General features: G+C 56.9%; 83 protein-coding genes (2 of these 83 cut by a window edge). 57 read left to right on the plus strand and 26 right to left on the minus strand.

Going from position 1 to position 115,343, the window contains the following annotated elements; translation table 11 throughout:
- From OOT55_RS16335 to OOT55_RS16385, 11 genes are all read left to right on the plus strand, one after another.
- Positions 1-1,347 carry the 3' portion of a hypothetical protein gene (locus tag OOT55_RS16335; protein WP_265366904.1) on the plus strand. The gene continues 864 nt to the left of window position 1, outside the view, so 1,347 of the gene's 2,211 nt are visible here — the last part of the coding sequence; its start codon lies beyond the left edge, outside the window; the stop codon is at positions 1,345-1,347.
- A gap of 2 nt (positions 1,348-1,349) precedes the next feature.
- Positions 1,350-1,742 carry a hypothetical protein gene (locus OOT55_RS16340; RefSeq protein ID WP_265366905.1) on the plus strand — a complete coding sequence of 131 codons (393 nt, stop codon included), beginning with the start codon at positions 1,350-1,352 and terminating at the stop codon, positions 1,740-1,742.
- 1,036 nt (positions 1,743-2,778) lie between these two features.
- Positions 2,779-3,870 carry an HAD family hydrolase gene (locus OOT55_RS16345; protein ID WP_265366906.1) on the plus strand — a complete coding sequence of 364 codons (1,092 nt, stop codon included), beginning with the start codon at positions 2,779-2,781 and terminating at the stop codon, positions 3,868-3,870.
- Positions 3,871-4,451: 581 nt separating this feature from the next.
- Positions 4,452-4,832, plus strand: coding sequence for a hypothetical protein (locus OOT55_RS16350; RefSeq protein ID WP_265366907.1), 381 nt, complete (start codon positions 4,452-4,454; stop codon positions 4,830-4,832).
- Between the two features lie 640 nt (positions 4,833-5,472).
- Positions 5,473-5,685, plus strand: a complete 213-nt coding sequence (locus tag OOT55_RS16355) for a hypothetical protein (RefSeq protein WP_265366908.1) — start codon at positions 5,473-5,475, stop codon at positions 5,683-5,685.
- 26 nt (positions 5,686-5,711) lie between these two features.
- Positions 5,712-5,936: a hypothetical protein gene (locus tag OOT55_RS16360; RefSeq protein ID WP_265366909.1), complete on the plus strand. Its 225-nt coding sequence runs from the start codon at positions 5,712-5,714 to the stop codon at positions 5,934-5,936.
- Positions 5,937-6,110: 174 nt separating this feature from the next.
- The gene (locus tag OOT55_RS16365; RefSeq protein ID WP_265366910.1) at positions 6,111-6,926 is read left to right on the plus strand and encodes an FRG domain-containing protein; all 816 of its coding nucleotides are present in this window, start codon (positions 6,111-6,113) and stop codon (positions 6,924-6,926) included.
- A gap of 442 nt (positions 6,927-7,368) precedes the next feature.
- The gene (locus tag OOT55_RS16370; RefSeq protein WP_265366911.1) at positions 7,369-8,427 is read left to right on the plus strand and encodes a hypothetical protein; all 1,059 of its coding nucleotides are present in this window, start codon (positions 7,369-7,371) and stop codon (positions 8,425-8,427) included.
- A 162-nt stretch (positions 8,428-8,589) separates the two neighbouring features.
- On the plus strand, positions 8,590-9,267 hold the full coding sequence (locus OOT55_RS16375) for a hypothetical protein (protein ID WP_265366912.1): 678 nt from the start codon (positions 8,590-8,592) through the stop codon (positions 9,265-9,267).
- Complete coding sequence (locus tag OOT55_RS16380; RefSeq protein WP_265366913.1) at positions 9,257-9,742, plus strand: hypothetical protein; 486 nt, start codon at positions 9,257-9,259, stop codon at positions 9,740-9,742. Before OOT55_RS16375 ends, OOT55_RS16380 begins: the two co-directional genes overlap by 11 nt.
- An 868-nt stretch (positions 9,743-10,610) precedes the next feature.
- Positions 10,611-11,876 carry an IS110 family transposase gene (locus OOT55_RS16385; protein ID WP_265365638.1) on the plus strand — a complete coding sequence of 422 codons (1,266 nt, stop codon included), beginning with the start codon at positions 10,611-10,613 and terminating at the stop codon, positions 11,874-11,876.
- 452 nt (positions 11,877-12,328) lie between these two features.
- On the opposite strand, the gene OOT55_RS16390 is transcribed toward OOT55_RS16385, so the two are convergent.
- Complete coding sequence (locus tag OOT55_RS16390) at positions 12,329-14,053, minus strand: glycoside hydrolase family 43 protein (protein WP_265366914.1); 1,725 nt, start codon at positions 14,051-14,053, stop codon at positions 12,329-12,331.
- Positions 14,054-14,415: 362 nt separating this feature from the next.
- Between OOT55_RS16390 and OOT55_RS16395 the strand changes: the two genes are divergently transcribed.
- The 3 genes from OOT55_RS16395 to OOT55_RS16405 all read left to right on the plus strand — a co-directional run bounded on the left by OOT55_RS16395 (position 14,416) and on the right by OOT55_RS16405 (position 22,395).
- Positions 14,416-17,976 carry a TonB-dependent receptor gene (locus tag OOT55_RS16395; protein ID WP_265366915.1) on the plus strand — a complete coding sequence of 1,187 codons (3,561 nt, stop codon included), beginning with the start codon at positions 14,416-14,418 and terminating at the stop codon, positions 17,974-17,976.
- Between the two features lie 107 nt (positions 17,977-18,083).
- Complete coding sequence (locus OOT55_RS16400; protein ID WP_265366916.1) at positions 18,084-19,709, plus strand: glycoside hydrolase 43 family protein; 1,626 nt, start codon at positions 18,084-18,086, stop codon at positions 19,707-19,709.
- A gap of 148 nt (positions 19,710-19,857) precedes the next feature.
- Positions 19,858-22,395 carry a glycoside hydrolase family 95 protein gene (locus OOT55_RS16405; RefSeq protein WP_265366917.1) on the plus strand — a complete coding sequence of 846 codons (2,538 nt, stop codon included), beginning with the start codon at positions 19,858-19,860 and terminating at the stop codon, positions 22,393-22,395.
- On the opposite strand, the gene OOT55_RS16410 is transcribed toward OOT55_RS16405, so the two are convergent.
- The 3 genes from OOT55_RS16410 to OOT55_RS16420 form a co-directional block, all read right to left on the minus strand.
- Complete coding sequence (locus OOT55_RS16410) at positions 22,377-23,858, minus strand: exonuclease domain-containing protein (protein WP_265366918.1); 1,482 nt, start codon at positions 23,856-23,858, stop codon at positions 22,377-22,379. The genes OOT55_RS16405 and OOT55_RS16410 overlap by 19 nt on opposite strands.
- A 126-nt stretch (positions 23,859-23,984) precedes the next feature.
- Positions 23,985-24,587: an energy transducer TonB gene (locus OOT55_RS16415; RefSeq protein ID WP_265366919.1), complete on the minus strand. Its 603-nt coding sequence runs from the start codon at positions 24,585-24,587 to the stop codon at positions 23,985-23,987.
- Positions 24,588-24,745: 158 nt separating this feature from the next.
- On the minus strand, positions 24,746-25,486 hold the full coding sequence (locus OOT55_RS16420; RefSeq protein ID WP_265366920.1) for an AraC family transcriptional regulator: 741 nt from the start codon (positions 25,484-25,486) through the stop codon (positions 24,746-24,748).
- 102 nt (positions 25,487-25,588) lie between these two features.
- On the opposite strand from OOT55_RS16420, the gene OOT55_RS16425 reads away from it, so the two are divergent.
- From OOT55_RS16425 to OOT55_RS16435, 3 genes are all read left to right on the plus strand, one after another.
- The gene (locus tag OOT55_RS16425; RefSeq protein ID WP_265366921.1) at positions 25,589-26,440 is read left to right on the plus strand and encodes a sugar phosphate isomerase/epimerase family protein; all 852 of its coding nucleotides are present in this window, start codon (positions 25,589-25,591) and stop codon (positions 26,438-26,440) included.
- Between the two features lie 45 nt (positions 26,441-26,485).
- Positions 26,486-27,622 (plus strand): Gfo/Idh/MocA family protein, encoded by a 1,137-nt coding sequence (locus OOT55_RS16430; protein ID WP_265366922.1) that lies wholly within the window; start codon positions 26,486-26,488, stop codon positions 27,620-27,622.
- A 109-nt stretch (positions 27,623-27,731) separates the two neighbouring features.
- Positions 27,732-31,301: a PVC-type heme-binding CxxCH protein gene (locus tag OOT55_RS16435; protein ID WP_265366923.1), complete on the plus strand. Its 3,570-nt coding sequence runs from the start codon at positions 27,732-27,734 to the stop codon at positions 31,299-31,301.
- 245 nt (positions 31,302-31,546) lie between these two features.
- Here OOT55_RS16435 and OOT55_RS16440 read toward each other — a convergent pair whose 3' ends face one another.
- Entirely contained in the window at positions 31,547-32,413 is an 867-nt protein-coding gene (locus tag OOT55_RS16440) for a pirin family protein (RefSeq protein WP_265366924.1), read from the minus strand.
- Positions 32,414-32,538: 125 nt separating this feature from the next.
- On the opposite strand from OOT55_RS16440, the gene OOT55_RS16445 reads away from it, so the two are divergent.
- Positions 32,539-33,444: a LysR family transcriptional regulator gene (locus OOT55_RS16445; protein WP_265366925.1), complete on the plus strand. Its 906-nt coding sequence runs from the start codon at positions 32,539-32,541 to the stop codon at positions 33,442-33,444.
- 612 nt (positions 33,445-34,056) lie between these two features.
- On the opposite strand, the gene OOT55_RS16450 is transcribed toward OOT55_RS16445, so the two are convergent.
- Both OOT55_RS16450 and OOT55_RS16455 read right to left on the minus strand, forming a co-directional pair.
- Positions 34,057-34,716 (minus strand): DsbA family oxidoreductase, encoded by a 660-nt coding sequence (locus tag OOT55_RS16450; protein ID WP_265366926.1) that lies wholly within the window; start codon positions 34,714-34,716, stop codon positions 34,057-34,059.
- Positions 34,717-35,444: 728 nt separating this feature from the next.
- The gene (locus OOT55_RS16455; RefSeq protein ID WP_265366927.1) at positions 35,445-36,896 is read right to left on the minus strand and encodes a UPF0149 family protein; all 1,452 of its coding nucleotides are present in this window, start codon (positions 36,894-36,896) and stop codon (positions 35,445-35,447) included.
- 149 nt (positions 36,897-37,045) lie between these two features.
- Here OOT55_RS16455 and OOT55_RS16460 point away from each other — a divergent pair, with 149 nt between their 5' ends.
- A complete protein-coding gene (locus tag OOT55_RS16460) occupies positions 37,046-37,594 on the plus strand; it encodes a Fic family protein (RefSeq protein ID WP_265366928.1) in 549 nt (182 codons plus the stop codon).
- Between the two features lie 94 nt (positions 37,595-37,688).
- Positions 37,689-37,970, plus strand: a complete 282-nt coding sequence (gene rhuM, locus OOT55_RS16465; protein ID WP_265366929.1) for a RhuM family protein — start codon at positions 37,689-37,691, stop codon at positions 37,968-37,970.
- Positions 37,971-38,133: 163 nt separating this feature from the next.
- Here the strand turns inward: rhuM and OOT55_RS16470 are convergent, their stop codons facing one another.
- Complete coding sequence (locus OOT55_RS16470; protein ID WP_265366930.1) at positions 38,134-38,604, minus strand: very short patch repair endonuclease; 471 nt, start codon at positions 38,602-38,604, stop codon at positions 38,134-38,136.
- A gap of 93 nt (positions 38,605-38,697) precedes the next feature.
- Between OOT55_RS16470 and OOT55_RS16475 the strand changes: the two genes are divergently transcribed.
- Genes OOT55_RS16475 through OOT55_RS16495 form a run of 5 tightly spaced genes read left to right on the plus strand, consistent with a single transcriptional unit; the run spans position 38,698 to position 47,501 of the window.
- The gene (locus OOT55_RS16475; protein ID WP_265366931.1) at positions 38,698-40,290 is read left to right on the plus strand and encodes a DNA cytosine methyltransferase; all 1,593 of its coding nucleotides are present in this window, start codon (positions 38,698-38,700) and stop codon (positions 40,288-40,290) included.
- A gap of 44 nt (positions 40,291-40,334) precedes the next feature.
- A complete protein-coding gene (locus OOT55_RS16480; protein ID WP_265366932.1) occupies positions 40,335-41,810 on the plus strand; it encodes an ATP-binding protein in 1,476 nt (491 codons plus the stop codon).
- The gene (locus OOT55_RS16485) at positions 41,807-44,470 is read left to right on the plus strand and encodes a Z1 domain-containing protein (protein ID WP_265366933.1); all 2,664 of its coding nucleotides are present in this window, start codon (positions 41,807-41,809) and stop codon (positions 44,468-44,470) included. The genes OOT55_RS16480 and OOT55_RS16485 overlap by 4 nt, the downstream gene beginning before the upstream one ends.
- Positions 44,460-45,434: a PD-(D/E)XK motif protein gene (locus OOT55_RS16490; protein ID WP_265366934.1), complete on the plus strand. Its 975-nt coding sequence runs from the start codon at positions 44,460-44,462 to the stop codon at positions 45,432-45,434. The genes OOT55_RS16485 and OOT55_RS16490 overlap by 11 nt, the downstream gene beginning before the upstream one ends.
- Positions 45,435-47,501 (plus strand): AIPR family protein, encoded by a 2,067-nt coding sequence (locus tag OOT55_RS16495; RefSeq protein ID WP_265366935.1) that lies wholly within the window; start codon positions 45,435-45,437, stop codon positions 47,499-47,501.
- A gap of 115 nt (positions 47,502-47,616) precedes the next feature.
- Here OOT55_RS16495 and uvrA read toward each other — a convergent pair whose 3' ends face one another.
- Positions 47,617-53,157, minus strand: coding sequence for an excinuclease ABC subunit UvrA (gene uvrA, locus OOT55_RS16500; protein ID WP_265366936.1), 5,541 nt, complete (start codon positions 53,155-53,157; stop codon positions 47,617-47,619).
- Between the two features lie 189 nt (positions 53,158-53,346).
- Here uvrA and OOT55_RS16505 point away from each other — a divergent pair, with 189 nt between their 5' ends.
- Entirely contained in the window at positions 53,347-55,071 is a 1,725-nt protein-coding gene (locus OOT55_RS16505) for a TPR end-of-group domain-containing protein (protein ID WP_265366937.1), read from the plus strand.
- Between the two features lie 23 nt (positions 55,072-55,094).
- Here OOT55_RS16505 and OOT55_RS16510 read toward each other — a convergent pair whose 3' ends face one another.
- Positions 55,095-55,904: a DODA-type extradiol aromatic ring-opening family dioxygenase gene (locus tag OOT55_RS16510; protein ID WP_265366938.1), complete on the minus strand. Its 810-nt coding sequence runs from the start codon at positions 55,902-55,904 to the stop codon at positions 55,095-55,097.
- 151 nt (positions 55,905-56,055) lie between these two features.
- Here OOT55_RS16510 and OOT55_RS16515 point away from each other — a divergent pair, with 151 nt between their 5' ends.
- Positions 56,056-56,313, plus strand: coding sequence for a DUF1244 domain-containing protein (locus OOT55_RS16515; RefSeq protein ID WP_265366939.1), 258 nt, complete (start codon positions 56,056-56,058; stop codon positions 56,311-56,313).
- An 83-nt stretch (positions 56,314-56,396) separates the two neighbouring features.
- Positions 56,397-58,328, plus strand: coding sequence for a DUF5060 domain-containing protein (locus OOT55_RS16520; RefSeq protein ID WP_265366940.1), 1,932 nt, complete (start codon positions 56,397-56,399; stop codon positions 58,326-58,328).
- Between the two features lie 446 nt (positions 58,329-58,774).
- On the opposite strand, the gene OOT55_RS16525 is transcribed toward OOT55_RS16520, so the two are convergent.
- The gene (locus OOT55_RS16525; RefSeq protein ID WP_265365638.1) at positions 58,775-60,040 is read right to left on the minus strand and encodes an IS110 family transposase; all 1,266 of its coding nucleotides are present in this window, start codon (positions 60,038-60,040) and stop codon (positions 58,775-58,777) included.
- Positions 60,041-60,212: 172 nt separating this feature from the next.
- Positions 60,213-61,760 (minus strand): pectate lyase, encoded by a 1,548-nt coding sequence (gene pelA / locus OOT55_RS16530; protein WP_265366941.1) that lies wholly within the window; start codon positions 61,758-61,760, stop codon positions 60,213-60,215.
- 367 nt (positions 61,761-62,127) lie between these two features.
- On the opposite strand from pelA, the gene OOT55_RS16535 reads away from it, so the two are divergent.
- The 3 genes from OOT55_RS16535 (at position 62,128) to OOT55_RS16545 (ending at position 66,984) form a co-directional block, all read left to right on the plus strand.
- Complete coding sequence (locus tag OOT55_RS16535) at positions 62,128-63,813, plus strand: GGDEF domain-containing protein (RefSeq protein WP_265366942.1); 1,686 nt, start codon at positions 62,128-62,130, stop codon at positions 63,811-63,813.
- Between the two features lie 143 nt (positions 63,814-63,956).
- Positions 63,957-66,698, plus strand: coding sequence for a pectate lyase family protein (locus OOT55_RS16540; protein ID WP_265366943.1), 2,742 nt, complete (start codon positions 63,957-63,959; stop codon positions 66,696-66,698).
- A complete protein-coding gene (locus tag OOT55_RS16545; RefSeq protein WP_265368845.1) occupies positions 66,655-66,984 on the plus strand; it encodes an exo-alpha-sialidase in 330 nt (109 codons plus the stop codon). Before OOT55_RS16540 ends, OOT55_RS16545 begins: the two co-directional genes overlap by 44 nt.
- Positions 66,985-67,044: 60 nt before the next feature.
- Here OOT55_RS16545 and OOT55_RS16550 read toward each other — a convergent pair whose 3' ends face one another.
- The 13 genes from OOT55_RS16550 to tssA all read right to left on the minus strand — a co-directional run bounded on the left by OOT55_RS16550 (position 67,045) and on the right by tssA (position 85,060).
- Complete coding sequence (locus tag OOT55_RS16550; RefSeq protein ID WP_265366944.1) at positions 67,045-69,165, minus strand: cellulase family glycosylhydrolase; 2,121 nt, start codon at positions 69,163-69,165, stop codon at positions 67,045-67,047.
- Positions 69,166-69,479: 314 nt separating this feature from the next.
- Entirely contained in the window at positions 69,480-69,785 is a 306-nt protein-coding gene (locus OOT55_RS16555; protein WP_265366945.1) for a hypothetical protein, read from the minus strand.
- A complete protein-coding gene (locus OOT55_RS16560) occupies positions 69,782-70,381 on the minus strand; it encodes a tetratricopeptide repeat protein (RefSeq protein ID WP_265366946.1) in 600 nt (199 codons plus the stop codon). The genes OOT55_RS16555 and OOT55_RS16560 overlap by 4 nt, the downstream gene beginning before the upstream one ends.
- A 20-nt stretch (positions 70,382-70,401) precedes the next feature.
- Positions 70,402-73,272 carry a tetratricopeptide repeat protein gene (locus OOT55_RS16565; RefSeq protein WP_265366947.1) on the minus strand — a complete coding sequence of 957 codons (2,871 nt, stop codon included), beginning with the start codon at positions 73,270-73,272 and terminating at the stop codon, positions 70,402-70,404.
- On the minus strand, positions 73,259-74,095 hold the full coding sequence (locus OOT55_RS16570) for a tetratricopeptide repeat protein (RefSeq protein ID WP_265366948.1): 837 nt from the start codon (positions 74,093-74,095) through the stop codon (positions 73,259-73,261). Before OOT55_RS16570 ends, OOT55_RS16565 begins: the two co-directional genes overlap by 14 nt.
- Positions 74,096-74,150: 55 nt before the next feature.
- A complete protein-coding gene (tssH, locus tag OOT55_RS16575; protein ID WP_265366949.1) occupies positions 74,151-76,796 on the minus strand; it encodes a type VI secretion system ATPase TssH in 2,646 nt (881 codons plus the stop codon).
- A gap of 35 nt (positions 76,797-76,831) precedes the next feature.
- Positions 76,832-77,959 carry a type VI secretion system baseplate subunit TssG gene (gene tssG / locus OOT55_RS16580; RefSeq protein WP_265366950.1) on the minus strand — a complete coding sequence of 376 codons (1,128 nt, stop codon included), beginning with the start codon at positions 77,957-77,959 and terminating at the stop codon, positions 76,832-76,834.
- A complete protein-coding gene (gene tssF, locus OOT55_RS16585; RefSeq protein WP_265366951.1) occupies positions 77,950-79,776 on the minus strand; it encodes a type VI secretion system baseplate subunit TssF in 1,827 nt (608 codons plus the stop codon). Before tssF ends, tssG begins: the two co-directional genes overlap by 10 nt.
- On the minus strand, positions 79,769-80,266 hold the full coding sequence (tssE, locus tag OOT55_RS16590) for a type VI secretion system baseplate subunit TssE (RefSeq protein WP_265366952.1): 498 nt from the start codon (positions 80,264-80,266) through the stop codon (positions 79,769-79,771). Before tssE ends, tssF begins: the two co-directional genes overlap by 8 nt.
- A 24-nt stretch (positions 80,267-80,290) precedes the next feature.
- The gene (gene tssC, locus OOT55_RS16595) at positions 80,291-81,808 is read right to left on the minus strand and encodes a type VI secretion system contractile sheath large subunit (RefSeq protein ID WP_265366953.1); all 1,518 of its coding nucleotides are present in this window, start codon (positions 81,806-81,808) and stop codon (positions 80,291-80,293) included.
- Between the two features lie 75 nt (positions 81,809-81,883).
- Positions 81,884-83,374 carry a type VI secretion system contractile sheath large subunit gene (gene tssC, locus OOT55_RS16600; protein ID WP_265366954.1) on the minus strand — a complete coding sequence of 497 codons (1,491 nt, stop codon included), beginning with the start codon at positions 83,372-83,374 and terminating at the stop codon, positions 81,884-81,886.
- Positions 83,364-83,894 carry a type VI secretion system contractile sheath small subunit gene (gene tssB, locus OOT55_RS16605; RefSeq protein WP_265366955.1) on the minus strand — a complete coding sequence of 177 codons (531 nt, stop codon included), beginning with the start codon at positions 83,892-83,894 and terminating at the stop codon, positions 83,364-83,366. Before tssB ends, tssC (OOT55_RS16600) begins: the two co-directional genes overlap by 11 nt.
- Positions 83,895-83,950: 56 nt before the next feature.
- Entirely contained in the window at positions 83,951-85,060 is a 1,110-nt protein-coding gene (gene tssA, locus OOT55_RS16610) for a type VI secretion system protein TssA (protein ID WP_265366956.1), read from the minus strand.
- 390 nt (positions 85,061-85,450) lie between these two features.
- Between tssA and tagH the strand changes: the two genes are divergently transcribed.
- The 22 genes from tagH (at position 85,451) to OOT55_RS16720 (ending at position 109,706) form a co-directional block, all read left to right on the plus strand.
- Positions 85,451-86,926: a type VI secretion system-associated FHA domain protein TagH gene (tagH, locus tag OOT55_RS16615; RefSeq protein ID WP_265366957.1), complete on the plus strand. Its 1,476-nt coding sequence runs from the start codon at positions 85,451-85,453 to the stop codon at positions 86,924-86,926.
- A 43-nt stretch (positions 86,927-86,969) separates the two neighbouring features.
- A complete protein-coding gene (gene tssJ / locus OOT55_RS16620; RefSeq protein ID WP_265366958.1) occupies positions 86,970-87,464 on the plus strand; it encodes a type VI secretion system lipoprotein TssJ in 495 nt (164 codons plus the stop codon).
- A 42-nt stretch (positions 87,465-87,506) separates the two neighbouring features.
- Complete coding sequence (tssK, locus tag OOT55_RS16625) at positions 87,507-88,841, plus strand: type VI secretion system baseplate subunit TssK (protein WP_265366959.1); 1,335 nt, start codon at positions 87,507-87,509, stop codon at positions 88,839-88,841.
- 29 nt (positions 88,842-88,870) lie between these two features.
- Positions 88,871-89,767 (plus strand): type IVB secretion system protein IcmH/DotU, encoded by an 897-nt coding sequence (gene icmH / locus OOT55_RS16630; RefSeq protein ID WP_265366960.1) that lies wholly within the window; start codon positions 88,871-88,873, stop codon positions 89,765-89,767.
- 21 nt (positions 89,768-89,788) lie between these two features.
- The gene (tssM, locus tag OOT55_RS16635; protein WP_265366961.1) at positions 89,789-93,328 is read left to right on the plus strand and encodes a type VI secretion system membrane subunit TssM; all 3,540 of its coding nucleotides are present in this window, start codon (positions 89,789-89,791) and stop codon (positions 93,326-93,328) included.
- Complete coding sequence (gene tagF / locus OOT55_RS16640; RefSeq protein WP_265366962.1) at positions 93,328-94,065, plus strand: type VI secretion system-associated protein TagF; 738 nt, start codon at positions 93,328-93,330, stop codon at positions 94,063-94,065. The genes tssM and tagF overlap by 1 nt, the downstream gene beginning before the upstream one ends.
- Positions 94,058-94,876 (plus strand): PP2C family protein-serine/threonine phosphatase, encoded by an 819-nt coding sequence (locus OOT55_RS16645; RefSeq protein ID WP_265366963.1) that lies wholly within the window; start codon positions 94,058-94,060, stop codon positions 94,874-94,876. The genes tagF and OOT55_RS16645 overlap by 8 nt, the downstream gene beginning before the upstream one ends.
- Before the next feature lie 110 nt (positions 94,877-94,986).
- Positions 94,987-97,425 (plus strand): bifunctional serine/threonine-protein kinase/formylglycine-generating enzyme family protein, encoded by a 2,439-nt coding sequence (locus OOT55_RS16650; RefSeq protein ID WP_265366964.1) that lies wholly within the window; start codon positions 94,987-94,989, stop codon positions 97,423-97,425.
- 20 nt (positions 97,426-97,445) lie between these two features.
- On the plus strand, positions 97,446-97,634 hold the full coding sequence (locus tag OOT55_RS16655; RefSeq protein ID WP_265366965.1) for a hypothetical protein: 189 nt from the start codon (positions 97,446-97,448) through the stop codon (positions 97,632-97,634).
- A 15-nt stretch (positions 97,635-97,649) separates the two neighbouring features.
- The gene (locus tag OOT55_RS16660; RefSeq protein ID WP_265366966.1) at positions 97,650-98,267 is read left to right on the plus strand and encodes a MotA/TolQ/ExbB proton channel family protein; all 618 of its coding nucleotides are present in this window, start codon (positions 97,650-97,652) and stop codon (positions 98,265-98,267) included.
- A 4-nt stretch (positions 98,268-98,271) separates the two neighbouring features.
- Positions 98,272-98,781, plus strand: a complete 510-nt coding sequence (locus OOT55_RS16665) for an ExbD/TolR family protein (protein ID WP_265366967.1) — start codon at positions 98,272-98,274, stop codon at positions 98,779-98,781.
- Positions 98,778-99,281 carry an ExbD/TolR family protein gene (locus OOT55_RS16670; RefSeq protein ID WP_265366968.1) on the plus strand — a complete coding sequence of 168 codons (504 nt, stop codon included), beginning with the start codon at positions 98,778-98,780 and terminating at the stop codon, positions 99,279-99,281. The genes OOT55_RS16665 and OOT55_RS16670 overlap by 4 nt, the downstream gene beginning before the upstream one ends.
- Before the next feature lie 5 nt (positions 99,282-99,286).
- Complete coding sequence (locus tag OOT55_RS16675; protein WP_265368846.1) at positions 99,287-100,234, plus strand: TonB family protein; 948 nt, start codon at positions 99,287-99,289, stop codon at positions 100,232-100,234.
- A 343-nt stretch (positions 100,235-100,577) separates the two neighbouring features.
- Positions 100,578-101,060: an Hcp family type VI secretion system effector gene (locus tag OOT55_RS16680; RefSeq protein WP_265366969.1), complete on the plus strand. Its 483-nt coding sequence runs from the start codon at positions 100,578-100,580 to the stop codon at positions 101,058-101,060.
- Between the two features lie 125 nt (positions 101,061-101,185).
- A complete protein-coding gene (locus OOT55_RS16685; RefSeq protein WP_265366970.1) occupies positions 101,186-103,168 on the plus strand; it encodes a type VI secretion system Vgr family protein in 1,983 nt (660 codons plus the stop codon).
- 24 nt (positions 103,169-103,192) lie between these two features.
- On the plus strand, positions 103,193-103,741 hold the full coding sequence (locus tag OOT55_RS16690; RefSeq protein ID WP_265366971.1) for a hypothetical protein: 549 nt from the start codon (positions 103,193-103,195) through the stop codon (positions 103,739-103,741).
- A gap of 11 nt (positions 103,742-103,752) precedes the next feature.
- Positions 103,753-104,739: a DUF2169 family type VI secretion system accessory protein gene (locus OOT55_RS16695; RefSeq protein WP_265366972.1), complete on the plus strand. Its 987-nt coding sequence runs from the start codon at positions 103,753-103,755 to the stop codon at positions 104,737-104,739.
- A 22-nt stretch (positions 104,740-104,761) separates the two neighbouring features.
- Positions 104,762-105,145, plus strand: coding sequence for a DUF4150 domain-containing protein (locus tag OOT55_RS16700; RefSeq protein ID WP_265366973.1), 384 nt, complete (start codon positions 104,762-104,764; stop codon positions 105,143-105,145).
- A gap of 7 nt (positions 105,146-105,152) precedes the next feature.
- Positions 105,153-106,427 (plus strand): TIGR02270 family protein, encoded by a 1,275-nt coding sequence (locus OOT55_RS16705; RefSeq protein WP_265366974.1) that lies wholly within the window; start codon positions 105,153-105,155, stop codon positions 106,425-106,427.
- Entirely contained in the window at positions 106,424-107,518 is a 1,095-nt protein-coding gene (locus OOT55_RS16710) for a hypothetical protein (protein WP_265366975.1), read from the plus strand. The genes OOT55_RS16705 and OOT55_RS16710 overlap by 4 nt, the downstream gene beginning before the upstream one ends.
- Entirely contained in the window at positions 107,515-109,167 is a 1,653-nt protein-coding gene (locus tag OOT55_RS16715; protein ID WP_265366976.1) for a hypothetical protein, read from the plus strand. Before OOT55_RS16710 ends, OOT55_RS16715 begins: the two co-directional genes overlap by 4 nt.
- 2 nt (positions 109,168-109,169) lie before the next feature.
- The gene (locus OOT55_RS16720) at positions 109,170-109,706 is read left to right on the plus strand and encodes a hypothetical protein (protein ID WP_265366977.1); all 537 of its coding nucleotides are present in this window, start codon (positions 109,170-109,172) and stop codon (positions 109,704-109,706) included.
- Between the two features lie 1,519 nt (positions 109,707-111,225).
- Here the strand turns inward: OOT55_RS16720 and OOT55_RS16725 are convergent.
- Positions 111,226-112,560: a DUF3300 domain-containing protein gene (locus OOT55_RS16725; protein WP_265366978.1), complete on the minus strand. Its 1,335-nt coding sequence runs from the start codon at positions 112,558-112,560 to the stop codon at positions 111,226-111,228.
- A gap of 313 nt (positions 112,561-112,873) precedes the next feature.
- Between OOT55_RS16725 and glyA the strand changes: the two genes are divergently transcribed.
- The 4 genes from glyA to OOT55_RS16745 all read left to right on the plus strand — a co-directional run.
- Positions 112,874-114,139 (plus strand): serine hydroxymethyltransferase, encoded by a 1,266-nt coding sequence (gene glyA / locus OOT55_RS16730; protein ID WP_265366979.1) that lies wholly within the window; start codon positions 112,874-112,876, stop codon positions 114,137-114,139.
- Between the two features lie 155 nt (positions 114,140-114,294).
- Positions 114,295-114,738: a 30S ribosomal protein S6 gene (gene rpsF, locus OOT55_RS16735; protein WP_265366980.1), complete on the plus strand. Its 444-nt coding sequence runs from the start codon at positions 114,295-114,297 to the stop codon at positions 114,736-114,738.
- Between the two features lie 3 nt (positions 114,739-114,741).
- Positions 114,742-114,969, plus strand: coding sequence for a 30S ribosomal protein S18 (gene rpsR, locus OOT55_RS16740; protein ID WP_024462248.1), 228 nt, complete (start codon positions 114,742-114,744; stop codon positions 114,967-114,969).
- 34 nt (positions 114,970-115,003) lie between these two features.
- A protein-coding gene (locus OOT55_RS16745) for a hypothetical protein (RefSeq protein ID WP_265366981.1) crosses the window boundary here: on the plus strand, positions 115,004-115,343 show its 5' portion. It continues 509 nt past the right edge of the window; the window shows 340 of its 849 coding nt (coding positions 1-340); the start codon lies at positions 115,004-115,006; its stop codon lies off the right edge, out of view.

Here is a 115,343-nt window from a genome sequence, read left to right on the forward strand (position 1 = left end):
ATTAAACTTATGACACCGATCACGGATGAGGCGCGCACGTATGCTGCATGGCTCGAAGATCATCCCGATGAGTTTCCTCCGCATGAGCATGTACCCAGAAAAGGCCTAGATGATCCGCTGACGTATGATGAGGCTTGTGCAGCGCTCAAAACTCAGGTGAACGGTGGGAAGTCACCACGAATGGCGTTTAAGATTAGATGGCTCGATTACTGGGTAAAGCGCGAGGCGGTAAGCCCTAGCGCTCAAGCAGTACTTGATGAGATACAAGAAGGATGGGATGTCAGCCAGGGGAAGCGAATCTGTGAGAATGGGAGTCTCAAGCATCGTCTGTTTAACGACAGAGCCGTCATTACGTTGCGCAAACTCAATATTCTGATGCGTGAAAAGTACCTACCTAAAGATTTCCCTTACACCACGCCTGCGGAAGACGGGAAAAGTCGTGTGAAGTACCGAGATGCGTTGTTCACGGTGCGGACAGGTAGTCTACTTGATGATACAAAAATTGCTGTCGCAAAGAGCCTTGATTTTGGAGTTGAAATTGCTGCCAGTAGTTGTCGAATAAGGGGGCAACTAGGAGGGAGTCAGAGGTGGCAAAGTATCTTCGAGCGACACGGGTACAGGGGCCTGAAGGTAAACACACACGCTTTTCGGCACGAGCTGAATACTGAGATGCACCGTGCGGGTCTTTCACAGCTGCTGATCGATGCGTTTTCAGGACGCACTACTATGGGGTCGGTCTACAACCATGTAACCGTTGAAGAGCGCACCCAAGCGGTTGCGGCAGTACACCCTAAAACCAAGCAGAGTAATGCGGCGCAGCGCTTGGAGAAGATCAGAACCAATGATCCCTTGAGTCTAAGTGACGTGACTGATCTTGCAGAGGGTTCTCAGGATCGAGTTATTCACAAAACTCACCTTGGTATCTGTGTGCACTCGTTTGAGAGTGAGCCCTGCCCCAAAATGGGGGCGTGCCTGACCTGTGGCAACCTGGGCTGCGTTAAGGGCGATGATGTTAAACTAGCTAACCTCAAAGAAGAGCGTATTTACCTTAAGCAGCGCTATGATAAAGCCGTAAGTGCAGAGGCTCGAAAAACCTTTGGCGCCTCTGAGTGGCGTAAAAAGTCGGGGCTTGACCTTTTGAAATGCGATGCATTGATCAAAACCTTGGAAAACCCTGAAGTCAAGAACGGCGACATAGTGTGGAACTCTGATAATGGTTGGAATCTCACCAATAATGCCGCAGCAATGGCGGGGCTAATCGACGCCAAAATAGTCGAAGCACCGAGACAGGCGGCGTTGCCGTCGTTAGACGAGCTGTCGGCTATGCTAGATGAGATCGAGGTATAGCGATGGGCCATTTAACGAAGAAAGACGAAGTGCGTATTATCAAGTTGATTGAAGAGTGGTCTGAACCCAAGCTGACCTGGCCTCTTTTGGTCGAGGCTTGCAAAGCTAAGCTAGGCATCAGCCGAGCTCGTCAATCCTTAATGAAGCTGCCAGCGGTAAACATGGCCATGAAGGATCGTAAAGCTGCGCTCAAAGCACCAACCGAAAAGTCGGGCTGGATTAAAGACATACATGAAGCGAATAAACGCATCGAGAAGCTGGCTGAAGCCAATCAGAAGCTCAAAGCTGTTAATCAGAAACTCCTTGAACGTTTCCTCATCTGGCAGGCAAACGCAGATATGCATGGTGTTTCTCAAGCGATGTTGGACCAACCTCTGGTTAATTTCAGGAGGTAGTCTGAGAGAGCTGCTAGCTAGCAGCTCCTTTAAAAGTCGTTGCCTCTAAGCAGACAAGACAGAATTTCTCACCGTAGGTGAAAGCAATAGAGCTTATGTTTTGAAGCAGAAGTTCTTGTGCGAGACTGGGGCTTAAGCGGGAAGTTCGATGCAAAACTGAATCACTCGGAGAATGATAGAGTAACGTGTTTATAGTCTGCTTTAATTGATTTGTCGCAGCGTACATTAAAGATGCAGCTCCCTAGCGCAAACGAGGACCAACCATAAATCACCTCTATTTCTGACAAGTTTTCAACTTATGCTTGCATTCTAACCTAGAATGGCAGTAACCGTAAAATACCAGTTACACTCGTACCAGTAGCCCTCATTTGACAGCATTCCGGTAATTTTTCAAGTGCCACGGTGTACTCTAATTTTTATCAGTATTCAAAAGCCGATAAAGTGCTCACTACCGGGTTCTTCTGGGGTCGATAAAGTGCTCACTACCGGGTTCTTCTGGGGTCGATAAAGTGCTCACTACCGGGTTCTTCTGGGGTCGATAAAGTGCTCACTACCGGGTCCCTCTGAAGTCGATAAAGTGCTCACTACCGGGTTCCTCTGGGATCGATAAAGTGCTCACTACCGGCTTTCTCTGAAGTCGAAAGAGTGTTCGCTACCGGGTCCTTGCGGAGCCGATAAAGTGTTCACAATATTCCTTAAGGCCCGCTAGCCAGCTTCTTCTGGAGATCGGGATCACGGAGGAGTCCTCCAGCAGTTGATCCAGAGGCGCCATGTAAAAATCGCCTTTTTGGAGCACATGATTGCCTTACCTTTGGTCATTCTGCATAATCAGTAAAGTAAGTTGTTTTATGGGAGACCAATGAAGTCAAAAGGTAGCATAGGATCATAGTGCGATCCCAAACATCCAAGGAAAACTTGGGAGTCGCGCCCACTAATGACTCGGGCCTGCATGGAATCGCTGAGATAACTTCTTTTTCTAGAACCTCTACAATATATAAACAAACGTCACAATGAGCCTTACAGAGTGATCCATGACGTGAAGACCAACACTTCTAAAAATCGATTGTTGATCCTCGATGTAGACAACACCCTTATGCATGTACCTGTCTATGATCACTTAATGTACGCGCTATCAGGCCGAGGACCGTCGGAAGAGGAGTTCTACAATACTCTTCCAGAAGGTGGCCTTTCCTTTTACGACGACTCGCCGCTGAAAGTGTACCCACGGCCCCACTTGGATGAATTTCTAAACAGCGTGGAAGACCTGGGATACGACATTGCCTTGTGCACGACAGGAACACGAGAGTACATCGAAAAGGTGTTACCGGCTTGTGGAGTCAGTCTAGAGAGGTTTATTTCGGTGGTAACCAGAGAGCAGATCGAAAACACCGGGACACGCTTGATTAAAGACATTCGATACTTCGTGTCGTTGGGGTACAAGGAGGACCAAATTGTCGCCATTGATGACCGTGAAGATGTATACCGTGCCTTTCAACGACCTAAGGTTCTGAAAATATCTCCTTTTGATGTTAAGCACGACTCTTTTTCTGAGGATAATGAGTTGCTTTTGACGACTAAAAGGCTTGAGCACCTAGGAGACAGATCGCTAGCGGCTATTCGGGAAGCACAGGAAATCGAATGGAACAGAGAGAAGCGTTTCATGGAGCTGGCCTATGCGGCATTCGATAGTAACAAGTATAGAAAACTACCCTTCATACCAGATATTTTTTTAAGGGCCATCGACGATTTGGAGAAGTTTCCGGGGTGTGAAGAGCTTGTGGAGCTTTCATTGAGTCGATTCTTAATCTACAAAGAGTACGGCCTGGTAGGTGCGATGGAGCGAAAAGATGATCACTTTATGATCAACAACTTTTGTCCTGAAGTCTGGACCGAAGTGTCGGCGGGAGTGAGCCGTATCGATCAAGACGAAGAACAACTTTCCGAATGGTTTTGGCACACGGCAAGTTATTCTATGTCAGAGATGTGCAAAGCCATGGGCTACCAGGTCGATGTCAACGACCTGCTTACGCTGGCGGCGGTTACGCTTGAGCCCTCGAATTTTGGTGGTTTTCATGTTCTGGCGCTAAGCGAAGGAATGCGCACTAAGGACCCGATGTCATACGGATAGGGCCCAAATATCTACACCTGCCCGACTTTCCTATTGACCTAACCACTGCGTGGCGATCTAAGGTGTTCACCGTTCATGTATCGTGAACAGTGGCGGAAAGTACTCAAAGGAAGGTTAAGCTTATATACAAATCCCGATCCATTTTACCGGTTTAGATTGTCCGGTTTTTAACAGCTTTGGCATCAGCTGGTGGTGGCAGTTGGCTCCTTTGAGCTACCTGCCAGGGTGGGCATTTCTAAGGTCAACCGAACACGGCAGATGCTCAACTCGTTGACCTCAGAAAGAGGCGGGCGGACGCGCATTGCCCCATGGGCACAGGATATTCAATCTCAGAGGGCTACTTTATGGGTTTGCGGAGTATGCTGGGCTTAGGCCCAAGCGAAGAAGACAGGGCTCTCAAAGCACTTGTCGACAGCTCCTACTCCTCTGTTAGGGTGGTGGGTCGTGGTACCGTCAGGATTGATCCACGAGAAGTTCGTCAAAGCCAAGAGTTTAAAGCCGCCCAAGCAAAAGCCAGAGCTATTGTAGAGCCCTAACAGGTCCCCCCGATTCTTTAAGCCCGTCACAAAGGTATAAGGCTGATGGCGACTCCTGATCAAGACCAGACGAACAATGTGTACCGAGGAGTCTTCTTTGGTTGGTTTGAAACCGGCCTGGAGGGCATGGTTTGGGCCCTCCAGTCAGAGCACGATGACAGTCTTCTAGGTGTGGTGGGGCTTGAAGAATCGGACTATGTGCAGATCTGCGACGCGGATGGAGCGATTCTATTCGAGGGGCTGATCAAACCTGATTATGAGACCGGAAAAGCACCCAACCAATCGCCCACAGGACGCAACCAGCCAACGGCGTTGGGATGCTGGATACATTGGACACAAGAAGGGTTTGAGTCCGATGAATGGGCGCGACTCTTCATTCCTGGCAGGGAGTTCACTGGATATATAAGGAAGGCTTGCGATTCATAGCCCCATTGCCCCATTGGGGGAGCGGACGTTGGACCTACTCTTGAACCCTGGTAACAATGAGGATTTTTCCCAGCACTTCCATCAAATCCCTTACAGCAAGGTGCCTATCTCGCAACATATTGTATAGAGCTCTATGTATCTCAGTGGTTGGAGTAGCCGGCTACGATCCAGATTGTCCGGTATTTCTTGCGGATGCGACTGTGCCAATAAATGAACCCATGCTAGCCTTATGCTAGTGCGTCCCGAAGCACGGAGGGCCTCTACACGCAGTGTAACTCCTAAAGGACCGAATTAAGCCGTATTGGTCAAATGTTCAACAGTTTTTATAGTATATTTGCAATACTGTCGAAAGTTGGGCAATTTGCAGAGTGGAGGTGCGCGTTTTGTTGCTGTGCTATTCTGAAATACGATATTTTTCAGATGCGTAGCTGAAGAACCCTGTGAGATAACGCGCAACCCTTGGAGGAATGGCGCGCATGCGCGCTTATAGCCTATCTGGCTTGTGCAAAGTATTTTTGAAATATATTGAAAATCATAGAGTTATCTGCTTGATCTAAATTGAATTATAGAGTAGGTATCAAGCCCGCTCGGCATAAAGATGTTATGCAATCAAGCGATTCAACTAGAGGAAAGGTTCTAAATGAAAACTTGTACTGTTTACGGTGATATGGCTTCCGAAAAATCTAGCGAAGCGTATCCAACGGAAACGTTCTGTGATGAATGTTACGAGGAAATGAACCCTGGGACCGAAGACAGTCAGGTCGTATTAGAGCAAGGTTATGACCGGAGCTTAGGCGAGGTGTGCAGCTTATGCGGAAAGTCTGAAGAAGACGAAAAGAAAGAGCAACTCTAAACCTCATTATTCTAGGGAGCCTTCTCATGAGCGAAGAAGAGTACAGCAAGAAAATTGGAATACCTGAAGGACATAGGTTAGTGGCCACGAAAGCTAGTGATTGGAAGGTCCGCAAAGGCCAAGATACCGACACTTACTATTACGACCACGTCGACGAGAATGACAACGTAATAGGTCATTACGTCGTGAAAGATAGCACCTCAACATATCCGCCATTCGGACGAAGCATCACTTGGGAAAAGGTAAACTAAAATTGCATAACCATGCGTACCAGTACGCCGCCGCAAGCGGCGTCAGGTTCATGGTGAAGAATGCAAGAAACCCTGCAAAAGGCTAACAAGCCATGAAATACGTTCCCTTGGGTCACCGGAGCTCGTTTCACTCGGCCGTTTATGGCAGGCCTTGTTCGGACAAGGATTTAGACTATGGATCAAGTTAGAAGGGTGCTCCTTGAGAAAGAGGAGGACATCACGGCACTGTACTCAGCGCTTGAAGGGTGGCTATTCCGTGGGCATGCTTCGTCAGAATGGAGTCTCACTAGCACGATAGAGCGTACTTGCAATACCTATGGCGTCAAGAGTGACCGTATAGCCGAGCGAGAAAGAAATAGTCTATTTGAATTTCAACGAAGAGCGCACCACTACATTGAGGAACAGCCAGATAGCACTGATCTGCTGGAGTGGGCAGCGTTACTTCAACATTATGGCGGGCCAACTAGACTTGTGGATGTGACCCATTCATTATTTGTTGCAGCATTCTTCGCCGTTGAGAATGCTACTGAGGATGCAGTAGTATGGGCATTTAATGCTGGAAGAATAACCCCGCTCTCTGAGCCAGAGGGACCCAGGAAACTAGATAGTACGGGGATAAAAGAAGCCAATTCAATTTTATGGGGAGAAAAAACGGAGAGTGGTGTTCGACTAGTCAAACCATTTCGACTTAATCGCAGGCTTGCCAATCAGCAAGGAGCGTTTATGATGCCGTTATCGTTGAAGGAGCCCTTTGAGTCTCAGGTGGCCAGTCAGCTTGATATCAGCATCAATAACTTTAAGGATATTACTGTAAAGAACTCATTAGTAGAGACGTCGGCTTGCCAAGCGGTGAAGATCATTGTACCAAGAGATATACAGTCTAGGCTTCTTCGGCTGTTAAGTGCAGCTAATGTAAGCGCCACCACTCTTTTTGGTGGGCTGGATGGGTTTGCTCGCTCGCTAAAAATCGGATTTCGAGCGTTTGAATGAAAAACGCGAACAACAAGGCTCAGCACTACGCCACCACTAGCGGTGGTGGGAAGCTCGTAAACTCGCGCTCGTGTGCTTGAGCATTATAAAGGATATTGACCTATGGCCAATTACATATGTGAAATTACACCCGAGAGGCAAACTAAACTAAGAAAAGTAGTCTCTCCCGGAAAAGTCGAATCTTGGTCTGTTACCGTAGAAGCGCAAAGTGAAGAAGGGGCTACAAGTGAAGTTTGCGCGTGAGCTTATCCTCTTGATTCAAGAAATGGAAGATCCCGAAGAAGCCCCTCAAGTTTTCTGGTTCTCATGCTTGAAGATCGATGAGTAAACCACCAAAAAGTCCTTGTATCAAGCAATGCTTTCTACACCGACGCGAGTAGCGATAGAACGTTCGCAAAAGGTCCCCGAAGGCGCGCAGCATCCACAAGATAGGTTTATCCAAATGACTAACATGAAAACATTTTTCGCTCTAACAATTGCAGTCGCATTTGCTTGGAACAACAATGGGTATGCCTCAGATGCAATTAATACCCAAAGCCCTATACCTGTAACCGAAGTCTTAGAATACAACTTCGATTTCATAGTGACAAACTCAATTTCTAACTTTCACACATGCACTAAAGGTGACGAAGAATTCGCCGTAAACAACTGTAACAATTTTTCTCTAGACAATTTGGTCGGTAGTTTAGGTCGCTATCTAGATGACGAAACTTATATTGAAGCCGTCTCTTGGGGCCCGAATAAATATAGAAAAGCCAGCCTAAACAAAAAAGAGATATACACTAAGTTGGGGGCGGAAACATCGCTGTTCTACAGGACCGACCTGGAGAAAAATCTCAAAGAGTATAGCGCATTGTCCCGAGACTATAGTTTGAACAAGACTGATCTCGTGCTATTCAATACTGATTCAAAAGATCCTTTTTTGACTCTAGGGGTTAAAGTTGATAATACAGTTATACGCTACAAATCAATTAAGCCAGCGCTTAACTATCTGAATGCATTTGGCGTACAACCTGAAAACTTTAGGGAGCTAGTTAAAACAAGCGATGCACTAAATATTGTTTTCAGCTATGACGACTTCGATGAAGAGGGATATATCTCATACAACCCAAGGATCTCTCAGGATAACACATATGTACTTGGGCTTTGGATAAAATCAAAGAAGAATAAATCTCACGAACTTATTGTGGAGGCAGGATTTAAAGAACCGAATGGCATAGTCCCTAGGAATTTCACTGTGAAGGGACCTGAAGGTGTGTTTAGCTCACAAGAACGGCTGCCCTTTGATACAGATTACTGGGATTATTCAGATAGCTATGTTCATAGAGCCTCGTTTTTTGCAAGCAGAGAAATGATTAGTGAAATAATGGGTCTATCGAATCAGCATGTAATACGCTTTCGGGGCTTAAAAGGCCACCAAGATGTAGAAATTACAAAGAAAAACGTACAAATTATTGGAAAGATTGTCGAGATACACGACATGCTTACTAGCATGGAGTAGGTCGCTTCGAGAAAAATGATGGGATCTTTTCCAGGCTACAATTTCTGAATTAGATGAATTTTATGACAATCCAAGGAAGCGCGATATATTTTTCTTCTGCCAAAACGCAAAATCTGCCTTTGCTTAGCCGCGTTCTGAATCAGAAGAAATAGAGATAAATATATGTCTAGAATAACAACTCGGATATTTTTAGGCCTTGCACTTATATTGGCGGTCGGTATTGTTGGGGTTTTAATCTTCCGTACAGACTCAGATGTTACGTCAGTCGGCGCAGCTGTTGCAGGAGCTTTGGCGGTAATTACAGCTGTGGTATCCGCTTGGGGTGCTCAAAGGGTGGTCGAGCTAGAGGAGGATCGGCAAAAGCCTTATCCTTATCCAAGCTTCGATTTTTCTAGTAGGTATGGACTAGTTCTATTTCGAGTTGAAAACTCTGGAGGTGGCGTAGCACATGACATTTCATTTAAGTGGGACGGCGATCCAGTAACTAGGGGAGGGCAAGAAATCTGTTTCTCTTCTGATTGCAAGGGAGTTCAAATACCGGTACTTTTGCCCGGAAAATCTATATCAAAAACAATAAGTGACAGCGCTGCATTCTTTCAAGCGAAATCTTCACGCGAACACTCTGGAACTCTGTCATTCAAGGATTCTCTTGGTCGAAAACACTCCCATATTTTTAGAATGAACGCAGAAATGTACTTAGGAACTCCCACTCATTCTGACGAAGCTCTAAAGACCCATTACGAACTTCAAAAAATTCCGAATCAGCTAGAAAAGGTGGAGGGAGAGTTAAAGAAGATACGGGTCCAAGCGGAGAATGGCATCGAGCCCAATGGGTCATAAAAGTGCGGTTGTCGCCTCCTCGGTGCTGGGGCAACCCTTCCGCCGCTGCGTGGCTACAAGTCCGCCCCAAAGCTGGGCGTTAACCTCGATCGAGAAACGGATGAATATTGAGGAAATCACAAGAAATCCAAAATTTCGACTTATCGTATCGTCACTGCTTACGATAGCGGTTGGCGTTCTTTGCAGCTTATTTGCTTCCGAAATCTCTAAGTCCGGTGTGGTGGAGTGGTCCTCTTTTCACAAAACTAGATCATTTTGGCTGCTACTTGTTGTTGTGGTAGTTTGGATCTGGGCGCAAGTATTTTACCTTAAGCACGACGAGCGAGTTCATGCCTTTTCGGATGATGCGTTCTGCCTTGCGCACATACGTAAAACCAAACTAGAAGCGTTTGCCCGCTTAGTGAAAACAGATCCTGAAAAAGCAAATCTAGTGAAGGCGTCTACATTATTAGAGGACCTGGGGGTAAAGCAATGAGTCTTTTTGTTTCTACTGAGGCAGCAGAACAGTTGCGCGACCTGGATATAAGCCCCGGCCTTATTAATGTTGGGCTGCACGATGTGCTTAAACGAATCGACACAGAAGGAATTGATCTTTCTTCGAACGAAATACATAGGTTGGCGGGTTCAGAAGAAGAAATATATGTCTTGCGGTATCACTCGTTCAGACTATTTCTGACGAAAAGTGAAGACGGAATAGTCTTAATGAACATCCTGAAAAGGTGAGCTTAAAAAGGTTAATCACGGCGAAGCTTTTTCGTTGCGGCTTGGTCTCCATGGGAACGCCTCACGAGGTGCGGTCACCGAACGCTTCCAAAACGTTAGGTTTTGAGCCTAAACCTGGTCCAAAATCGGTAAAAAGTGACTAAAAAGGTGGTTTCGGGTGATTGTGAGAGTTGAAACACGTGCCTAGATGGGCTGAAAGCTAATAAATACGGGGAGTTTCACCCGCCTATAAAACGTAACTAAAACCTAATAAGACAGATGGACGTACTGCGCCATGGGGGCTACAACCTCATTGAGACGGGGAATTCGCTGGTTACTATAAAGAAACGCGCAAGGTACCGAAAGCGCGGGAAGAGTGCAATCAGCAAGAAGAGGGGGGAGGGGATTGTCGGATTACGGCCTTCGGCCTAATCCGACCTACGGGTGGCTATGGAATATCAAGCCATCCAGTAGGCTGTCGGATTACGGCCTCCGGCCTAATCCGACCTACTCAGACTATGGAATATCAAGCCATCCAGTAGTCAGTTATAAGGTAGAAAAAAGAAAGGGGACCCTCATAACTCGGTAACTTGCTGTAACAGCAAGGTGCGAAGAACCGAGAGCATTGGAGGTGTCCCCTTATGCGCAAGTATAACTATCGTGCCCAAAATTTCCAGAAGGTGAACTGGGATCAACTGCGTGAGCAGACGGCGGGCGAGCGGTTGATTCTGGCGATTGATGTGGCCAAGAAGGACTTCTACGTGGCGCTGATGAAGCCGGACCGGACGGTTCTGAAGACCATCCGCTGGGAGCATCCGCAACAGAGCCCGGCCCTGCTGCGGGAACTGGCGAACCTCAAGGCTCAGCGCCTGGAGGCGGTCATGGAGCCGACCGGTACCTATGGCGACGCCTTGCGCTACCAGTTGAGAGCTCTGGGTGCCGAAATCTACCGGGTCAGCCCCAAGCGGGTGCACGACGCCGCTGAAGTGTATGACGGGGTCCCGAGCCTGCACGACGCCAAGGCGGCTTACCTGATCGGCCGGCTGCACCTGGATGGCATCAGTCAGCGCTGGCGCGAGCCGAGTGAAGCGCGTCGAGCTCTGCGAGCCTTACTGAATCGGCTGGAGCAGGTACAGGAGCGCCACCAGCGGGCACTGAATCGGCTCGAAGCGTTGTTGGCCCGGCACTGGCCGGAGGCGCTGTGCTGGCTGACATTGCAGAGCGCCAGCTTGCTGCACCTGCTGGCCGAGTACGGCGACCCGGTTCGGGTGACGGCACAGCCGGAGCAGGCGGACCGACTGCTGCGCCGAGTCGGTGGGCACATGCTTAAGACGTCCAAGCGCGAAGGCCTGCTGCGCAGTGCCGCCACGACCTTGGGCGTGCCGGTGGTCGAGACCGAACACGAACTCATCCGGGCCCTGGCCCAGGAGATGCTGGACACACGGGCGCAGTCCCGCGAGCTGGAGCGAGCGCTGTCCGAGCACGTCGAGCACACCCGGGAGCTGGCCTGGATGGCCGAGGCACTGGGCCATAACAGCGCGGTGGTGCTTTACTGTGCCCTGGGTTCGGCCAATGACTACCCGCGTGCGGCCAGCTATCTGAAAGCGGCGGGGCTGAACCTCAAAGAGCGCTCCAGCGGCAAACACAAAGGGCAGCTGAAGCTGACCAAGCGAGGGCCCGGGGTGGTGCGCCACTACCTGTACTTCGCCGCCCTTCGCCTGATACGTCAATCAGGCCCGGCCAGAGCCTGGTATGACGCCAAGCTGGCCCGACACCGAGGCCCCAAGGGCAAACTGATCATCGCGCTGATGCGCAAGCTGGCCAAGGCGCTGTGGCATGTGGCTCAAGGCAAGCGGTTCGATCCGGCCAAGCTCTTTGCCGAGCCACCCCGGGCCGAAGTGGCATAAGCACCACCGAGTCGACCGATGAGGACGAACAGAGACGAGCAACAGGAGCGAGCAATGAGTTAATCCAGCCGTAACACGCTGGCAACGAGTCTTCCTTCGGGCTGACCTTCGATCCGACCTCTAGCCCAGTCTTGAGGCTCCTAAGTAGTCAAGAGGCAGCCCGCGGGATGATCCATGGAACGCGATACCCAAGGTAACTGAGTTGATGCCGCCAGGCGGACATCCGATGCGAGAGGTTCGGTTGACCCCATGGACGTTCATCCGGGAGGCCTTCGAGCTGGCACACAGGCTAAACACACGAGTACCACCGGCATGTGCGTCAACGACTCAGGCAATGCCAGCAGACTCGTGTGCCCAACAGGCAGGTAAAATGATTAAATAAAGGGACTTGACTGAGTTATGAGAGGTCGGATTAGGCCGAAGGCCGTAATCCGACAAGGTACTCACACAGGTTATTGACGAGTGCAGTAGGGCCCGATCAGGGTACCCACAAAACCACCGGCCACATTGGTGCTGAGGTTGGTGGCATCCACCCCTTCGGCCAGGGTATGACGCTCGCCATTCACCTCATAATGGGCACTCATCTGTCCGGCATCAAACGCCATCGACAGAACCACATTCTCGGTGCTCGACAGCGGGGCCGCATTCACCAGGGTGTCTTCGGTCGAACCCTGCCGACGGTACAGCGCCACCTGGTCTTCGCCGTTGTCCTGGGTGATGGCCAGGAAGATCAGATTCTCATCGTTCTGCACCGCCGCAAGACCGGCCCGGTCCTGATCGGCCTGGGGATCAAAGGTCACCGTGGTGGACAGGTCGGCAATGTGGTGCTGCTGGCGCCGACCCAGGAAGGCGGGTACCGAGTCCAGGTCGCCCAGGCCATTCTGGCAGTTCAGGCTGAGCGTGCCGTTGTTCACGTCATGGAAAACACCGCTGTCCGGGTCGCGAACGCCCATCCAGCCCAGCGCCAACTCGTTACCGTCAAATTCATCGGTATAGCCAAAGTCACCCGACTGGGGCGGATTCGGTGTGGGCTGCTCGGGCAGTTCCGGTTTTTCCAGGGCAAAGGGAATGCGCTCGCCCTGAGGCAGAATGTAAGGCCAATCGTTTTCCCAGCGGACCGGCAGCAGGAAGGTCTCCCGGCCGATGTTGAACATATCGTTGTTGTAGGAGCGGATCGCCAGGAACGTCGCCCACCAGTCGCCATTGGGAATCTGTACGAACTTGGCGTGGCCGGCGGCGATGATCGGGTTGTCCCGCTCGAAGTCCAGATCGCGTTGGGTCAGAATCGGGTTGTGCTCGGCGGGCGTGTAAGGGCCCCAGACGTCGTCGGAACGGAAGATGGTCTGGGAGTGATGCACGCTGGTGCCGCCCTCCGCCGCGGTAATGTAGTAGTAGCCGTTGCGCTGGATGATGTGCGGCCCTTCAATCCATACCGGCTGAGTGGAAATGTCGACCCCACCGTTGATCAACTGCTTGCGCTCACCGACCATGGTCAGGTTCTGCCAGTCAAACTCCTGAATCCAGATGGCGCGGTGGCCGTCGTAACGGGGCTCTTCATTGGGGGCGCCGTTGTTCAGGATGTAGGCCTTGCCGCTGTCGTCCCAGTGGATGGAGGGGTCGATGCCCTCAAAGCCCAGCCAGTGGGGGTCGGACCAGGGGCCGGTCGGACTCTCGGCGGTCATTACAAAGTTGCCGCCGCAGTCCACACAGGTGGAGGCCAGGTAATAGGTGCCTTCATGGAAGGAAATGTCCGGCGCGAAAATCCCCCGGGACACTTCCAGGCCCTTGAAGTCGAACTGCCCGGGCCGGTCGATGGCGTTACCGATCTGGGTCCAGTTGACCAGGTCTTTGGAGTGGTAAATGGGCAGGCCCGGGAAGTGGGTAAAAGAGGAGGTGACGACATAGTAGTCGTCGCCCACCCGCGCCACGGTGGGGTCGGGGGCATAGCCGGAAATGATCGGGTTGCGGAACTCGCCTTCACCCACGTCGACCTGCTCCTGGGACTGGCCATCATAGGTGAATCGGCTGAACCGGGCGGGTGTGGCTTGAGCCTTGTTGTCGGGCCCGGCGGCCTCCTGGGACGATGATGCCGCTTCGTGGCCGCCGTTACTGGTTGAGTCGCAGCCGACCAGGAGGGCAAACAGGCTCAACAGTGAGCCTTTTATCAATTTATTCATACTATAAGTCCTCGTTATCCTGATGAAGAGTCGGATTTCAGCGAGCTGAGCTCCGATCCCCGCCGCCGGTAATCTAGCGTTTTGACCTAAAAAATATGACAGAAATGCTAATAATTTCTGCAAAGTGCAAGTATTTCAGCCACTTGCGGCTGTGAAGGTTATCCATCTGACAATAATATAATAATCACATATGGTACGAATAACTATAACGCCTTTTGTCGCCCCACTCAATTCCTTCCATTCGGGTGTTCAGGGTGACGGGCTCCGGTTTCTACCGTATGTGCGGTGGCCTCAGGGCTAAACGATAACCATAAAACGCAAGGTAGGTACTAGCGATGGACGTTCCCTTTGAAAGACGACCCTTGTTCAGACTGATTGGTGCGAGTGTGCTGGCGTTGAGCCTTTCGGCCGTCGTACACCCGGGTTATGCGCAGGAATCAGACGAAGAGGCCGATGCGACGGCCGACACCGAACCGTCCCTGTCGGAGGCCGAACCGGCCCAGCCCTCCATGGAGGAATTGGTCGTGGTGGGCGCACGGCTTTCACTGGAGACCGCGCGGGATATCAAACGTGAGTCCGCCAATATTGTCGACTCGGTGACAGCGGTCGACGTCGGTGCCCTGCCGGACAAGTCGGTGGCTGAGGCACTGCAGCGGCTGCCCGGCATCACCGTGTCCCGCTTTGCCGCCAGCAACGACACCCAACACTTTTCCGCCGAGCCGTCCGGCGTGGTCATTCGCGGCCTGGACCATGTGCGCTCGGAATTCAACAGCCGGGATACCTTCTCCGCCGACAGCTCCCGGGGCCTGAGCTGGGAAGATGTATCGCCTGAGCTGATGAGCCGGGTCGATGTGTATAAAAACCAGAGCGCCAACCTGATTGAAGGTGGTATCGCCGGCGTGGTCGATCTGCACACGCGGGTACCGTTCGATTTTGACGGCGAAATGCTGGTCGGCTCCGCCGAAGTCAACTACAGCGAGGTGGCTGATTCCTTCGACCCCAATGTCTCTGGCCTCTACAGCAATCGGTGGGAGACGGCTCTGGGGGATTTCGGCCTGTTGGGGCAGATTGCCACCTCCCGCCTGGACACCCGCAGTGAGGGCATCTATCTAGGCCGGATGGGCATTCATGAACCGGGCTATTTCGAGGAAACCCTGCCCGACGGCACCGTCCGTCCCACTCAGGAAGAGACCTATGTGCCCACCTTTATCACCGCGCGGGACAATCTGTATCAGCGGGAGCGCACCGGCGGTGCCTTTGCGGCCCAGTGGCAGAGTCCCGATGAAGAAATCGTGACCACCTTCCAGTTCAACCGCTCGGAATACGAGCAGGTGAACACCGAGTACAGTGCACTGAACTTCCTGTTTGCCCTGTGGGGGCAGCCGGCGGACCACGTCATTCCCGCGGACTGGCCGGACGGTACCTACCCCATGCCGGGCGAGACCTTCATGTTTCGTGAGGACCGCAGCTTTCTCGCCGGTGAGCCCACCGCCGGACCGGGCTGGTGGGGCGGCAGTGAAGAGGAGGCGGCCGCCTTCGGGGTGAACGAAGAAGGCATCCCCCTGATGAACCCCACCGGCTGTGGCTGGGGCACCTCTCAGGAGTATCTCGAAGAATACTGTGAGGAACCCTATGACCAGCGGGCCGTGGGGATGGAAACCAATTCCCGGCAGATTCACAGCGAAAGCATGACCCAGGATGCGTCCATCAATATCAAGTGGGCACCCACTCATCAGTTCCGCGCCAACTTCGATCTGCAATACGTCGACGCCACGCGGGACAGCTACGGTACCGCCGGCGCATTGCAGAGCTACACCGGCATGTACGCGGACTTCAGGGGTGACCTGCCGTTTATCGAGTATCGGGATCCGTTGAATGTGAACTTCTCGGAGGGTGGTCTGCAGAATCCCAACTCCTGGAATTACGCCTGGGTTCAGGATCACAAGAGTGCCAGTGAAGGGGAGTCTCTGGCGTTCAAGGCGGACGGGGAGTACGACCTGAACGGCACCGACTGGGTGGAGTCGATCGCTTTCGGGGCGCGCACGGTCAACCGGGAGCAACTGGTGCGTGAAGCGTGGAATTTCCGTGGCATCACCAGTCGTTGGGAAAGCGCGGCCTATTTCAACGCCGACAAAACCGACCCCATTGATTCGGTGACCTACGCCGGGCAGGAAACCTTCTTTGGCGGCTACCCGGACCCTGAGGACTCGCTGACCTATCGGGCCTTTCCCAACGACTATATGGGCGGTGGTGTGATGGATTCCACAGAGTTTCTCTATATCGACCCGGAGGTCCTGGGCGACCCGAGTCAGGTGAATGAGTACTTTGATCGCCGCAACCTGGGGATCGGTCAGTTCTATCCGATCTGCTCCGCCGAAGGGCCCACCCGGGGTCAGGAAATTCTGGATGCCAACGGCAACTCCACCTGCTTTACCCCCGGCGAGACGCTGACGGTGGAAGAAGAAGTGCATGCCGCTTACTTCATGGTCAATTACGGTGGTCCGGCGGCAACGCTGTTCAATACCGATATCGGTGTGTCGGGCAACGTTGGCGTGCGCTATGTGGAAACCAACACCCGCAGCGAAGGCAGTGTCAATTACGGTTCCTTCACCGACAGTCAACTGGAGTGCTACGAGTTGACCGAGGGCAATCAGGATAATCCCGACGCGCCGAACTCAGCGCCGCCGTCCACACCGTACTCAAGTGGTTGCTACCTGATCGGTGCCGAAGCGCACAACGAACAGGTGCCGGATATGCCCGATACGGTGGATGACGGCAACGGCAACATCATTGACAACCCGGCCAAGGTGTATCTGCCCGAGCACATTGAAGGGTCCCGTGAGGATCTGGCGTTTCACGACGGCACCATCGCGCCCGTGGTGGGGGATAAAACCCACTACCACCTGTTGCCCAGTGCGAACCTGAAGCTGGATGTGACGGAGAATGTGATTGTCCGTTTTGCCTACTCCAAAGCCATGGCGAGACCGGATTTCAGCATGTTCCGTTACGCCGCCAACATCAACGAGCCGGGCATCGATGTGGGTTACTCCGCCCAGTGCAAAACCTACAATCAGGAAACTGACACGGTGGAATCGGTGCCCAACTGCACGCCCAGTCCGGAGCTCAGTTATGACGACCAGGGTCGTCTGACTGGTGCGCGGCCCCGTTACTCGGTCAATACCGGCAACCCCTATCTGGAACCGATTACGGCGGATAACTACGACGCGACCTTCGAGTATTACTTCGAAGGCGCCGGCATGTTTACCGTCAATCTGTTCCAGAAGGACTTTGACAACTACATCACCTACGGCACCACCGTGGTGCCGGTGACCAACAACGGCGTCACCCGGGATATGTACATCAACGGTCCGGTCAACGGCGAAGGTGCCAGTGTCTGGGGCTACGAGGCGAACGTTCAGCGCTTCCTGGACTTCCTGCCCTCGCCCTGGGACGGTATCGGGTTTCAGGCCAACTACACGAAAATCTACAACCAGGGTATCGAGAACACCAACTACGATGGCGCTGGCGGCGCGGTGGACGCCGATGCCGAACGCTACGTGAAAACCGATGCGCTGCAGGGTATGTCCGAGGATGCCTACAACCTGGTGCTGATGTACGAAAAAGGCGACTTCGCTTTCCGCACCGCGTACAACTGGCGCTCGGAATATCTGGTGACCGCGAACGATTGCTGCAACCTGCCGGTGTGGCAGAGCGATCAGGGTTTCCTGGATGCTTCCATTCGCTACCGCCTGACGGACGGGCTGGAGGTGAGCCTGCAGGCCAGCAACATCCTCGATACCACCACCAACCTGCTGCAACAGGTGCGCGGCTCCGATCACGAAGACTACCCGAACCACAAGGTACCCACCGCCTGGTTCAAGAGTGATCGCCGTCTCTCCCTGGGGTTGCGCATGCGGTATTGATGGGTTCGTAACTCTCCCCTGCGATGAGCCTTGCCCCGGACGCGGTGATTGACCCCGCCCCGGGGCCTTTTTGTTATAGTCGACGTAACCAACAAGAGGTCAATAACGTGAATTGGATAAAACCCTTGGGTATGAGCCTGGCCGCCCTGATGCTGTTGCCCGGCTGCAGTGGGCAGTCCGGTGCGCTCGATCAGACAGCGCGCGGTGCGGAGCAGGGTGCTCACGATGCGATTGCTTCATCGTCGTCGCCGGATCAGCGAGCGAGCAACCCGCTCATCTGGGCCGATGTGCCGGACCCCTCCGTCATTCGGGTGGGCGATACCTATTACATGAGCAGTACCACCATGCACATGAACCCCGGCCTGCCCATCATGAAATCCCACAACCTGGTGGATTGGGAACTGCTGGGTTATGCCTACGACACCCTGTCGGACGGAGACGAGTCCACGTTGAGTAACGGTGAGCAATCCTACGGCCAGGGCTCCTGGGCCAGCAGCCTTCGCTATCATCAGGGCCGTTTTTACGTCAGCACCTTCGCCAATCACACCGGCAAGACCTATATTTTCTCCACCGACGATATTGAAAGCGGTCAATGGCAGCGGGCCACACTGGACGAGCTGTTTCACGACGCCTCACTGGTGTTTGATCAGGGCCGGGTGTTCCTGATCTATGGCAACGATGACATCCATCTGGTCGAACTCAATGCCGACGCCACCGCGGTCAAGCCCGATGGCCTGCGCACCACACTCATCGAAAAGGCCTCAGCCATCGCCGGCGATGAATTCTGGGTGCCCTCCGAAGGGGCGCAGCTGACCCGCAAAGACGGCATGTACTACCTCAATCTGATCAGTTGGCCCGCCGGTGGCATGCGCACCCAGTTGGTGTATCGGGCCGAGCAGCTCACAGGACCTTATGAAGGGCGCATTGTGCTGGAAGACCGGGGCATTGCCCAGGGCGGATTGATCGATACCCCGGACGGCGACTGGTATGCGTTTCTGTTCCGCGACTTTGGCGCGGTGGGGCGCATTCCCTATCTGGTACCGGTGCAGTGGCGGGACGGCTGGCCCGAGTACGGCATTGACGGCCAGGTGCCCGAGCGGCTGCCGATCCTTGCCACGGGTGATGGTCTGAACAACCTGGTGGCCTCGGATGAATTTGAGTATGCATCCGATGCCGATCTGAAGCTCGCCTGGCAGTGGAACCACAACCCGAATGACAAGGGCTGGTCGGTCACCGAGCAACCCGGCCAACTGACCCTCACCAACCAGCGCGTGGATTCCGGGCTGCTCGATACCCGCAACACGCTCACCCAGCGGACCTTCGGCCCCGAATCCCGAGCCACGGTTGCTCTGGATGTCTCCGAACTGCGCTCCGGTGACCGGGCCGGTCTGGCCGCACTGCAGGCCAATTACGGGTTTGTCGGAGTAGAGCAGTCTGCCGCTGGCCGTGCGCTGGTGATGGTGAGCGGCAATGCCGAACAGGAACAGGTGCAGACGCGCATCCCCCTGACACAGTCCACTGTGTATCTCCAGATCCGGGCCGACTTCGAGGACCAGCGCGATCAGGCCAGCTTCTGGTACAGTCTGGATCAGGAACAGTGGACCCGAATCGGCGAGCCCCTGGCGATGGAATACACCTTGCCCCATTTCATGGGCTACCGCTTCGCCCTGTTCAGCTACGCCACCGAGCAGGCTGGTGGCCGGGCCGCTTTTGATTATTACCGGGTGGAATGAATCGTTAGCGCCGTCCGGCTTGAGTCGCCGGGCGGCCAAGGCCTTCCTGGTAGATTATAAGTAAAACTGAATTCTTATATGAAAAATAGTGCGATTTGCGGTAGTCTTCCCATACCCCCAATAACAAACCACCCTTGAGTCAATTGCCATGTTCAATCGTCTGTTGTCGTTATTGCATCGCCCGACCCTGCCCCGATGGTTGGGGTTCGCCTCACTGTCATTGCTGACGGCCTGTCAGCCCACCGATACCACCTCCCCGGATACGGCGGCGGTGGACGCCCAACCGCTGACCTTCTGGTACGACCGGCCGGCCGAGGTCTGGACCGAAGCGCTGCCGCTGGGTAACGGTCGCCTCGGCGCCATGGTTTTTGGCGGGGTGGATCAGGCCGTGTTGCAACTGAATGAGGACACCGTCTGGGCCGGCGGCCCGCAGAATAACGTCAAGCCCTCGCTCAAGCCCCATCTGGAAAAGGTCGCGGAACTGGTGCTCGCCAATCGCCACGAGGAGGCCCAGGTCTACGCGGACGAGCACATCAAGTCCCATCACGACGGCATGCCCTACCAGACTGTGGGCAATCTGGTCATCGACCCACAACATCCGGAGCAGGCCAATGACTACCGTCGCACGCTGGATATCGGTCAGGCGTTGGCGCAGGTCCGCTACGAGGTGGATGGCGTGACCTATCAGCGGGAGACCTTCGCCGCCTTGTCCGCCCCCGTCATTGTGACCCGATGGACCGCCAGTGAGGCCGGAAAACTGGACCTGGACTTGGGTTTCAACAGCCCCATGGAGCATAGCGTTTCCGTGGACAACCAGCGCCTGCGAGTGGAAGGCAAGGGCGGTGACCACGAGGGCGTGGAGGGAAGAATCCGCTTTACCGCACTGGTCAATCCGATTCTGGAGGGCGGCACGCTGGATAGCACCGATACCGGGTTACGAATTCGCGGCGCCGACAGCGTGACCGTCTACACCGTCATGGCCAGCAACTTTGTCCGCTATGACGATGTGTCGGCGGACCCCTCGGCCCGAGCCGAGCAACACCTGGCCGACGGCCTGCGCCGCTCCTACGAGGAACTCCGAACGGCCCACATCGCGGCCTATCGGGATCAGTTTGATCGCGTCTCACTGGACCTCGGACCGGCGCCGGCGGAGGACCAGCCCACGGACCAGCGCCTGGCGAACTTCCGTGAGCAGAATGATCCTCATCTGGCGGCGCTCTACTTCCAGTTCGGCCGTTACCTGCTGATCAGCAGTTCCCAGCCCGGCACTCAGCCGGCCAACCTGCAGGGCATCTGGAATGATCAACTGACGCCGCCCTGGGACAGCAAGTACACCCTCAACATCAATGCCGAAATGAACTACTGGCCGGCGGAGTCCACCAACCTGTCCGAACTGCACGAACCGCTGTTCGGCATGCTCAAAGACCTTTCGGTGACCGGGCGCGAGAGTGCACGGGAGTTGTACGACGCCGACGGCTGGATGGTGCACCATAACACCGATATCTGGCGCATGACCGGTCAGGTGGATGGGGCCTATATGTGGGGCCAGTGGCTGGGCGGCGCCGCCTGGCTCAGCCAGCACATCGGTTACCGTTACCACCATACCGGCAACCGGGACTTTCTCGCCGAGCATTACCCGATTCTGCGCGATGCCGCGCACTTCTACGCCAGCGTACTGACGGAAGATCCGGATACCGGCTGGCTGGTTCTGGTGCCCAGTAACTCCCCGGAGAACGATTATCTGCACCGGGATGATGGCGTACAGGCGGCCATCGACGCCGGCGTCACCATGGACAATCAGTTGGTCTTCGACCTCTTCTCTCTGGTTGTGGAAGCGGCCGAGGTGCTGGGGCAGGACGCGGAGTTCGCGGCGGAGCTGAGACAGCTGCGCGATCGGTTACCCCCCATGCAGATCGGCCAGCATGGGCAACTGCAGGAATGGTTGCAGGACTGGGACAGCCCCGAAGACAAGCACCGCCATGTCTCTCACCTGTACGGCCTGCACCCGAGCAACCAGATCTCGCCTTACCGCACGCCGGAACTGTTCAGTGCCGTGCGCACCAGCATGGAAATGCGCGGGGATGAGTCCACCGGTTGGTCCATGGGTTGGAAAGTGGGTATCTGGGCGCGCCTGCAGGATGGCAACCGCGCCTACAAACTGCTCACCGATCAGATCAAGCTGGTCACCGAGGACAGCGCCCAGTTTGAGGCCGGCGGCACTTACGCCAATATGTTTGCGGCCCACCCGCCGTACCAGATTGACGGCAACTTCGGCGTGACCGCCGGTATCGCGGAGATGCTGGTACAGAGCCACGACGGCGCCATTCACCTGTTGCCCGCGCTACCGGATGCCTGGCCGAACGGCGAAGTCCAGGGGTTGGTGACCCGGGGTGGCTTTATCATCGATATGAGCTGGCGTGAGGGCAAAGTCAGCGAACTGAGCGTCCATTCGACCCTGGGTGGCCCCCTGCGCTTGCGGGTGCACTCGGACCTGACGCCGGCCGGTGACTTCGCGCTGGAGCCGGTCCGGGAGGGCACGCCAAACGACAATCCGCTGCTGCAGGTCCCGGTCATCAAAACGCCCATCATTCACCAACCCGAGGCGGTGCAGCCGGTGGACGTGGCGCCCAGTCGGCTATTGGAAGCGGACACGACGCGGGGTGGAGTTTATCGATTCCGCGGTTGACCACCTTGTGTAAGCGGTGCCCACCTAACCTCTCGAGGTGGTTTCGAAACCACCTTGAGCAGGTAGCGGTAGATGTCCTTGTCCAACAAGTGGGCCTTGGTGGGTAAGGTTTCCAACTGCTCCCAATCCGGCTCGCCGCGCCCCTTCAGCGTTGCGAGAACACACCAGTTATCCAGCAGGAAAAGCGTGTGGGGCGATGCTTCATCGACCGGATTCCGATATTCAATCAGCGCCGCTGGTCCAGGGTAAGGCCAGGCCTTCAGCGCGAGGCTGCCGAGCGCGTCCATCAGACTCACATTGTGCTGCGCCGCTGACCAGTCCCCGGTGCACAGCCCCTTGCAGTGTTTCAGTTGACGTCCCATACAGGGGCTGTTCAGCGGTGCAGGCGTGATGATGACGTGATCGCATAAGCCGAATTGCTTTCCGGTATCAATCAGCGCATTGCGCGCTTTCTTTTTCGACGGGAACAGACCGTACATACGACGATCGCGGGAGGCGGAGGGTGCCTCCATGATCTCCGGTCGCAATACGCCCTGTGCGTCTTTATGCAACTGCAGGGTGTACAGCGTGCTGACTCTGCGCAGCCGACGGTTGAACAGCGGTTGCCGGGTTTTGATTTCCTCGGCTTCCAGCAATAAGGCGCTCAACTCCCCCGTGGTGGGCTGCACCTGAATGTCCCGAACCTGCTGACACATCGCCATACCACGGGCCGAGGCGCGATCGGCGGTGAAGTGGGACATCACCCGCTTGCGTACATCCACGCTTTTGCCGACATACAGCAGGCTGTTGTTCTCGCCGTAAAAATAATATACGCCGGGTCCGTTCGGTAATCGGTCCAGGCAGGCGGGGTCCAGTCCCGGTGGAATACTGGGTCGTCGCGTCTGAGCCTGAACGGCCTGCATAAACAATTCGGGTGAGCGCTCGGCTGCGGCTCGGCACAGGAACGTGTAGGTCGCCCGGGCATCCGCCAGGGCGCGGTGACGGGCATCGGTTTCAATCCCGAAGCGCTGGATGATCATCTCGAGGCTGTGACGTCGGTGTTCCGGATACAGGGCCCGGGACAGTTTGACGGTGCAGAGCAGCTCCAGTGAGAGCGGAAAACCCAGCGAGGCAAAGGCATTGTGCAGGAAGCCGTAATCAAAACGGACGTTGTGCGCCACAAACACCTTTCTTTCCAGGCGCTGAAAGATGGCCTTCGCCACCTGCTCAAAGCGCGGTGCGTCGGCCACCATCGCATCGGTGATCCCGGTAAAGCGTTGAATGGTCGGCGGGATGGCCATGCCCGGGTTGATGAGGGTGCTCCACTCTCGGACACCGTTCTCATCCACCTCGACAATGCCGATTTCGGTGATGCGGTCGCGGGTAACACTGCCGCCGGTGGTTTCGATGTCCACGATCGCCAGGGGGCGGTCCAGGCCGGGGAAGCGGGATGCAAATTGTGCGGTCGATACCAGATCTGACAAGCAGCCTCCAATCGAAAAGTGAACGAGTCACTGGCTACGCAAGGGAGGTGCCATTAGACCATAAAAAGTTGCTCCTATCGTCGCAGGCGGCACCCATGCGGTGCCGCCTGAACGTGGGACTGACTCTCAATCGAGCTCGAATACAAACCGGTTTCGAACGCCGTGCACTTCCACGGCCACACCATCCTGTACTCGGGGCTGATACTTGAACTGCTCGGCCGCTGCAATGGCCGCCCGATCAAATACCGATGTGGTTTTGCCCTCGGTGGTGACGGCTTCCACAATCACCACATCGGCTGTTCTGCCGGTGGTGGTGACCGTATACTCCACGGTCACAAATCCCTCGATGCCGCGATGTGCCGCCAGGCGTGGATACTGCGGGGCGACCTTGACGATGGCCATCAGGTCACCGCCGGTGGAAACCGTCAGTGCTTCAGTGCGAGACAGCGAGGGTAATGCCACACTGACCTCGGTGACCGAGGTTACCTGCGTCTCCACGACCGGCTCGACGATCGGCTCCGGCGCCAGGGCGGGAGGCTCGGGTCGGGTGGGTGCTTCGATGATGGTTTCAATGGGTTTCGGCTTGGCCATGACCACCGGTTCGATTTTCGGTGGATCGGTGACTACAGGCAGCTCAAAGTCGGTGTTGATCAGAGAATACATCAGTAACAGCAGGCCAAAGGTGGTCACCAGGGCCATGGGCGGGGCATAGACATGGGATGCGCGCATAGGCTTGATCTCCTTGATCCATAAGAAAGCGGAATCATTCCCACTTTCACTTTAAGCCTAGTTTGCGCCCATTGCACCGGCAAAGACGAAATGGAAATATTGCTGAGGTCTGAACCACTGATTTGCTATAAAAAACCGGTGTCTGTCCGGTGTATGTATTACAGTGCGGACACTCCGCTGTGATGCTTGCGATAAGCCAGCGGCGTGACGCCCAGCATCCGTTTGAAGTGGCGAATGAAACTGCTGTGGTCGTAAAACCCACAGTCCAGCGCGACATCGGAAATGGGAGCCTTGCTCGTGCGCAGGTGCTCGCAGGCAATCAGCGTACGCAGCCGAATAATATACTCGCGGGGACTCGCCCCGAACGTTTCCACGAACCGGCGTTCCAACTGGCGCTGGGAAAAACCGAACTGCTCGGCAATATCAGGAATGCTCAACCGCTCGGAGTAATGTGAGCGGATGTATTCCACCACTTTGAACACCGGTCTCTGAGGATGGTCATGCATCCTTTCATAGCTCTGCACGATGCCGCATAAGCCCACCACCTTGTTCTGACGGTCAAACAGCGGCACTTTATGGGTGACGCACCACTCCGGCAGACCCTCGCGGGTCGGGAAAAGCTCAATCAGGTCGTGCAGTGGCTCGGCGGTCTCAAATACGGTGGCATCATCCCGTCGGAACTTTTCCACCATATACAGCGGAAACAGGGTGTCATCCCGACGGCCATGCAGCTCATCGGCGGAGGCACAGCCGCAGCGCTCGGCAAAGGCCTGGTTGCCCGTCATGATGTGGCCCTGGCGGTCTTTGACGAAGTACAGCACGTTGGGCGTGAACTCGAAAATGCGCGCCGCCGAGTATCGGGGGTCGAGTTGAGCCAGCCATGCGTCGAGTTGTTTCATGTCGAAATAATACAATTTTTTTACGACAAGGTACAAGCCGTGGCTGTTCAATAGCGCTAGCATGAGTCCCAGTGATAAATCTAATGAATAGGGAGTACCAATATGCAATTTGGCGCCAGTACCTGGCTGTGGACGTCGCCCTTTACCAGTGACCAGGTGGAGCTGCTGCAAAAAATCGCCGAGCTGGGCTTCGATTTCGTGGAGTTCCCGGTGGAGGACCCCAAACACATCGAACCCGAAAAGCTTCGTCCAGTGCTGCATGACCTGGGGCTGGAAGCGGTGGTGTGTACCGCCGTGGTGGGCGATCGCGACTTGAGCTCTGAAGATCCTCAGGTGCGGCAACACGCGCTGAATTACTTCGCGTCCTGCCTGAAGCTGGCCCGGGGCCTGGGCTCACGCTGCCTGGTGGGTCCTCTGTATGCCCCTGTGGCCAAGCCCCGTCTGCCTACCGAAGAGCTGCGTCATGCGGAGTGGGCGCGATCGGTCGCCAGTCTGGAGCAACTATCCCGCACTGCCGGTGACTACGGCGTCCGCCTGGGCCTGGAGCCTCTCAACCGCTTCGAGACCGACATGGTCTGCACGGTAGAGGATGCTCGGCGCATGCTGGCGGATGTGGACAGCCCGCACCTGGGGATTGCCCTGGACAGTTTCCATATGAATATCGAAGAAACCGACTTCTGTGAAGCGGTCCGTCAGTGCGGTGACCAGTTGGTGCATGTGCAGGTGTCCGACAGTCACCGGGGTGTGCCCGGCGATGGCAACAGCGACTGGGACGGACTGCGCGAAGGGCTGCGCAGCGTGGGTTATGACGGCAAGCTGTCCATCGAGAGCTTTTCGCCGGACGCCTCCAGCCTCGCCGAAGCGGTATGCATCTGGCGCCGTTTCGCCCCGACCCAGGATGAATTTGCCCGCCGGGGGCTGGCTTTCCTGCGCGACTGGTGGGCACACACCTGATTCTAATGACCTGATACGACATCGACGATAACGAGGAGCAACATCATGGCGAACAACAAACTGCGAGTAGGACTGGTCGGACTGGGCTTCGGTGCCGAGTTCATCCCCATTTATCAGGCGCACCCGAATGCCGAGGTTGTGGCCCTGTGCCAGCGCAACGAAACGAGCCTGAACGAGCTGGCGGACAAGTTCGATGTGCCCGCCGGTGGGCGTTATACCTCCTACGAAGCCATGCTGGCCGACCCCAATGTGGACGCGGTGCACATTAATACCCCGATCGGTGATCACGCCAAGCACAGCCTTATGGCCCTGGAGGCGGGTAAGCATGTCGCCTGCACCGTGCCCATGGCCACCAGCGTGGAAGACTGCGAGCGCATCGTGAAAGCCACCAAAGCCAGCGGCAAGGTCTACATGATGATGGAAACCGTGGTTTATAGCCGCGAGTATCTGTTTGTGAAGGAAATGTACGACCGTGGCGATCTGGGTCGCATCCAGTTCCTGCAGGCGAGTCACCAGCAGGATATGGACGGCTGGCCCAGCTACTGGGAGGGCATGCCGCCCATGCACTACGCCACGCATTGCGTCGGTCCGGTGCTCGGCCTGCAGCGCAAGCTGGCCAGCCAGGTGCAGTGCATCGGCTCCGGTAAAATCCGCGACGAGTTTGCTAAAATTTACGGCTCGCCCTTCGCCATCGAGTCCTGTCATATTCAGATGCAGGACTCGGATGTGGGCGCGCGTATCTATCGCTCCCTTTACGACACTGCCCGTCAGTATCGCGAGAGTTTCGATGTGTACGGCTCGGAGAAATCCTATGAGTGGCCGCTGATTGAAGGTGAAGATCCGGTCATGCACACCCGCGGCAAACCCGAGCCGGAAGTCCCCGAGCGTGTCAAAGTACCGGATTACGCCCATCTGTTGCCGGAAGAAATTCAGTCCTTTACCGGTCACGGCGTGTACGATGAGGAGAACGAACATCTGAGCTTTACTCAGGGCGGCGGTCACGGCGGTTCCCATCCGCACCTGGTGCACAACTTCATCCGCGCTGTCCTGGAAGGCTATAACGCTTACCCGAACGTGGTGGAGTCGGCGAACATAACCTGTGTCGGTATTCTCGCCCACGAATCCGCGATGGCGGGAGGCGAAGTGAAAACCATGCCGGCGTTTGCCCTTGAGGTGGAATAACGCCTCACCGAGATGTTCAAAAAACAATAACCCAAAGAGACCGGCTCGCCCGGCGGCAGTCAAGCGCCGGGCAGCCTGATACCAACACTTGTGAAATAGCGGTAATAATATGAATAAATTAGAACGACAATGGGCCGCGTGGCGGCCCCGGCTAGGTACGGTAATACTGTCGGCGTTGTTGCTACCGATCATCGGCTGTTCCAGTGACGATCGTGAATCATCCGCCGTCGGCAGTGCTGCGCTTGAGCAAGACGGCGTGATCAATCTGCTGTTCATTGGTCATGGTCATCGCGAAGGGGATGGCATTCACATGTCCTACCGCAACGCGCCCCTGTTCAATCAGTCGCTGGGCCGTGAAAAGATCTTCATGGAGTATGTGGAAGATCTGGATCGGTTAAGCGATGAAGGGCTGGCCGACGTCGACGCCGTCATGCTGTACGCCAACTACAACGAACTGTCGCCCGAGCGGGAAGAGGCACTGCTGCGCTTCGTGGAAGAGGGCGGCGCCTTCCTGCCGGTACACAGTGCCAGCGCCTGCTTCGGCCACTCGGATGCCTTTGTCGATCTGGTCGGTGGACGCTTCGAAAGTCACGGTGCCGATGAATTCACCGCGACCATTGTTCCTGGGCAGGAAAACCATCCGATCATGAAAGGTTTCCAGACATTTGAAACCTGGGATGAAACCTACATTCACGCCGATCACAACGAAGAAAACCGCACGGTACTGATGCAGCGTGAAGAGGAACCCTGGACCTGGACCCGTGAGCAGGGCGAAGGCCGGGTGTTCTATACCGCCTATGGTCACGATGAGCGCACCTGGGGCCAGCCCGAATTTCATGACCTGCTGATTCGCGGCATCCTCTGGGCCGTTGGTGAAGAAAAACGTGACGCCAACCGGGCGCTGGTGGAGACGCTTCCCGAGGCGACCTACAAAGAAGCGGGCACCATTCCCAACTATCGTCGCATCGAACCGGCGCCCAAATTTCAGGATGCCTTCAGCGTGGAAGACTCCATGGCACTGACCATGGTGCCGGAAGGTTTTGAGTTGCAGTTGTTTGTCAGTGAGCCGGATATCGTCAATCCCATCGCGTTTACCTGGGATGAGCAGGGGCGCCTGTTCGTGCTGGAGTCCGTCGACTACCCCAACAACCAGGCGGAAGACGGCAGAGGCAACGACCGCATCAGTATGTGTGTCGATACCGACGGCGACGGCCGGGCCAATGGCTGTGAAGTGTTTGCCGACGAGCTGAGCGTGCCCACCAGTATTACCCCGCTCAACGGGGGTTTTGTGGTATCCCAGGCTCCGGACTTCCTGTTCCTGAAAGACACCGACGGCGATGGCAAGGCCGATGTGCGCGAAGTCCTCAATACCGGATGGGGCACCCGGGACACTCACGCCGGGCCATCGAATCTGAAATACGGCCACGACAATCGCCTCTGGGGCGCGGTCGGCTACTCTGAAGCGCCGGAAGATGAAAACGGTGAGTCGTTCCAGAATGGTGTCTACCGGATGAATCTTGATGGGACGAACATCGAGCCGATCGGCCAGTTCAATAACAACACCTGGGGCCTGTCGTTCAGTGAAGACTTCGAGGTGTTCGGCTCCACCGCCAACAATGCGCCGGTTTTCCACGTGCCTCTGTGGCGCAGCTACGTTTACGGCAAAGATGAAGACGTGGTTCCGGGGCTGGCAGCCCAGGCTTACGACTTCCCCAACATCTTCCCCTCTACCTATAACTTCCTCCAGGTGGACTTTCACGGCCGTTACACCGCCGGTTCCGGGCTGAGCCTCTACACGGCGCGAACCTTCCCGGAAAAATTCTGGAACCGCGGCGCCTTTATGGGCGAACCCACCGCGCACCTGCTCGGTCAGTTTTTTATCGACGCTCAACCCGATAGCGTCGGGTACAAAGCCAAAAACCGTGGTTCGATTCTGAGCAGTGCCGATGAGTGGCTCTCGCCGGTGCAGATGGACGTGGGCCCCGACGGACACTTGTGGGTCGCCGACTGGTACAACTTCATCATCCAGCACAACCCGATTCCCTCCAAAGAATCGGCCGGTTTTGATGCCGAAGAAGGCAAGGGCAATGCCCACGTCAACCCGCTGCGGGACCGGGAGCGGGGCCGGATTTACCGGCTGGTGGCCAAAGACGCCCCCGAGTATGAGCCGCTGGATCTGAGCGATGCCGACACTGAAACATTGGTGGACACCCTGTCCAACGACAATATGTTCTGGCGCATGACCGCCCAGCGCCTGTTGGTCACCGAACAGCGCACCGATGCCATTCCGGCACTGCGGGCCATACTGACCGGCAATCCGGATCGCGATTCGTTGGGACTGGACGTGGCTTCAATTCATGCCATCTGGACGCTACACGGCCTGGGTGCGTTTACCGTCACCGACGAGGCGTCGGACACGGCAGTACGTAACGCCTTGCGCCATCCCTCTGGCGCCACCCGCAAAAACGCGGTACAGGCATTGGTCGAAAGCGCCGCGCCTGCGGATCTGGCGCTGGCGGCCAAATCCCTTGACGATGAAGAACCGCGCGCACGGCTCTGGGCAATGCTGGCTCTGGCCGAACAGGCCCCGTCGGAGCAGGCGGGTGAGCAGTTGCTGCGTTTGCGCACCGAGTTGCCGGTCGATGAGTGGAGCGCCCAGGCATTCAGTCTCGCGGCGTTGAATAACGACGCCCATTACTGGCAGGCGTTGAATGATTCGGACATTACTGTCCAGGGTCGCTTTCTGGAAAACTTTGAAAGCCCCGAACGGACGCCCGAGTATTTGCTGGCCAAACGTTTTCTCGCTGAGGAAGCGGACGATCTGACCGACACCCTGAAGGGCTGGACCGGGCTGCCGGCCGAGCGCCTCGGGTTGATGAGTCTGGCGGTGCTGGATCTCTGGCGCGACCGCGGGGCCGAGCCCAGCAATGCCGAGTTGGCCGCTTTTCAGACCGTGGTTGACGAGCTGGACAGTGAGTCGCAAATGGCCCTCAAACTGCGCTCTCCGGGCTTGGACCTGAACTTCGGGCAGGTCGAGGAAGAAGCCTATGCCGAGTACCACAAAAAACACGGCTTTGAGCCGAGCTTCCGACAGTGGAGTAGCGCCTCCAAAGGGGAGACGCTTTACCAGCAGCATTGCGCAGGCTGCCACGGTGGCGACGCCGGCGGCGATCGCGCTCAGGCGGCGCCTCCCATTGCGGGCATCGAAAACTGGTACGCCCAGGCCCAGCTGCAGAAATTCCACGCCGGTGTGCGCGGCACTCACTTCCGGGACCCCAACGGCATGTCGATGCGTGCGGCGCTCGAGTTTCTGAAAAGCGAGTCAGAGCCCATTCGTCCCATCGCTGACCTGTCGCGTTACTTGAGCGAGCTGGAGCAGCGGGAAACCGCTGCCACCGTCGAAGGCAACGCGGGCGCCGGTGAGCAGCATTACGCCGTCTGTGCTTCATGCCACGGTGTCGAAGGGCAGGGCAATCGCGAGCTCGGCGCTCCAGCGCTCGCCGGCCAGGCGGACTGGTACCTGCTGAACCAACTGCAGAACTACCGCTCCGGCGCCCGTGGCAGCGATCCTCGCGACCCGCTCGGCCAGCAGATGGCCACCTTCGCCAACACCCTGCCGGATGAGCAGGCCCTCAAGGATGTCGTCACCTACATCCGAACCCTGGACGGCGAAGAGTAGTTCAATCTAACTCCGGCGGATGAGCCTACGGCTCCGAAGCGTCGGACCGATCCGCCCTACGGGTACTGCGGAGGTTGCGTAGGGCGGATAAGGCCAAAGGCCGCATCCGCCGTAACCCCACCCAAATTCAGTAACCCGTAGGTCGGATTAGCCCCGCAAGGGGCGTAATCCGACTCCACGGTTGAGCAACCAGAACGGGCTGTCCGGCAAAAACCCACCGCGCGGCGGTGGGGCGGTAATGCGGATCAGTCGGCGATCTGGCCGAAGTTCCCGCGTTGAAAGTCCTGCATGGCCTGGCGGATTTCCTCCTCCGTGTTCATCACAAAGGGGCCATAGCCGACGATGGGCTCCTCAATGGGCTCGCCACTCAAAAGCAACACGATCGCCTCATTGTTGGCCTCCAGACGAATATCCGTACCTTTTGTGTCCAGAACCACCAACTCGGCGTCCCGCGCAATGTCGGTGCCATTGACCTGCACCGTGCCGCGCAGCACCACCACACCGGCGGTCCAACCTTCCGGGACACTCAGGGACGCGCTCGCCCCCGCGTTCAGGCGGATATCCCAGACATTCATGGGAGAGAAGGTCTGCGCCGGCCCCGCCGTCCCGTTGTGCTCACCGGCAATGACCCGCACGTAACCGGCCTGGTCGGGCAGGGACACACTCGGGATCTGTGAGGCGGTAATGCCCTGGTAGCCCGGCTTGGCCATTTTGTCCTTCGCCGGCAGGTTGACCCACAGCTGCACCATCTCCAGCTCTCCTCCTGATTCTGTGAACTCAGGGCTGTGGAACTCCTCGTGCAGAATGCCGGCTCCAGCCGTCATCCACTGCACATCGCCGGGGCCAATGACGCCTCCATTGCCGACGCTGTCCCGGTGGGCCACTTCGCCTCCATACACAATGGTGACCGTCTCAAAGCCACGGTGCGGGTGCTGACCGACACCGCGCGGTTTGCGGGCGGGAGAGAAGGTGCGCGGCCCCGCATAGTCCAGCAGGAGAAACGGGCTCAACGTCTTCGGATGGCTGCTGTAGCTGAACAGCGAGCGCACGGGGAAGCCGTCGCCCACCCAGTGGCCGGAGCCTGAAGTGGTTTTCTCGATGACCTTTTTCATAGGTACCTCCGTTGCGTGAATGTGCTGACTGGGTTCAGGGTATAAATGAAACGGAAGTGGCGCTAGACTGAGAAAAAGCGACTCACCGTTCCAGATGTGGAACGACCAAGGCGGAGCCCATCACCATGCAGGACCTCAATGACCTTTACTACTTCGTGCAGGTGGTGGAACACGGCGGTTTCGCCCCCGCCGGGCGTGCGCTTGGCATTGCCAAATCAAAGCTGAGTCGCCGAATCGCCCAGTTGGAAGGGCGACTCAATGCCCGTTTGATTCATCGCTCCACCCGCCATTTTGCGGTCACCGACGTCGGGCTGCGCTACTACGAGCACTGCAAAGCGATGTTGGTGGAAGCGCAGGCAGCTCAGGAAGTCATCGACAGCGCGCAGGCCGAGCCGCGCGGGGTCGTGCGTATGAGCTGTCCAATCGGACTGTTAAACTTTCATGTGGGCGATATGCTGGCCAAGTTCATGACGCAGTGTCCCCATGTGTCGGTTCACCTTGAAGCGACCAACCGGCGGGTGGATGTCATCGGGGAAGGGATTGATCTGGCCCTGCGGGTGCGCCCGCTGCCGCTGGAAGACAGCGACCTGGTACTCAAAACCCTGTCTGACCGGGGGCAGTGTCTGGTCGCCAGTCCAGACCTTGTTTCCCGGTACGGAGTGCCGGCGGCCCCCGAGGACCTGGCCAGCTGGCCCACCCTGTACCGTGGTACGCCTGAAGAGGCGGCCATCTGGCATCTGGAAAACGATGAGGGGCAGTCGGTTCAGGTGCGCCATCAGCCGCGTTACCTCACCACCGATATGCTGGCGCTGAAGTCCGCCGCGCTGAAAGGCGTGGGGGTGGTGCAGTTACCCGTGCTGATGCTCACTGAAGAACTGGCGCAGGGCTCACTGGTGTCGGTACTGCCCGGCTGGCGCCCCGTCCGGGAAGTGATTCACATCGTGTTTCCCTCGCGCCGTGGCGTACTACCGGCGGTCCGGGCACTGATCGATTTCATCGCCGAACAATACGCCGCCATTGAGGAGGATTGACGTTCGATATCAGCATCCTCAAGGTTTTTGGCCTGGTTCCTGCTTGATCCTTGCTAGAGCGGGAGCGGTCTGAGTCGGGTGCTCAAAAGCGCTGGCGTTGATGACTCTGCGCGCTGTCGCAATGCGCCAAAACGGTACACTACTGTCACGGTTGCACGATTAAAGAGAGGAGCTAAATTATGCGATGGTGGTTAGCGGCGGGATGCGTGATGTTTTGTACTTCTTCGTTCGCAACAGAGCGACCTCAGAGGCCATTGGCTTTTCATCACCTTGAGGGCGACCGGGTCGCGGACTTTGGTGTCGGACATTACTGTCATATGGACGTGGTCTATGCGGTTTTATCCAAACGCGACGAAAGCCGCAGTATATCCTCCAGAGAGGCACTGACGACCACCGTTGTGTGGAACGCGCAGACGGGCCGGCCCTACACGTGTGATGAGTTTGAGCAGAAACGGGACGCACTGATGAGCGAGTACGACCGCAAAGTCGAGGCGTACTATCAAGAGCATCCTAGAACGAACCTTCGCCCCAAACCTCACACAGGGCCATGATGGGAGTCCATACCGGACCTCTCAGAGGCTATCCGGATCCGCCGCTCTTCGGCGCCGGGCGCTACTGGGCGTTGTGGTCCAGTTCTTGCGCCATGGTTCGAAAGGCTTCTACCAGGGTGTCGGCCTCCTGCGCCCCGGAAATCAGATAACGCTGATTGACCACAAACGCCGGCACCGCCGTCACCCCGGCGTTCTGGTAACTGCGCTCCTCCTCCATCACCGCCTGCCCAAATTCGTCGCTCTCCAGCACCCGCTGTGCCTCTTCCGCATCCAGCCCGGCGGCCTTGGCGCAACCGATCAGAACCCCGGTTTTGGACACATCCTCTGCCCGCCCGAAATAGGCTTCAAACAGGGCCTTCTTCAGCGGAGTGGCCTTTTCCTTGGTTGCCGCCCACTTGAGCAACCGGTGCGCATCAAAGGTATTGCAGGTATAGCGCTCCTGCATTTTCTCAAAGTTGAGACCCAACGACTTGGCGATGCCCTTCATGTCCGCCTGGGCGGCCTGTATCTCCGCCTCCGGCCGACCGTACTTGCGCGCCAGCGCCGACAGAATCGGCTCGGGAACGGCGTCGTCATCCGGGTTCAGCTCGAAGGCCCGCCACTGTTCGGTAAATTCGATTTCCCCGGCCAGCGCCCGCTTCGCCTGGTCCAGCCGGGCATAGCCAATGGCGCACCAGGGGCAGGCTATGTCGGATACGATATCGATATGTAGGTGCTTCATGGGGTACTCCGCGACACATTTGATGACTCAGTGTATCAGAGAAGGCGCATATTGCAGGGTGTCCAGTAGGAGGCCTCTGTGTGAGCAAGTGGTGACTGGCTTTCCGGCTAAATACCTACCATAATCCGTGCACAAACGTCAGCTTACAACATTATCGCCAAGGCAATTCTTATGAGTCGCTATGATGTTACGGGCCGTGAGGGGGAGTACCAGCCTGGCTCCAATAATAAAGTGCTGTTCAATCTTCTCGGTATAACGGCCGGATATCCCGGTTACTTCTGGATGTCATGGCCGCTAAAGCGGGTGCTCAGCCTTTGGACTACACCTTGTGGGACGAGCATAAAGATTTTTATTTCAAAGCTATACAGGCCGGCCGGGATGGCGACTATCGCCATATCCAGCGCTTGATCAGAGATGTACTAGAGGATCAGTAAATAATCTGACGCGAAGTTAGGGTGCCAACGTCAGCTTGGTGAAACGGCGGGTAGGTGACTTGAGACGCTTCTCGATAGCCTCTGTACCTTCACCGGTCTCGATAGCGCTCGAGCTGGCCACTGCTCTCTGAATACGAGAGCGGGATACGGTGATTTTGGTGGTAGAGGTGGACTTGCGGACCATATAGGTACTCCCAAGATGGCTCAACTAGGTTAATTATAGCATTCGGGGTGTTAAAGTGTCTCACCGCAGACTCCGAAACCGTTGAAAATTGTGCCATGCCCGTCTCGAGCTCAATGCAGGCAACACTTCTTGTACTTCTTACCGCTGCCGCAAGGGCAGGGGTCATTGCGCCCCACCTTTGGTTCTGCGCGCATCGGCTGTTGCGCGGGCGGCGGGGGATCATAGTGGCTGCGCAGATCCAGGCTGCATGCATGCAACTTGCGGGCGGCAACCGGTACGGTGTTCGCTAATGTCGGTAAGCTTTCGGGGCTTTCGTGCTGAATTTGCTCGAACATCTCCTCTGTTCCGAAGACGTTGATCAGGCCGAGATAGTAGTGGTACTCCTCGTGTAGGCTTTCCCAAGCGTCGCCGGATGCCATAATGGCTCGGGTGTATCCGGTGCACCAGTCTTTCACGCCATACTCGTCCCGCCCCTCTTGCGGCTCGGTGAACAGGGGATAGAAGTCATCGGGGTGGCTGATCAGCGTATCGATGATGCGGTTCATGTACTCGAACACCACACCGAAAAAACGCTCAACCTCCCACTGGGACGCCCAATTCGGCTCGTGCTCCTGCCCGCCCCAAAGCACCGGAAGCCATTGGCTGGGCATGACTGGCTCCGGGCACGAGGCAATGGATGTTAAAAACCCATCCAGTGCGCTGATGTTCGGCAGAGACTCCGGCGTACCGTAGTCGCGCAACACTTGGGTCAGAAACGCCATATCCTTCGCCGGAAGCCCGCGATCCACGGGCCTGTAGACGTCCCCCCTTGGCAGCTCGTCGAGCTCTGCGGCAAATTCGGCCGCCAGATCGCCGCCCAAATCGTAGTCCCATGCCTCGTCATAAGGGTTGGGGAATTCGCCCTCGGGCGTATCGACGAACGGGTGGGGCGCCAAGCCACTGCCAAAGCGATAGAGTCCATCGTCCATAAACCGTGGCACCGGATCGAAACGCTCTTTTTTGCCCTTCGGGCTCTTGGCGGTTTTGGGCAGGTCGCTGATGTAACGCCCCAACGCAAGCGCCTGCTCCGGGTCGAGCTGGGTCACCTGCTCGTGTGCCAGGGTCTCCCGAACCCATTGCTCGGCTTCCGTGACGTGGCCGTTCACACTGGGGTCCGTATTGCGGACATACACCATGCCGGCGGCGCGCTCGGTGAAATTCTGCACCACCTGTTCGAACTGGTCGTCATCCACAAAGCCGCCCTCGACCATCAACTCGAACAGGTTGCCCACCCAGGCTTCCACCAGGTCAACCCAAAACCGCTCCGGCGAAGGGCGTTGGCTATAAGGCAGCAACAGCGTGAACCGGCTGTGCGCCTCCACCGCTATGGCTGTGTAAAGACCACTGCCGGGCCGATTCTCGATCACATGGCACTGCCAGCTCACCAGATCGGCATTGGTGATCAACGGCTGAGTGCCCACCCGCTTGCCATCCGGGCTGGGCAGGCGGTCAAAGGTACCGCCCAGCCACTTTTCCAGCGCTTTGGTGGCGGCGACATGGACGAACATTCTGGAAGTCGGCATAACGAATCGGTCTGTTGGCGAGCAGGTGTGTAGCGTCAAACCGCAATGCTACCCCATCGCTAGGGCGCCTGCGACGTATAACGATGGTTGAAACTGGCCTTTGAGCCGAATACCCGCCATAACCGGCTCAAATTATGATCCAATAGAGAGTGGTAATCAGCTATAAGTGGGTGATTACCCTGCACCCCTTTGATGTTGGTAACGGGCGAGTCACTCGTGCGGTCACCGATTGGGCACTGGCTCAGGCCGAGCGGCAGTCCTTCAGGTTCTATTCGTTGAGCGAGGCCATCATGGCGCGCCGCAATGCCTATTACGCCCAGCTTGAACAGAGCCAGCGCGGTGAACTCGATATAACCCCCTGGTTGGCGTGGTTTCTGGATACGTTGGAAGAGGCCTTACAGCAGGCGCTTCTGCGCGTTGACCGGGTGCTGTCCAAAACGAAATTCTGGCAAAGCCATGCCACTACCGTGCTGAATGAACGGCAGATCAAAGTTCTGCATCGTCTATTGGATGCGGCGGAAGATGAGTTTGCACAGGGCATCAATGCCCGAAAATACCAGTCTTTGGCGAGGGTGAGTAAGGCCACCGCGACCCGCGATTTGACCGAGTTGCTGGAAAAAGGTTGCCTGAAACGGTTGCTGGGCGGCGGGCGTAGCACCCGTTATATCTTGGCAAACAATTCTCACAAATCCGAGTAGGTCGAATTAGCCCCGCAGGGGCGTAATCCGACGATTATCTCGCCAAGAGGGCGCAAGGCAGGTGCGCCGCAAGGTCAAGCTCTAAAGGCTCTCTATGATTCTGGCAGTGGGCTACCGTGTCCAGTCCCCCCCCTGCGGCACCCAATTCCGCCAATGGGCCACCGCAAACCTAGAGGAGTACCTGGTCAAGAGCTTCATAATGGACGACCAGCGCCTGAGAGAGCCCGGCGGCTGGGATAGGAGTAGAAAGCCTCATCCGCTGGCGGTGGTTTTCCCTGAACAGGCGGAGTTACGGGCTAAAGGCCGACAAGACCTGACTCTAGAATACTGGCAGAACAACGTTGACCGCCTATTGGAGTTCAATGACAGGTGTTAGAGATGACTCGCCACAGTGGCACCCCAAACCCCGATCTTGTAAAGTACTATAAAATTGGGTGTTGTTCGGGTAAACCGAAAATTGAGTGGAGAAAGAAGAAGGTGGGCGGGGAAATGGGTGAGTCGTTTGAGTTGGTTAAGAGTTGATCGAAGAAATGGAGATGTCAAGAAGGTTGAGAAAGGGGGCTGCCAGTGATCTCGGCATCTAAGTGGTCAAATTGTAGCCATCGGCTAGCCACTTCGCAGGTTTGATTAATACCAATAGCGGTTTTACCCTTTAGTGCACACTCCCAAATTACAAGGGTTTTCCAGTTTAACTCTCTGTATTTGTTGAGATTTTTATGGTCCCTGAGGATGTTGGATTCAATTTTAATCTTCCAGAACTGAGCGCGGGTGGCAGGCCATCTGAAGAGGTGACAATCATGGCCGTGCCAAAAGCATCCGTTAATCAGAATAATGGCTTTGTATTTGGGGAAAACGAGATCCGGCGTACCAGGCAACTGTTTATAGTGAACCCGGAAACGAAACCCCCTCTTGTGGAGTTCTGAACGTAAGACAAGTTCTGGCTTCGTGTTTTTGCCACGAATGCCCGACATCATAACGGAGCGTGTTCGATGATCTACAACATCGCTCATCAAGAATATTAACCTTTGGTTAAACTACTCTAATATCATGGAATTAGGTTGCTAACTTAGTAATCTACACTACAGTATAAAGGTTGTGCAAACATGAATAAACCTATCAAGGTGATAGATTTATTTGCCGGACCAGGAGGGCTCGGCGAAGGATTTTCCGCTTTCAGGTATAAAGGGAAAAGTCGCTTCAAAATATCTATTTCCATTGAGAAAGATGAAAGTGCACATAGAACTCTACAATTGCGCGCATTGTATCGACAATACCCCGATGGTAAAGCTCCTGATAGTTACTATGCTTTTCTTCGAGGGGAGTTGGGTAAGAATCCAGAAGATGAGCTTTACAGACTTCCAGAGTTGCAAGATGCCTTGTGTGAGGCTAAGCAGGAGGCGCAGAAAATAGAGCTCGGAGTTGATAGTGCTAAATTAACTTATGCGAAGATCCGGGAGGCATTGGATGGAGATGAGTGCATTTTAATAGGTGGTCCTCCCTGCCAAGCTTACTCTTTGGTAGGGAGGGCAAGAAACTATGGCGCAAAAGATAAAGCGTATTCGGCTGTAGCTGACAATAGAAACTTCCTTTACAAAGAGTATTTGAAGGTGATTGCGAAGTTCCAACCAATGGTTTTCGTGATGGAAAATGTAAAGGGTATGTTGTCGGCTAAGGTGGACGGTAAGCTGATCTTTGAAACTATATATAAAGACCTACACAATCCTTGTAGTTCGGCAAATATTCCTCCTGATTCTGGCAAAGAGCGTCACAAATACCGTATTTATTCGTTCGTTACAGGCGATTATGGAATAGATTTTTTTGACAGCCATGAGCTGGAGCCAAAAGATTTCGTGATAAAAGCTGAGAACTATGGAATCCCCCAAAAGCGTCATAGGGTTATACTGTTGGGGGTAAGAGAAGATTTGCGACCTTCGTTAGGTGAAGATTTTATTTTGAAGTCGTCTCCTCGTAAAGCTACTGTGGAACAGGTAATCTCGGATCTTCCCAAACTTAGAAGTCGGATTTCTAAGGGGGAAGATTCTTTCCAGTCTTGGAAAAACGCCATACGAGATCTGGAGAGGCCAGCACTTGATAGAATAAAGCTTGACAAGCAAGTTCCGAAGGAGGCCTTCGAATTGTTCTTTCAGAATTTTAAGGGATTAGACCAATCTCCGGCATCTACTGGAGGAGTGACCGGGCAGAAGAGGAACGGTTTCCATAGGGAGATGTCACCCTCTTTGAGGCAATGGTATGAAGATAAAAAAATGGGGAGATATATCACTAACCATGAGTCTCGTGGTCACATTGTTAGCGATCTACATAGATACCTCTACTACAGTACCTACGCAAAAGTAATGCTTGAATCTCCTAAGTCAAATAACCTGCCCAAAGAACTCTGGCCAAATCACAAGAATTTCGGTAGCGGTAAGTTCGCAGATAGATTCAGGGTTCAGGTTGGGGGAGAGCCGGGTAGTACGGTCACAAGTCACATTTCAAAAGACGGACACTACTTTATTCATTATGATCCAAGTCAGTGTCGGAGTCTAACTGTAAGGGAGGCGGCGCGCATACAAACGTTCCCAGACAACTACTTTTTTGTAGGAAACAGGACTCAACAGTATGTCCAAGTTGGAAATGCAGTCCCTCCTCTACTGGCTAAGCAATTGGCGGAAGTAGTTTGGAGGCTTCTAAGTTAATAATCTTAGACTTAAGCTCATCCGCAGACTCTTGGAGCTGGATTATGGCAAGAGATTTTACGCACCCACCAAGCGCAGCGTGTCTAGTGGCGTCAATGCGAGACCTCGGGTACACGCTTGAGACTGCGATTGCGGATCTCATCGACAACAGTATATCAGCAGGTGCAGATTCCATTGATATTATCTGCGCTACTACCGAAGCACATCCTCTGGTTGCCATTCTTGACAATGGTGTCGGAATGACGGAGGGGGAGTTGAAGAACGCTATGCGTCATGGCGCAATCAATCCGAAGCAGGTCCGATCGCCTCAGGACCTGGGGCGGTTTGGTCTTGGCCTCAAAACTGCCTCGTTCTCTCAGTGCCGATCACTGACAGTGGTCAGCAAGAGGAATGGAGTTCTATGTGGGGCCGAATGGAATCTTGACCGTATTGACGCTGTTGACGAATGGGTTCTTTCACTTCTGGACGAAACAGATATTCACGCGTTGCCGTACGTCGAGCGAATTTCGGGTAGTGGTACCGCCGTCATCTGGCGCGAACTTGACCGACTTGTGGAGGACGAGGTAGGCAGCCGTCGAGACGAGATACTCAGTGAGAAGCTGGATGTCCTAGACAGACATCTCGCTCTCGTCTTTCACCGGTTTCTAGCTGGCGAGATCAAGGGGCAACCAAAAATTGCCATTACTGTCAACGGCCACTCTGTCATTGCTTTCGATCCCTTCTGCAGAAAAAATCCGGCCACACAAATTCTTCCGGAGGAAGTTGTTTATATTGGTGACATCGCTGTTCGTCTTCAGCCATATGTGTTGCCACATCATTCAAGACTGGCCACCAGTGAGTACGACTTCTACCAGAATAGAAGTGACTTCATATCAAACCAAGGCGCATATATTTATCGCAACGGCCGTCTCATGGCTTGGGGCGACTGGTTCCGGCTCATCCCGAAAGGTGAGGCTACCAAACTGGCACGAGTGCAGATCGATTTCCCCAATAGCTTGGATGAATCTTGGACCATAGATATTAAAAAGTCACGCGCTCGCCCTCCTCTCCCGGTGCGTGAGCGGCTTCGTCAGATCATTTCAAAGGTTTCGGGGCGAAGCACTACCGTGCACCGAGGCCGTGGGCAGCGTCTCTTCCAGGATGTTGCGTCTCCGGTATGGGAAAGGTACGTCGACCATGGCGGAATTCGCTATTCAATTAATGGTTCCCACCCACTGATCCAGCGGCTGGCGGAGCGAATTGACCAGGACGGGGAGAAGAGCCTGAATATCCTGTTGGCTGCGATTTCCGCATCATTGCCTGTCGAGATGATCTATTCTGATTATTCAACTCATCCCAAGGAAGTGAGTCAAGTGCCTGCAGGCCCTGATGTAATTGAGAGGCTTTGTGCATTGCGTGCGGCGTTGTGGGGAGACGCAACAGGAGATGGCGATGCCTTCCGTGAAATTGTCAGATCGACAAGGCTGTTTGAGCGACATCAGGAAATCGTTGACCAGTATATTGACCAGGAGTTTTCATGACTGCTATCCGGAACGAAAAGGAAAAGGGGTTAACTAGGGCTCTAATCACAGCTTTCGAGGGCCAAGAGGAAGTGCCTAAGAAAGCTGATATCGAAGCTAGGGCAAGGCAGCTTGCCCCTCTTCTGGGTTATAGCGGTGACCTTCGCCTTGCTGTCGAGGAAGCCATGATTGCGATCGATACATGGATGGGAGCTGGCGTCTCCCTAGTAGATAACGAGGCATATCATGACGAAGAATGGGTTTACAAACGTGACATCGAATGGACCTATTCGGATGCCTATGAAGGATACCTGAAAAACGAGAAGTGGCAGCCCAGCCTCGTTCAGAGGCTTAGCGACGTTGGCAGTAAAATTCTGGGGCAGTTGCAGGATCCAACTTGCGAAGGATCTTGGAACCGTAGAGGACTGGTCATTGGCCATGTCCAGTCCGGGAAGACCGCGAATTACATGGGGGTCATAGCGAAGGCTGCCGACGCTGGTTACAAGTTCATCATTGTGATCGCGGGAATTCACAACAACCTGCGAAAACAAACCCAAGAACGTATCGACGAAGGATTCATCGGACGATCCAGTGACCCGGAAAACCGGGTCACCATCGGCGTTGGGAGAGAGCGTGATTATCCCTATCCAGCCACTCTCACCAATATTAACGAGGACTTCAGCAAGAATACTGCAGCCAAGAGCGGGTGGAAGATCAATGACTTCGGAAAGCCAATCATCCTTGTTATCAAAAAGAATGTCCGAACCCTCGAGGCTTTACACAAATGGCTGAAGGAGCTCAACGCTCAGGGGGACGGACGTATATCGGATGTCCCGATGCTGTTGATTGATGACGAGGCCGACAACGCGTCAATCAATACAAATAAGGAGGATATCAGTCCGACTCGTACCAACGCAATGATTCGTCGGATTCTCGGGCTCTTTGCGAAGTCCTGCTATGTTGGCTATACGGCTACCCCGTTCGCAAACATCTTTATCAATCCAGACGCCTATGACGATGACGTTCGGGAAGAGCTGTTTCCGAGGGATTTCATATATTCCCTAGATGCACCGAATACCTACTTTGGCCCGGAAAAAGTGTTTCTCGACGAAGAGTCTAGCTCAGCCGTGCTACAGGCCATTACTGACTGTGAAGATTATCTACCGTTCTCGCACAAGAAGGATGACGCTGTTGTCGACCTTCCCTCAAGTCTATACAGGGCGATGGACCAATTCATTGTTGCACGTGCAATCCGAAACCTGCGTGGGCACTCTGAAAAGCACTGTTCGATGATGATTAATATCTCCCGCTTTGTCTCCATACAGCAGGAAGTCAGAAACTTTATCAGTATCCGTGAGAAAAAAATTCGGGAGGCTGTCAAGGCAAACTACATGATGCCCGAAGAGGTCTCATCCCGGAACCACTACATGATATCACTTCGGGAGGTTTTTGAAAGTGAGTACTCGACTTGTGGGTTTGAGTGGGATGAGGTCAAGACGTCTCTCATGGGGGTATTCGAAAGTCTGCGTGTTTTTGTTGTAAACAGCAAGAGCGACGAGGTGCTCGATTTCAAAAAATACGAAAGAGATGGTGTCGGACTCACCGCTATTGCCATTGGCGGACTTAGTCTTTCTCGAGGATTGACTATAGAGGGTCTGACTATCAGTTACATGTACCGCAACACCAGAATGTACGATACGCTGATGCAGATGGGGCGTTGGTTCGGCTATCGTCCCGGTTTTGAGGATCTCTGTCGCGTATATCTGTCTGAGGACTCGATCAATTGGTACTCACATATCGCGGAAGCGTCTGAGGAGCTTAGGGAACAGATAAAACGGATGCGCCGTGATGGCATGAGTCCGAGGCAGTTTGGACTTTATGTCCAGTCGCATCCTGATAGGCTGCTTATCACGGCGGCCAACAAGATGCGTACTGGGGAAGAGGTAGTGTTCAATCAGAATCTTACAGGCAGTATCAAAGAGAGTACCCGACTCCCAGTGGACTCGAAAGTTAATGCTCATAACGAAGCTCTCATTCAGGAATTCTGGCGGTCTGGATTCGGCGCTGAGGTGAAAGAGACACAAAAAGGCTGGTTTGTGCCTGATGTAAGTGTTGACCAGATATCAGATTTTGTTACAAGGTTCAGAGTTCATTCTGGAATGGAAATCAGCAAGAAAGCTGTTTTGGATTATCTCTATGCTATATCCAAAAAATTCCCACATGGTGATGTTCTGTTAATTGCTAACAGAGGGCTTGGAGACGCTGGAAAATTCATGCTTGAGCCACAGAGGCGCTCTGCCAAAAACGCGACACCCAGCGGATGGATTTTATCCGGGTATCGTCTAGCTAGTCGTGGGGATGAAAAGCTTGGTTTGGCTGATGTACAGCTTGAGCAAGCAGAAAAGCAAGCGGAAAACGATCCAAATAGTAAGGCCAATAAGCCGTCGGACATTCACTATCGAACCGTCAGAAATAAGCCACTTTTGATGATTCATGTTCTTGAACCTGTAGATACAGAACTTGTTGAACTGAAGGGGCAGCGCGTCCCGGCGTTTGGTGTAAGTTTTCCGAATGACCTTTTTGGTACCGAGATCAAGGTGGTTGCCAATCGCGTCTGGGTGGAACAGATGTATGGTTCGTTTGAGGATGATCCGGACGCGGAGGATGATTATGACGACTAGAGCTACGCCTTGGGAGCAGATTGCTGAACCTCGCTCAGACTATAATGTCAGGCGGATATCTGACACGACAGGGATACCACTCTACTGGGGAAAGGATGCAGTGGGTCAGCGTCTTTTCATTATTGAGCTGGAAGGTGACCACGCTTACCAATACCGTCGTGATGTAACCCGTCTGAATGGAATCAGGGTCGATCTTCGCAATGGTGAGAATGACAAACAGCAGCGCTTAGTTCTGACGCTTTCCCGAAATGTCGATAGTGACCTTTTCCTCGGACTGTGTGAAACGTTGAAATCCAGTCTGGCTTCTGTAGTGGATTCCGCCGTTGCGCTGTCAGTTACCCTTCAACACCTGAAGCGATGGAAGGCCTTTCTAGCAGGAAAAAAAGCTAGGTTGCTCACGACCGAAGAGATTCGCGGTCTATTTGCCGAACTCTATGTTCTTCGTCAGCTGTACTTGTGTCGACTGACGCAGGACGAGGCTGTAGATGCGTGGTGTGGGGCTGACGACTCACATCAGGATTTCATTTTCGGTAACGTTGCCATAGAAGTGAAGTCCCTCTCCGGTCGCGAGAGGAACAGTGTCCGCATATCGTCCGAGGATCAACTCGAGGCATTGGTGGACCGCCTGTTTCTGATGACGGTGCGCCTGATAGATATGCCGGATGCGGAAACGGCACGCTCGCTGAACGACATCGTTGCATTGATCGAGAAGGAGCTTGTCACTGCCGAGGCTATTGAACAGTTCTCTGAAAAGATTGCCGGTTGTGGGTATGCTGCTCTGACAGACTATGATAGACCACGTTTCGCTGTTGGCGGCACCAATGGATATGCGGTAACAGACGAGTTTCCCAAGATTGTCCGGTCTCGGATATCGAAAGGACTGGTCCATGTGGCCTATGATATTCAATTGGAGGTAATATCTCCGTTTGCCTGTAAAGATGACGAAATATTTGGGAGGTCGTGAGTGGAGACAACAATCGCAGAGTTCTTTCATGACTTCCGCCAAGAACTTCTGTCTGGTGCTGAGGCGGATGGCAACTTCCAACTCTCTGAGTTTATGGAAACCATCGCGAATGAGCTTATCGAAACAGGCGTCACGGAAGGTTTTGAACTCTGCCATTTTCGTGCTCAACGCGGAATGCGAGTGGATGGATATTGGTTTGACGACGAGGGTGTTCTAGATCTTTTTGTCGCCGACTTTGAATTCCGCAATGAGCTGACATCCCTGACCAGAACGGATGTCAATGCTGCGTTTAAGCGTGTTTCCAACTTTTTTGAGGCAAGCATCCGAAAAGGCTTGGCTGACGAGTTGGAGCTCACTTCACCCGAATATGGGCTTGCGAGGCAAATTGCCGACCGAAGGGGGGCAATTAGTCGGCTCAGACTGACCTTATTTTCTGATCGCACGTTGAGCGAAAGGATTAAGGAGCTGCCCGATTCGGAGGTGTCGGGCGTTCCTGTCAGCTATCAAGTCTGGGATATTTCACGCCTTCATCGGCAGAGAAGCTCGCGCAGCCACAAGGAGCCTCTCGATCTCGATTTCGATCAGATGTTTGGGGCCGGCATCTTCTGTCTGCCGGCTCACTTGGGCTCTGAAGCTTACCAGTCCTACCTCATTGTAATGCCGGCCGAAGTGCTCGCTTCGCTTTATGAAAGGTTCGGTGCACGGCTACTAGAACAGAATGTTAGGACATTCCTTCAGGCTCGAGGCAATGTTAATAAGGGCATAAGGGCTACGATACTTAACGAACCGGGAATGTTTTTTTCCTACAATAACGGGATCACGGCAACCGCACAGGGCGTTGAGACCAAGATAACGGATTCTGGTCTTTCGATAACTAGAATCATCGATCTTCAGATAGTCAATGGTGGTCAGACAACTGCTTCGCTGTTCCATACGCGAAGGCGCGACAAGGCTGACCTTTCTCGAATATTCGTTCAGATGAAGCTATCCGTAATCGATAGTGAGGACACCGAATCCGTGGTCCCGAGAATTTCTGAGTATGCAAATACCCAAAACCGGGTGAATGCAGCTGACTTCTTTTCCAACCACCCTTTCCACGTGCGAATGGAAGGGTTCTCCAGACGCATCTGGGCACCGGCTCAGAAAGGCGCGCAGCGTGAGACAAAATGGTTCTATGAACGAGCGCGTGGCCAGTATGCAGACGCTCAATCAAAGCTTACACCCAGTGAACAGCGTCGCTTCAAAGCGGAGCATCCTAAGCCCCAGATGTTCACAAAAACCGACTTGGCCAAATTCGAGAATGTCTGGGACGATCATCCCAGATACGTAAATCTCGGTGCTCAAAAAAACTTTGCACAGTATGCGCGGCGCATCGGTCGGGAATGGGAAAAATCCCCCGACGGCTTCAATGAGTCCTACTTCAAGAGGGCGGTTGCACGAGGATTGATTTTCCGTGCGACTGAAAAGCTGGTTTCAGTACAGCCTTGGTACAACGGAGGATATCGTGCCAATATCGTTGCCTACACGCTTGCGGTGCTGAATGGTATCATAGAACGACGAAAGAGACGTCTCGATTTTTCTCGAATATGGAATGATCAAGGTATCGATGCCACTTTGGAAGCCGCCGTCTCCATTGTTTCCCATGCGGTGAATGAGGATATTACCCGGCCCCCGGGTGGCATCTCAAACGTCTCTGAATGGTGCAAGAAGGAAGCCTGCTGGGACCGGATCCAGGATCGAATGGTTGAGATTGAAAGAAGCCTTCCGTCCAAATTCTTCTCTCAGCTCCTGTCTTCCGATGAGCAGGCAGCGGAGGATCGAACTGCGAAGCAGACCCAAAGGATCGACGACGGTATAGAAGCACAGCGACAGGTACTGGAAATTCCTGCCGAGGAATGGACGCGCCTTCATCAGACTCTTAATGAAAAGGCGCTTTTAACCCCGAAGGAGATCGGCATTCTAAAAGTCGCCATACAGATTCCAGCAAAAATTCCCTCTGAAAAGCAATGCGCGGTACTGCTTGATCTTTTGGAGAGAGGGAAAGAGGAAGGGATAATAGTCGGTTGATATGGAGTAGTCCAGACTTGATCTGACAGACACCTTCGGAAAAAACGGTAACTGTCAGATCAAGCCTAGGCTACTACAGATACGCTTCGCTTATCTGCCGGTACCCATGTGGGATTTAATTCAGTATTTCTCTTAAATACTGACCAGTATAAGACCGCTTTCGCTTGACCAGGGTCTCAGGCCTACCTTGGGCGATAACTTTGCCACCCTGGCTGCCTCCTTCCGGCCCCAAATCAATCACCCAATCCGCCTCGGCGATCACATCCAGGTTGTGCTCGATCACCAGCACGGAGTTACCGGCATCCACCAAGCGGTGCAGTACGTGCAGGAGTTTGTCCACGTCGGCCATATGCAGGCCGACGGTGGGTTCATCGAGGACGTAGAGGTTGTGGGCTGACCTTCGGCCTTTGTTGTCTTCCGGGGTCATGTTGGCTTTGCTGAGTTCGGCCACCAGTTTGATCCGCTGGGCTTCGCCGCCGCTCAGGGTCGGGCTCTGTTGGCCCAGGGTCAGGTAGCCCAGGCCCACGTCCTGCAGCAGGCGCAGGGCGTGGTGGACTTTGCTGATGGGGGCGAAGAACTCGACCGCCTCGTCGATGTTCATGGCGAGGACGTCGCCGATGTGTTTGCCTTTGTATTTGACGCTCAGGGTTTCGTCGTTGAAACGCCAGCCGTGGCACACGTCGCAGGGAACGCGCACGTCAGGCAGGAAGTTCATTTCGATTTTCTGTTCGCCCTGACCGCCGCAGGCGTCGCAGCGGCCGTCGCCGGCGTTGAAGGAAAAGCGCGCGGGGGTGTAGCCGCGCAGGCGGGCGTCCACGGTGCCGGCAAAGAGTTTGCGGATGGTGTCCCAGATGCCGATGTAGGTGGCGGGGCAGGAGCGCGGCGTTTTGCCGATGGGGGTCTGGTCCACTTCCAGAATACGGTCGACGCTTTCCCAGCCGGTGATCTGGCTGGCGCCGGTCCAGGTCTGTCTGGTTTTGCGTTTCTGGGCGATGGCCTGTTTGAGGTTCGGGTACAGAACGCCCCGTATCAGGGTGCTTTTGCCGCTGCCACTGACGCCGGTGATGGTGACCAGTTGGCGCAGGGGGATGCTGACGTTGATGTTGCGCAGATTGTTCTGCGTGGCGCCTTCGATGTGCAGGCTTTCTTTGTCCCAGAGTTTGCGCATCTCAGCGTTGCGCAAATCGGGCATGGGGTGGCGCAGGGGCTCGGAGAGCATCTGTCCGGTGAGCGAGCGCTTGTTGCCCATCACCTGTTTCAGGCTGCCGTGGGCCACGACTTCGCCCCCGTTGATGCCCGCGCGAGGGCCCATGTCGATCAGGTGGTCGGCTTCGCGAATGGTGTCTTCGTCGTGTTCGACCACCACCACGGTGTTGCCCTGTTGTTGCAGCTCGCGCAGGGTGTCGATCAGCTTGCGGTTGTCCCGGGTGTGCAAGCCGATGGTGGGTTCGTCCAGAACGTAACACACGCCCTGGAGGCTGGAACCCAGTTGCGCGGCCAGGCGGATGCGCTGGGCTTCGCCGCCACTCAGGGTGGGGGCGGCGCGGTCCAGGCTCAGGTAGTCGAGCCCGACTTTCTGCAGGAACTGGAGGCGGCTGTGCATTTCCGCCAGCAGGTCCCGGGCGATGGCCTGCTCATTGGTTTTCAGTTTGAGGGTCTTGAACCACTGCTCGGCGGCGTCCACGGGTAGGGAGGCCAGCTCGGCAATGGAGCGGTCCCGGAAGCGCACGGCGAGGGCCGTGGGGTTCAGGCGCTGGCCGTTACAGCCCGGGCAGATTTTTTCCGTACCCGCTTCTTCGTCCGGCAGCCAGGTGCGCTCCTCGCCGGTCTGCTCTTCGTCAAAGCCCTTGATGATCTGCCCGGTGCCGTAGCAGCGTTGGCACCAGCCGTGTTTGGAGTTGTAGGAGAACAGGCGCGGGTCCAGTTCATCGAAGCCGTCGCCACAGCTCGGGCAAGCACGTTGAGTGGAGAACAGGCGTTCGCCGGCGGCCTGCTTGCCCGTACGTTTATCGACGGGCGCCACAATCACAATGCCGTTGCCGAGATCCAATGCCTGTTTCAGGCCATCCATCAAGGCCCGTTCGTTCCTGGCGGAAACGGTCACGTCGGTGAGCGGCAGCTCGATGTTGTGTTCGCGGTAGCGGTCCAGCTTGGGCCAGTTGTCGGTGGGCTGGTACTCGCCGTCCACCCGCAGTTTCGTATAGCCACGGGCGGCGGCCCATTCGGCCAGTTCGCGGTAGATGCCCTTGCGCGCGACCACCATGGGCGCGAGTAACGTGACCTCCCGGTTGCGGTAATCTTTCTGCACCCGCGCGAGAATGGCGGCGGGCGTTTGCGGCTCGATCGGCACCTCGCATTTGGGGCAGTGCTGGGTGCCGAGCTTGACGTAGAGCAGACGCAGGTAGTGGTAGATTTCGGTCAGGGTCGCCAGGGTGCTTTTGCGGCCGCCGCGGCTGGTGCGCTGCTCGATGGCCACCGCCGGGGGGATGCCGTAAATGGCATCCACGTCCGGGCGCGAGGCGGGCTGCACAAACTGCCGGGCATAGGCGTTCAGGGATTCCAGATAGCGACGTTGACCTTCGCCAAAAATCAGATCGAAGGCGAGGGTGCTTTTGCCACTGCCGCTGACACCGGAGATCACCGTGAGCTTATCCCGCGGAATGGTGACGTCGATGTTCTTCAGGTTATGTTCGCGGGCATGGTGCACGCTGATCACCTGATCGGTTTTGCGTTTGCGTTTTTTCGCGGGCGCGGGCAGAGCGACCCCTTGGGTCAGGGACTCGTCGTACTCGCGCAATGCCCGGGCGGTATAACCTTTGTTGCTGGCCATGATCTCGTCGGGTGTGCCCGCCGCCAGTAGCTCACCGCCGGCGTCGCCGCCTTCCGGCCCAATGTCGATCAACCAGTCTGCGGCGCGAATCACATCCAGGTTATGTTCGATCACCAGGAGCGAATGCCCCGCCGCCTGTAGCTGACGGAAGGCGCCCATGAGGGTGGCGATATCGGCAAAGTGCAGACCGGTGGTGGGTTCGTCGAACAGAAACAGGATGTGTTCTTTGTCTTTGGCTTTAGTGTTGGCCAGGTGGCCGGCGAGTTTCAGGCGCTGCGCTTCACCGCCACTCAGGGTGGGCACGGCCTGGCCCAGTTGCACATAGTCCAGGCCCACGTCCGCCAGCGGTTGCAGGCTGCGTTGGACCTCGGGTTTATCATGGAAGAACGTCAGTGCTTCGGCCACGGTCATGGCCAGGGCGTCGGCGATGGACAATGCCCGGCGGCCCTCGTCGGCATCCTGCAGCAGTTTCACTTCCAGAATTTCATCGCGGAAACGTTTGCCGTCGCAGTCCGGGCAGCGCAGATACACATCGCTCAGAAACTGCATTTCCACATGTTCGAAGCCGTTGCCCTGACAGGTGGGGCAACGGCCGTTGCCGGAGTTGAAGCTGAAGGTGCCCGGGGTATAGCCGCGCTCTTTGGCCAGGGGAGTGGCGACAAACAGCTTGCGGATGGCGTCGAAGGCGCCCACATAGGTGGCCGGTGTGGAGCGGGTGGTTTTGCCGATGGGGCTCTGGTCGACCATCACCGCCCGGTCGATTTTGTCCAGCCCGTCGATGCGTTGGTGCGCGCCGGGCGCTTCGGTCTGTTCGCCCAGGTGTTTGAGAATGGCCGGGTAGAGTATTTGGCGCATCAGGGTGGATTTGCCCGAGCCGCTCACGCCGGTCAGACACACCAGCTGTTGCAGCGGAATGGTGACGTCGATGTTTTTCAGATTGTGTTCGCTGGCGCCGCGAATGGTCAGCGTCTGTTTTTCGGTGGCGCCCTCAAGAGCCCGGGGGCTCGACACCTGTTCCTTGCCACTCAAGTAGCGGGCGGTGAGGTTGCCCGCCTTGCGCATCAGAGCGTTGGGCGTGCCGAAGAATTCGATATTGCCGCCATGGCGGCCCGGGCCGGGGCCGATGTCGAGGATACGGTCGGCGGCGAGGATCACCTGGGGGTCGTGCTCCACCACCAGCAGGGAGTTGCCGGCGTCGCGCAACCGGTGCAGGACTTTGACCAGCCGCTGGATATCACGCGGGTGCAGGCCGGTGCTGGGCTCGTCCAGCACGAACAGGGTGTTGACCAGTGAGGTGCCCAGAGCGGTGGTGAGGTTGATGCGCTGCACTTCGCCGCCGCTCAGGGTGCGGGACTGGCGGTCCAGGGTCAGGTAGTCCAGGCCCACTTCGCACAGGTAGCCCAGCCGCGAGCGGATTTCTTCCAGCAGCAGTTGGGTGGGTTCGTCCGCGTTGGCGTCGCCCATTTGCTCGAAAAAGTCGGCGCAGCGAACCAGGGGCAGACGCATCACATCGGCAATGTTGAGACCGGGCAATTGGTTGAACCGATCCGCTGCCAACGTATTGCCCCTGGGCATAAAGCGGGGGCGACCGGACAGCGCCTGTTCGGCCGCCTCCAAGGAACCTACCCGCCACCAGAGCGAGGCGGGTTTCAGGCGGGCACCGCCGCAGTCCTGGCAGGGCGTGTAGGAGCGATACTTGGACAGCAGCACCCGGATGTGCATTTTGTAGGCTTTGCTTTCCAGCCAGTCGAAAAATTCCTTGATGCCGTACCAGCGCCCGCTGCTCCAGGAGCCTTCACCCTCGCCTTGAATGACCCACTGTTGTTGCTCGTCGGTCAGCTCCGCCCAGGGTTTGGTGATGGGGATGCTGCGCTTTTTGGCGAAGCGGATCAGGTCCCGTTGGACTTCGTTGAACGACGGCGTCTGAATCGGTTTGATCGCGCCGTCTTTCAGGCTCAGGCGCTCGTCCGGAATCACCAGACCGTAATCCACGCCGATGATGCGGCCGAAGCCCCGGCAACTGTCGCAGGCGCCCAGAGGCGAGTTGAAGGAGAACTGGCTCGGCGTCGGCTCCGGGTAGTCGATATCGCAGCTCGGGCAGTGGTGGTGGCTGGAGAAGCGCTCCGGCTTGCTCACGGTTTTGTCGGCGCCCATCGGGTAGATCAGCACATGGCCCTTGCCGTAATGCAGGGCGGTTTCCACCGCCTCGGTGAGCCGGCCCCGGTTCTCGTCGGTCAGCTTGAGCCGGTCCTGTACCACTTCCACCCGGCTGCCATCACGCACATGGATGCGGGCGTAGCCCTGCTGGTTGAGCAGTTGCAGCACCTCATCGTCGCTGAGCGTCTCCGGCACGGTAATGGGCAGGCAGATCATCAGCCGCTGATCGTTGGGCCAGTCCCGATAGAGCGCTTCCACCACGCTCTGGGCGGTGTCGCACACCACCTCCCGGCCACAGCCCTGGCAATACAGATGGGCCAGGCGGGAGAAGAGCAGCTTCAGGTAGTCGTTCAGTTCGGTCATGGTGCCCACGGTGGAGCGGGACGTGCGCACCGTATTGCTCTGCTCAATGGCGATGGCCGGTGGGATGCCGTCGATCAGGTCCACCGCCGGCTTGTCCATCCGGTCCAGAAACTGCCGGGCGTAGGCGGAGAAGGTCTCCACGTAGCGGCGCTGGCCCTCGGCGTAGATGGTATCGAACGCCAGGGTGGACTTGCCCGAGCCACTGACGCCGGTGACCACCACCATCTCCCCCAGGGGGATATCCAGATCCAGGTTCTTCAGGTTGTTCTGGCGGGCGCCGCGGACAATGATGGCATCGTGGGACATAAGCGGGGGCAGACTCCGGAGTTGGCAGAAGGGCTCAATATACGGGAATTAGACATTACGACCAAGGGCGCCGGTTGGATGTCGGAGGCTGCCTGTTATACTTCGTACGACGCTCGGACTTGGTCTCTGGGCGTCAACTGAAATGGATAGCACAATTGTGGTGGTGTGATGAAAGGATGGCGTTGGCTAATGGGATTTCTGAGCGGTTTGCCATTGATCGGCATTTCCAGTGAGAACCCCGGTTTTCCAGATATGGCCTCAGGAGCGGTTCGAGCATCGGGTATGGAGATGCACCGGTTGCTCTGTCCTACCTGTGGCCAGATAAGCGCCATCTACTATGTTCCAAACCGCGACAGTTTCTTCTTGCATACCGATCAGGGAGATATCTGGCAGATCAACGCCCAAGGGTATCTGGTGGATGTGGTGCGTGGGCCTGGCGCGGACAATCAGGCTGGCACCGAAGACTCGCTGCGTCTGTCCGATGCTGTAATGGCGCCTGGCTTTACGTGGGCAGACCGCGACGGCCCCCTTTACTTGGAGAGCTTCCATCGTGAAGGCCGGCAAAGAAGGCCATTTCTGGACTTCAATGGGCATGGTTGGAGTGGCGTTTATGGTCAGGGACGTTTCGTGCTCAGGCATCAGGGGGCAGAGCTGCGCTTCAGCGCCTATCACGGTCGGCATTCCAGTGGCGGTGAGCGCTCACGCCTGAGTTTGTTTCGGCTGAATGCATCAGGGCATGGTGACGCTGAAAAGTTGGCTTTTCTGGTGGTTCGTCCCATTCCTTACGATCGCAACTTTCAGCAATTGGGTGTCTATCTGGTTCGGCCTCACCCAGCGGCTGCCCCACCCGTTCAATCCGAGCGTTACCAACAACTCAACCAGTATCACGAGTTATCTTTGAAGTTTGAGGGGTTCGATCGTCACCCCGGACAGCTATCAAGGATCGTCTATGTTAATGGCAGGAGTGAGGAGTTTGACTCCTCGCCTTTGAATCAGACCCATGCGGCAGCCCGCCGTCCAGCGCCATTAAGCTTCCTGTTCTCGCATAAGCTGCCTGGTAAAAAGAGCGAGCACTATGACTATCTTGAGCTCAATGGCACTTTCTATGAGCTGGGCGACAATCCAGAAAAGTTTTCAGCCGTCGTCACCATGGAGGAGCAGGAGGTCCTCGCCGCTCTCTCAAAACTTAACGCTTTGCGCTCTACGACCGGTCCGATTACGCTGCTATTTACTGCAGAGACAATGAGTGAAGGCCCTTCCTATCACGTCTATTTACAGCGCGGTGATGTGAAGGAACCCATGAAAAATGCCCGGCTTTCTGAGCGAGAAGTCGCGACTTTCATCTCGGACAAGCTGAATCAGCGCTACGATCAAGAGCGAATCAATCAGGCGTATGATGAGGTTCTCTCAGGATCGATTTCGCAGACTCAGTTCATGTCGACTGTCGAAGAGGTGGCGACGCGCTCGTACCTTGAGCCGTTTGATGTGTCCAGGCCGGTGGTCCGGTTGATCGTGGTGCGCCTTGAGGAGCGGGATGGAGCTCGGGCAGCAGATTTGTATACGTCCTACATCAAAAGGGTTTACCCGCACTTGGGCCCTCACCATAAAATGACGGATGTCGCCAGTATGGCGCTGGTGGTCAGCTTGGTGTACAACAAGCCCGACGTTGCAGAATCGGCCATCAACACATTGCTGGGCGGGGCTGAGATGAATATGGAAGAGCTCCAGAATGAAACGCTGCTTTACAACCTGGCCTGCTATTACGCCCGTCATGGCGATAAGCCGAAACTGCTCGAAGCGGCCGAACTGGCCGTATCACAGGGTAAGACGGCAGATCAGTTTCTGAATGACAGTGACTTCACTGATTATAGAACTGACCCGGACTTTCTTGAAGCAATCGGCGCTGAGTTCTGACCAAAGCCGGACAGTCCGGCGACTTATCGACTCCCCCGCCAATAAAACATACCGGCCCGCTTGCCCAGCACCCGGATCGATTCATGCTCATCCGCCGGCCGCTGCGCCAGACCGTAGCAAACGTGCAGGGGCAGCAGGTGTTCCTCGCGGGGGTGGCAGTAGCGGGCTTCCGGAGCCGCGCTCCAGCTTGCCAGTTGCCTGGACCGCTCGGTCTCGCTCAGAGCCGGGTTGATCAGGGTATCGGTCAACCAGTCCTCAAAGACTTTATTGCGCGCATCGCTCTGCGCCGTGACTGGCTCAAAAAAAGCCTTCATGTTGTGAAAGGAAAAGCCCGAGCCGATCACCAGCAGGTTGTCCCACTCCAGGCTCTGCAACGCCCGGCCCAGCGCGATGTGGGCCGTCGGGTCCAGGGACTTCAGCAGCGACAGTTGGATGCAGGGAATGTCCGCCTCGGGGTACAGGAGCTTGAGGGGCACAAACAGCCCGTGATCGAAACCCCGTTTCGGGTCCTGCACGGCGTCCAGTCCCGCCCGGCTGAGCGCCTGACTGACCCGAGTGGCCAATTCCGGCGCGCCGGGGGCGGGGTACTGAATCTCGTACGACTCGGGCGGAAAGCCGGAGTAGTCGTAAATCAGCGGCGGCTGGGCACCGCTGGTGACGGTGGCGACGGGCGCTTCCCAGTGGGCGCTGACCACGATAATCGCCGAGGGCCGGGGCAGGCGTTGACCCAGTGAGGTCAGTTGGGTCACCAGCTCGCTGTGCGCCGGGTCCCCCAGCAGCGGCAGGGGGCCGCCGCCGTGGGAGATATAGAGAATGTCGGGCTTGGTGGCCATGGTGAAGTACCTGCGGTGTGTCCGTTGTAGGTGTTCGGCTAGAGGGAATCACAGGTAATGTTACACTATGGGCCGTACAGGAGGAGGTCTCATGTCGCTGGACGAGATCCAACGCCAAAGACCCCTAATCACTGCATTGGCGGGTGCCCCTATGACCTTAGACCCTAACATCCAAACCGAACTCGAAGCGGCGGCCTTTCGGCGCCTGCTCAACCATCTGGATGAACGCAAGGATGTGCAGAATATCGATCTGATGGAGCTGGCCGGCTTCTGCCGCAATTGCCTGAGCAAGTGGTATATGGAGGCGGCCCAGGAGCGTGGCCTGGACGTGGACAAGGACACGGCGCGGGAAATGGTCTACGGCATGCCCTACGAGGAGTGGAAGGCCCGCTATCAGACACCCCGCTGATCGCTCTGTCTTATTGTCATATTGTATTTAAGGCCGGTTCTGCTAGTATCCCTGCATCATAAGTAAATCGATAAGGGGTCGTTATGAACCGTCTTTCCCGCCTGTGCCTGTCGGCACTCCTGTTGTTCACTCTGGTGGCCTGTGCCACGTCCTCCGATCAGCCCAGTGAGGCCAGTGTTCGCACCTGGGAGATGCAGCAGCTCGTCTTCCACGCCGAAAACCCCTACGACAACCCCTACACCGAGGTGGACGTCTGGGTGCAGCTCAAGGGGCCCGATTTCGACAAGCGGGTGTACGGCTTCTGGGATGGCGGCAACCGCTTTGTGGTGCGTCTGGTGGCCACGGCGCCGGGGGACTGGTCCTGGGAAATCGGTTCAAATCAGCCCGATGACGCCGGCCTGAACGATCGCAGCGGCGGATTTACCGCCCGTGGCTGGAGCGAGGCGGAAAAACGCGAGAATCCCAATCGGCGCGGGTTTGTGCGGGTCAGCGACAATGGCCACGCCCTGGAATACGCCGACGGCACGCCGTTTTTTATGGTGGGCGACACCTGGTTGGCGGGGTCGACCTGGCGGCTGCCGTTCCGCAACGCCACTACGTCCGATGAGTACGAGCCCGGTCCCGGTATCGGTTTTGAGGATGCGGTCAACTACCGCAAGAACCAGGGGTTCAACTCCGTCAGCATGATCTCGGCGTTCCCCAACTGGGAGGCGGACCTGAACCCGAGCACCTACGCCGATGAGAACGGCATTTACCTGCGCAACGCCTGGGAGAAATTCGGCTACGATGTGTCCGATGAGCAGGGCACTGATGCGTCGGGTGGCGTGAGTTACTGGGGCACCTTCACCGCCAAGAATATGCGGGATGAGTACGGTCATCTGCCGTTTGCACCCTCCGGTCAGCACCCGGGGGTGTCGGACTTCAATCGTCTGACGCCGGCCTATTTCCAGAGCCTGGATAAAAAAATGGCCCACCTGTCCGAGGTGGGTTTTGTGCCGCTGCTGGAAACCGTGCGCCGGGATGTCGGCCCCTCCTGGGATGCCTATTTTGATTTCAAAGAGAGTTTTGCCCGCTTCGCGCAGTATCTGATCGCCCGCTATGGGGCCTACAATTTTGTGTTCAGCGGCATTCACCTGGATTGGGTGCCGGAAGATTTCAGTCTGACTGCCGATCAGTTTAACGAGGCACTGACTTATCATCTGGAGACCTATGGTCGCCCGCCCTTTGGTCAGATTCACACTGTGCTGATCGACCGGGCCACCCATACCACTCTGGGCTCCGGTGATGAGGTGCCCTGGCTGGATATGCACAGCGTGGGCAACAAGCCCCGGGATCATCGCGTTGGAGAAAACCTGGAGGCACAGTTCTTCCTGGAAAATCCGCCCAAACCGACCATCAATTTCGAACCCTATTACACGGGCTGGTTGCACGAAATCAACAAGCCCGGTGGGGAGGAGCCTCCGCCCAACTCGCAACGGGACAACTACTTTGCCCGCGCCCAGATGTTCGGTTCGGTGCTGTCCGGTGGTTTGGCTGGGCACGTGCACGGCACCGCCGCCTACGATATCACCACCACAGGCGAGCCCGATGGGGCGCGGCCGCATATCTGGGATGCGCTGCGCTATCAGTCAGCGAATTATATGCAGCACCTGGAAAGCTTCATGCTCTCCGAAGGCAAGCGCTATCAGGATCTGATCCCCGCCACCGCCGACATCGCACCGCGTAAAGCACCCAATGCGCCGGAGGATGGTCTGGACGGATGGTCTTATATGATGCGCACCGCCGAGGCAGATCTGGCGATGCTGTATTTTGAGAATGCCTCGGTGGCGCCGACCTTGAGCGGTTTCACGCCCGGTGCGTCTTATGCCCTGCAGTGGTTTGACCCGATCACTGGTGAGTGGCTGAACCGGATGTCTGTGATGGCGAATGAATCGGGTGAAATTGAGGTTGCCGCCTTCCCCGCCGGTTCGGCTCTGGCGGAGCGGGACTGGGCGTTGAAGTTGAAGCGCCAATAGTTAGGGTTGTGTCGGATTACGCGCTGGGCGCTAATCCGACCTCTCATAACTCAGTCAAGTCCCTTTATTTAATCATTTTACCTGCCTGTTGGGCACACGAGTCTGCTGGCATTGCCTGAGTCGTTGACGCACATGCCGGTGGTACTCGTGTGTTTAGCCTGTGTGCCAGCTCGAAGGCCTCCCGGATGAACGTCCATGGGGTCAACCGAACCTCTCGCATCGGATGTCCGCCTGGCGGCATCAACTCAGTTACCTTGGGTATCGCGTTCCATGGATCATCCCGCGGGCTGCCTCTTGACTACTTAGGAGCCTCAAGACTGGGCTAGAGGTCGGATCGAAGGTCAGCCCGAAGGAAGACTCGTTGCCAGCGTGTTACGGCTGGATTAACTCATTGCTCGCTCCTGTTGCTCGTCTCTGTTCGTCCTCATCGGTCGACTCGGTGGTGCTTATGCCACTTCGGCCCGGGGTGGCTCGGCAAAGAGCTTGGCCGGATCGAACCGCTTGCCTTGAGCCACATGCCACAGCGCCTTGGCCAGCTTGCGCATCAGCGCGATGATCAGTTTGCCCTTGGGGCCTCGGTGTCGGGCCAGCTTGGCGTCATACCAGGCTCTGGCCGGGCCTGATTGACGTATCAGGCGAAGGGCGGCGAAGTACAGGTAGTGGCGCACCACCCCGGGCCCTCGCTTGGTCAGCTTCAGCTGCCCTTTGTGTTTGCCGCTGGAGCGCTCTTTGAGGTTCAGCCCCGCCGCTTTCAGATAGCTGGCCGCACGCGGGTAGTCATTGGCCGAACCCAGGGCACAGTAAAGCACCACCGCGCTGTTATGGCCCAGTGCCTCGGCCATCCAGGCCAGCTCCCGGGTGTGCTCGACGTGCTCGGACAGCGCTCGCTCCAGCTCGCGGGACTGCGCCCGTGTGTCCAGCATCTCCTGGGCCAGGGCCCGGATGAGTTCGTGTTCGGTCTCGACCACCGGCACGCCCAAGGTCGTGGCGGCACTGCGCAGCAGGCCTTCGCGCTTGGACGTCTTAAGCATGTGCCCACCGACTCGGCGCAGCAGTCGGTCCGCCTGCTCCGGCTGTGCCGTCACCCGAACCGGGTCGCCGTACTCGGCCAGCAGGTGCAGCAAGCTGGCGCTCTGCAATGTCAGCCAGCACAGCGCCTCCGGCCAGTGCCGGGCCAACAACGCTTCGAGCCGATTCAGTGCCCGCTGGTGGCGCTCCTGTACCTGCTCCAGCCGATTCAGTAAGGCTCGCAGAGCTCGACGCGCTTCACTCGGCTCGCGCCAGCGCTGACTGATGCCATCCAGGTGCAGCCGGCCGATCAGGTAAGCCGCCTTGGCGTCGTGCAGGCTCGGGACCCCGTCATACACTTCAGCGGCGTCGTGCACCCGCTTGGGGCTGACCCGGTAGATTTCGGCACCCAGAGCTCTCAACTGGTAGCGCAAGGCGTCGCCATAGGTACCGGTCGGCTCCATGACCGCCTCCAGGCGCTGAGCCTTGAGGTTCGCCAGTTCCCGCAGCAGGGCCGGGCTCTGTTGCGGATGCTCCCAGCGGATGGTCTTCAGAACCGTCCGGTCCGGCTTCATCAGCGCCACGTAGAAGTCCTTCTTGGCCACATCAATCGCCAGAATCAACCGCTCGCCCGCCGTCTGCTCACGCAGTTGATCCCAGTTCACCTTCTGGAAATTTTGGGCACGATAGTTATACTTGCGCATAAGGGGACACCTCCAATGCTCTCGGTTCTTCGCACCTTGCTGTTACAGCAAGTTACCGAGTTATGAGGGTCCCCTTTCTTTTTTCTACCTTATAACTGACTACAGGTTTTCGGATCTTCCTTATGTCTATTTGAGCCGGTAGCGCCGAGGCGCTACCGTTATCAGTCTTGGTTTAATAGCCGACCCGATCCGCGTAGGCAATGATTTTTTCTCCGTAGTTTCCGCCCCAACTGTAGCCGTTACGACGCTCCGCAGAAATCTCCATGATGTCGTAATATTTACCGCCATCCCGGTCACTGAAGAAGCCTTCGTTGGTGTCAAGGTCATAGAAGCGATACCACATCCGGTCGCCTTCGCTGTAGACAATCTTCTCTTCCACCGAACTGTTGTATCGGTGGTCCGCGAGATAGGTGTCCGGACTGCGGAACCAGGCAATGGCTGCCTTCACGGCTGACTCCACGGCGGGTGTTTGCGGCTGGGTCATCAAAAACGCGATGACTTCCACCGACTCGCTGCCGCTCAGGGATTCCAGCTCATAGGCGCGCGCGGGCTTGGGCAGGTAGTCGTCTTTACCGTGCTGGGCACACCAGACGGTCAGCTCGCCGTCCTGTTCCCACTGTGCCTGCAGTATGTAATCCACCCCCCGGCCGATGGCAAACTGCATGGCGGCGCGGTCGCTGTCGGTAAACAGGTCGGTGTCAAACGGGGCATTCCCGAGGCTGGCATGGTGCAGTGCGGTGAGTACCCGGGTCATGGCGTTATCGTTGAAAGTGACGTGGTCCGAATAGCCACCGCGCAGGGGGTAGTATTGTGGCCAGCCTCCAGAGCTGTACTGCGCCTCCAGAAGGTAATCCATGGCCTTGCGCACGGCATCCCGGTACCGGGTTTCTCCGGTGTCTTTGTACATCTGGGCGAGGTAAATCATCTCGGTCACGGTGGCACCGTTATCGATGGTGCCCAGGTCGTTCCCGCCGCTGCCTTCGGTCTCATAGGGCTGGTTTTTGGGCCAGCCGCCATGATCGTACTGATACGACAGAATGATGTCCGCTTTATCCTGACTCCAGGCGAAACGGGCGTTGTTGAACCGGCTGTGCACCGGGTTACCATCCTGGGGCAGAAGATTGCCGTCCGCGCCGCTGTTGGAGTCGCACTCCACTGCACTCGGGCTGGTGCCGACCACGGTCAGGGAATCCACATTGGGCAGGCCATCCATGCTGGTGGCGATCAGCGCGATCGAATTCTCGCCGGCGTTGAGTTCCACGGTTTGAGACTCGGTGGTCCAACTGGTCCAGGCTCCGGTGGTGGCAAACCCAAACGTGCCCGCGACGGCGCCATTCACGTGAAGGTCGCCGGGACGCGTGTTGAGCGAGGCGTATCGCACCTCCAGGGCAAAATGACCCGCATCGGGCACCGTGATCCGGTAGGTGATGGCACTGTCCGGTGCGTTGTCGGTGTTGGCGAAGCCCGGGCCGGTGAAACCTTCGTTGTCACTGTCCACCGTGCCGTCGAGCTGGCAGAAGCCGGGGTCGTACTCTTGAATGGTCAGACTGTTTCCATCTCCCCCAGAGTCCTCGCTGGAGGACTGGGACGAATCGGACGCGCTGGATGAGACCGAGCTACTGGAACTGGACGGGGTATTGTTCGGCACGGAATCCGAGCTGCCGCAGGCGACCAGAAGGCCGCTCATTATCACCGCAAGGGTGAAAGGTTTTGTGATCATGGTTGACTCTCTCGTTATATTTTTTGGAAAACGCTGTAGCAACGGACGGCTACTTTTGATGCACTTCAGGTGTTATGAGATGAGCGGAAACGGCCGCTCGAGCCGGTGTAACCAGTGAAATATCGTGGCTTTCCGGCCGAGGGTCAAGCGCCAGCGAAACGGTCGTTCTGGCCTGTAACCGATACTCACCCGATGCCGCAAGCGTCGGCAAGGATGACAGGGCCAATATATGAAAAGCAGATAAAATGTGCTGTAACCGGATTCACTGAAGGCGCTTGTGGTGAGCTATTGCAGGTTGCTTTACGCGCCGGTGAGGCTATAGTTGATCGGTAGGATCTCCAATAAGCGTGTTGCCATGGGAAAAATAATGGAACTGAAGGGTGTTTCTTCAGGGTTGATCGTTCGAGCCTGGTTGGTGCCGTGTTGTCTGGCTCTGGTGTGCTGGGTCTTTTCCGCTGACGCTGTGGCGCAGGGGGAAGACGCGCTGAAGGATGTGGCGGTTCAACTGAAATGGAGGCACCAGTTTCAATTTGCGGGATACTATGCCGCGATTGAGCAAGGTTACTACAAGGAGGCAGGGCTGAACGTTACCCTCCATGAGCGCACGATAAGTCGTTCACCCATCGACCAGTTAATGGGTGGACGAGTCGAGTTTGCGGTTGCCGACACAGGGGCGTTGATCTACCGCGCTTCGGGGGTGCCGTTGGTGGCGCTGGCTGCTATTTTTCAGTCATCGCCCTCGGTGTTGATGACCTTGTCGGATGATTCAATTCACTCCATCCTCGACCTGAAGGACCAACCCGTGATGCTCAGCGGCGGCTATATGAACGCGGAGCTGATCGCCATGCTGGCCAACGCCGGTATGGCAGTGGACGATGTGCAGGTCGTGCCGAGTGAAACGTCCGTGAACGGGCTGATTTCCCGTGAGGTTGCGGCCTACAATGGGTATTTGACGAACGAACCCTATTTGTTGACTCAGCGCGGCCTTCCGTTTCAGGTGTTTCGTCCGAGCGATTACGGCATCGATTTTTATGGCGATATTCTGTTGACCACGGAAACGATGGTTCAGACGGCCCCTGATGTGACCCGGAATTTTCTTGAAGCGACTCGACGCGGTTGGGACTATGCGATGACACACCCGGAGGAAATCGTGGATCTCATCCTGCGGGATTACAACACCACGGGTAAGAGCCGGGAGCACTTATTGTTCGAGGCTGCGGCGTCAAAACCATTGATACTGCATACGGTCGTTCCCGTTGGTTACATGAATAAGGAGCGTTGGCAGCACATTGAGTCGGTTTTTCGCAGTCAGGGACTGCTTTCGGGTACGGTGGACCTGAATGCGTTCATTTATAGCGACGCCCGGGGAAACCTGTTCGATGAGCTGTTCTGGTCTCACCGTTGGTATTGGTTGCTGGGTCTGGTTTCGTTGGTCGGTCTGACGTTGCTGTTGCACGCTCAGCGATTGAAGGCTGAAGTGGCGGTTCGCACGCGCCAACTCAGTGATGCGAAACAGCAGGCGGAGCAGGAAGCGAGAACCGACTACCTTACCAATCTGCCTAACCGTCGTCATTTCCTCGAGGGGCTGACCCGTTACGCGGCCCAATCCGAGCGGCATGACCTGTCACTGTCGCTGATCATGATTGACATCGATTACTTTAAAAAGGTCAACGATCAGTACGGTCATGCTGCTGGTGATGAAGCGCTACGCCAGGTGAGTTTGTTGTTGAAGGGGGCGGTTCGCACCGGTGATATGGCTGCGCGCATGGGGGGAGAAGAGTTTGCGATCGTCTGCCTGAACAACGATGCGCAGGAAGCCGTAGCACTCGCAGAGCGGCTGCGCCGGGACATGGCGAACCGGCCTGTGACCTTTGATGGCGCTGTGTTCGGGTTGACTGTCAGTATCGGTATCGCCGTGTATGAGAAAGGCGATGGCATTCAATCGTTATTGCAAAAAGCGGACATGGCGCTGTACCGCGCCAAAGCCAGTGGCCGGAATCGGGTGCAACCCTGGCTGGAGGATAAGGACTCATCGTCCCGCTGCACGGATTGAGCCCTCGTGAGAGGGACGCATTGTGGCGTTCAGCAAGTCCGTGACAGAGCGATTGACCTCATACTATACTGCCCGAGAGAACTGTGAGAGACCCTGCACCATAGCAGGGCAAACCACCCCTATAAAAACATCTGGTGGATATTATGACAATCAACCCCCGTCCCGGCCGGTGGCTGGGTGTGTTCCTGTGTGCCTGTCTCGGTTCCGAGGCATTGGCTCAAAATCCTGTTGTGAAAGTGGACCTGGACTTTGCCGGCCGTCAGGCCTCGGAAGTCAATGAGCCCGGCTACACGCCCTGGCCCATCGGCGACTCCATCTCGGCAAGCGAAACCTTCGACGGTGTGACCGTGACCTTCTCCCAGAGCGGTGGCGTCGGGCTGCGTTCGAACTGGTACAAAACCCATATTCAATCGCCCTATTTCGCCCGGTTGGTGAGCGATGGCTTACTGGTGGACTTTGCTGACGGCGAACCTGAAAACGGCGCCATTACCATGACTCTGTCCGATCTGCCGGTCGGGGAGCACAGTCTGTTGGTGTACCTGAACTCGGTTGACGGGTGGGCTGGCTCCCTGGTGGCGCCGGTAGATATTTATGTGGATGGTGTTCAGGTCGAGAACGATCTGACCATGACCAACCGTGTCGAGGAGAACACGGCCGCGCAGACCGCGTATCTGACCTTCGACAGCACCGGTGACGATGTTGAGGTTCGGTTCGAGGCCGACCCTGACGCCGGCGCGGACATTGAAACCGTGGTAATCAATGGCTTTGAGCTGAACACCCCGAATGTGGCGCAGCAGGCACGGCAACCCGTCCCGACGGATGGTGACCGACATGTCGAGGTGGTGGATGGCCGGCTGACGCTGAGCTGGACGCCCGGCCCGGATGCGGTGGCTCATGAGGTTTATTTCGGTACCGATGAAACCCTGGTCGGCAATGGCGACAGCTCGGTGTATATGGGGCGCCAGACTGGCAACGAGTTTGCACTGCAGGGCCTGTACAGTCGCGATGAATATTTCTGGCGGGTGGATCCGGTGGCTGAGGACGACGCCATCACCCGGGGTAACCTCTGGTCCTTTCAACCCCGACAGCCCGCATTTCCCGATGCCGAAGGGTACGGTCGCTATGCCATCGGCGGTCGGGGCGGTCAGGTGGTGAAAGTCACCAACCTGAATGACAGTGGTCCGGGCAGTCTGCGCGAGGCGGTGGAAAGCGATATTGGTCCCCGCACCATTGTCTTCGATGTGTCGGGTGTCATTCATCTGGAATCGCGCCTGACCATCAGTGATTCGTATGTGACCGTCGCGGGACAGACAGCGCCCGGCAAAGGGATTGTGGTACGGGGAGCACCGTTCGGGGTCAGTGGTGCCAGTGACGTGGTCATGCGTCATGTCCGGGTGCGCCTGGGGGCCGGTACTACCTATGATGGTATCGGCCTGCAGGGTGCGGATCATGCGATTGTCGATCACAGCTCCATCAGCTGGACCATCGATGAAGCCTTCTCGTCCCGCAGTGCCCGAAACATTACGTTGCAGCGCACCCTGATTGCCGAAGCGTTAAATGTGGCGGGGCATACCAATTATCCCTCGGGCACCCGCCACGGTTATGCGGCCAGCATCAGTGGTGACATTGGCAGCTTTCATCACAACCTGCTGGCCCACAATGAAGGCCGCAACTGGTCGTTGGCCGGTGGTCTGGACGGCAATGGGGAGTACGCCGGACGGCTGGATATTTTCAATAACGTGGTTTACAACTGGCGCAGCCGAACCACCGATGGTGGTGCTCACGAAGTGAACTTCGTCAACAACTATTACAAACCGGGGCCGGCCACCGAAGAGATGTATGCGCTCAATGTCGAGTACGACAACTTTCCGGGCACCCAGCGTTATTTCTGTTCCGGAAACGTGATTCCCGGTCGCGCGGATGAAAGCAACCAGACCACCGCCTGCCGGGTGAAAAGTGGAAACCCCAACGGTTATGAGACCTGGGTGGATGAGCCGTTTTTCCCCTCCCATGCCGAAGTGCACAGTGCCGCCGAAGCCTACAAACGGGTGTTGTCCGATGTGGGGGCAGGGGGCTTGATGCAGGACGATCAGGATCTTCGGATCATTCAGGAAACGCTGACCGGTACGGCCACCTACGAAGGCAGCTATACCGGTTCACCGGGGCTACCCGATCACGAGGACGACGTGGGCGGCTATGAGGATTATCCCTACCTGCAGCGTGATCCCGACTGGGATAGTGACGACGACGGCCTGCCCGACTGGTGGGAAAAACTCCATGGCCTGAACCCGCTCTCCGGCGGCGACGACTTTGCCGATGCGAACGCGGATCCCGACCGGGATGGGTACACCATGCTGGATGAGTACCTGGACTGGATGGCTCAACCTCACACAATGATCCGAGAGGGCGAAACCGCCGAATTCAACCTTGCCGATCTGTTTCGTGGCTATACCGTTGAGCCGGCGTATTCAATCAACTCCGTCAGCAACGGTTCGGTGGCGCTTGAAAATGGCACGGCCGTTTTTACCGCCGAAGCGTGCGGTCTGGCAGAGATCGCGTTGAGCGTGGAGGATGCGGACGGCCACTCGATGACTCGAACCGTCCATGTGTTTGTGGACACCGATCCCGCCGGCGAGTGTGAGCGCAGCCCCGACTATGATGACGCACATACGCCGGCAGGGCCGGCGGACGGACCGAACGATGACGTACCGAACCCCGACGGCGATGATGACGGTGTCGATATGAGTAACGATACCGCCGGTGGCGGTGGTGGTAGCGTTTCTTTGACCGGGCTGGTGGTATTGTCGCTTCTGGTCTGGCGTCGCCCGAAAAGACGCCACCATCACCAACTTTCCGGATTCAAGGGCCAAGCAGAGTGCCGGTAACTTACCGGACGGTTCGGCGTTTATCGTCAACAATCCCAGTGGAAGCAAAACCCGGATTCCGTTGACAATTACGGTGAGCGATGACGGTCAGCGGTTTGAACGGGCCTGGTTGGTACGCGCCGGCGGAGCGGACCTGCAGCCCTGGCGGTACGAGGGAAAGTATAAACGGGCGGGTTACAGCTATCCGGAAAGTTACGTAGACGAAGAGTTTGTTTATGTCGCCTACGCGACCAACAAGGAAGATATCGAAATCACCCGCATACCCATCGGGTCTTTGGCTCCTTAGAAAAAAATCCCCGGGTGGTGAGCCACCCGGGGATTTTTCAAGGCTTCAGAAAAACCGGAATCAGATGCCCCACAGGCGGCGCAACATGTCCCACTTCTCCTGTTCGAAGCCTTCCCACTGACCCCAACCACTTTCATTGGAGACCGGATCGTACGCGTGCTCGTACAGACCGCCGGTATCTTCCGATTCGGGGTTGGTGGACCAGTAGCAGCCCTGGATGTCCTTCTCGATCATGTAGTCGACCAGGGTATTCTGCCACTCCATGTCGATGCCGGGCTCGACGTGACTCCAGGCTTCACGATGGCGCGGCGGCGCATCGGCGGGCCAGTTTCTATGACCGCCGAACTCACCGATGATCATGGCGTAGCCCTGCTCACGCAGATAGCCGAAGTGCTCGTCCCAGCCGGCGGCCAGTCGCTGCGGATCAATGACGATGTTACAGCCGGCTTCGGCCGCTTCGATATCCTCAAGGCCTTCACACTCGGGTTGCGCCGGGTCCATGAACTGACGCTGGACAAATACCGACGGACCGTAGGTGTGTGGAGACAGAATCAGGCGCTCCTTGGGAATATCCAGCGGTGCGTCCGCGAAGGGGAAGAAGTTTTCACCCCAGTTGGGGTTGGAATCTTCATCGCCATGAGGCACTTCGTCACCAGCACTGGTGGAGGTGGCGATGCCTTCAACCATGATCAGGACATCGTCGTTGACCTCGGCAATGGCCTGGTAGGCATTTTCTGACAGACGCTTCCACTCGGCCCAGGTGTAATCCCACGGCTCATTGAAAATGTCGATGGCCATGATGTTGTCGACACCCAACTGCTCGGACAGACCGGCGATTTCCCGGAGGTCTTCCAGCCACAGTTCTTCGTTGTACAGATCAACCTGTACGTCCGGGTCGTCGACGGGGCCACAGGAATAGCCTTCACGTTTGAACTCATAGTTCTCGCGCTCGGCATCGGCATAGGGCGGTGTGGCATCCAGGCGACCGGCGCGCCAACCGACGTAGTTGGAGCAGGAATGAATGTCGATGATCACATTGATGCCGTTCTCGTCGGCCTGGACAATGAAGTCCTCCAGTGCCTGACGGGCGTTTTCCTGACGCACCGATTCGTGGTTCTTCAGTACGCCGCCTTCGCGAATATCACCGATACCCTGGGGATCGTCCGGATCCAGGGTCTGCGGCGCAATGGGCAGACGAATGGTATTGATGCCTTGAGCGGTAATCTCGTCCATGGTCTGCTGGATGGTCCGCCCGGAATCTACCCACCACATGTTGCCGACGTACAGCTCCATGGGCGCACCGTCGGCGTTGTTTTCGGCATCGGCGGGCTCGTGCTGGCCTTCAAGACCGAACCAGGCGGAGCACTGTACCGGGAAGGCGTCACCGTTTTGGGTGATCTGGCCGGTTTCGTCAACACGGAAAACACCGCCCGCATCCGGCGTGCTACTGGATGAGCTGGATGAGGAGGAGCTTTCGCTACTGGACGAACTCTCACTGCTGGATGAGCTCTCACTACTCGAGGAACTCTCACTGCTGGAGCTGGAAGAAGAACTGCTGCTTCCGCCGTCGACCGGGCCATAGGGATCGGGCTGATCGCTACAGGTGGTCAGGCCGATACAGCTCTGGTTGTCTTCCCAGCCCCAACCGCTGTCCTGACTGTCACAGAGCGGGTAAAGCGTGCCATACCAGTTACACTGCTGGGCGGTGGCGCCGTCATCGCTGGATGAAGAGCTTTCGCTGCTGGAGCTCTCACTGCTGGAGGAACTGGATGAGCTGGAGGAGCCGCCGCCGTCGGTGCACACGTCACCCGACAGTGTCGGACGCTCAACGGCACCGCCGTTGGCATCGATCTGCATGCCAAACTCGACGGTCTGACCTGGCTGGATCGTGCCATTCCAGCCGAGATCAGTCGCGGTATACGGATTATTGCCCGATACCTGTGCGTTCCAGCTGTTGGTAACCCGGTTTTTGTCGTAGGTCCAACTGACGTCCCAGCCATTGACAGCGGTGGCGCCATTGTTGGTGATTTGAACGGTGGCCGTGGCACCGCTCCCCCACTCGTTGCTGACAACGTATTCGCAATTTGCCGATTGTGCCATGGCACTTTGTCCCGCCATCGCCAGGCCAAGGCCCAGCATGGCGGCGTAAATGCCATTACGCTTTTGTGTTGTGCTTATCATTTGTAGTTTTCTCCTGGTATTGCTGAACGGAAAGCAGGTGGCGCGCCCCTTATTGTTATATGGCGCGCACCTGTCGCCTCAATCGCCTTTGGTCTTTTTGACCATAAGACGCAGCGGATGGTAGCCCAAAATCAAAAGATACAAATGACTGTCTGTCCGGTTTATGACGTATTACTTTTTTTTATTATCCTTAGCGCTTAATGAGCGAGACTGTTATTAGGAATTGCAATCCGTTGTCGTTCAAATATTTGTTGTGATGATTTACATTTTCCGAGAAAGGCAACGTCTTTTGAACTGGTTATGGCACAAGAATATTAATCGTTGTGTTGGGCGTCGAGACCTTCACTGTCGTCCGATTGTTCTTTCGCCTCACGGGGTAAAAGCGGTTCGTAATAGTCCGAAAATAAATCGGGGATCAGGATTTTTCGCTCGCCGGACCTGTCGCTAAGCTCGGTATCGCGCCAAGGAATAATGTACAGCAGCTTGGGGAGCTCCCGATTGGAACGGATGCGCGTTGTTTCCATTTCAATTTCGATACGTGGGCTTTCCTGGGCCGGAACAGGCGTGACCATCAGTGGCAGCAGCGAGCCGGTCAGGAGAGTGAACAGGCGGAACTTCATCCGGCTTGCTCCCGATGTTGTTGACGTTTGAGCGCATTTTTCAACTGTTCAAGCCAGGCGGTCGTGGCGTCGTCCGGCTCGTCGATCAAAGCGAGATATTTCTGGTAATGATCTATGGCTCGTTCAAGGTCCTGGTAGTAAGTGTCGTAAATTAGCGCCAGGTTGTAGTGCGCGTCGGGATAGTCGGACTCCAGAGCCACTATCCTTTTGAACAGCCGTTCAGCCGATTGTGGTTGATCGGCATTCAGCGCCAGAATGCCGGACAGGTTCAACGCCGGGATGCTGTCCGGGTTCAGTTCACGGGCCCGTACCAGTGCCTGATCCCGCAATTCCGATTTCGCTAAACGGTGATACAGCGTGGCCAGGTTGGCCCAGAGCTCCGGGTGGTGAGGTCGCTGTTCGATCAGTTGCTCCAGGATGTTCGCCGCCGCATCGTAGTCTCCAGTGGCCGCTCGTGTTGCGGCCCAGTCGGCCTGGCGCTGTTGCACCTCGCTCAGAGGTTGGCGTGCATGGTCCCGCACCGGTCCGGACTCTGGTTCACTCGTGGTCTGGGTACAGGCACCGAGCAATGCACTGGTGATGAGCAATACACACACTGGCCATCGTGTCTTTATTCTCACGGCTGGTCCGCCTCCAGACGTGCGTTGGTGATTGATTCTGAGGTGTGGGTTGGTTTTTCTGACTCCGACGTCTGCGGAAATCGAATGCTCATCTTGGCCGGTCGGTCATAGCGAACCGGAAACAGGACGGCCAGGCGCTCTCGGCTTTTTGCCAACCAGTCATTGAAGGAAGCCGACGCGACGCGCCGCAAGTTGCGCTCGTAGAATTCAATCGCCTTGTCCTCAAACGGGAAGGCGCGATCCTCCAGAAGAATGTTGTATTGCATCAGCGCCTCGTCGCTCAATTCCGTGGGACGGTCTGAATCCAGTAAGTCCCGCGCCAGGGTTTCGTAGATGCGGCCAATTTGATGGGTGGATTCTGATGCGATGTCCGTCAGGCCGTAGGAGGCTGCACGAGCATAGTGCTGGATGGCGTTCTGCATGTGTCCGGTTTTTTCCGTGAGGCTTTGTTCCAGCGGCAGGCTCAGATGGGTCGCCTTGAAGTGTTCGTGATGATCGCGCCCCAGACCGAGTGCGGCGGTGGCGGCCAGGCGTCGCGTCCGGTCGGTCTTGGCCTGATCCGGTTGCTGTCGGTCCCGGGACAGGATCTGCTGCTGCCAGTACGCCCGTTTCTCCGGTTTGCCGGATTGAGTGTACAGCGTCACCAGGTGGTTCATGGCTTCGGCGTTCTCCGGATAGGGATTCGGGTAGCGATGCGCATACCGGCGGAAAGCATTGATCGCGGCTTCCCGATCGTCCTGCTCAAGATAGAGCTGAGCGGCCTTCCACTGCGCGGCCCGCTGAGCGCGACTGTCCTGTTCGGTCCCCGCCAGGCGTTCATACTGACGAGCGGCCCGGTCGGTCTGTCCACTGGCCAGATAGGCGGTGCTCAACTGGCGTTCGGCATCGACCCTCAGCTCGTGCTGCGGGTACACGGTCTGGAAACGTTGAATCAAGGCAATGGCCAGGTCCCAGCTCTCTTGTTCGCCTGCCAGTGACAGGGCGTTGTACAGTCCGCGCGCGGCATTGTCGCTGTGGGGGTAAGCCTCGTGAATGCGTCGGAAATGATCAATGGCGGTGTTCCATTCCTGCCGACGCTCGGCTAGTTCCGCCTGCCGGTACACGCTCAGTGACCAGCGTGCTTCGGTCTGCGAACGGGTTTCGTCCGATAGTCCCGGGAGGCTGAGTGACTGCCGCGCGACCTGTTCCGCGTCGGCGTAGCGTTGCTGATCAAGATGACTCTGAAGAATGAGCGAGTAGGCATCCTGTTGATGGATCGGGTGCTCCCGGGCAAAGCGCGCCAGTTCAATCGCTTTATCGTAGGCATCGGCGTTGAACGCGTGGCGGGCGGCCTGCCAGGCGATGGCGGGGGTGCGCGGGTCGTCGGGGTAGAGCTGGGCGTATGCCTGGGCGTAGCGAAGATTGCGTGCCAGCCAGTGCTCCGGTTGCTGCCCAGTCAACTCATCGAGCAGCGCCAGAGCCGCGTAGGCGGCCTCCTGATTGAGAATGACCGGGCCGTCGAACGCCGCCCGCTCGTATTGCTTGAAGGCCGCTTCGGTTTGTCCGGCCTCCGCCAGCAGGTCTCCGTATGACAGCGCAATGCCGTCTTGTTGGGCATAATGGGCAAAGTGCTTCAGGTAACGTTGGTACCATTGTTGCGCCTTTTTCAGGTGCGCTTCGTCGGGCTCCTGTTGATAGCGGTTGTGGTAAAAACGCGCCACGTCCGTCCACTGATGGCGAAAGGCTTCGGCGGCGCTTTGCGCCAGCGGTGATGCAACGGCGTTTGCGGAGTCGATCGTTTGAAAGCGCTGATAGACCTGGTACGCCGTTTCGCTGGCTTCCAGTGCCGCGTCGGTGAAGCCGTGCGTCTGCCAGAGGGAGACGATGTGGGCCCGGGCCCGCAGGCTCAGCGCGGGGGCAGGATCGGCGGCAAGCAAGGTTTGCCACTCGGCCACCGCGTCACTGATACGCTCCTGATCCTCAAGCTGAGTGGCACTGGCGTGGTAGGGGGCGTAGAGGTCCGTCAAGCCGTGTTTCCTGAACAGTTCAACGACCGAGTTCGGCTGGGGATAGCGCTGCATGGCCAGGGCCAGGGAGCGGTAATATTCGTCATAGATGGCCTGCTGGTCGGCGTTCAGTGGGGTCTCGAGTTGCTCGGCCAGGTCCGGAAAATCCTGCGCGTGTATGACCGCGATGTAATCTTCCAGAGCGGGCTCATACAGGGACTGCTTGTAGCGCGACCAGCCGCGCTTGAACAGCGCCCGCTCGTGAAATCCGGTGTCCTGGCTACTGTGCAGTGCCGCAGTGTAGGCAATTTCCGCGGCCAGGTAGTCCCCGGCGCTGAACGCCGCCTCGGCAAGCCGGAACTGCGCTTCGGGATACAGCTCGGACTGGGGATAGCGCTGCACCAATGCTTCCAACGCCTGCAGTGAGGGGGCATGGTTACCCAGCAGGTCATGACTTTTCGCGAGTTGATAGAGCTTGCGGTCGTTACCGGGGGCCTCCGGGAAATCGGTCAGGGCCAGAGTCAGCAGTTCGACGGTGCGTTCCAGCGTGGCGCGATAGCGTTGGTCTTCCTGATAGTCGTCCTGTTGGGTCCAGCGCTCGCTCGCCTTCAGTTCCATCTCCGCCAGACGAGCCAGGGCCTGGTTGCGGCTGTGATCGTGCTCCGGTGCGGTGTGCAGGAATTCATAGTAAGCGCTCTTGGCGTCGGCGTCCGAAATCTGCCCGATGACCGGGGCACTGTGATAGGTTGAGGGGGAGCGGTCGAGTTGCGCCAGCGTGGCCCGCTCAGGCGGTTGGGAAGCGCAACCGGCCAGCACCAGGGTAGCCGGTGCGATGAGGTGCCACAGTGTACGCGGAAGATAAGACAAGTTAACGGCGATCATAGATGGTGGCCAGTCCGTATTGGCTTTGACTGATCAGCGTGTTCAGCCGGTTCTGTTGAGCTTTGAGCGCCGGGGTGTCCGCCGCCTCCCGCGAACGCTGTGCCAGCGTTTTTTGTGTCTGCTGTAACTGGTGTTGATAGTGAAGCAGCGCTTCCCGGTAATTGGCTTCGGCCAGTTTGAGCCGGTTCATCCGGTCGTAAGTGAAGGCCACCAGAAAAGCGCCCTCGGGAATGTCGTCGGCATGCTTCTCCTTGAGCCGTCGGAAGGCATTGAGCGCGCCACCGTGGTCCCCCAGGTGCAGCGCCGTCAGGCCGATGCCCCGCCAGGCGTGGGCGCTATGGCGGCTGTTCTGGTCGATGGTGCCGAAGGTGGTTCGGGCATCACGGTAGAACCCCTGTTGTAACTGGGACATCCCTAACATCATACGCCAACGGTTTTTCAGCTCGGCGTCCGGTTCGGCGCGTGCCAGCAGTTGTTCCAGCTCCCGATGGGCGTCGGACCACCACCCCTGTTTCAAAAACGCGATAGCCAGGTTGGTACGGGCCTCGAGGTAGACATCACTGTCCGGATCGATGCGTTCGTATAGCGGAATAGCCCGGCGGTGCTCCCCCCGAGACTGCCACAGCAGAGCCTCCGCCAAGTGCAGATAGCTTCTTTGAGGCGGGCTCAACGAATAGTGATGTTGAAGCGACGGCAGTTGTTCTTCCACCCGGTGCCACTGTGCCTGCCGAACCGCAATGCGCAAGTCACTGAACTGTTGCTCAATGACCTGATCGAACGATTGGCTCAGGGCCACGGCTGGCAGACACAACAGACCCAGCATTATGAGGAGCCGCTTCGGTTTGCTTGTCGCTGTTGGTGTCATGCTGTCAAACCCGTCATGCATCCAACTGGCAGGTGAACTGATCCTGTTCATCCACGCCGATACGCACCCGCAGAATCGGCTCGCCGGACACCATTCGGCCGAGGCACTCCGAGGCGATCATCGGCAGCAGGGTGCGGGTCAGGATGTTTTCGATATTCCGGGCCCCGGTGTCCACTTCCTGGCTGCGGGCAATAAGGTGCAGTAGAACGTCGTCCTCAAAACTGAACTCGGCCCCGTAATGCTCCGCCACCCGGCGACGGATCTTCTCCATGTTGATCTCGCCGATTGTCATCAGGTCTTCATCGCCCAGCGGGTAGTAGGGCACGATGGTGGTGCGCCCGAGGAACGCCGGTTTGAAGTGGCGAAGCAACTGAGGGCGGAAGTTGTCCAACAGCACATCGGGTGCAATGGTGTCCTCCTGGGACTGACACAGGGCGCGAATGTGCTCTTCGCCGGCGTTGGAGGTCATGATGATGACGGTGTTACGGAAATCGATATCACGTCCTTCACCATCCTTGATGGTGCCTTTGTCGAACAGGTTGTAAAACACATCCTGTACGCCGGGGTGGGCTTTTTCCATTTCATCCAACAGAATCACACTGTAGGGTTTGCGCCGCACCGCTTCGGTGAGCACACCACCCTCGCCATAACCGACGTAACCGGGCGGGGAGCCGAGCAACATGGAGACTTTGTGCTCTTCCTTGAATTCGGACATGTTGATGACGGTGAGGTTGTGTTCGCCACCATAGAGAGTGTCGGCCAGGGCCAGAGCGGTTTCGGTTTTTCCCACACCACTGGGGCCGACCATGAAGAAGACACCGATGGGTTTACGCGGATCGGTCAATCCGGCGCGGGCGGTGCGAATGCTCTGGGCAATGGCGTCCAGGGCGTGGTGCTGGCCAATGACACGCTGGTTCAGCGTTTCGCTCAGGTTGAGCACGGATTGAATCTCATCCGACAGCATTTTGCCCAGCGGAATGCCGGTCCAGTTGGATACCACTTCGGCAATGGCTTGGCCGTCGACATGAACCTTGATCATGGGCGTGTCGCCCTGAAGGCGCGTCAATTCCTCAAGCAGAGTTTTCAGCTCCGCTCGTGCATTGGCCGCCTCTTCGGAATCACCCTCTGCATCGTAGTCGGCTTCAATGGTGTCCTGGTGTCGATTGATGGCGGTCACCAACTCCCGTTCTGTGTGCCATTGTTGCCGTTGTTGTTCCAGGCGTTGTTTCAGGTCAGTCTGTCGCTGGGTGAGATGATCGATGCGGTCCTGGCAGTTATCCAGTGCTGCATTTTCCCGGGAAAGCGTGGCCAGATTGGCGGCGATCTGGTCCAGTTCCCGCTCGGTGTCTTCGATGGGGGCGGGCGTGGCGCTCTGGCTCAGGGCCACCCGGGCACAGGCGGTGTCGAGCAGGCTGACGGATTTGTCTGGTAGCTGGCGACCGGGCATGTAGCGACTGGACAGGCGCACCGATTCGACAATCGCTTCGTCCATGATCCGCACCTTGTGGTGGGCCTGCAACATGCCGGCGATGGCCCGCATCATATCAATGGCCTTGGTTTCATCCGGCTCTTCCACTTTCACTACCTGGAAGCGCCGGGTCAAAGCCGGATCGCGCTCGAAGTACTTTTTATACTCCGCCCAGGTGGTGGCGGCAATGGTGCGCAGCTCTCCCCGGGCCAGAGCGGGCTTGAGCAGATTGGCGGCATCGCCCTGCCCCTCTTTTCCGCCGGCACCGATCATGGTGTGAGCCTCGTCGATAAAGAGGATGATCGGTTGCGGCGAGGCTTTGACTTCGGCGATGACAGATTTCAGGCGATTTTCAAACTCGCCTTTTACGCTGGCTCCGGCCTGCAACAGACCCAGGTCCAGGCTGCGCAGCACCACATTCCTGAGCGGCCCGGGGACATCGCCCTTGGCGATGCGCAGCGCAAAACCCTCTACCACGGCGGTTTTCCCAACTCCGGCTTCACCGGTCAGGATGGGGTTGTTCTGTCGACGCCGGATCAGAATATCGACAATCTGACGCACCTCCTGGTCCCGGCCCCAAACCGGATCGATCTTTCCTTCCCTTGCCGCCTGGGTGAGGTTGACGGTGTACTTGTCCAGGCAGGGTGTGTCGCTGGCCTGGGCGGTATTGGACGGAGCCTCGTCCACCCCATGTTCGGGCGGTTGCTCCCGCGACTCGGCGGTAGTACCCACCAGTGCCTTGACCAGTTCCCGAACCGACTCCGGGGCGAGTGACTCCAGCGCGGGGCAGCTGGCCACCGCCGATCGGCGCAAGCTGTCATCCAAAAGCAGAGCGGCCAGCAGGTGGGCGCTGGTGACCTGACTGTGGCCGTATTCCACCGACGCCAGTACCCAGGCCTGTTTGGCCAGCTCCACCACATTGGGCGACAGGGCAGGTGGACGGGTACTGCCGTTTTTGAGTTGATCGAGTTCGCGATTGAACGCCCGAATCAGGGTGTCCGGTGACAGCTCGAATTTCTCCAGAATGGCCTGGGCGTCGGTGTCATCGACCTCGAGCAGTCTGACCCACCAGTGCTCGACTTCCACGTTGTAGTGACCGCGGGACAGGCAGATGCCCGCCGCCCCTTCGAGCGCGTTGCGCGTGGTGTTGTTCAGCTTGTTGACAAGAGATTTCAGGTCCAGAGTAATCATGTCGGCTCCTTGTAGTATGACCGTTGCGTCACCGTTCAGGCGGCGGCACGGTCGTGTCCTTTGGGACGGGTTGTATGAGATTCCGGCGTCCGGGTGGACACGGGAATGATCTGGGTATCTCCTTCACTGTCCGGGCGAGAGGCTGACCGGGGAAGACGAGAATTCCAGCCGAGCTGCCCCGGCGTACCGGTGCCGATCGGCAGTTGATTGGGCAGAGCCTCGGAGCGAACCTTCAGTTGCAGATTGAACTGATGCTCGCAACCGAGGTACAGAGTACTGAGCTGGTCCATAGCTTTCAGCGCCGGACTGCCCGGTGCAAACCGTTCGGTCTGGGCCCGGTCGAGGGGGCCAATGGTCACGTCTACCTGGTTCTGGGCCAGCCAGGATTTCTGCCCGAGCAATGTCGAGCGACCGAGGCAGTTGTTCTGTCCACGGGGCTGGGTCAGTGACGGAAGCTGGCAGCGCATGTCCGGCAGTACCTCGCACCATGCACCGGAGAAGGTGGACAGGCTGATGGGGACTTGAAAATAGCCTTTGAGAATCTGCTCAAAATTGTCGACGGTTTTCACCGGTTGAGAGAGCAGTCCGCCGTAATAGATCAGTGTTTCGGCGGGCAGGTCCGGGTTGTCCGGGAGCAGACGCGGTGACAGCCCCAGCAGTGACAGGAGCATCTCGGTGTGTCGGTCTATGGTGGTGGCCGAGCCACGGTGGCGTCGAGCGCGCTCGTATTCCAGAGGCAGGCGATATTTGCTCGCCGCCTGCCACAACAGATTCATGCTTCGATGATTGAACAGGTCGAGAAAGCGGGTCAGGGCCGGATCTTTGGCTTTCTGCCGCTCGAGCAGGAGCTCGGTATAGTGGTAGGGCAGTGGGCCCTGTGTGCCATCCAGGCTGAGGAGGTTGGACTGAACCGACCATTTGTCGCCGCGCGGCGCTACCTGTTCGATCTCTGCGGCGGGAAATGTCAGGCGGTGCTGGCCGCTGAACCGGATGGTCTCCTGAGACAGTGGGCGAACATCGATCCCGGGCGCAAAACGCAGTGGCCGGCGGGGCGGAGCCTGCTCCGAAAGGGATGGCTCCGAGCCGTGAAACTCCAGCAGACGCAGTATCTGCAGGGCGCTGAAGGCTTCCGGTTCGGCCTGAAGCTGTGTGATTACAGGCATACCTTACCCCCGGCTCGAATCGGCCCGATCCGGTAAAAACCGTCGTAGCCTTTGCGCTTCACCCGAAGTTGGCTGAACGAGTTGATGGAGCAGTAGAGAGCGAAAAAGTGCTCTAACACGCGGGTAAACAGACACAGGCTGACACCGGACAACAACCGGTCGTCAAGTGTCAGGGTAATTTCCATACCCCGGCACAACGTCGGACGGCCGGCGATCTGAATCGGCGCGTTGACCGGTCGGATTGTCAGATCAGTGATTGCTTCGATCAGTGACCGGTGTGCAGAGGTTTGCCGGTAATCGTACAGGCGAAGAATTTCCCGCAGGGCTTCACCGCTTTCGCCATCGGTCAGCGAACGCTGGTTCAGTTGCAGGTGCGAGAGCAGCTGCCAGCGAGCGGCATTGCCCAGTGCCGGACGGATGGTGTCAGTGGGCTGAGTCAGACACCGGATCTGTCGTGTGGGAGGACTGCTGTCAACGCATTGCAGTTGCGGCTCCCGGTTGTTGAACGGAAGTCGTGCTGGCTGATCCCGGTTGCTGCAGGTGGTGTGAATCAGCAGTGTCTTTTCCCGGGCGGAACTGGGAGAAAATTCCAGATCCACCAGGCTGAGAAACACATCGGTGCCCTCATCCCGGTTGTCCGGTTTGAGTTTCGCGTGACGCCGTTGGGCGTGCCAGAAGGTCTGATCCTGATGGTAGTGCCGGTCGTGATTGAGTCCGTAAAAAGGTCGGTACTCGGCGCTCTTGCCGTAAGCGTCTGCGGCGATCACCCGGTCTACTGAAAACACCTCGTAGCCCGAGGGCCGACGGATGTCGGGCTGAACCTGGTACTCGTACTGGCGGTGATCCAGCTCAATCGGGTCGGCCTGATGTTCGAACAGGTTGACCACCGGTGTGCAACCGGTCACGAAGTGCGTCGCGTTGATGTGGTGCTCCAGCTCCACATCCGCATCAGCGAGGTAAAGATACAGGTCCAGGAAGTCGAGTGTCGGTGACAGTCGAGACAGGTCCAGCCCCTGGATGTCCACGAACAGAAATTTTTCAGGAAACGCAAAATACTCGGTCAGCAGCCGGTATCCCAGAAACGCATTGTCGGGGTAGGGCAGGAGTCCTTCGTCTCTGCCAAACCCAACCGGTTGTACCTGGTCTCCGCCGAGAAAGACGGGGCGGCCGGTGCCATCGCTTAACACCAGGTTTTCGCACCGATTGATCAACAGTTCGTACAACGGGTAGATGTACTGCGGTTGGCCCTTTAGATAAAACCTCAGCGATTGGGACATGCCCTCGGCCAGATTGGCACCCTCCAGAAGCGGCGTCAGTCGAATCTTGAGCACACTGGCGGCGCCGCGCATTCGATCCGCCCCGGGGGTGTTGAAGGGGCGACCCATCAGTTTTGCCTCGGCCACTTCGGCCGGTGTCAGGGTGGTGTCATAACAGGTGCTGAAGCGACATTTCTCACCCTTGAAGGAACGGGTGTCGAGCTCGGTGCCTTTGGGAATCACAAAGGGCCGTTCAAGCTGCTCCGGATCGGGCTCGAAGCGTACAATGCTCATGGCCGGAATCGGCCGCTGATAGTGGGGGAACAGGGTGCCGAGCAATGCGTCGCTGAATTCGGGGAAGTCATCGTCAAGTCGATGCTGAATGCGCGCATTGAGATAGGCAAAGCTTTCCACCAGCCGGGACACATGGGGATCCTCAATGGTCTCGGTGGAGATGCCCAGGCGACTGGCGATTTTCGGGTTCTCTTTGGCGAACTCGGCGCCCATTTGCCGAATGTACGCCAGTTCGCGCTCATAGTAAGGCAACAGTTCATCAGTCATGGAGCGACTCCTTGACGTTCACGCTGCGTGAGACCGGCTCGAGAATCGAGTCGAACACTACGCTTTGCGGTGCTGGATCGGCCCACAACACTGCATCAATACGAAAGCGCAGTGTCCGGTCGGTGCGCTCCCGGTTCTCGAGGTGAGTCACCCGAACGCTTTTGAACCGGGGTTCATACTCCCGCAGTATGCGTTCGAGTTGTTGGACAAAGCGCTGTTTTTTTTCGGCGTCGGAAATGTTCACGGTTGCCAGATCTGGCAGGCCGTAGTTGAGTAGGGAGTGGGCGGCTTCCGGACACTCCTGCGGGGGTTCAATCATGCAGAAACGGCTGTTGAGCAGGTTCTCCAGGTCTCGCCGAACGCTCTGGCGCAACTCATACAAGTATTGATGGCGTGCTGGGGCCGGCTCCCGTACGGTCTGTGGGTCGTGATCGAGCAGGCGATCCAGAATGGATGGACGCAGCTCTCTGGTTTTAGCGATATGACTCATGGTTCCCTCTCTCCTTCAGGGCCGTCAGCCGGTTTGTACCAGCTCGGTGACCAATTCCAACTCCGAGACCATCTGGTCGATCTGGTAGTGAGGCACCAGGTGAATTTTGCACAGGTATTGCCCGGGCCGTTCCGGATGTTCTTCAACGTTCACGGCGGCTTCGCGCAGCGGGTAGCGGGCCTGCTCCTCCCACTCCAGATCCTCCCGTCCGGTGGTATAACGGAACAACCACTGGCGCAGAAACTGCTCGCATTCATCGGCGCTGATAAACGCCCCGATCTTGTCCCGGATCATGACCTTGATGTAATGGGCCACCCGTGAGCCACACAAGACGTGTTGCAGCATGGCAGACAGCCTGGCGTTGACGCCCTGGTTTGTGTCCCGAACAGGCCTCTGAATCGACGCATTGCTGTAGAACGCGGCAAACGGCGTCTGGTAACTCTGACACAGCGGGATCAACCCCAACTCGGCCAACTCCCGTTCACGCCGGTCCGTGATGATCACTTCGGTTAACGGTTTGGGGGCCAGAGCGGCGGGATCCGCGTCGAAGTGATCCACCGGCAGGGTGGTCACCAGTCCGCCTCCGATCTGATTGCGCGGAACGCCACGGATATGGCCAAACCAGCCGACATTGGCAAACTCGCGAATCAACACACCGGCAAAGGCGAAGCTGGCGCTGCCCCACAGGTAGCCATCTCCCTGGAGGCCGCCTTTTTCTTCCCGAAACGGCACGCCTTTGTAACTGCCTGCGGTGGTCCGATAGGGATGGCGCATCAGGGTTCTCGGGAGTGTCAGTCCAATGAAACGGGCGTCGGATTTTTCACGCAGTGCCCGCCAACGGACATACTCCTGTTGGGAAAAAATTGCCTCCAGATTGATCGGCTCGCCAAGCTTGGCAAAGTCGTCCAGGCCAAACAGCTCGGGCGAGGCACTGGCGATGAAGGGGGCGAACGCCGCCGCCGCGATTTGAGCCAGGCCCTCCAGCGTGGCGATGTCATCTTGTGGGTGGCGCGGCGACGGGCGGTGTGCCACCTGATAGTCGCCGATCAACACGCCAAAAGGCTCGCCTCCCGGATGACCGTATTCGTTACTGTAAATTTTCTGGAATAGTTGGCTCTGGTCAAAGTCCAGGGCTCGATCGATATCCCTGGCGACTTCAGACCAGGCAAGATCAAGCAGCTTGATCTTGATGTTGCGCGACCCCTCGGCCTGCAGTATCAGGTACCAGACGCCGCGCCATGCTGCTTCCAATGCCTGAAAACGCGGATGGTGGATGATGGCATTGATCTGTTGACTGATCAGGCGATCGATACGGGCGACGGTCCGATGCACCGCGATTTCAATGTCCAGTACGCTGCGCAGAGGGCCGTCTGGCCCCAGTTCTGACAGAAAGTAGGCGAGCGCGCGCTGTGGATTCTTTTCGGTCAGAAAGTCATCCAGTCCGGTCAGTTTCGGGGACCGTTCACACACGGCATCCAGGCGAGCGTCTGCCGGGAGATCCGTGGTTGAGGTAATCGATGGGGTGGCAAGGTAGTTTGACATTGCGTGCCAGAGAATCCGTTGAGAAGGACGAGCAATAGGGCGCGGATCCCTCCGCCGCCCTATCAGGCGATCGACTTAGCCTGCCTTGGGAATGTTGGCTACCAGGCGCAGAGAAGCGGTCAGCTCTTCCATCTGCAACCAGGGGCGCATCCAGGCCACGGCGTTGAACACGCCGGGTTGACCCGGGACTTCCTTGACCTCGACGTGAGCTTCGGCCAGAGGGAAGCGTGCTTTCATTTCGGCGCTGGCGCCGGGGCTGCCGTTCACGTAATTGCCGATCCAGCGATTGAGCCACTCTTCGGCTTCACCCGCTTCCATGAACGAGCCGACCTTGTCGCGAGCCATCACTTTCAGGAAGTGGGCGATGCGGGAGGTTGCCATGATGTACGGCAGACGGGCAGAAATCGCCGCGTTGGCACTCGCCTCGGGATCATCGAATCTGGGCGGCTTCTGTGCGGTCTGGGCCCCGAAAAATACCGCGTAGTCGGTATTTTTGTAGTGGCACAGCGGCAGAAAGCCCAGCTTGCTCAGCTCTGCCTCACGGCGGTCGGTAATGCCGATTTCGGTTGGACACTTCTGATCGACGTCACCATCATCACTGACAAAGGTATGGCTGGGCAGCCCATCGACGCGACCGCCCCCTTCGGCACCGCGAATGCTGGTGCACCAGCCGTACTCGGCAAAGGCTTTGGTCAGGGTGGTGCCCAGTGCGTAGGCGGCGTTCATCCAGCAATAGTCATCGTGCTCGGTGGCCCGATGTTTGCCGTCCTCACCCACCGGTACTTCTTCGTAGTTGAACGCCTCAATGGGTTTGGTCGACTGGCCGTAAGGCAGGCGAGCCAGTACCCGCGGCATGGTCAGAGTCACAAAGCGGGCATCATCACTTTCGCGGAAGCTGCGCCATTGAATGTACTCCGCCGAATCAAAAATCTTTTCCAGGTCGCGCGGTTTGGACAGTTCGGTATAGTTTTCAAAGCCGAACATCTGCGGTGCCGCAGCGGTCAGGAAGGGGCAGAACCCGGCGGCGGCCACGTTGGACATCTGGCTGAGCAGCGAGATGTCGTCCGGGTGAGAGGAAAACTCATAATCGCCGATCAGCGCGGAGTAGGGTTGACCGCCCGCGGTGCCGAATTCGCTTTCGTAGATTTTCTTGAAAATCTGGCTCTGGTCAAACTCCACGGCCTTTTCGAGATCCTTGGTCAGCTCTTTCTTGCTCAGGTTGAGCATGCGGATTTTGAGCTGGGAGCCGGTCTCGGAGTTCATCACCAGGTGGTTCAGTCCACGCCAGGAGCCTTCAAGCTTCTGGAATTTTTCATGGTGCATGATCTCCGACAGCTGCTGGGACATCAACTGGTCGACCGCCGCAATGGCGCGATTGATGGTAATGGTCAGGTTCTTGTCCCATTTTACCGTGCCGTTCATGGCTTCCTGAGTCAGGGTCTTGAGCAGATCCTGAGTCTCGTCCGCCGGAGTCTGTCGGGTCGCCGTAATCGCCTGCTCGAGAAAGCTGACTTCCTGTACTTCGGCTTCCGCCCGCTCCATTACCTGTTCTTCGTTATTCGCCATCTTTCGCTTCCTCCTTTTGCTCTGCACCCACTCCCAGCTCGCCGGACAGGGCGGCGAGTGCTTCGGTATCACTCAGTACACTTTCCAGCAGATTTTCCAGATCCTCGGATCGGTCTGCCTTGGTCAACAGGTCACGCAGTTTATTGCGGGTGTCCATCAGCTTGCGCAGCGGTTCGACCTGCTGCACGATCCGATGGGGCTCAAAGTCTTCCATCCGGTTGAAGTCGAGTTCGACCTTCATTTCGCTGCCATCATCTTCCAGCTTGTTGGCCACCTGGAATCCCAGCTTGGGGTTGACCTTGCCCATGATGTCGTTGAAGTTATCCCGATCAATCTGGGAAAACTTCCGGTCTTTCAGGGACTTCTTGGCCTCGGTGTTATCACCCGAGTAGTCCCCCATCACGCCCATGACAAAGGGCAACTCCTTCTCGGCGATCGTGCCGTTGGTTTCAACATCGTAGGTGATATGAACACGCGGCTTGCGCACGCGCTTGAGTTTGTCGTGGATACTGTCGGACATAATCCCTAATCCTCTGTCATTGGTTTGGTTGGTCGTCACTACTGCCTTTTACGGGGCTAATCCTCGGTGATTTCTACGCCCGTCAGCTCGCTGTAATGCGTGCGAGAACTCTCGTCTGGTATCAACTCCTGAATCAGTTCGTCCAGACGCATATTGCCCCACTTGACGGCTTTCTGAAGCAGGTAGGACACCGGGGAGTGGGGTTCGGTGGTGCGGAAAAATTCGGCAATCTCCCGAAGTTGACGGAAGGCCTCGTCGCGATCCAGCGCTTTTCGATTGGCAGGCGCGCTGGCGGGGGCGTCGGCCGTCCCGGTCGCGTCGACCGCCTCTGGCGCACTGTCTTCGGGGGCGGTCGCGGGAGATAGCTTGTCGCGCCCCAGATGGTTGACGGCACCGCGGCACTCTTCCAGAACCTCGAGAATATTGCGTGACGGGGGAGCAAGCTCAATACCACAGTGTTGATCCAGTAGGCTCTGGCAGGCACGGAAGTGCTCAATGGCCTGATCCAGATCTTCTCGCTGGTTCTGAAAGAAGGCGTCGTCTGATTCCCGAACGGCTTTCTCGATATCCCCCAGCCCATAACCGAGCTTGGCTTCTTTTGCCTGACGGGCGTCTTCATCGGCCAGCTTCTGAATGTCGAGTGCCTGCTGGTAGTGCCAGTAGCTGAAAGGGGCGGGGGGTTGTCCTTCCGTGATGGGAACGCGGCGGATCGGTGCGATCAGAACGCCCTCTGCTCCCTCACCGTTGAGTCCGGAGAGTGGCGCCACGCGAGTTTCCAGGCCGTCTTCGTCTGGTGTCGGGTAAAGGTTCTCCCAATGTTGTTCGACCAATCCGCGAATCAGTGCGAACGCATCGCGCAAGCCCTGAAAACCCTGTTTGCGTACCAGGGCTTCGGTGTACCAACTGGCGACTTCGAGGTCCTTGGCTTCTTCCCTGAGAAGTCTGGGTGCCAGGTTCAGTACTTCACGCCAATGGTGGTCGGCCTCCTGACTGTCGCCGTCGTGTACGGACTTGCGTTCCGCCGCTCGGGCGCTGGATCGTTCGCGCTTGAGTGTCTGGTAGGTGGAGTTCGGAGACGCACTGGTGCGAGGGTCTACACCTGTGGGTGTATCCTCAGCGATAGGGGCGAGTAACTCGTCGAGTTCAATGATATGGGGTGAAGCCATTGCCTGTCTTTCCCTATGGTGTTCTGCTGATTCCTGTCACTGCCGGCCTTGAGTCACATCGACTTTAACGGCTTTTTTTCCGGTCTGATGCAGACATTCCGCAAAGGAATGAAGGTAGTCCGTCACATAAATAAACATAACAATCCTTTGTTGGCTATTTGCTGGAGGTGAAGAAAGCTACCACAGCGCGATTAAAAAATTAACTGTTTACGAATCGAATGCCAAATATTTTTTTGTTCAGCGTCGAAAAATGTGACCGAGTGCAATATTTTTGATTCTGTTTCAAAAAAAATATGGTGTACAATCCGTTTCCATCACAGAATGGCCGGCGCATCGCAATGGTGTGGCCAAAGACGTAAAGAAAACGGATACTTTCGGGATGATAACGGAATGAACTTACAGCTAAGGATGATCAAAACGCCAGAAGGCGCCTCTCTTCCCCAACAGCAATTTTCATTCGATCAGCACGGCGGAACGATCGGGCGCGGTCCCGATAATCACTGGGTTCTGCCGGATCCCGACCGGATTCTGTCGGCTCGCCACTGTGAGTTTACAGTCGAACAGGGGCGCTTCCAGTTGATCGATCACAGTACCAACGGCACATTTATCAATGGCTCGTCAGAGCCTTTGGGCAAAGGCGTGGTGACGACGGTCAATCACGGTGATCAGGTTGAGATAGGCGATTACACGTTCGCGATCGACCTGTTGAATGCAGAGTCAGGTTCGGTCGATGTGTCGCCTTTTGCGGCGGCGCCCGCGCCAGAGGAACACTCCGCCACGCCTTTCTCCGTCGATGATCCCTTTGCCTGTGATCCCTTTGATGCCGGCCCCGTCGCCGATCCGTCTCGAGATTCGCTGGATCCTCTGCAGATGCTGGATGGAGCATCCGGTACCGAGCGCGAACCCTGGCAGCATGAACCCTCAGAATTGTCCCCCGGTCCTCGGGACGGCGCATTCTCCGATTCCGAGCCGAAGTGGCAGGATCCATCCGTTGATGCAATCAACTGGCCGGAAGCTCATCAGGAACAACTGATCCCCACCGACTGGCTGGAGCCCGCAGAGCGTGAGCCCGCATGGGTGGCCGCCCCTGAAGGGATGGATGCGCAACCCTGGGATGAACCCGCTGGGCATGACGGCAACGCGACACATGAAACACCCGGGCCTGTCGTCACTCCACAGCCCGGCAAGCGCTCAAACCCGGATCGCCCGGCTCCGGTCAATCGTACTGAATCTCGGGCGGTTTCGCCCGACCGGTCTGCCGCAGGTCCCATGCCACCCCGGACATCGGAGGCGCTATTTTCCGCTATGGGTGTGGACCTGGACCGGTTGAGCCCGGAAGCGCGAAGGGAACTGGAGCCGCTGATCGGCACCATGGTACGGGAGGTGATTGAGGGGTTGATGCAGGTGTTGCGCTCCCGGGCCAGCATCAAGAATGAGTTTCGGATGAATGTCACCACCATTCAACCCGTGGAGAACAATCCGCTCAAGTTCTCTGCCGATGTCGATGAAGCGTTAGAGAATATTTTTGTCCGTCAAAGCCAGGCGTACAAGGAGCCTTTGCAGGCTGTTCGCGAGGGGTTCCAGGAAATTGCGGAGCACCAGTTGGCGATGATCTCCGGTATGCGTCGGGCGTTTGAACATATGTTCAAGGAGTTTGACCCGGATCGTCTGGAGACCAATGCGAACAGTCAACAAAAACCCAGTGTCATGCCGCCGTTACGCAAGGCACGCTATTGGGACAACTACCGCGCGCACTACCAGGGACTGAGCGACAATATGGAGCGCTCTTTTCAGCAGATTTTCGGTGACGAATTCGTTCAGGCGTATCAGGATCAGTTGCGTCGCCTGTCGGCGCTGCGCCCCTGAGAGGCTCCGGGATGCTCGGCCGGTAACGACAGGAGACATGATTATGGAACGGTTTGCCCCACTTCGTAGGTTTCTCCCGGCTTTGCTGGTGTGTGGGTTGGCGGCCTGTGCGAATCAGGAAAGCCGCGTCGGGGGAATGCTCAAGTTGCAGACCGATGTCAGGCTGTCCATTGACGCGCACGCGGACATCAATCCCGATCACAGCAACGAGCCCGCGCCGGTGGTGCTGAGGCTCTACGAGCTGACCGCCGAACAGGCGTTTGCTGACGCTGACTTTGTTCGCCTGTATGAGCGTGACTCGGCCGTGCTCGGCGATACGTTGGTACGTCGGCGCCAGCTACCCGGTGTGGCTCCCGGCGAGACCCGGAATCGCGAATTGGTGCTTGATGCGAAAACGCGCTATGTCGGGATCATGGCCGAGTTCTACCAGTACGAGCGCGCCGCCTACAAAGTCGTCGTTCCCGTTACCGCGCGCAACGTGTTCAGGGAAGTCATCAAACTGAAAATCTCGGGTAACCAGTTGTCAGTGCTGAACTGATCGGACCCACAATGAATCGGCAACAGATAGGGAAGATAGACTATGTCGTTGAGCAGCAAGGTCATCTGGTCCGAGGGAATGTTTCTGAACCCTCAGCACTTCCAGCAGTACGACCGCTACGTCGAACGTTACATTGATGCCAAGTGCAGCGCCCTCGGCGCCTATGCCTGGGGGCTGCAGACGATGGAACTGGACCAGGAGCTGCTCAAGTTGGGCAAGCTGTCGGTGTCCCGGGGTCGGGGTGTGTTCCCCGATGGTACTCCATTCAATTTCCCTGAAGTGGATGATGCCCCCGGGGTGCTCGAGGTTCCCGAGGGCGCCCACAGTACGCTGGTGTATCTTGCGGTGCCGGTTCGTCGGCCGGGTGCGGTGGACGTTTCCCGGGAAGACGATGCACAGGCCCTGGCCCGCTATTACGTGTCGGAAGTCAGTGCACGGGATGTCACCTCGGATGGTGGAGATACCCGCCCCGTGGATGTGGGCAAGCTCCGTTTACGCCTGATGCTCGAATCCGAGGATCTCAGCGGGTATGCCTGCATTGGCGTACTGCGCATCGCGGAGGTGCGCGATGACCACAACGTGCTGCTCGATGAGCAGTACTTGCCGACCTGTCTCGATTGTACGGCCGCCCCCAGGCTCGCGGGCTTTCTGCCCGAGTTGTCCGGGATGCTGCATCATCGGGGCGAGGCGATTGCCGGCCGACTGGCGGATGCCCGACGGGGGGGAACGGCGGAGATAGCCGACTATATGATGCTGCAGATGATCAACCGCTATGAGCCCCTGATCGCCCATCTGGCTTCGGTGCGCAATCTGCACCCTCTGGCGCTGTTTCAGCAACTGCTGCTGGTGGCGGGAGAGCTGTCCACCTTTGTCGCCAGGGAGAAGCGGCCACCGGAGTTTGCGCCGTATCGACACGATCAATTGCAGGAAACGTTTTTGCCCCTGATGACCACCCTGCGCAGCTACCTGTCGATGGTGTACGAGCAGACCGCCATCGGGCTGCCTCTTGAGGAAAAGAAATACGGTATCCGCGTGGGCACCATTCCCGATCGCTCGCTGCTTTCATCGGCAGCGTTTGTACTGGCGGTGCGAGCGGATATCGCCGAGGAAACCTTGCGCTCGCGTCTGCCGGCGCAGATCAAGGTGGGTCCGGTGGAGCGTATCCGGCAGTTGGTTAACGCGGCCATGCCGGGTATTGCCATCAAACCCTTGCCTGTGGCGCCGCGGCAGATTCCCTACCGTTCGGGATATGCCTACTTCGAGTTGGATCAGCACAGCGCCTTCTGGCGGGAAATGGCCAACTCGGGCGGTTTTGCGTTGCACGTAGGCGGAGACTTCCCCGGCCTGGAAATGGAGTTCTGGGCGATTCGCCAATAGCGATCGCCTCTCGACATTGAGGAGCACTCATGGATTCGCCGGACAAAACGGTATTTCGTCAGCCTCGCCCCGGTGGCGATCGCACCCGAATGAAACCAGACTTGATCACCCCGCGCGCTGCAGCCGGAACACCGGAGCCGCGCGCGCCTTCATGGGTTGAGTCGCCCGCGTCACCCTCAGCGGTGGATCTGCCCCCTGAGCCTCTGGTTGCCGGTCGGGGGCTCAATCCACTGGTCAGCTCCGCCAATACTCTACTGCTGGTATTTGGCAAGGTCCGTCAGTCGGCACGCCACACGGACGTGCGCAGTCTGTATCGCCAGTTGACCCAGTCGATCCGGGAGTTCGAAGTGGATGCCCGGGACCGGGGCTACCCACCGGAAATTGTATTGGCGGCCCGTTATGTACTCTGTTCGGTTCTGGATGAGGCAGTGCTCAATACCCCCTGGGGCAGCGATAGTCCCTGGGCGCAGCGGACCCTGCTCAGCGCGTTTCACAATGAGACCTCCGGAGGCGAAAAATTTTTTCAGATCCTGCAGCGCATGAACCAGACCCCGTCCCAGAACCTGGACATGTTGGAGTTGATGTATTTGTGCCTGAGCCTGGGGTTCGAAGGGCGCTACCGTCTGGCGAGCCGCGGGCGCGATGCATTGGAGCAGATCAAAGACGAGCTCTACCGGACCATCCGCCGGTATCGCGGCGAGCACGAACGTGCTCTGTCGCCACGCTGGCAGGGGCTCGGCCGAACGTCATCGACACTGGGAGAGTCGATTCCGCTGTGGATATGGGGTGCGGCGGTGGCGTTGCTTCTGGTGTTGATCTTTTCCGGCTTCCGGTATTGGCTTTACACCAGTTCCAACCCCGTTGTGGAACAGCTCGACACCGTCCATGAGCAGATTGAAACCTTCTCCAGGGATTCGTTTGAGTAGACCAACAGGGAACCGATGGTAATGATGAAGCGGATTAAAAATGCCTTGCTCCACCCGGTCACCTTATCGCTATTGGGTGTCCTGATTCTGGCGCTTCTGGTCTGGTTTGGCGGGCCTTTGATCAAGTTTGGCGATGATAACGCGGCGCCTCTGGCCAGCAACACCACCCGACTGTTGGTCATTCTGGTGTTACTGGTGCTATGGGGGCTGAATAACCTGCGACTGCAATGGCGTGATCGCCAGCAGAATCAGGCGATGGTGGACGACATTCAGCAGAGCCAGGCCAATGCGTCGGACTATGTCAGTAGCCAGGCGGCCGAGGATGTCCAACAGATTCAGCAGCGCTTTTTTGAAGCGCTGGCCGTGCTTCGGCGACGTCGATTTCGGGGCCGTGCCAACAAGAGCCGGGCACTGTATGAGCTGCCCTGGTACATCATGGTGGGGCCGCCCGGTGCGGGCAAAACCACAGCGCTGGTGAACTCCGGGCTGGAGTTTCCCCTGGCCGAAAAGTTTGGTGCCGGGGCGCTGCAGGGTGTTGGCGGAACCCGACACTGTGATTGGTGGTTTACCAATGATGCCGTGCTGGTGGACACTGCGGGACGTTACACGACCCAGGACAGTCACCGGGTCGTGGACAGTTCGGCCTGGGAAGGATTTCTGGGGCTCCTGAAAAAGCACCGCCGTCGCCGACCGATCAACGGCGTGATTGTCTCAATCAGCGTGCAGGATTTACTCACCCAGACCGAAGAAGAGCGCGCACGTCATGCCCGCACCATTCGCACCCGCATCGATGAGTTGATGAGCAAGCTGGAGGTGCGCTTTCCCGTCTATCTCATGTTTACCAAGTCGGATTTGATCGCGGGCTTCAATGAATTTTTCGAAGACCTGGGCAAAGACGAACGCGAACAAGTGTGGGGCCTCAGCCTGCCACGCGCTGGCTCAATGGAGTCGGCCCCGGATTTTGAGTTTATTGACGCCGAGCTTCGTCAACTGGAGGCTCGACTTTATGAGCGCCTGATCTGGCGACTTCATCAGGAGCGCGATCCCCAGCGTCGGACGGCCATCGAACATTTCCCGCCCCAATTTGAACAACTCAATCGCCTGGTCAAAGGGTTTGTCGAGCAGACCTTTGCCCCGAATCGCTATCGTTACCAGCCGTTGTTGCGCGGGGTCTATTACTCAAGCGGCACCCAGGATGGCACGCCGATTGATCGCCTGGTCAGTACTGTGTCGGCACAGTTCGGGTTTGGGCGCGAACAGGCCGTACCGGGTGTGAATCGGGGCAAGGGGTTCTTTCTGGGACGGCTCTTTCAGGATGTGATTTTTCCGGAATCTGAACTGGTGGGCACCAATCCGCGCTACGAACGCTGGCGGCAGTGGGGGCGGCGTTCGGCTTACGCGGCTCTGGCAGGCAGTGCCGTAGGTCTGGTGATGGTGTGGACCGGCAGTGTCAGTCGCCACGCCTCTGATATGGAGGATGTCCGCACGCACCTGTCCCGGTTCGAGCAGCTACAAAGGGAGTCTTATGGCCCGGCAGTCCCCCGAACGCACCTGCCGGCACTGACTGCCCTGGCGCAGGCCAGCTCTGTGTACGATCGGGACGCGCACCCGGTACTGACCGGCGTCGGCCTCTACGACGGACGCATCGATGAACGCGCCGATCAGGCGTATCAGCGTTATCTGCGCGGCCCATTCACTCAGGCATTGTTGCGAGAGCTGGAGCAGGGGCTGCTGGACACCGAAGATGATCTGCAGTTGTACAACCGGTTCCGGGTGTACCAGATGTTCGGGGATACCTCGCGTATGGAACCTTCGCAGGTTGTTGAGTGGTTTACCCACCGGTGGGCCACCACTCTGGAGCGGGAGGCTCAGACCTCATTGCGTCAACATCTGGAGGACTTGCTGACGCTGGAGCTGACGGATCAGGCGCTGAACCGGCCGCTGGCTCGAACGGTGGCCCAGCGCCTACTGCAGGTCCCGGTCGCCCAGCGAGTCTATAACCGGATTCAGAGCGAGCCGGAATATCAACGTCCGGTTGACCTTCGGGCTCAATACGGCAATCAGTTGACCGCGGTATTTGAATTACCGGTGAACGCCCGGGATGCGATTCAGGTGCCCTGGATGTTCACCCGCGAAGGCTACAAGTCCATCGACCTCTCGCCACGATCGCCGGTGCTGCGTGAGCTGGTCAATGACCGCTGGATATTTGAGAGCCTGGAACAGAGCACCCAGACCATGGCCGAGGACGATCTCGGGGAACTGAGCGAGCGGGTGAACGAACTGTATTTGCGCGACTATATTCGCACCTGGGTGGGCGTGCAGCAGGCACTTTCCATTGATTCTTTCGCCAGCCTCAATCAGGGCAGCGAGCGGTTGGCGCGTGCGGCGGACCCACTGTACTCGCCCCTCTTGCGGGTACTGGAGGTCAGCGCCGCGCAGACGCAGTTGACCAACCCCGAGCTCAAGGAAAAGGTGGCCGGAGCGGGCCGTAGTCAGCGGACCAGTATTGCGGCCGGTTTGATTGCCTCGCAAATGGACTCCACTGAAGTGGATCGGCATTTCAGTGAGCTGCATCGGTTGATGGCGGGTGATGCCGGACAGGCACCCATTCATGCGGTGCTTGGGGAGGTGCGCAAGCTGAGTGATTTCGTACAGGACATCCGGATGTCGCCGGACCCCCAACGACGGGCGTTCGAAATTGCCCGCGCGCGCTTTGCCGATGGTCAGGGCAACCCGGCGAGTCAATTGCGGAGCTATGCGCGCAACCTGCCCCAGCCCCTGGAACAGTGGCTCAACGGCCTGTCACGGGAAACCTGGCGGAGTATTCTGGTTGAAGCCCGAGGGCATGTCGTCAACGAGTGGCAGGCCCAGGTGTATCAGCCGTATCAGCGCATGGCGGCGGGCCGTTACCCGCTGGTGGGCGGCGTGGATGCGGAAATGTCACTGTACGACTTCAGTGAATTCTTCAAACCGGGCGGGCTGCACGAGCGTTTTGTGCAGCAGTATATCGAGCCGTTTGTTCAGACCCGGGGCCAGTGGCACAACCGGCAGGTGGATGGTTACGGCCTGGGGCTTTCGGCCAGTGCCTTGGCACAGATCCGTCACGGGCAGGCGATCACCGAACTGATGTTCCGCTCGGGCGAGTCCTCCCCGCGACTGAGTCTGGAGTTCAAACCGCAAGACCTGACCAAAGACAATGCCCGCTTTGTTCTTGATATGGGTGACCAGACCCTGTCGTACAGCCACGGGCCCAAGTTCTGGCGTCGGGTTGATTGGTCTGGTGATCAGGCGGAACGCCGGCTGCGTCTGGTGTTTGAAAAGGTCAACGGGGGCGCCAGTGATCGGGTGTACCAGGGGCCCTGGGCCTGGTTCCGCGCGCTGGACGATGCTCAGGTGCAGAAAACGTCTCGCTCGGATGTCTTCCACCTGACGTTCTCCAGCGCAGCCCCGGGCGCCGGTGCGGATCGGAATACGATGGTGTATGAGGTGCGCACCCAAAGCGTCGACAATCTGTTGACCAATAATCCCCTGCGCCGATACCAGTGTCCGGAGGTGCTGTGATGAGTGCCAATGGCGTTGTTGGTTTTTTTGGAAAGCTGCCAGCCCACGGCGATTTCATTCACCGCGGGCTGCCATCGCAGTGCGTCAATATCTGGGATGATTGGCTGCAATCGGTGATCGCTGCGACCCAGGAACAGTTGGGCGAGCACTGGCTGGATGTGTATCTTACCAGCCCCATCTGGCGGTTTGCGTTGTCTCCGGGCGTGTTGGACGGCCAGCTTTGGGCCGGAATTTCGCTGCCCAGCGTGGATCGGGTCGGTCGTTACTTTCCGTTCACCATCCTGGGCTCCGCACCGTCCAACATACCGGCCACGGTAGCGTTGACCGTCGCCGATGCCTGGTACGAGTCGCTGGAGTCTGTTGCCCTGGCCGCGCTCGACGGGCAGATTCAGATCGATTCACTGGCGGCCCGTATTCAGTCCAGTCCCCTGTTGGTCGGTGCGGAGTACACCCGACTGCCGTCCGGCTCGGGCGCTGATCGTATCGTCACACTTCATGACGAGCGGACCGGACCTGAGCAGGTCTATCCCTACCTGTTGGATACGGCCCTGTCGGCAACCATGCCGAGCTACAGCATCTGGTCCACCCGGGGTTCTGATCGGGTCGAGCCCTGTGTCGCCACGGCGCGGGGGTTGCCGGCAGTTGCAGGGGTGGCCGCCATGTATACGGGGCAGTGGCGGGACTGGCAGTGGGAGCAGCCGTTCGCACCGTGCCCCAGGGAGCTCACGGATGCTTGATACCGAGACCCGGCCGCAACCGGTTGATACCACGTATCGGCGCCCCATTCACTGGCGCTGCCAGCATGCGACTCATGCCGGCGCGGTGCGCAAGCTCAATGAAGACGCGGTGTTTACGTGCGCTGATCAAAACCACTGGGCCGTGGCGGATGGCATGGGTGGTCACGAAGTGGGCGACCTGGCCAGTCGGGAAATCGTCCAGGGACTGGCCCAACTGCGTTTGCCCGAGGCGTTGGCTGAGTCGGTGGACCGGGTCGAAGACTGTCTGCAGGGGGTGAATCAGGGGTTGCAGAACTATGCCCGAATGGAACTCGACGGCGCCACGATCGGGAGCACACTGGTGCACCTGATGATCCGCGGTCGTATCGGGGTGGTGCTCTGGGCGGGGGACTCCCGTTTGTACCGTTTTCGCAACGGTGCACTCACGCAATTGAGCCGGGATCATAGCCAGGTAGAAGACATGGTGGCCATGGGCCTGATCAATCGCGAGCAGGCCCGCGTGCATGAGTGTAGCAACGTGATTACTCGCGCGGTCGGCGTGGAAGAGCATCTGCAACTGGATATGCGCCTGTTTGATGTGCAACTCGGTGACCTGTTTCTGCTGTGCAGCGACGGGCTCCACGGCGTGATTGAAACCGAGACCATCGCCGGAATTCTGGCCGATCGCGATCCGGGCATCTGTGCCCAGGCGTTGATTGATGTCGCCTTGCGTGCAGGAGCGCCGGATAACGTCTCAGTCGTGGTGATCAAAGGCGAGCCCGGCAAGGTGGGCAGTTCCAGCGGACGGCAATGCGCTCAACGGGATAATTGAGTCAGGAAGATGGGAAGGACATGACTGAAACCAGGGAACCTAGAACGCGGATCGCGCCGTGCGAAAACGTCACACCCGATACGACCGTGTATACCCCACGGAACCGATCGGTGGAGAGTACTGCTACGGGCGATAAAACACGCTATCAGGCGCCGCCGCGTCGGCGTGGCTCGGATGCCACACTGGTTGATCCGAATCCGCCTACCGTCGTGGCCAGGCCCGCGAAATCGAAGGCGGTCGCTTCCCCGAAACGTCCCTCGGGTCATCATGGCCTACTGAAACGTCGGTTTTTGCTGGAGGACATTCTGGGTGCCGGTGGCATGGGGGTAGTCTACAAAGCCAAGGACCGGCTGAAAATCGAGGCCCAGGATCGTGACCCCTATGTCGCGATCAAGGTGTTGAGCGACGAGTTCAAGGCCCACCCGGAAGCGTTCATCGCCTTGCAGAGAGAGTCGCGTAAAACTCAGCGTATCGCGCATCCGAACATCGTTAATGTGCACGATTTCGACCGGGATGGCGACACGGTTTTCATGACCATGGAGTTTCTCGATGGCAAGCCGTTGGACAAGTTGCTATCCCAGTATCGTTCCACCGGATTGCCCCGAGAAGACTGTCTGAAAATTCTTGAAGGCGTGTGTTCCGCATTGATCTATGCCCATGCGGAAAACATCATTCACTCGGACCTGAAACCGGGCAACATCTTTGTAACCCACCGGGGCATTCCCAAGGTGTTTGACTTTGGTATTGCCCGTGCGGTGGCCAAGGCCGAACGGTCTGACGATGCGGAAGAGGATAAAACGATTTTTGATGCGGGAAACCTCGGCGCTCTGACGCCCGCCTACGCGAGCCTGGAGATGCTTGAGGGCGCCCCACCCGATGCGCGTGATGACCTTTATGCCCTCGGGTGCATCGCCTATGAGCTCTTTGCCGGTGAGCACCCGTTCAACCGGGTGCATGCCGACGAGGCGGCCCGTCAGAAACTCAAACCGAAACGTCTTGTGGGCATTCCCAAAAGCCAGTGGCGAGCGATTGAACACTGTCTGGCTTTTCGCCGAGAGGATCGGGTGGCCTCGGTTCAGGCGTTCTGGGATGCCTTCGTGCATCGGAAAGTGGCGATCGCCAAATACGCGATCGGAGCGCTGATTGTGGTGACGTCAATGGCGACCGCCGCATATCAATATCGGGATCAGTGGATTCCACAGTTCTCCGAGCAGGATGTGCGGTTGGAAATTGAGCAGCGACTCCGGCTGGAAATGAAGCAGAACGAATTGACCGAACTGTTGGCAACAATGACCTTTTCGGCCGAATGGGAACGTCAGCTCTGGCAGAGCTATACCGATTTGCAGCAACTGCTGGGGAAGAATGATCAGTGGCTGGAAGGTCAGCGTGCGTCCATTTACAGGGCGTATCTCGAAAAAATTGATAAAGAAATTGAAGCCGGCGCTCTGGAGCAGGCCCGTGCCCGGCTGACCAATGCCCGACGCTACAGCGATGACGAAGCGGCGCTCGACCGTCTGTCTGCACAGATAGGCAGCGCCCTCAAGCGGGCGAGGCTTGAAGCAGAACAACAGGCCGAGGCACGCCGAGCGGCGCAGGCTCTGGCGCAGGAACAGGCACGCAAGCAGGCGGTTCAGGAAAAAGTCAATCGCGAGTTCGATAATGCACTGGCCAACGTTGATCGGCAACTCGCCTGCCGACAGCAGCTGCATATGGATGACTTGGCCATTGCCATCAACAAGTTGCGAGAGTTGGACCCGGGCCGATATCAGCGTGAGGAAAGCCGGGTGATCGGAGCGTTGGCATCCTGCATCGAAACCATTGGCGCTCGCTTCCCCGACCGGGCCCAGACGTTCAAGCAGCATGCCATGCAGATTTTTCCGCGCAGTGCCGCCATTGCCGGCATCGCCATAGAACCCAAAGACCCCTGTGATGCCTCTCTGGCCGGAATGGGTAGCCGAGGCCCACGTGCGGGCTGTCGGGATACCTTGCCGGGCGCGGGTCTCGGTCCGGACATGGTGGTGGTTCCCGGGTTTGCGGGCCGACCGGCTTACGCCATCGGTCGTGAGGAGGTGACCGTTGGGGATTTCAATCGCTTCTGTCGCGCATCAGGGTGTGAGTTACGGGAGGAGCAATCCCGGGACAGACCCGTCACCGACATCCCTATTGAGCAGGCGCGGACTTACGCCCGTTGGCTGTCCGAGCAGACCGGCTACCGTTACCGGCTGCCGACCTACGAGGAGTGGCGTCATGCCGCCCGAGCGGACGGCGCCGAGCCGGACCCGAACCGCAACTGTCTGTTCTCCTCCAGGGGTATTCAACGTGGCGGCTCCTTGGTCAAAGCCAGCGTGGGCGGGCAGAACCGCTGGGGCCTGGTGAATCATCTGGGCAATGCTCAGGAATGGGTGCTCAGCGGGGGAGCGCTCTCGGTTGCCGGGGGGCACTACGATACGCCGATGGAAGAATGTCAGGTGAGCTGGCAGAAAGCACACGATGGCCGCCCGGACACCTATACCGGTCTGCGCTTGGTCAGACAGCTTAAAAACCGCTAAGAGAGTCGCGCGACATGACCATGGATGTGACAACTCTGATACAGAAACTGCACCAGTTGGTAGACGATTACAACCAACGAACGGTGTCGTTGGCCGAGTATCGGCTGAAGCGCCGACGCCTGTTGCTGACCATCGACTCAAAGGTCAACGGTCTGACGGCATCAGGCGGTGCGACCGACGATCTTGTAACTCAACGGAAACATCATTAACCACAGAGGCTTGTTATGGAATTTGTCCGTTTTTTCCAAGTGGGTGGCCCGTTCATGTGGGCGATCCTGTTCATCATGGCGGCTGGGCTGGCAATCACCCTGGACCGTTACTTTTACCTGGCGAAAACCCAGAAGTCGGTCAATCGGGTCTGGCTCAAGTTGGCGCCCATGCTCAAGGCCCAGGATTATGAGCGGGCCTCACAGTCGCTGACTGACTTGAAAGACCCGCTGGGGCGCATTCTGAGTTACGGCTTTTCCCGTTTTAAAGGAAACACCAGGCGCGAGACGGTCGAATCCGCGATGGAGGAGGGCGTAATGGAGGTGCTTCCGGAGGTTGAACAGCGTACCCATTACCTGGCAACGCTGGCCAATGTGGCCACGCTGTTGGGACTGCTGGGCACCATCATCGGCCTGATTCAGGCATTTACCGCCGTCGCCGAGGCGAATCCGGCGGACAAGGCAGAGATGCTGTCTGCCAGTATCTCGGTGGCAATGAATACCACGGCCTTTGGGCTCTGCGCCGCCATTCCGTTGTTGCTATTGCATTCCTTTCTTTCCACCAAAGCGGCGCGAGTGGTCGACAGTATTGAAACCGCCTCCGTCAAATGTCTGAACTTGATGATCAGGGAGTAAGGGCATGCGCTTTCGTCGCAAACGTCAGGTTCAGGAGGCGGCTGAGCTGAACATCACAGCGTTCATGAATCTGATGGTCATACTGGTCCCGTTCCTGTTGATTACGGCGGTTTTCTCCCGGATGACCGTTCTGGAGTTGAATCTCCCCGGGTCGCAGTCGGAGCAGGAACTCTCAGAACAGCCGTTGGATCTGCAGCTTCAGTTGGTGGTGTCGGACGACTACCTGGCACTGAGGGATGCCAACGTAGGGCTGATTACGCGTCTGGAACGAACGGATGATGACGTTCAGTGGCGCCAGCTTCGAGAGGCACTGATTGAAATCAAGCAGCGCTTTCCCGAAGAAACAGCGATCGCTTTGCAGTTGGCGCCAGGCGTTTCCTATAACACTCTGATACAGGTGATGGATCGGGTCGGAAGCACGCAGCAGGTACAACTTGGTACGCTCGAGCGAGTAGAGTTGTTTCCGGATATATCGCTGGGTGATGCGCCGACTGACACGGAGGGACCGGCATGAAATCCCTGAGTCGACGGGCCCGCCGTATTCAGCGCAACCAGAAGTTGCGCAAGTCGCCGGGGCTGAACCTGGTGTCTCTGATGGACATCTTTACCATCCTGGTGTTCTTTTTGCTCGTCAATGCGTCCAGTGACAGTGAATTGCCCAGTCAGAAAGTGATGAAGCTTCCGGACTCCACCGCCGAGCAGCCGCCAGAGGAAACCCTGCGGGTATTGATATCACGAAAGGCCATACTCGTGCACGGGAAGTCGGTGACGACACTGGCGGAGGTGATCGAAGCGGGCAATGGTGTCATCGACCCGCTGCGGGAGGAGTTGGCCTACAGACTGTCGCTGTCCGCCAGTGGTGAAAACGACACCCTGACCGTGTTGGCCGATCAGTCTGTCCCCTACGACATCATCAGAAGAGTGGTAGAAACCAGTCGAGCTCTGGAGTTTCGCCAGGTCGCGTTCGCCGCCAGTCAAGTCTCCGGCACTGCGGAGGAGGCGAGTCAGTTGTGACCACCATGATGCAGACCGCCCCCCGTTATCAGGACCTGGTCATCCAGTGGCAGCCCGGTCGCTCGTCGGCCAATCACTATCGTTGGTGGCTGATTGGCAGTGTTGGGTTGGCGCTGGTGATCGCGCAGATGTTGTCGCTGGTCGAAGTTCCGGAAAAACCTCGCGCCACCCGGGCGGATATTCCCGACAGGGTGGCGCGTTTTATGATTGAGCAACCCAGTGATCCGCCGGTTGAAGCGCCGGAGGAGGTGAAGCCCAAGCGGTTACCGGTGGTTGAACCAAAACCGATGGTCGAGCCTGAACGAGAGCGACCCGCCGTGCAGGAACCCACCACCGAAGCGCAGCGCGAAGCCCGGGAGCAGGCGCAGCGCAGTGGCCTGTTAGCGCTCGGAAAGCAATTGGACAGTTTGATGGACACCTCTGAAGTGGATGGCTGGGTGGACACCCAGGGTAAAGGCGACGCCGATGCCGGGCAGATGGCCGCGGGTTATGGCGACGGTGATCTGGCGTCGGCTGCTGAGCGAACCGGTGCACGCGATGTTGTCGCGGTATCGGCCGGAGAAGGCGGTAGCGTACTGGCGCGGCGAGACCTTGCTACCATAGAGACTTCTCTCGCTGAAGAGCCGGCGGACAAGCGGGAGCGCCGGGACAGTTTCGCGCAGACAGGACGAACGGACGAAGAGGTCAGCCTGGTTTTCGATCGCAATAAAGGCCTCTTGTACTCACTCTACAATCGGGCCCGTCGGCAGACGCCAGGTTTGCAAGGGCGTATGGTGCTGGAAGTGACCATTGAACCGTCCGGAGAAGTGACCGAGGTGACGATTGTTTCCAGCGAGTTGGACGATCATCGTCTGGAGCAGAGGATCAGGGCACGTGTTCTGCAATTCCGTTTCGAGGAGCGAAGCGCGCAGACCATAACCATCATTTACCCAATCGAATTTCTTCCTTCGTGATGAAGCGGATTGTTTACGACACTGCTATGAGAAATTTTATTCTGGCGTGATAATGTTCATAAGACTATTTTTTGTCCGGAAAAAGTGGAGAACCAGTTCACATAAAATTCCCGGATTTAAAAGATTTAAGTGATGCGATTCTCGGTATCGAAAAAAAACATTCTGTTTTTGCGAGACAGGTTGTTGGTGATCAGTGATTTGGCTATCATTCGCCCCGGGTACCAGGAATGTGAAGTTTGTTCCGAGTACTTTTTTTATCGCGATACGGCGGCAGGGAAAGTTGCTCGGGTCTGATTGCTTCCAGACCTGATGTCCATAAACAGCAAACGCAAGGAGACTAAAAATGGCAATTTATCTCGAGTATGAAGGTATCAAAGGAAACGTAACAGCGGAGGGTTATAAGGACCACATTGCTGTTCAGTCCCTTTCTTTCGGTGTTGGTCGTGGCATTTCCATGGAGCCCGGCAACCTGTCCAACCGTGAAGCGACTCGGCCTACCGTCAGCGAAATCACCTTGACCAAGGTGGCGGACAATTCGGCGACAGCGCTTTTCAAAGAGGCCGTTACCGGGTCCGCAGGCAAGAAAGTCACCATCAAGTTTGTCCAGACCGGCGCTGACAAAGTCGTCGAATATATGGATTATGTGTTGGAAGACTGCCTGGTCAGTGGTTATCAGATTGCAGGCGCTGATGATGGCGATCCGGTTGAAACCATTTCTTTGAGCTTCTCGAAGATCATGGTCAACTACAATGACTTCGACAAGACGAACAAGTCATCCAGCCCGCAGCGTGTGGGTTATGACTTGACCACTGCGAAGCCGCTGTAAGTCAGGTCGGGCCTTGCGGCCAGCTCGCAGGGCCCGCTCAGCGAAGATGGTCCCGCCTGCAAAGGGCGGGAAAACAAGGAACGATACCGTGCCGTGTTGTGCGCGGATAACAGGTTGCTAAGTCTATGGGGCAGCTTACTCAGGAAAGCCGACAAGTCGCCATCAGCGATTTTTCACTTGGCACTGATACCTTTCTCGTTAAGCGTCTTTCGGGTAAAGAAAGCGTTTCCGGACTATTTGAATTCCATGTCACGCTGGTATCGGAAAAGCTTGATATCAAGGCCAATGATGTCATGGGAAAATTGGGGCATGTGGCACTGAAAAGTACCAATGGCCGAGAGTTTTCTGGTCATATTGCACGCTTTGTCTCAGGTGAAGTGCAGGAGAATAATCTGCGCACCTACGAAGTCGTGCTTCGCCCGTGGCTGGCGTTTCTGGCTCACCGGGTCAATAACCGTATTTTTCAGAACAAAACCACCAAAGACATCGTTTCACAGATTTTCTCTGAACAGGGGTTGCAAGACTTCGAGTTTCGCGCGCAATCCGGGGACACCCGAGAGTACTGCGTTCAACGTAATGAAAGCGACCTTCAGTTCGTCTGTCGGCTTCTGGAAGAAGACGGCATATCATACTTCTTCGAGCATGTCGGCGGAAAGCACAATCTGATTCTGGTGGATCAGGCCAATGCCTTCCCTGCTCTGGAAGACAATCAATTCGAATACTCCCCCGGGTCAAATCCCGGCGCTAGAATACATCGTTGGCAGCACAGCTATAACTATCGCGCCGGTCAATGGACGTTGAGCGATTACGATTTTAATGAGCCAATCAAATCGCTGCTAAACAACTCTCAAGGGCAGCCGGGGTTCGCTTACAATGGCCAGTTTGAACACTATGAGTATCCCGCCTTCTATCACACCGGTGATAACGCACCTGTGCCCAGAATGCGTATGCAGGCGGAAGAGCTGGATCGAAACGTCGTTGCGGGCTCCTCGGATTATCCGCAATTGGTCGCTGGAGGCAAGTTCAACCTCGCCAAGCATGAATCGAATGCTGAAAAGGGCGCCTATATCCTTCTTGAAGTGCATCATGAGGTGGTTGAGGATACCCAGACCACGGGGGACGGGCAGGCGCAGTGTTATACCAATGATTTTATCTGTGTTCCGGCTGACACCGCTATTCGTCCCAAGCGCGCACACCAACGCCCGGTAATGAAGGGGCCGGAAACGGCCTGGGTCGTGGGCCCCGAGGGGGAGGAAATCTACATCGATGAGTTGGGGCGAATCAAGGTCCAGTTTCACTGGGATCGCGAGGGCGAACGAGACGAGAAGAGCTCCTGCTTCCTTCGGGTGGCTCAGTCCTGGGCGGGGAATCAGTGGGGTTCGTCGTTTATCCCCCGTATTGGTCAGGAGGTGGTGGTTGACTTTCTCAATGGCGATCCGGATCGACCTCTGGTCACCGGCGCAGTTTACAACTCGAAGAATCGCCCGGTATATACCTCCAAGACCCAAAGCGGGATTAAAACCCGATCTACCCAAAAGGGTACTGTGGAAAATTACAACGAGCTTCGCTTTGAAGATAAAAAGGGTGCGGAGCAGATCCTGCTGCACGCCGAGAAGGACTACGACGTCGAGGTCGAAAACAACCAGACGCTCACCATTGATAATGATCGAACTAAAACGGTTCGCAATGATGAAACGAGTCTGATTGAGAACGATCGGACGAAAACCGTCAACAATAATCAGAGCGAGACCATCGGCAAGGATAAATCGATAGAGGTCGGGGAGAATCATCGGGAAACCATCGGCGGCAGTAAGCAGGTGGAGGTCAAGAAAGACCACACCGAAACCATCGGCAACAATATGGTGATTTCGGTGAAGAATAACCTGACCGAGAGCGTTGAGGGTGAGTACCGGGAGTCGGTGACCAATCAGTATGGTTTGAGCGCCAAGTCCATCAATCTTCAGGCCGATGATGAAATTACCTTGAAAACCGGTTCGGCCATGATCCAACTGAAAAGTAACGGTGATATCACGATCAGTGGGGCCAATATCAATGTCAAGGGTTCCGGTAACGTCGTGCTCAAGGGCAGCAAAGTGACCAGCAATTAACCCCTTGTTTTTTGGAGACTTAGCGTGGCGAGTGAATTCGAACAGTTGGCAGAGCCGGTGCGGTGCAGCGAGGACGCGCCGGCCGATGCGCCACAGTTCTCTGCGCCAGAAGGTGCCTGGTTGGTGGGCACCCTGACGGGGTTTACGGAGCAGGGTGCGCCCGAGGTGAGCGTCGTTTTGGGCGGTCAGCGGTGCAGTTTTGTCACCTTGCCGGCTTTGCCGGTCTCGCGCGCGGATCTTGGTCGTCAGGCCGTGGTCAAGAGCGCCTCCGGTGAAGTCGCTACGCCTTTGCTTATGGGGTTTGTACACACACCGTTGGAACTGACTCTGGAGGCTGGACAGGGTGATAGATCAGAGTCCCGTTCCCGGCAAGCGCAAGCGATGTCTGTAGAGGTGGATGGCACACCGGCGCGCGACCTGGTGCTGGAAGGGCAGGAGAAGCTGGTGTTGCGATGCGGCTCTGCCAGCATAACCTTGACCGACGCGGGCAAAATCATCCTGCGCGGCCGTCATCTGGTGAGCCGTTCAGAGGGGGTGAATCGCATTCTCGGTGCCTCCATCCAGATGAACTGAGTGCTTCGATCATGTTGCAGTTGAATAACCGCACACCTTTTGAAGCGGAGCTGACGGCCCTGAACGATGAAACCGGCGTCGATACCTTGTACGTCATTGTCAAAGCGAGCTTTACGGAGGGCTGGATGCTCGCCGATGAACCCGTTCCGGTGTGGAGAGCAGATGAGTATTACGCCGAGCCGAATACCTCCAGTTTGCGTTACCCCAGTGACATTCATCTGGGAAAAACCGCAACGGATATTCTGGTGGAAGGAGATGCCTGGGCGCCCGACGGGCGTCCGGCAAGGCAGTTGCCTGTGACGGTATCGGTGGGACGGGTAAGCCAGTCGCTCATGGTGTTTGGTGACCGGAGATGGGATCAGGGCCAGATTTCCGTGCCCGACCCGTTCGAGCGAATGCCGCTGACATGGGAACGGGCCTATGGTGGCTCAGTCGCCGAAAGAGAGCATTGGCGTGTTTACAACGAGCGAAACCCGGTTGGTCGCTTCGCCAAGGCGCAGTGCAACGACGCTTGCCTGGACGGGGAGTTGTTGCCGAATATTGAGCACCCGCAGGCGCTGCTGAGTAGTCGGGAGGACTGCCCTGAGCCGGTCGGCCTGGGGCCGGTGGCGCCACACTGGCATCCGCGTACCCGGTTTGTTGGCACCTACGATCAACAGTGGCGTCTTACCCGCGCGCCCTTTGCGCCGGAGGATTTTTCCCGGCGCTTTTTTAATGCGGCAGCACCCGGCCTGGTGTACCCGGGCTGGATGCGTGGCGGTGAGCCGTTCGAACTGACCGGCATGCATCCCGACGGGGCTTGGACTGGGCAGTTGCCCGAGGTTCCTCTTTCGGTCAGTGCCCGGCAAGGGGGGCGTCGGGAGCTTCTGGAGGCCCGATTGGAGACACTCTATTTGCAGCCCTTTAAGCGCACAGTGAGCTTAACCTGGCGGGCCAGTTTGAGTTGTCCGCGCGACGTGCTGAGCGTGGAGTCAGTGACGGTCTCAATGACCCGGTAACCCCGGTAAACAAAGGAATTGAATGATGGCACAAACGACCTTTGCCAATGGCCGCGGTATTGCCCACAAGGGCAGTGGCGGCATGAGCACGGTATTTCCCGATGTCTGCAAGACCCCGGTGGGATCTTCCGTCGTACCGATTCCCTACCCGAATATCGGCCGCTCGTCGGATACCGCAAAGGGCCCCAAATCCGTCACGCTGGACGGCCAGATGCCGATGGTCAAAGGCGCTGTTTACAGTAAGAGCGCGGGTGATGAAGCCGGTGTCAAAAAGGGAATCATCAGTGGCAAGCACAAGGCCGAATGCGAGTACATGATGTATTCCTTTGACGTCAAGATTGAGGGTAAAAACGTCTGCCGCATGGGTGACCCCCTTTACCATAACAAGAAAAACATCATGGGGTAGACCAGGGATGACCGCTGCGATTACCGCTTTTCCCAATCCATTTTCCGGGTTTGAGTCACAGTTTGACGACTGCGTTGAAGAGGTTGCCTTTCTCTGGTTGTTGCGCTCGCGGGCGTTGATTCAACCGCACTACCGAACTTCTGACCTGGCGGAACTCGAAAGCCGTATCGACGCCCAGTTGTTCGCCCTGGCGCAGTCCCCGGAGCGAGCCTGGGCCGCCTGTCAGAGTGCTCTGGCTCACGCGGGGCCAGGTGAGGTGTTTGCGGCCGCTGCTGTGGCGTTTCGTACCTTGGAAGTGGGGTGTATTCAGCAAGCGGTAGAAGCAGGGTTACAGGATGAGGCGGGATTCGCCGCGCTGGTATCGGCGCTGACCTGGCTGCCCGGCCGTTACTGCCACGACTGGGTGCGTAAATTTTTTATCAGTAAGGAGCACATTCACAAGCGACTGGCACTGGCAACCTGCCGGACTCGCGGCGAGGATCCCTGCGACTTTCTGACCCGGATTCTGCGCCGGAACGACTGTCGTGTTGACAGTTTGCTGCACGGTGAAGCGCTGCACTGCGTCGGTGTTTTCAAGCGTCGTGACCTGTCGCCGTTCCTGGCGGAAGGGCGCGAGGGTGGCGAGCCGGGGAGTACGTTTGAGGCCTGCCGCTCGGCCATCCTGTTGGGTGATCGGTCGGCAGCGAAAATGCTTATGCCGTTCGCCTTACAGCCGGGCCCCCGGCAATGCGACGCGTTGATTTTGGCCATGCGTGCGTTGCCAAGTACCGAAGCCAAGCAGTGGATCGCGCAACTATCCGGTCAAACCTCGCCGGACGCGGCGAGGTTATCCGTGATTGCCGCCGCCGCTCTGGGCGACCCGGAAGCGGTTCCCTGGTTGCTTCGCTGCATGAAGCAATTGTCGCTGGCTCGCGTGGCGGGGGAGGCGTTCTACCAGATCACGGGCGTCGACCTGCAAGCCCATGATCTGCATCATAAGCTCCCCCAACTCAATGATGCTGAAGCGCAGGATCACCCGGACACGCCCGTGCCTCCGTTGGATGACGATGAGCACTTGCCTTGGCCCAACACCGAAAAGTTGACCGTATTCTGGGAGACGATAAAACACCGTTACCCGCCGGGTGAACGCCTCCTGCTGGGCGAGCCGATCACCGAGACCAACCTGCTGCGGATTCTGTCGGAGGGCCCCCAGCGTCAGCGCGCAGCGGCTGCGCTAGAGTTGGCGTTGCTCAATCCACAACAGCCCTGGTACTCCATGGAACGAAGGCAGGAACCGTCATGACCCGGAATAGAGTGTTGTATCTGGCCGGTACCGGTATGATTACCGCCATTGGTGGCTCTACAGAGATGGTGTGGGCCGCCGCTGGCGCACAGATCAGCCGCTACGCCACCAGCAGCTATTTCACCGGAGAGCGCCGGTTGATCGTTCAGGCGTTGGTGCCCGACGAAGCCCTGCCACTCCTGCCGACCCTGTTGGAGCAGTACCCGGAGCTGACGCTGCGAGAGCAACGGATGCTGGCAATGTCCACGGTGGCGGCCGCCCAGGCGCTCCAGCCCGTATCAACGGGCTCGCCGATTCCCCTGCTTTACGCCGGTCCCGAGGTATACCCCGGTGTCGCCACCGGGCTGAGTGATGCCTTTTTTCCCGCGTTGTACGAGCAATTGGCGCCTGGCGCCATTGACGCTCGACGCTCCCGCGCGGTCAGTGTCGGCCGTCCGGGAGTCATTGAAGCGATCAAGTTGGCCTTTCACTATGCCTATGACATAGGCCACAAGGCGGTTCTGGTGGGCGGTGCCGACAGCTACCAGTTCAGTCCGCTACTGGCGATGCTCGACGGTCAGAAGCGGTTGGCGGCGCAGCACCTGCGCCCGCACTCCGGAAGCGACGCCTTTGCGCCGGGAGAGGCCGCCGGCTATCTCTGCCTGACGCCGGATCCGGAACAGGCGCTGATTCAGAATGGCCGTCGAGTTGTTCTGACCGAGCCGGGATTTGGCTACGAGTCCGGGCACTGGTTCAGTGACAAACCCTACCGGGGCGAGGGGCTGGATCAAGCGTTCAAGCAGGCGCTGGCGGGGCGTCCGACACAGCGGACCATCAAGAACATCTACAGCAGCGCGAACGGCGAACGCTTCTGGGGCAAAGAGTTGGGTGTGGCACTGACCCGCAATCACCACCTGTTCGACGATCCCAAAGTGCATCACCCCGCCGAGTATTACGGTGATATCGGCGCCGCCACTGGCGCTGTACTGGTGGCCCTTGCGGGCCAGACGGCGCTCAGTCTGCCGGGAGACGATACCCACCTCATCTATGGCTCCGCCGATCAGAGCTATCGGGGAGCGATCTGCTTACAGGCTGAGGGAGTGGCTGCATGACGCAAGTCGGCGAAGGAGTTGCGGTCGGTGGCGGCCGGGATCCCGACATCGATGACCTCGATGATAATCACTGGCTGGAACTGGAGTACCGCTTTCAAAGCGGGCGTGCCGTGTATGGCTATTTCCGGGCGACCGACAGCGACGGTATGGTCTGGGTGGGACGACTCAACGACCAGGGACAAGTGTGTCTGGCCGGACTGCCGCCAGGTAATGTACGCGTAACCTTATTACCCGAACCCGATCGGGATGCGCGCATCGAAGCGACCCGGGCCTCAATCAAGGAAGTCCTCGATCAGATCATCGAAGATCAGCGCCTGGAAGCCGAGGCCTACGAGCGGGAGCTCGAACAAATGGGCGGTCCACGGCGAGTTTTTGAACACATTCAAGCCGTAGGTCGCGGCGCCTGGAATGGTGCTGTAGGGTTCGTGGAATTTGTCGGAAAAACGGCCTACAAAGTGGCCGAATTTTCCTACTACCTCAGCCCTGCCAACCTCCTGGGAGATACCCTGAGGGCCAGCTATCAGAGCTATCAGGACGGCGAGCTGACCTGGTCGGAATGGTATGGCAGCGTCAACCAGAATCTGCAGGACGAACAGAAGAAAGACCTCGCCCGCCTGTTCGGCGTGGAGCCGGACGATATCAGCGAGGAACGCCTGCGGGAATTGATGGGGCTGATCGCCGAGGCCTACGACATCGCCGCCTTCATCGCCGACGATGCGCCAACCCGGGAAATGTTGCTGGAATTTGCCCAGGCGATGGCGGACAATCAATCCAGCGTTGAGTGGGCCGAGTTCGCCGGCGCCGGCGTATTTGAAATCGTCCTGGCGGCCCTGCTGGCCATCTTCACCGCCGGCGCGGGCAACGTCGCCCAGGCCGCCTCACAGCTACGCCACGCGAGCCGACTGCGCGGCCTGGGCCACCTGTTTCGCAACCTGGCCCGCCAGCTGCGCCGAAAGAAACTTCGGAAAGAGTTCGACGCACCGGTTGACCAGAAAACCAGCATTTCTACCGACCAGCCCCAAGCGCCTCAACTGACCGCCAGGGCTGAACTGCCCTACGAACCGCACTCCGATGTCAAGGCGCCCAAAGCCGGTGACCGAGTACATAAGCGCTATCACCGTGACGGAAACCCGGAAGATCCCTATACTCTACAGGCTGATGGAAAGCCGATGGGGGCAGGCGCCGGAGAAATGCCAAGAGATTTTAGAGGTATGAAAGAATTACCTGAGGGCTATGACGAGTTGTTGGAAAATGGATGGCCAGATTTAAATTACAATAATTCGAAAACCTTCAGAACGTTTTTAGAGGCGAAACCCGTGGATTTGCCAGAAGGAACGAAAATTTACCGAATTGTCGACGAAAAAAATAATGATGCTGGAGGATTCTGGGCTTATGATCTTCCTGCCAATAAAACTGAATGGCGCAGTGGCTATGCTGTTAAGGACGGCTGGAATGACAACGGTTACTTTGTTGAGCACGTCGTGGGAGAGAACGGTCTGAAGGCTTGGGAGGGGCCCGCTGCGGGGCAACCATACAGAGAGTTTTTAGGGGAGGAGTTTTATCTCCAAGGAGGCGATACGCAGCTATTTATTACTCCCAACTCTGTTGAGACATCATCTCCAAAACTTACCAATTGGCCGGAGCCTTAATTGTGGATGAAGAGTTGAAGCGGAAGCTTCTATTACGGAAGTTTTCGAGCATTGAATACATGATAGAAATGTCTGAGTGGCATAGACGCGCGATTGAAGTCCTAGAAAATGCGCTGGATGAATTTTTTGAGCAATCTTCTGAGCATGGAGATTGGCATAAGTGGCCGGCCTCTGATAGACCAGAAACCTGGAGAGATCGGGTGCTAAGGAATTTGCATGGAGAGCAATCAGGTATCAACGAAGGAATTGAAAACTACAGGGAAGGTAAAGTATCTACCATTCGTAGTTCAGCTGGAAGTGTACATGGAATTTTCAGGAATCTCGACAATTTTAGCTGGGGCTGGTGGAAGCACGTTCCCGATCATTATGAGAAACAGTTTCGATCAAGTTTGGTTAAAGCCAGTGATATTGCAACAAATATAATGGATACTTTGTCGGACTACTGGCGGGACGATGAAATCCTTAATGAGCGAATCACAGGGCCAGTTGAAGAGGAGGATTTGAAGCGATACTTGAAGCCTGGAGAGAGCGCCTATTAGCTCCTGATGATTTAGATGCTGAAATGGTTTCTAATAAATAGCTAGGTCGCTAATTTGATCGAGCTTTGACTGCTTTGACTAAGAAATAAGGAGAGCATCCCGGAGATGTTTTTGAATCCATGTGTTCACAGATTGGCTTTGTTCGAGATTGTATTGAAAGGGGGAGGTCAATTGATGAAGAGTTGCAAGGACGTTCTCTAAAATTTCATTTATTATCAGGTAGGAATCTTGCCGGTCCAGAAGGTAAGGGGCTAATCGAGAGCATTTCGATGATCACAGAATTTTTGATGAAATATTAGCTATGGTTCTTGGTGTGGACGATATCCCGTGTTGGTAACCTGGAGCTGGGTCGAAAATTTCAATTCACGTGTTAATGAGTTGGTCGGTAGTTTACGATGGATGATGATTTAAAAAAGGACATTATTGAAAAGAAAGTTCTCTAGCACTGAATACATGAAAGAAATTTCAGAGTGGCATAGACGAGCGATTGAAGTCCTAGAGAGTGCGTTGGAAGCATTTCAAGCTTGGTGAAAGCAAAAAACGGGCGACCAATATTATGGATACTTTGTCGGACTACTGGCGGGACGATGAAATCCTTAATGAGCGAATCACAGGGCCAGTTGAAGAGGAGGATTTGAAGCGATACTTGAAGCCTGGAGAGAGCGCCTATTAGCTCCTGATGATTTAGATGCTGAAATGGTTTCTAATAAATAGCTAGGTCGCTAATTTGATCGAGCTTTGACTGCTTTGACTAAGAAATAAGGAGAGCATCCCGGAGATGTTTTTGAATCCATGTGTTCACAGATTGGCTTTGTTCGAGATTGTATTGAAAGGGGGAGGTCAATTGATGAAGAGTTGCAAGGACGTTCTCTAAAATTTCATTTATTATCAGGTAGGAATCTTGCCGGTCCAGAAGGTAAGGGGCTAATCGAGAGCATTTCGATGATCACAGAATTTTTGATGAAATATTAGCTATGGTTCTTGGTGTGGACGATATCCCGTGTTGGTAACCTGGAGCTGGGTCGAAAATTTCAATTCACGTGTTAATGAGTTGGTCGGTAGTTTACGATGGATGATGATTTAAAAAAGGACATTATTGAAAAGAAAGTTCTCTAGCACTGAATACATGAAAGAAATTTCAGAGTGGCATAGACGAGCGATTGAAGTCCTAGAGAGTGCGTTGGAAGCATTTCAAGCTTGGTGAAAGCAAAAAACGGGCGACCAATATTATGGATACATTGTCTGATTACTGGCGAGACGATGAAATCCTTAATGAGCGAATCACTGTCCTGTTGATGAGGAAGAACTGAAGCACTATCTGAAGCCGGGGGAGTCAATATACTAATAGGCTATAGTGCCTTTTATTCGCTATTAATGTTTGGTCTGGTGCGGTCAGTTGCCTACGTGCGTCGCTGGACTTCTGCCAGCCTGAACGATTGTGATTTGACCAATTCCCGTGACCCGCTCTGCTTCAAGTAGCTGCGCTTCCCTGTATCAGCCACTTTAACTCATTACTGGATCACCGCCGCTCTGCACGCCCATTCTCGTTTCGGCCCTGGCGGGCGCGCTCGCTGATGGATGAGCGGTTGCGTGCTGCTTCTACCCGATCCCGGGTGCTGCGTTGGAAGTTCTGCTGGCTTCGTTCTGGTTGCCGGATGTTGCGGGCGTTGGCCCGCTCCTCCCGGGAGGGGCGCTCGCTACGAGTGGTGCGGGTACGCTCTTCGCGGGCCTGACGCTGCGGCTGTGCACGATCGCGGTTTGGCTCATTGGTGCTTAGGCGATCGCCCGAACGCTGCTCCAACCGGTTTGGGGGTTCCCGCCGGGTTTGATAGGTATCGCTGCGCCGTTCAGTGCGGTCAAGCCGGGGCTGTTGCCGATCGCTTCGAGCCTGAGCGTCCCGTGAACGATGAGGTTCACTCCGGGCGTTGCTGCGGGGGTTCTGCAGACGCTGTTCGATGCGTTCTACACGCTGGGCGCGTTCCACCCTCGTTCCGGAATGGCGTGCGGTACGCGACGGGGCAGCATACTGCTGACGCACGGTACTGCGACGGTACTCGACGCCGCGTCTATGGTTCGGGTTGTGTTTCCAGCGCCGGGCTTCTTTATAGCGAACCACACTGCGGCCGGAGTGGAAGTGGTGATGGTTGTGCAGGTCTATGTCGATCACCACGGTGTGCCGATTGTGCCAGTGGAAGCTGCTGAAATAGAAGCTGTGGTGGTCAATCCGGGTGCCGAAGCTCCAGAATATGCCCGCGTTCCAGTAGCCCCGGCTGGGACGATGCCAACGGTGTGGCGGGTAATGGTGCCAACGCCAGGGGCCGTACACCACCCGGGTGTCGTAATAAGGAATGTAGATGACCTCGGATACCCGGGGTTCGACGATGATGGTTTTCTGCTCTATCACTACCTCCTGATGTTCGGTGGTGCGCAGAGTGCCCGCCTCGTAGGCGCGTTGGCGAAGGTCCTGCACGCTGGCGAGGACCTCGCCCTCATCCCACAGGAAGGCCTCACCGAGATCCTGAGTCCATTCCAGATCATCGGCCATACGCTCGAGAATGTCGGGAAAGGCCACCAGGGCGGTCACGCTCGGGTCCCAGCCTTCGCGTTCAGCTGCTGATACGGCGGCAGCGCCTTCCATAGTGCGATGCCGTTGGGCCCACCGGTTGGCCTGAACCACCTCCAGGGGGTAGGTGCTGGCGATCAGGATGTGGGACAGTACGGTGTCCGGGTAGAGGGCGATGGGGGCGAGCATCTGGTTCAACTCGGCCTGACTGTAGTCGTCGTCGGCCCAGGCGCCCAGGCTGAGCACAAGTAGCAAGGCGGCGGTGGCCAGGGTAGTCCAGGAATTCTTCATGGGGTGTCCTCCCAGAGGTTTCGCTCGTACGCAGAGCATTCACCTCTGTTATACCGCCGGGCGGCTTAACCGAAACTGAACATCCGGTATGGCCAGGGTCGACGGCCTGTCAGGCATTGTTGCACCGGCCCGTTGGCCGGTCAAACGGAGTGCGGACTTCGCCGCCAGTAGATGGTTGTGCTCTATGAGCGAAACTATGGCGCTGGTTGAGTATTTTTCTTGGAAGCGAGCTGGTCGATTGGTGTACAATTCGCGTCCAATTTTAACCCCGGCGGGCTGTTGCCTGGCCTGTCGCCCTGCTCAGGATGTGTTCATGTTTGACAAAACTCAGACGATTGCCGATTTTGACCCCGAAATCTGGGATTCCATCCAGAAGGAAAGCCGTCGCCAGGAAGAGCATATCGAGCTGATTGCCTCGGAAAACTACGCCAGCCCGCTGGTGATGGCGGCCCAGGGCACCAAGCTGACCAACAAATACGCTGAGGGCTACCCCGGCAAGCGCTACTACGGTGGCTGCGAGTATGTTGACCAGAGCGAACAACTGGCCATTGATCGCGCCAAAGCGCTGTTCGGCGCCGACTACGCCAATGTGCAGCCCCACTCCGGCTCCCAGGCCAACTCCGCCGTTTATGCCGCCCTGTGCAAGCCCGGCGACACCGTTCTGGGTATGAGCCTGGACGCCGGTGGCCACCTGACCCACGGTGCCAAGCCGAATTTCTCCGGCAAGATCTACAATGCCGTGCAGTATGGTCTGAACCCGGAAACCGGGGAGCTGGACTACGAAGAGATCGCTCGTCTGGCCCGTGAGCACAAGCCCCGTATGATCGTGGCGGGCTTTTCGGCCTACTCCCAGGTCGTGGACTGGCAGAAGTTCCGGGACATTGCTGACGAAGTGGGTGCTTACTTACTGGTTGATATGGCCCACGTGGCGGGTCTGGTGGCGGCAGGGGTATACCCGAACCCGGTGCAGATCGCCGATGTGACCACCTCCACCACCCACAAAACCCTGCGCGGTCCCCGCGGTGGCATCATCCTGGCCAAGGCCAATGAAGAGATCGAGAAGAAGCTCAATTCCGCTGTCTTCCCCGGTGGTCAGGGCGGCCCGCTGATGCACGTGATCGCGGCCAAGGCCATCAGCTTTAAAGAGGCGATGAGCCCCACCTATAAAGAGTACCAGCAGCAAGTGGTCAAGAATGCCAAGGCCATGGCGGCGACCTTTATTGAGCGCGGCATCAAGATCGTTTCGGGTGGCACCGAAAACCACCTGATGCTGGTGGACCTGATCGGTAAAGAGTATACCGGTAAGGATGCCGATGAGGCGTTGGGTCGTGCCAACATCACCGTGAACAAGAACGCGGTACCGAACGACCCGCGCTCGCCGTTCATCACCTCTGGTCTGCGGGTCGGCACGCCGGCGATCACTACCCGCGGCTTCCGCGAGGAAGAGTGCAAGCAGTTGGCGGGTTGGATGTGTGACATCCTGGACGGTCTGGAAGCCGGCAACGCCGATGCGGTGATTGAGGAAGTGAAAGGCAAAGTGCTGGATATCTGCGGCAAGTTCCCGGTTTACGGTAACTGAGAGTCTGCGCAAAAAATGCGCAACTTTGCTTGCAACCCCCCGGTAAACTCCCTAGAATAGCCGCCCCTAACCGGCCCGGGCCTTTTGCCCGGGTCACTCCTTGCTTCACTCAGGCCCTTTTGGCCCGGGGAAGCTTTAACCCGTAAGGAGCTACAATGCGTCATTACGAAATCGTCTTTATGGTCCATCCCGACCAGAGCGAGCAAGTGCCCGGCATGATCGAGCGCTATACCGCCAGCGTCAAAAACAGCGGTGGCCAGGTTCACCGTCTGGAAGACTGGGGTCGCCGTCAAATGGCATACTCCATCAACAAAATCCACAAGGCTCACTATGTGCTCATGAACGTTGAGTGCACTGAGGAAGCCCTGGAAGAGTTGACCACCAACTTCCGCTACAACGATGCTGTCCTGCGTAACCTCGTGATTCGCGAAGACGAAGCCATCACCGAAGAATCTCCGATCCTCAAGGCTGACAAAGATGCCCGCGAGCGCACTGCCAAGCAGAGCCGTCCGGCACGCCGTGAAGAAGGTAATGACAACTCTGACGACGATAGCTCGGACGAAGAGTCAGAAGCCGAAACCGAAAAGCAGGGGGAATAAGAGATGGCACGTTTTTTCCGTCGTCGCAAGTTTTGCCGTTTCACCGCCGAAGGCGTGAAGCGTATTGATTACAAAGATCTGGAAACGCTGAAGGCGTACATCACCGAAACCGGTAAGATTGTACCCAGCCGTATCACCGGAACCAAAGCCAAGTACCAGCGCCAGCTGTCCTCAGCGATCAAGCGCGCCCGCTACCTGGCCCTGATTCCGTACACCGACAGCCACGAGTAAGTCGAGGCCGTCAACCGGTTGAAGGAGTGCAGCATTGCGAGCGCTGGCTGAGTTTATTTTGCGCGGTCGCTTGCAAGCCACAGCGGTGGCTCTGATTGGTAATTGGGTGCCGCTGCTGACCCCCGCCACCGTGGCTCTGGTCACTTTGCGCGTGGGGAGAAACAACGGTCTGCTGATTCTTTTGTGGGGCGTGCTACCGTCACTGCTCCTACTGGGTTTCAGCCAGATTGCCCCGGCCGTTGCTACGGCGGTAATCGGCGGTGTGCTACTGACCTACGGCGCAGCGCTGTTTCTGCGGCGCGGCAGTGGTTGGGCCACCTGCCTGATGGGCATAGTGGCCGTAGCGACCCTGATGGCGGTATTGCTGGGCGCTC

The organism is Marinimicrobium sp. C6131 (genome assembly GCF_026153455.1).
Taxonomy (GTDB): Bacteria; Pseudomonadota; Gammaproteobacteria; order Pseudomonadales; family Cellvibrionaceae; genus Marinimicrobium.

Coding starts and splice junctions, on each gene's coding strand:
- OOT55_RS16660 (WP_265366966.1), top strand. CDS start 97,650: ATGGAATTTGTCCGTTTTTTCCAAGTGGGTGGCCCGTTCATGTGGGCG.
- OOT55_RS16455 (WP_265366927.1), bottom strand. CDS start 36,896: ATGCCGACTTCCAGAATGTTCGTCCATGTCGCCGCCACCAAAGCGCTG.
- OOT55_RS16475 (WP_265366931.1), top strand. CDS start 38,698: ATGAATAAACCTATCAAGGTGATAGATTTATTTGCCGGACCAGGAGGG.
- OOT55_RS16445 (WP_265366925.1), top strand. CDS start 32,539: ATGCAGGACCTCAATGACCTTTACTACTTCGTGCAGGTGGTGGAACAC.
- tagF (WP_265366962.1), top strand. CDS start 93,328: ATGAGTGCCAATGGCGTTGTTGGTTTTTTTGGAAAGCTGCCAGCCCAC.
- OOT55_RS16540 (WP_265366943.1), top strand. CDS start 63,957: ATGACAATCAACCCCCGTCCCGGCCGGTGGCTGGGTGTGTTCCTGTGT.
- OOT55_RS16570 (WP_265366948.1), bottom strand. CDS start 74,095: ATGCTGGGTCTGTTGTGTCTGCCAGCCGTGGCCCTGAGCCAATCGTTC.
- OOT55_RS16565 (WP_265366947.1), bottom strand. CDS start 73,272: ATGATCGCCGTTAACTTGTCTTATCTTCCGCGTACACTGTGGCACCTC.
- OOT55_RS16440 (WP_265366924.1), bottom strand. CDS start 32,413: ATGAAAAAGGTCATCGAGAAAACCACTTCAGGCTCCGGCCACTGGGTG.
- OOT55_RS16555 (WP_265366945.1), bottom strand. CDS start 69,785: ATGAAGTTCCGCCTGTTCACTCTCCTGACCGGCTCGCTGCTGCCACTG.
- tssF (WP_265366951.1), bottom strand. CDS start 79,776: ATGACTGATGAACTGTTGCCTTACTATGAGCGCGAACTGGCGTACATT.
- OOT55_RS16375 (WP_265366912.1), top strand. CDS start 8,590: ATGTCTAGAATAACAACTCGGATATTTTTAGGCCTTGCACTTATATTG.
- OOT55_RS16405 (WP_265366917.1), top strand. CDS start 19,858: ATGTTCAATCGTCTGTTGTCGTTATTGCATCGCCCGACCCTGCCCCGA.
- OOT55_RS16365 (WP_265366910.1), top strand. CDS start 6,111: ATGGATCAAGTTAGAAGGGTGCTCCTTGAGAAAGAGGAGGACATCACG.
- rhuM (WP_265366929.1), top strand. CDS start 37,689: ATGATTCTGGCAGTGGGCTACCGTGTCCAGTCCCCCCCCTGCGGCACC.
- OOT55_RS16370 (WP_265366911.1), top strand. CDS start 7,369: ATGACTAACATGAAAACATTTTTCGCTCTAACAATTGCAGTCGCATTT.
- tssE (WP_265366952.1), bottom strand. CDS start 80,266: ATGAGTCATATCGCTAAAACCAGAGAGCTGCGTCCATCCATTCTGGAT.
- uvrA (WP_265366936.1), bottom strand. CDS start 53,157: ATGTCCCACGATGCCATCATTGTCCGCGGCGCCCGCCAGAACAACCTG.
- OOT55_RS16550 (WP_265366944.1), bottom strand. CDS start 69,165: ATGATAAGCACAACACAAAAGCGTAATGGCATTTACGCCGCCATGCTG.
- OOT55_RS16715 (WP_265366976.1), top strand. CDS start 107,515: ATGACGCAAGTCGGCGAAGGAGTTGCGGTCGGTGGCGGCCGGGATCCC.
- OOT55_RS16515 (WP_265366939.1), top strand. CDS start 56,056: ATGACCTTAGACCCTAACATCCAAACCGAACTCGAAGCGGCGGCCTTT.
- pelA (WP_265366941.1), bottom strand. CDS start 61,760: ATGATCACAAAACCTTTCACCCTTGCGGTGATAATGAGCGGCCTTCTG.
- OOT55_RS16350 (WP_265366907.1), top strand. CDS start 4,452: ATGGCGACTCCTGATCAAGACCAGACGAACAATGTGTACCGAGGAGTC.
- OOT55_RS16380 (WP_265366913.1), top strand. CDS start 9,257: ATGGGTCATAAAAGTGCGGTTGTCGCCTCCTCGGTGCTGGGGCAACCC.
- glyA (WP_265366979.1), top strand. CDS start 112,874: ATGTTTGACAAAACTCAGACGATTGCCGATTTTGACCCCGAAATCTGG.
- OOT55_RS16340 (WP_265366905.1), top strand. CDS start 1,350: ATGGGCCATTTAACGAAGAAAGACGAAGTGCGTATTATCAAGTTGATT.
- OOT55_RS16480 (WP_265366932.1), top strand. CDS start 40,335: ATGGCAAGAGATTTTACGCACCCACCAAGCGCAGCGTGTCTAGTGGCG.
- OOT55_RS16680 (WP_265366969.1), top strand. CDS start 100,578: ATGGCAATTTATCTCGAGTATGAAGGTATCAAAGGAAACGTAACAGCG.
- OOT55_RS16685 (WP_265366970.1), top strand. CDS start 101,186: ATGGGGCAGCTTACTCAGGAAAGCCGACAAGTCGCCATCAGCGATTTT.
- tssC (WP_265366953.1), bottom strand. CDS start 81,808: ATGTCAAACTACCTTGCCACCCCATCGATTACCTCAACCACGGATCTC.
- OOT55_RS16645 (WP_265366963.1), top strand. CDS start 94,058: ATGCTTGATACCGAGACCCGGCCGCAACCGGTTGATACCACGTATCGG.
- OOT55_RS16450 (WP_265366926.1), bottom strand. CDS start 34,716: ATGAAGCACCTACATATCGATATCGTATCCGACATAGCCTGCCCCTGG.
- OOT55_RS16705 (WP_265366974.1), top strand. CDS start 105,153: ATGACCGCTGCGATTACCGCTTTTCCCAATCCATTTTCCGGGTTTGAG.
- OOT55_RS16415 (WP_265366919.1), bottom strand. CDS start 24,587: ATGCGCGCATCCCATGTCTATGCCCCGCCCATGGCCCTGGTGACCACC.
- OOT55_RS16425 (WP_265366921.1), top strand. CDS start 25,589: ATGCAATTTGGCGCCAGTACCTGGCTGTGGACGTCGCCCTTTACCAGT.
- OOT55_RS16675 (WP_265368846.1), top strand. CDS start 99,287: ATGATGCAGACCGCCCCCCGTTATCAGGACCTGGTCATCCAGTGGCAG.
- OOT55_RS16435 (WP_265366923.1), top strand. CDS start 27,732: ATGAATAAATTAGAACGACAATGGGCCGCGTGGCGGCCCCGGCTAGGT.
- tagH (WP_265366957.1), top strand. CDS start 85,451: ATGAACTTACAGCTAAGGATGATCAAAACGCCAGAAGGCGCCTCTCTT.
- OOT55_RS16670 (WP_265366968.1), top strand. CDS start 98,778: ATGAAATCCCTGAGTCGACGGGCCCGCCGTATTCAGCGCAACCAGAAG.
- OOT55_RS16655 (WP_265366965.1), top strand. CDS start 97,446: ATGGATGTGACAACTCTGATACAGAAACTGCACCAGTTGGTAGACGAT.
- OOT55_RS16710 (WP_265366975.1), top strand. CDS start 106,424: ATGACCCGGAATAGAGTGTTGTATCTGGCCGGTACCGGTATGATTACC.
- OOT55_RS16430 (WP_265366922.1), top strand. CDS start 26,486: ATGGCGAACAACAAACTGCGAGTAGGACTGGTCGGACTGGGCTTCGGT.
- OOT55_RS16385 (WP_265365638.1), top strand. CDS start 10,611: ATGCGCAAGTATAACTATCGTGCCCAAAATTTCCAGAAGGTGAACTGG.
- OOT55_RS16700 (WP_265366973.1), top strand. CDS start 104,762: ATGATGGCACAAACGACCTTTGCCAATGGCCGCGGTATTGCCCACAAG.
- OOT55_RS16535 (WP_265366942.1), top strand. CDS start 62,128: ATGGAACTGAAGGGTGTTTCTTCAGGGTTGATCGTTCGAGCCTGGTTG.
- icmH (WP_265366960.1), top strand. CDS start 88,871: ATGGATTCGCCGGACAAAACGGTATTTCGTCAGCCTCGCCCCGGTGGC.
- OOT55_RS16355 (WP_265366908.1), top strand. CDS start 5,473: ATGAAAACTTGTACTGTTTACGGTGATATGGCTTCCGAAAAATCTAGC.
- rpsR (WP_024462248.1), top strand. CDS start 114,742: ATGGCACGTTTTTTCCGTCGTCGCAAGTTTTGCCGTTTCACCGCCGAA.
- tssC (WP_265366954.1), bottom strand. CDS start 83,374: ATGGCGAATAACGAAGAACAGGTAATGGAGCGGGCGGAAGCCGAAGTA.
- OOT55_RS16505 (WP_265366937.1), top strand. CDS start 53,347: ATGGGATTTCTGAGCGGTTTGCCATTGATCGGCATTTCCAGTGAGAAC.
- OOT55_RS16360 (WP_265366909.1), top strand. CDS start 5,712: ATGAGCGAAGAAGAGTACAGCAAGAAAATTGGAATACCTGAAGGACAT.
- rpsF (WP_265366980.1), top strand. CDS start 114,295: ATGCGTCATTACGAAATCGTCTTTATGGTCCATCCCGACCAGAGCGAG.
- tssK (WP_265366959.1), top strand. CDS start 87,507: ATGTCGTTGAGCAGCAAGGTCATCTGGTCCGAGGGAATGTTTCTGAAC.
- OOT55_RS16390 (WP_265366914.1), bottom strand. CDS start 14,053: ATGAATAAATTGATAAAAGGCTCACTGTTGAGCCTGTTTGCCCTCCTG.
- OOT55_RS16695 (WP_265366972.1), top strand. CDS start 103,753: ATGTTGCAGTTGAATAACCGCACACCTTTTGAAGCGGAGCTGACGGCC.
- OOT55_RS16725 (WP_265366978.1), bottom strand. CDS start 112,560: ATGAAGAATTCCTGGACTACCCTGGCCACCGCCGCCTTGCTACTTGTG.
- OOT55_RS16510 (WP_265366938.1), bottom strand. CDS start 55,904: ATGGCCACCAAGCCCGACATTCTCTATATCTCCCACGGCGGCGGCCCC.
- tssJ (WP_265366958.1), top strand. CDS start 86,970: ATGGAACGGTTTGCCCCACTTCGTAGGTTTCTCCCGGCTTTGCTGGTG.
- tssA (WP_265366956.1), bottom strand. CDS start 85,060: ATGGCTTCACCCCATATCATTGAACTCGACGAGTTACTCGCCCCTATC.
- OOT55_RS16665 (WP_265366967.1), top strand. CDS start 98,272: ATGCGCTTTCGTCGCAAACGTCAGGTTCAGGAGGCGGCTGAGCTGAAC.
- tssG (WP_265366950.1), bottom strand. CDS start 77,959: ATGCCTGTAATCACACAGCTTCAGGCCGAACCGGAAGCCTTCAGCGCC.
- OOT55_RS16485 (WP_265366933.1), top strand. CDS start 41,807: ATGACTGCTATCCGGAACGAAAAGGAAAAGGGGTTAACTAGGGCTCTA.
- tssM (WP_265366961.1), top strand. CDS start 89,789: ATGATGAAGCGGATTAAAAATGCCTTGCTCCACCCGGTCACCTTATCG.
- OOT55_RS16520 (WP_265366940.1), top strand. CDS start 56,397: ATGAACCGTCTTTCCCGCCTGTGCCTGTCGGCACTCCTGTTGTTCACT.
- OOT55_RS16525 (WP_265365638.1), bottom strand. CDS start 60,040: ATGCGCAAGTATAACTATCGTGCCCAAAATTTCCAGAAGGTGAACTGG.
- OOT55_RS16470 (WP_265366930.1), bottom strand. CDS start 38,604: ATGAGCGATGTTGTAGATCATCGAACACGCTCCGTTATGATGTCGGGC.
- OOT55_RS16490 (WP_265366934.1), top strand. CDS start 44,460: ATGACGACTAGAGCTACGCCTTGGGAGCAGATTGCTGAACCTCGCTCA.
- OOT55_RS16420 (WP_265366920.1), bottom strand. CDS start 25,486: ATGAAACAACTCGACGCATGGCTGGCTCAACTCGACCCCCGATACTCG.
- tssB (WP_265366955.1), bottom strand. CDS start 83,894: ATGTCCGACAGTATCCACGACAAACTCAAGCGCGTGCGCAAGCCGCGT.
- tssH (WP_265366949.1), bottom strand. CDS start 76,796: ATGATTACTCTGGACCTGAAATCTCTTGTCAACAAGCTGAACAACACC.